The 96,396-nt window shown below is 52.9% G+C and carries 78 protein-coding genes, 1 tRNA gene and 1 riboswitch (1 of these 80 cut by a window edge); of the genes, 48 read left to right on the forward strand and 31 right to left on the reverse strand.

Annotated elements, in window-relative coordinates; genetic code table 11:
• The 4 genes from KI809_RS17710 to KI809_RS17725 form a co-directional block, all read right to left on the reverse strand.
• On the reverse strand, positions 1-156 hold the start of the coding sequence (locus KI809_RS17710) for a response regulator (protein WP_214172932.1). The gene continues 249 nt to the left of window position 1, outside the view; the window shows 156 of its 405 coding nt (coding positions 1-156); its start codon is at positions 154-156; its stop codon lies off the left edge, out of view.
• Positions 146-1,351, reverse strand: coding sequence for a sensor histidine kinase (locus KI809_RS17715; protein ID WP_214172933.1), 1,206 nt, complete (start codon positions 1,349-1,351; stop codon positions 146-148). Before KI809_RS17715 ends, KI809_RS17710 begins: the two co-directional genes overlap by 11 nt.
• A 161-nt stretch (positions 1,352-1,512) precedes the next feature.
• Positions 1,513-1,932: a response regulator gene (locus KI809_RS17720; protein WP_214172934.1), complete on the reverse strand. Its 420-nt coding sequence runs from the start codon at positions 1,930-1,932 to the stop codon at positions 1,513-1,515.
• 36 nt (positions 1,933-1,968) lie between these two features.
• Positions 1,969-2,196, reverse strand: a complete 228-nt coding sequence (locus tag KI809_RS17725; protein WP_214172935.1) for a hypothetical protein — start codon at positions 2,194-2,196, stop codon at positions 1,969-1,971.
• Positions 2,197-2,529: 333 nt separating this feature from the next.
• Between KI809_RS17725 and KI809_RS17730 the strand changes: the two genes are divergently transcribed.
• The 3 genes from KI809_RS17730 to KI809_RS17740 all read left to right on the forward strand — a co-directional run bounded on the left by KI809_RS17730 (position 2,530) and on the right by KI809_RS17740 (position 4,274).
• Positions 2,530-2,898 (forward strand): hypothetical protein, encoded by a 369-nt coding sequence (locus KI809_RS17730; RefSeq protein WP_214172936.1) that lies wholly within the window; start codon positions 2,530-2,532, stop codon positions 2,896-2,898.
• A 152-nt stretch (positions 2,899-3,050) separates the two neighbouring features.
• Entirely contained in the window at positions 3,051-3,221 is a 171-nt protein-coding gene (locus KI809_RS17735; RefSeq protein WP_214172937.1) for a hypothetical protein, read from the forward strand.
• Between the two features lie 48 nt (positions 3,222-3,269).
• A complete protein-coding gene (locus KI809_RS17740) occupies positions 3,270-4,274 on the forward strand; it encodes a zinc dependent phospholipase C family protein (protein WP_214172938.1) in 1,005 nt (334 codons plus the stop codon).
• On the opposite strand, the gene KI809_RS17745 is transcribed toward KI809_RS17740, so the two are convergent.
• From KI809_RS17745 to KI809_RS17775, 7 genes are all read right to left on the reverse strand, one after another.
• Positions 4,243-4,665, reverse strand: a complete 423-nt coding sequence (locus KI809_RS17745) for an arsenate reductase ArsC (RefSeq protein WP_214172939.1) — start codon at positions 4,663-4,665, stop codon at positions 4,243-4,245. The two genes, KI809_RS17740 and KI809_RS17745, sit on opposite strands and share 32 nt — an antisense overlap.
• A 513-nt stretch (positions 4,666-5,178) precedes the next feature.
• Positions 5,179-5,820, reverse strand: coding sequence for an NF038129 family PEP-CTERM protein (locus KI809_RS17750; RefSeq protein WP_214172940.1), 642 nt, complete (start codon positions 5,818-5,820; stop codon positions 5,179-5,181).
• A 102-nt stretch (positions 5,821-5,922) separates the two neighbouring features.
• Positions 5,923-8,715, reverse strand: a complete 2,793-nt coding sequence (locus KI809_RS17755; protein WP_214172941.1) for a 5'-nucleotidase C-terminal domain-containing protein — start codon at positions 8,713-8,715, stop codon at positions 5,923-5,925.
• A gap of 43 nt (positions 8,716-8,758) precedes the next feature.
• Positions 8,759-9,394 carry a DUF4082 domain-containing protein gene (locus KI809_RS17760; RefSeq protein ID WP_214172942.1) on the reverse strand — a complete coding sequence of 212 codons (636 nt, stop codon included), beginning with the start codon at positions 9,392-9,394 and terminating at the stop codon, positions 8,759-8,761.
• A gap of 84 nt (positions 9,395-9,478) precedes the next feature.
• A complete protein-coding gene (locus KI809_RS17765) occupies positions 9,479-11,260 on the reverse strand; it encodes a CehA/McbA family metallohydrolase domain-containing protein (RefSeq protein ID WP_214172943.1) in 1,782 nt (593 codons plus the stop codon).
• Positions 11,261-11,305: 45 nt separating this feature from the next.
• A complete protein-coding gene (locus KI809_RS17770) occupies positions 11,306-12,022 on the reverse strand; it encodes a DUF4082 domain-containing protein (protein ID WP_214172944.1) in 717 nt (238 codons plus the stop codon).
• A gap of 266 nt (positions 12,023-12,288) precedes the next feature.
• Positions 12,289-12,363, reverse strand: a riboswitch (cyclic di-GMP riboswitch).
• Positions 12,364-12,389: 26 nt separating this feature from the next.
• The gene (locus tag KI809_RS17775; protein ID WP_214172945.1) at positions 12,390-12,677 is read right to left on the reverse strand and encodes a hypothetical protein; all 288 of its coding nucleotides are present in this window, start codon (positions 12,675-12,677) and stop codon (positions 12,390-12,392) included.
• Between the two features lie 395 nt (positions 12,678-13,072).
• Here KI809_RS17775 and galE point away from each other — a divergent pair, with 395 nt between their 5' ends.
• From galE to KI809_RS17900, 25 genes are all read left to right on the forward strand, one after another.
• Positions 13,073-14,059 carry a UDP-glucose 4-epimerase GalE gene (gene galE, locus KI809_RS17780; RefSeq protein WP_214172946.1) on the forward strand — a complete coding sequence of 329 codons (987 nt, stop codon included), beginning with the start codon at positions 13,073-13,075 and terminating at the stop codon, positions 14,057-14,059.
• A 3-nt stretch (positions 14,060-14,062) separates the two neighbouring features.
• Positions 14,063-15,892, forward strand: coding sequence for a glutamine--fructose-6-phosphate transaminase (isomerizing) (glmS, locus tag KI809_RS17785; RefSeq protein ID WP_214172947.1), 1,830 nt, complete (start codon positions 14,063-14,065; stop codon positions 15,890-15,892).
• Between the two features lie 199 nt (positions 15,893-16,091).
• Positions 16,092-17,234, forward strand: a complete 1,143-nt coding sequence (gene wecB / locus KI809_RS17790) for a non-hydrolyzing UDP-N-acetylglucosamine 2-epimerase (RefSeq protein WP_214172948.1) — start codon at positions 16,092-16,094, stop codon at positions 17,232-17,234.
• Positions 17,234-18,589, forward strand: a complete 1,356-nt coding sequence (locus KI809_RS17795; protein WP_214172949.1) for an oligosaccharide flippase family protein — start codon at positions 17,234-17,236, stop codon at positions 18,587-18,589. Before wecB ends, KI809_RS17795 begins: the two co-directional genes overlap by 1 nt.
• Entirely contained in the window at positions 18,586-19,521 is a 936-nt protein-coding gene (locus KI809_RS17800; protein ID WP_214172950.1) for a class I SAM-dependent methyltransferase, read from the forward strand. Before KI809_RS17795 ends, KI809_RS17800 begins: the two co-directional genes overlap by 4 nt.
• A 138-nt stretch (positions 19,522-19,659) precedes the next feature.
• On the forward strand, positions 19,660-21,009 hold the full coding sequence (locus KI809_RS17805) for a hypothetical protein (protein WP_214172951.1): 1,350 nt from the start codon (positions 19,660-19,662) through the stop codon (positions 21,007-21,009).
• Positions 21,009-22,232: a glycosyltransferase family 4 protein gene (locus tag KI809_RS17810; RefSeq protein WP_214172952.1), complete on the forward strand. Its 1,224-nt coding sequence runs from the start codon at positions 21,009-21,011 to the stop codon at positions 22,230-22,232. The genes KI809_RS17805 and KI809_RS17810 overlap by 1 nt, the downstream gene beginning before the upstream one ends.
• 18 nt (positions 22,233-22,250) lie before the next feature.
• Positions 22,251-23,234: a glycosyltransferase family 2 protein gene (locus KI809_RS17815; protein ID WP_214172953.1), complete on the forward strand. Its 984-nt coding sequence runs from the start codon at positions 22,251-22,253 to the stop codon at positions 23,232-23,234.
• 44 nt (positions 23,235-23,278) lie between these two features.
• Complete coding sequence (locus tag KI809_RS20885) at positions 23,279-24,418, forward strand: glycosyltransferase family 4 protein (RefSeq protein ID WP_214172954.1); 1,140 nt, start codon at positions 23,279-23,281, stop codon at positions 24,416-24,418.
• 123 nt (positions 24,419-24,541) lie between these two features.
• Positions 24,542-26,506 carry a hypothetical protein gene (locus tag KI809_RS17825; RefSeq protein WP_214172955.1) on the forward strand — a complete coding sequence of 655 codons (1,965 nt, stop codon included), beginning with the start codon at positions 24,542-24,544 and terminating at the stop codon, positions 26,504-26,506.
• A 114-nt stretch (positions 26,507-26,620) separates the two neighbouring features.
• Positions 26,621-27,868 carry a glycosyltransferase gene (locus tag KI809_RS17830; protein ID WP_214172956.1) on the forward strand — a complete coding sequence of 416 codons (1,248 nt, stop codon included), beginning with the start codon at positions 26,621-26,623 and terminating at the stop codon, positions 27,866-27,868.
• Positions 27,865-29,088: a glycosyltransferase family 4 protein gene (locus KI809_RS17835; protein ID WP_214172957.1), complete on the forward strand. Its 1,224-nt coding sequence runs from the start codon at positions 27,865-27,867 to the stop codon at positions 29,086-29,088. Before KI809_RS17830 ends, KI809_RS17835 begins: the two co-directional genes overlap by 4 nt.
• Before the next feature lie 135 nt (positions 29,089-29,223).
• Positions 29,224-31,254 (forward strand): hypothetical protein, encoded by a 2,031-nt coding sequence (locus KI809_RS17840; protein ID WP_214172958.1) that lies wholly within the window; start codon positions 29,224-29,226, stop codon positions 31,252-31,254.
• A 218-nt stretch (positions 31,255-31,472) separates the two neighbouring features.
• Positions 31,473-32,606 (forward strand): glycosyltransferase family 4 protein, encoded by a 1,134-nt coding sequence (locus tag KI809_RS17845; RefSeq protein WP_214172959.1) that lies wholly within the window; start codon positions 31,473-31,475, stop codon positions 32,604-32,606.
• Between the two features lie 10 nt (positions 32,607-32,616).
• Positions 32,617-33,573, forward strand: coding sequence for a radical SAM protein (locus KI809_RS17850; RefSeq protein ID WP_214172960.1), 957 nt, complete (start codon positions 32,617-32,619; stop codon positions 33,571-33,573).
• Positions 33,570-35,138: an exosortase C-terminal domain/associated protein EpsI gene (locus KI809_RS17855; protein WP_214172961.1), complete on the forward strand. Its 1,569-nt coding sequence runs from the start codon at positions 33,570-33,572 to the stop codon at positions 35,136-35,138. The genes KI809_RS17850 and KI809_RS17855 overlap by 4 nt, the downstream gene beginning before the upstream one ends.
• Positions 35,135-36,763, forward strand: coding sequence for an MraY family glycosyltransferase (locus KI809_RS17860; RefSeq protein WP_214172962.1), 1,629 nt, complete (start codon positions 35,135-35,137; stop codon positions 36,761-36,763). Before KI809_RS17855 ends, KI809_RS17860 begins: the two co-directional genes overlap by 4 nt.
• Before the next feature lie 31 nt (positions 36,764-36,794).
• A complete protein-coding gene (locus KI809_RS17865) occupies positions 36,795-38,984 on the forward strand; it encodes a tetratricopeptide repeat protein (RefSeq protein WP_214172963.1) in 2,190 nt (729 codons plus the stop codon).
• Between the two features lie 112 nt (positions 38,985-39,096).
• Positions 39,097-39,858, forward strand: coding sequence for a polysaccharide biosynthesis/export family protein (locus tag KI809_RS17870; protein ID WP_246559493.1), 762 nt, complete (start codon positions 39,097-39,099; stop codon positions 39,856-39,858).
• A gap of 26 nt (positions 39,859-39,884) precedes the next feature.
• Positions 39,885-41,132 carry an outer membrane beta-barrel protein gene (locus KI809_RS17875; protein WP_214172964.1) on the forward strand — a complete coding sequence of 416 codons (1,248 nt, stop codon included), beginning with the start codon at positions 39,885-39,887 and terminating at the stop codon, positions 41,130-41,132.
• 24 nt (positions 41,133-41,156) lie between these two features.
• Positions 41,157-42,716, forward strand: a complete 1,560-nt coding sequence (locus tag KI809_RS17880; protein ID WP_214172965.1) for a GumC family protein — start codon at positions 41,157-41,159, stop codon at positions 42,714-42,716.
• Between the two features lie 35 nt (positions 42,717-42,751).
• A complete protein-coding gene (locus tag KI809_RS17885; protein WP_214172966.1) occupies positions 42,752-43,672 on the forward strand; it encodes a P-loop NTPase family protein in 921 nt (306 codons plus the stop codon).
• Positions 43,673-43,706: 34 nt separating this feature from the next.
• Positions 43,707-44,402: a hypothetical protein gene (locus KI809_RS17890; protein WP_214172967.1), complete on the forward strand. Its 696-nt coding sequence runs from the start codon at positions 43,707-43,709 to the stop codon at positions 44,400-44,402.
• A gap of 24 nt (positions 44,403-44,426) precedes the next feature.
• Positions 44,427-45,113 carry a response regulator transcription factor gene (locus KI809_RS17895; RefSeq protein ID WP_214172968.1) on the forward strand — a complete coding sequence of 229 codons (687 nt, stop codon included), beginning with the start codon at positions 44,427-44,429 and terminating at the stop codon, positions 45,111-45,113.
• Positions 45,110-45,859 (forward strand): DUF3108 domain-containing protein, encoded by a 750-nt coding sequence (locus KI809_RS17900; protein ID WP_214172969.1) that lies wholly within the window; start codon positions 45,110-45,112, stop codon positions 45,857-45,859. The genes KI809_RS17895 and KI809_RS17900 overlap by 4 nt, the downstream gene beginning before the upstream one ends.
• Before the next feature lie 11 nt (positions 45,860-45,870).
• Here KI809_RS17900 and KI809_RS17905 read toward each other — a convergent pair whose 3' ends face one another.
• From KI809_RS17905 to KI809_RS17915, 3 genes are read right to left on the reverse strand one after another with little or no spacing between them, the layout of a single operon-like run.
• Entirely contained in the window at positions 45,871-46,050 is a 180-nt protein-coding gene (locus KI809_RS17905; RefSeq protein WP_214172970.1) for a Rho termination factor N-terminal domain-containing protein, read from the reverse strand.
• 22 nt (positions 46,051-46,072) lie between these two features.
• Positions 46,073-47,659 carry a GH3 family acyl-acid amido synthetase gene (locus tag KI809_RS17910; RefSeq protein ID WP_337833335.1) on the reverse strand — a complete coding sequence of 529 codons (1,587 nt, stop codon included), beginning with the start codon at positions 47,657-47,659 and terminating at the stop codon, positions 46,073-46,075.
• On the reverse strand, positions 47,659-48,738 hold the full coding sequence (locus KI809_RS17915) for an alpha/beta fold hydrolase (RefSeq protein WP_214172971.1): 1,080 nt from the start codon (positions 48,736-48,738) through the stop codon (positions 47,659-47,661). Before KI809_RS17915 ends, KI809_RS17910 begins: the two co-directional genes overlap by 1 nt.
• 216 nt (positions 48,739-48,954) lie before the next feature.
• Between KI809_RS17915 and KI809_RS17920 the strand changes: the two genes are divergently transcribed.
• The 7 genes from KI809_RS17920 (at position 48,955) to phoU (ending at position 57,950) form a co-directional block, all read left to right on the forward strand.
• Positions 48,955-49,641: a response regulator gene (locus tag KI809_RS17920; protein WP_214172972.1), complete on the forward strand. Its 687-nt coding sequence runs from the start codon at positions 48,955-48,957 to the stop codon at positions 49,639-49,641.
• Positions 49,638-51,422, forward strand: a complete 1,785-nt coding sequence (locus KI809_RS17925; protein WP_214172973.1) for an ATP-binding protein — start codon at positions 49,638-49,640, stop codon at positions 51,420-51,422. The genes KI809_RS17920 and KI809_RS17925 overlap by 4 nt, the downstream gene beginning before the upstream one ends.
• A gap of 94 nt (positions 51,423-51,516) precedes the next feature.
• Positions 51,517-52,485, forward strand: a complete 969-nt coding sequence (locus tag KI809_RS17930; protein ID WP_214172974.1) for a PstS family phosphate ABC transporter substrate-binding protein — start codon at positions 51,517-51,519, stop codon at positions 52,483-52,485.
• Between the two features lie 74 nt (positions 52,486-52,559).
• Positions 52,560-54,788, forward strand: coding sequence for an ABC transporter permease subunit (locus KI809_RS17935; RefSeq protein ID WP_214172975.1), 2,229 nt, complete (start codon positions 52,560-52,562; stop codon positions 54,786-54,788).
• 7 nt (positions 54,789-54,795) lie between these two features.
• Complete coding sequence (gene pstA / locus KI809_RS17940; RefSeq protein WP_246559494.1) at positions 54,796-56,388, forward strand: phosphate ABC transporter permease PstA; 1,593 nt, start codon at positions 54,796-54,798, stop codon at positions 56,386-56,388.
• A 26-nt stretch (positions 56,389-56,414) separates the two neighbouring features.
• Positions 56,415-57,197, forward strand: a complete 783-nt coding sequence (gene pstB / locus KI809_RS17945; protein ID WP_214172976.1) for a phosphate ABC transporter ATP-binding protein PstB — start codon at positions 56,415-56,417, stop codon at positions 57,195-57,197.
• Positions 57,198-57,275: 78 nt separating this feature from the next.
• On the forward strand, positions 57,276-57,950 hold the full coding sequence (gene phoU / locus KI809_RS17950) for a phosphate signaling complex protein PhoU (protein WP_214172977.1): 675 nt from the start codon (positions 57,276-57,278) through the stop codon (positions 57,948-57,950).
• Positions 57,951-58,092: 142 nt separating this feature from the next.
• Here phoU and KI809_RS17955 read toward each other — a convergent pair whose 3' ends face one another.
• The 8 genes from KI809_RS17955 to KI809_RS17990 all read right to left on the reverse strand — a co-directional run bounded on the left by KI809_RS17955 (position 58,093) and on the right by KI809_RS17990 (position 63,663).
• A complete protein-coding gene (locus tag KI809_RS17955; protein WP_214172978.1) occupies positions 58,093-58,284 on the reverse strand; it encodes a hypothetical protein in 192 nt (63 codons plus the stop codon).
• A 148-nt stretch (positions 58,285-58,432) separates the two neighbouring features.
• Positions 58,433-59,962, reverse strand: a complete 1,530-nt coding sequence (locus tag KI809_RS17960) for a Ppx/GppA phosphatase family protein (protein WP_214172979.1) — start codon at positions 59,960-59,962, stop codon at positions 58,433-58,435.
• Positions 59,959-60,849 carry a CHAD domain-containing protein gene (locus KI809_RS17965; RefSeq protein ID WP_214172980.1) on the reverse strand — a complete coding sequence of 297 codons (891 nt, stop codon included), beginning with the start codon at positions 60,847-60,849 and terminating at the stop codon, positions 59,959-59,961. The genes KI809_RS17960 and KI809_RS17965 overlap by 4 nt, the downstream gene beginning before the upstream one ends.
• Complete coding sequence (locus KI809_RS17970) at positions 60,846-61,217, reverse strand: hypothetical protein (RefSeq protein WP_214172981.1); 372 nt, start codon at positions 61,215-61,217, stop codon at positions 60,846-60,848. The genes KI809_RS17965 and KI809_RS17970 overlap by 4 nt, the downstream gene beginning before the upstream one ends.
• A 4-nt stretch (positions 61,218-61,221) precedes the next feature.
• Positions 61,222-61,902 (reverse strand): dTMP kinase, encoded by a 681-nt coding sequence (locus KI809_RS17975; protein WP_214172982.1) that lies wholly within the window; start codon positions 61,900-61,902, stop codon positions 61,222-61,224.
• An 8-nt stretch (positions 61,903-61,910) separates the two neighbouring features.
• The gene (locus tag KI809_RS17980; protein ID WP_214172983.1) at positions 61,911-62,600 is read right to left on the reverse strand and encodes a dTMP kinase; all 690 of its coding nucleotides are present in this window, start codon (positions 62,598-62,600) and stop codon (positions 61,911-61,913) included.
• Entirely contained in the window at positions 62,597-63,121 is a 525-nt protein-coding gene (locus KI809_RS17985; protein ID WP_214172984.1) for a helix-hairpin-helix domain-containing protein, read from the reverse strand. The genes KI809_RS17980 and KI809_RS17985 overlap by 4 nt, the downstream gene beginning before the upstream one ends.
• Positions 63,106-63,663, reverse strand: a complete 558-nt coding sequence (locus KI809_RS17990) for a SixA phosphatase family protein (RefSeq protein WP_214172985.1) — start codon at positions 63,661-63,663, stop codon at positions 63,106-63,108. Before KI809_RS17990 ends, KI809_RS17985 begins: the two co-directional genes overlap by 16 nt.
• A gap of 155 nt (positions 63,664-63,818) precedes the next feature.
• Between KI809_RS17990 and KI809_RS17995 the strand changes: the two genes are divergently transcribed.
• Positions 63,819-64,037 carry a DUF1450 domain-containing protein gene (locus KI809_RS17995; protein WP_214172986.1) on the forward strand — a complete coding sequence of 73 codons (219 nt, stop codon included), beginning with the start codon at positions 63,819-63,821 and terminating at the stop codon, positions 64,035-64,037.
• 514 nt (positions 64,038-64,551) lie between these two features.
• On the opposite strand, the gene KI809_RS20800 is transcribed toward KI809_RS17995, so the two are convergent.
• Positions 64,552-66,957: a bacteriohemerythrin gene (locus KI809_RS20800; protein WP_214172987.1), complete on the reverse strand. Its 2,406-nt coding sequence runs from the start codon at positions 66,955-66,957 to the stop codon at positions 64,552-64,554.
• Between the two features lie 324 nt (positions 66,958-67,281).
• On the opposite strand from KI809_RS20800, the gene KI809_RS18005 reads away from it, so the two are divergent.
• On the forward strand, positions 67,282-67,557 hold the full coding sequence (locus KI809_RS18005; RefSeq protein WP_214172988.1) for an integration host factor subunit alpha: 276 nt from the start codon (positions 67,282-67,284) through the stop codon (positions 67,555-67,557).
• Positions 67,558-67,670: 113 nt separating this feature from the next.
• Here KI809_RS18005 and KI809_RS18010 read toward each other — a convergent pair whose 3' ends face one another.
• From KI809_RS18010 to KI809_RS18025, 4 genes are read right to left on the reverse strand one after another with little or no spacing between them, the layout of a single operon-like run.
• Positions 67,671-68,216 (reverse strand): hypothetical protein, encoded by a 546-nt coding sequence (locus KI809_RS18010; RefSeq protein WP_214172989.1) that lies wholly within the window; start codon positions 68,214-68,216, stop codon positions 67,671-67,673.
• Between the two features lie 44 nt (positions 68,217-68,260).
• Entirely contained in the window at positions 68,261-69,205 is a 945-nt protein-coding gene (locus KI809_RS18015; protein WP_214172990.1) for a TraI domain-containing protein, read from the reverse strand.
• Positions 69,205-70,398, reverse strand: a complete 1,194-nt coding sequence (locus KI809_RS18020) for a site-specific integrase (protein WP_214172991.1) — start codon at positions 70,396-70,398, stop codon at positions 69,205-69,207. The genes KI809_RS18015 and KI809_RS18020 overlap by 1 nt, the downstream gene beginning before the upstream one ends.
• Positions 70,391-70,630, reverse strand: coding sequence for a hypothetical protein (locus KI809_RS18025; protein WP_214172992.1), 240 nt, complete (start codon positions 70,628-70,630; stop codon positions 70,391-70,393). The genes KI809_RS18020 and KI809_RS18025 overlap by 8 nt, the downstream gene beginning before the upstream one ends.
• Positions 70,631-70,784: 154 nt before the next feature.
• Between KI809_RS18025 and KI809_RS18030 the strand changes: the two genes are divergently transcribed.
• Both KI809_RS18030 and KI809_RS18035 read left to right on the forward strand, forming a co-directional pair.
• Positions 70,785-71,039: a helix-turn-helix domain-containing protein gene (locus KI809_RS18030; RefSeq protein ID WP_214172993.1), complete on the forward strand. Its 255-nt coding sequence runs from the start codon at positions 70,785-70,787 to the stop codon at positions 71,037-71,039.
• Positions 71,036-71,467, forward strand: a complete 432-nt coding sequence (locus KI809_RS18035; RefSeq protein ID WP_246559495.1) for a cysteine hydrolase family protein — start codon at positions 71,036-71,038, stop codon at positions 71,465-71,467. Before KI809_RS18030 ends, KI809_RS18035 begins: the two co-directional genes overlap by 4 nt.
• 501 nt (positions 71,468-71,968) lie before the next feature.
• On the opposite strand, the gene KI809_RS18040 is transcribed toward KI809_RS18035, so the two are convergent.
• Positions 71,969-72,043 (reverse strand) — tRNA-Val (locus tag KI809_RS18040).
• A gap of 167 nt (positions 72,044-72,210) precedes the next feature.
• Between KI809_RS18040 and cobO the strand changes: the two genes are divergently transcribed.
• The 5 genes from cobO (at position 72,211) to KI809_RS18065 (ending at position 75,952) form a co-directional block, all read left to right on the forward strand.
• Positions 72,211-72,741, forward strand: a complete 531-nt coding sequence (cobO, locus tag KI809_RS18045; protein ID WP_214172994.1) for a cob(I)yrinic acid a,c-diamide adenosyltransferase — start codon at positions 72,211-72,213, stop codon at positions 72,739-72,741.
• 71 nt (positions 72,742-72,812) lie between these two features.
• Positions 72,813-73,217, forward strand: a complete 405-nt coding sequence (locus KI809_RS18050; protein ID WP_214172995.1) for a cobalamin B12-binding domain-containing protein — start codon at positions 72,813-72,815, stop codon at positions 73,215-73,217.
• Positions 73,218-73,309: 92 nt separating this feature from the next.
• Positions 73,310-74,263: a methylmalonyl Co-A mutase-associated GTPase MeaB gene (meaB, locus tag KI809_RS18055; protein WP_214172996.1), complete on the forward strand. Its 954-nt coding sequence runs from the start codon at positions 73,310-73,312 to the stop codon at positions 74,261-74,263.
• Positions 74,256-75,185: a L,D-transpeptidase gene (locus KI809_RS18060; protein WP_435052263.1), complete on the forward strand. Its 930-nt coding sequence runs from the start codon at positions 74,256-74,258 to the stop codon at positions 75,183-75,185. Before meaB ends, KI809_RS18060 begins: the two co-directional genes overlap by 8 nt.
• Positions 75,186-75,232: 47 nt before the next feature.
• Positions 75,233-75,952, forward strand: coding sequence for a DsbC family protein (locus KI809_RS18065; RefSeq protein ID WP_214172997.1), 720 nt, complete (start codon positions 75,233-75,235; stop codon positions 75,950-75,952).
• Between the two features lie 83 nt (positions 75,953-76,035).
• On the opposite strand, the gene KI809_RS18070 is transcribed toward KI809_RS18065, so the two are convergent.
• The 3 genes from KI809_RS18070 to KI809_RS18080 all read right to left on the reverse strand — a co-directional run bounded on the left by KI809_RS18070 (position 76,036) and on the right by KI809_RS18080 (position 79,717).
• Entirely contained in the window at positions 76,036-76,896 is an 861-nt protein-coding gene (locus KI809_RS18070) for a chemotaxis protein CheX (RefSeq protein WP_214172998.1), read from the reverse strand.
• A gap of 41 nt (positions 76,897-76,937) precedes the next feature.
• Entirely contained in the window at positions 76,938-77,297 is a 360-nt protein-coding gene (locus KI809_RS18075; protein ID WP_214172999.1) for a response regulator, read from the reverse strand.
• Between the two features lie 74 nt (positions 77,298-77,371).
• On the reverse strand, positions 77,372-79,717 hold the full coding sequence (locus KI809_RS18080) for an OmpL47-type beta-barrel domain-containing protein (protein WP_214173000.1): 2,346 nt from the start codon (positions 79,715-79,717) through the stop codon (positions 77,372-77,374).
• A 449-nt stretch (positions 79,718-80,166) separates the two neighbouring features.
• On the opposite strand from KI809_RS18080, the gene KI809_RS18085 reads away from it, so the two are divergent.
• The 4 genes from KI809_RS18085 to KI809_RS18100 form a co-directional block, all read left to right on the forward strand.
• Positions 80,167-80,490 carry a hypothetical protein gene (locus KI809_RS18085; protein ID WP_214173001.1) on the forward strand — a complete coding sequence of 108 codons (324 nt, stop codon included), beginning with the start codon at positions 80,167-80,169 and terminating at the stop codon, positions 80,488-80,490.
• A gap of 140 nt (positions 80,491-80,630) precedes the next feature.
• Entirely contained in the window at positions 80,631-85,958 is a 5,328-nt protein-coding gene (locus KI809_RS18090) for a CxxxxCH/CxxCH domain c-type cytochrome (protein ID WP_214173002.1), read from the forward strand.
• 11 nt (positions 85,959-85,969) lie between these two features.
• On the forward strand, positions 85,970-90,283 hold the full coding sequence (locus KI809_RS18095) for a CxxxxCH/CxxCH domain c-type cytochrome (RefSeq protein ID WP_214173003.1): 4,314 nt from the start codon (positions 85,970-85,972) through the stop codon (positions 90,281-90,283).
• A gap of 10 nt (positions 90,284-90,293) precedes the next feature.
• The coding region (locus tag KI809_RS18100) for a CxxxxCH/CxxCH domain c-type cytochrome (protein ID WP_214173004.1) at positions 90,294-96,396 on the forward strand (6,103 nt) is incomplete at its 3' end.

Here is a 96,396-nt window from a genome sequence, read left to right on the forward strand (position 1 = left end):
CAGCAGATCTGGCCTGACATGCTTCAGCTGAGTGGTGGCGCCGAAGGAGCCCTGGTGGGTGACTACCTCAATCTGGTCACTGCTGAGAAGGCCCTTGGCGGTATAGAGGTGAATTTCATCATCATCGATAATCATCACGGTTTGCTTATGCTGCATGGCTGTGGATTCCTTGTTGGTCGATCTGTTTCAATGGTAAAGACAGGCTGAAAACCGAGCCTTTATTGTAGGTGCTGCTGACGGAAATGGACCCGCCGAGGAGTTTTGCGAGATTTTTGCTGATGGTCAAGCCCAGCCCGGTGCCTTCATGGGTCTTGGTTGAGGCGTCTTCGACCTGGGCGAAGGCACTGAAGATAAGGTTGATATCTTCTTCCTTGATGCCGATGCCGGTGTCGCGGACCTCTATCACCAGCTGGTCTTCGTGGATCAGCATACCGATTGCAATGGAGCCCTGATCGGTAAATTTTGCCGCATTGCTTGTCAGATTGGTTACAATCTGGCGTAGTTTGATCGGATCCGTAGAGACCACTACCGGTTCGACGGGGGTAATGACCTGCACTGCGACCGGTTTATTGCCGATCAGGATGCGGGTGGTCTCCGCAACTTCGGCAAGCATTGCTGCTACATCGACCTGTTGATGGGCGACTTCCATTTTTCCCGCATCAATTTTCGACAGATCGAGGATATTGGTAATAACGGCCCTGAGGTTTGTCGCCGTAGATATCATGAACGACAGGCGCTCTTGTACCTGCTCCATTGATCCGCTGTCTGCCGCCATTTGCAGCAGCTCGGTCAATCCGATAATGGCGTTTACCGGTGAACGGAGCTCATGCGTGACATTGGCCAGGAACTTGGTCTTTACCTGGTTGATCCTTTCCAGCTCTTGGGAGCGGGCTGTTGCCATTTCTTCCAAAAGAACACTGCGCGACAGGGCATTGCTCTGTTCAATTACCAGTTGTTTTACCGACAGAAGGCCAAGGTAAGCCCCATTTACGTCTGCAACGATAATTTCGTCGTAAATATCTTGAGGTGAACGGGCAAAGGCCTTGTCGATTACCTCATCGAGCGATTCGCTGGCAGCGACGATAAGTGGCGTAGTGTCGGCAATGGAAATGATCGGCTGCCGTGAATAGAGTTCGTTGCCGAACCTGCGCGACAGGGTGAAGAACAGTTTTGTTCGGGTTATCAGCCCTTTTGGCGTCACTCCCTCAACCACTGCCAGAGCTTCCAGGTTTGGCGTATTGAAAAAATGGTCGGAAATGGCGCTTACCAGGGTCTGCGGAGCGGTCTGGTCGTTTGATGTGATCAGTTCTCCGACAATAATCACGCTGTTCTGGATAGAGGCTTCCTGCATAGTGCTCCCCAAATCTACCGATCTGCATGCCTGCCTTTGTTACGCATAGCGGATGGTTGTTTGATTACGCTCTATGGAGTATCGTCTCTTGCAAAAAACACTTTAGTTACAATCATGTAAACTTTTTGGCAACTAGCTTAAATACGGCAGTTGCCAGTGGGCTATGCTTCTTTAGATAATGGAGGAAGGTCCAGTTCGGCTATGGCGGACTTGAAGTCGTTCGGGCTGGGAGGTTTGATAAGGTAGGTGTGTACTCCTAGTTCTTTACAGGTGTTCTGGTCTTTTGGGTTGAACGATGAACTCAGGACGATTACCGGGAGCTGACCCAGCAAAGGGTCAGCCCGCAATGCCCTTATCAGTTCCATGCCGTTCATGATCGGCATGTTGATGTCTACGATGAGTATCTCAGGGGCTGCTTTGCTGTCGTTATTGCCATCAGATGTGCTGTGAAGAAATTCCAGGGCCTCCTTGCCATGGTTCCTGACAATGACATTTTTAAAATCAGCTTTTCGCAGGGCTCTAACGGCCAAAAATATGTCATTCGGGTTATCATCAACCAGCAGAATTGTTCTGCTTCCCATTGCCTGTCCCTTTCCGCACCACTCTGCAAACCTGTATCAGGATGCGCAGTTGCAACCGATGAATTCAACTTTGCCGACATTGCCGTTAGCCGTGACTGACTGTTTTAGCCGGGAGCCGCAGGAGAAAATGGTTTCTTCCATGGTCAACTGTCGCCCGTGGCGCTCAATGGTGTGACTGATAACTCCGCAGCGGCAATCGATGCAGGTTGGGTTCTTTCTGTTCATGACAATGCACTCCTTGAGAATAGAATTTATGATTGTCATCCTAGCACTCCTCCTTGACAACGGAATTACTGGCAAGTATCGATTTTGCAACAATAATCATATGTCTAGTTAACTATTCAGAGTGGCTTCTTCTCTGTTAATACGGCTGCTGGAAGCTGTTGGCCGGACATTTTCATCAGTTATGGATACTATTGCAAATTTGCGGCAAATCGTTGCCTGACTGCAATACGGGCGTCATAGAGAATTGCTATGTTAATGACGCTGCTGGTGTGTTTCGTTAAGTACTAACTTGACGGCAGCAGAGTCCACCTGCCGGTAATTGGTGATTTTTACCAGGAGCTAATAGTCCCTGGTTCATTAAAAGGAGACGATATGAGCAAGTCGCAGATAATTTTCAAGTACCTGTTTGCCGAGGATTACAATCCGGTCTATGTCAACGGAGCACATGGCGGGGTTTCTCCAAGAGGCGAGATTGTGACCCATTTCTACCTGGAGCGCTCAGGCGTTCCGGCCTCCATCACCCATGAGGTTGACGGCGGCGCTATCGGCAGCGAGATTGCCCAGGTTCCGGCCGACTTTGGCCAGACCCTCTATCGCGCCGTTGAGGCCGGGATTGTCATGAACTACGATAGCGCCCGCTCTTTTCATCAATGGCTCGGCGAGCGGCTCAAGGAGTTGGAGGCGCTGCATGAAGCCAGAGAAGAGGCTAAGTTGCGCAGCGGTGGAGCAGCTGCTAACTGATGTCGGTCTAATTTAACTCATTTGGTGGGTATGCAATCGCTTCACAGGCCTGGTCCGGAGTCAAAACTCCGGGCCAGGAAACTGATCGTTTCTTCATAAAAACGTAGCGCATTATGCATGAGTACCACACATTTCTATGCTAGCGTGGAGCCATGAACAGTTCACTTCCTAATCCCGAGATTTGCCAGACCAGAAAACTGCCGGATGCCTGCCTCTATTACTGCCGCGCCTTGACGAGCTTCCCGAGCCTCTGTCACTATTCCATGACATTCGGCGATGATTTGCTATGCCTGCATCCCGGCAACCATCAATATGTTCGCTAAGCTGGACGCAGAATGACCAAGCAATATTCCATTCGAGGTTGATGAATCATGCCCGGACCTTATGCCCATCTCTCCCTGGTCAGGGAGCTTGCAAACTCGGCCTGTTTCATTGAGGCCATGCTGCCTGTTACCGGTTTGTCGTCTCCGGGTGATGAACTTTTCTGCTTCTGCGCTCTCGGTACGGTCAGTCCCGATTATCCCAATCTGGCTTCTTTCGAATCAGGTGATGCGGTTTGGGCTGACGCCATGCACTATAGCCATACCGGAGAGATGGTAATCCGGGGTATCGATTACCTGAAAAAGATGCCTGACAACGGTGCGAAGGCGAGATGCCTGGCCTGGCTTCTCGGCTACTGTGCACACGTTGTTGCTGATGCGACCATCCATCCGGTCGTGCAACTCAAGGTTGGTGCTTATGAAACCAATGTCCAGGCTCACCGGCGCTGCGAACTGCATCAGGATTATTTTATTGCCCCTCGCCTCGGACTCGGCGCTATCGGCAAGTCACCTCATTTGAACGGCCTTTTGTACGGCTGCCTCCAAGAGGGGAGCCGCCGGTTGCTCGATCCGGATATTACCCGGTTCTGGTCTGGTCTGCTCCTGGAGTGTCACCGCGACCGGTTCCTGAAGCAGCCCCCCGACATCCACGCCTGGCACCGGAATGCCATCCAGCTTGCGGCGGCGGGGAGAGCTGACGGTCTGCACCTCTTCCCCCTGGCGCGGTTGATCCTGGCTAAAACCGGGCTGCACTATCCTGCTGTAGGGGGTGCAGATCCGGAGTACATCGAGCGGCTCCCGGTGCCGGGTGGCAATCTCATGGCGTATGACGGTCTCTTCAACCTGGCAGTGGCCAACGTGGCCGAAGCCTGGAAGATCGTCGCAGCGGCGGTTCATACCGGTGATGACCGTTATTGCTCCTGGTTCGGTGACTGGAATCTGGATACCGGCTGTGATCCGGTTGGCCGGTTGGCTTTTTGGCAATTGCGGGACTGCTATTGGTTAACAAGCAGTCTATGTAGAGTCATGAATTTGGAGAATCAGTCAGATAGCTAGTAAGCTGCTCCAGAATCTCATCCCTTACCCGCCGGAACTCAGGTAGGAGCTCTTCGATGGTGCCGGCAAACCTTGAGGGATCATCGAAGCCAATATGCACCCGGCGAATTCCTCCAAAGAAGATTGGGCACTGTTCGTTGGCAGAATCGCATAGAGTGACGACATGGTCGAATTGCTGATCTTCGAACTCGTCAAGGGACTTGGACCTGTGGCCGGTCATCACTATACCCAGTTCCGACAGGACCTGGATAGCTAGTGGATTGACTCGGGTCGTTTCAGTTCCGGCGGAATAAGCCTGGAAACGGTCGCCGAGGTAGTGGTTTACGAGCGCTTCTGCCATCTGGGAACGACAAGAGTTGTGGGTACAGAGAAACAGGATACGCTTTTTCATTGTGAAGGATAATATCTGCTTATAAGGATGTAAACAAGTATAAAACCATATGTTTTTCAGATCAGCCTCTCATAAATAAGGCGGCCAGAGATTTGCTCTGGACCGCCTTTGATTTCCCTTTCAGTTTTGCCGAGATTCCATCCTTCATTTGAACGTAACCCGCACAAAGCAGCTACTACGGTCAATTAAGCAGGTTCTTTTTAGCTCATTGAGGTTAGCCATAATATGGGATATAAGGTTGCTTTCGTTTTCGCGGCTTGATGCGCCGGAGAGCTAATATTGTTGCGGCAACGGCAACTAGTGTAAAGATGGTCTTCTTCATGGGGAGTTCCTTTCCTTCTGCAAATCAGCTGAAGACTTGTCAGGATGTTGATAGATGAACTTCCTACCACGTTATCCGGGTTTGAAAGTAATAAGCCTGGACCGGAGTAGAGACCCCGATCCAGACCTTTTTAGCTGTAGCACATGCTTTAGTGAAACGTCACCGGCATTGACTCATCGCTGAAATCCTGCCTACTTCCGGCGTCTCCTGATTCCCACCAGCCCCATGAGCCCGGAGCCGAGCAGCCAGGCTGCGGTCGGGATCGGCGCCGGTGTCGGGGTGACACTAGCTTCGCTGGCAAAAATTTCGGTGCTTGTGCTGCCGTCGTTCATAAGGTTGATGTTAAAGAGGGAACCAGCCACTGAACCATTAATACCGTCGGCATTAAAAAGGGGCTGTAAACCGATTTCGTCCCGGAAAATGCATAGGGAGAAGGTACTGCTGCCGCCATCCGGAGTGCCAACAGGAGGGCCGGGGAAGGAGATATTGAATTTCAGGAGATTTTTGAACCAATAACCCTGATTATAATCATTTGTTCCGTTTGTATTATTGAAATGCACAAAGCTTGGCAGGCGTCCGATCACAGCACTGCCGTCGACAACTTGATCGGAAGGAGGACCACTGATAAAACCTGATTCTGCGAATCTGATTTCGCGAACATTGACTGATGAAGGAACCCCGTTAAGTCCACCGTACTGAAGATAGAGAAAACCTCTGGTTCGGTTAATCCTTGAGGTGTCAATTGATACGTCGAAACTGAGGTCTGCAAACGCCGAGCTGGCGGCAAACATGATGACGCTCACAATAAACAGTTTGATTTTCAAGAAGTTCATTTCATTCTCCTGACAACTGATCATGTTCAGAATCTAATGTCCAAAGTAACAGCACCCGGACCGGTTTGAAGGTCCGGGTGCTTCATAAGGCATAAAATGCAATCAGTTGCTGCGCGGAGCCAGCGATACGGTCTTGGAAGTGCCCCAGGTCTTGGTATTCCAGAGATACTCGCGCACAGTCATTTGCGTTGCACCCGGATCGATCGAGACCACCTGAAACGACAGTTTGCTCGGATCGCCAATGCCATTGGCGGCGTCGATCCCTGAAACCATGCCTTTCATCGGGGAATCGACGCGGAAGGTATTCAGGCTGATGTCGCTATCCGGCCCGGCATAGGTGTAGAACTCGTTGTAGTTGGTATTGCCGTGGAAGTAGGCCACCACGTTCTTGTGGTTCTTGAGCCAGGCAACCAGCGCCCTCTGCTCGACAGTGCTGGGGTCATTGATGGTGGCAACGCTTGCATAGCCGCCGGCACCTTCGCCCAGCACCAGGTTTTCGAATTTATCGGTGGAGTTGATGGTATGGTTTCTGACTTCGTTGGGGTTGATCAGGTGCTTGGTTTCCAGGAGCGGTTCGTCGTGGGTGAAAAGGACCACCGGCGTGGTTGAGCTGACCTTGCGCAGGTCGGCATCCATCCAGGCCCGAGCGGCGCTGTCCGGCCACATGCCGATGAAGACAAAGTGGACGCCACCGATATCCTTCGAATAGTAAACCTTGTTGCCGGCGTAGCTCGCAGCGGCATCAGTGGCCGAGGTGCCGATAAAGCCGGCGTTGGTGAGCGGTGTTATCGGGTTCAGCATCAGGTTGTAGATATTCACGTACGAGGTGGCGTCAAAGGCAGGGCTCAAAGTCTTGTAGTAGCCGATGGCGTTGCTGACGTCATGGTTGCCCGGCACCAGATAGAGTGGAGCCTTGGTATTGTTACGGTCGGTTACGGTCAGCCCGTTAAGATAGTCGGCTTCAAATTGTGTCCAGGAGGCAGCGGCACTTTGGATTAGTTTGGATGCTTCCTGACGATTGGCGACATCGCCGGTTTCGGCAACGAAATCCAGTGCGCCGACAGAGCTGGCACAGGCATTTACTCCGTTGTCGCACGGGATCGCAACTGGTGCGATTGTGGATTGCAGGCTGTTGATCGAAGCAACCAGGGCCTGGTTGACGGCCTGAGCGTTTACCGTAGCCGTTGACGCAACGAGATCTTTCCGCGTGATACCGTAATGGGCGTCAGAGGTGTAAACGAACTGGATCGGGGCCGCTTCGCTCCGGACAATCCTGTTGTCGATATTGACATCAAAAGGCACTGGCAGGCTTCTGATGTAGGAGACGAGCACGTCGATATCCGCGGCATCAATAACCGGGTTGAGGCCGTTCTTGAAAACGGTAAAGCCGTCGCCGCCGCCTGAGAGGAAGTTGTTGGTGGTCACGGTATAAGTGGCAGCCGTATCGATTTCTACCCCGTTTTTGCGTACTTCGTTGATTGTACCTGCTTTGCCGGCGCCATTGTTGATCCAGCTGTAGCTGAGGCCTGAGATCTGCAGCATCTTTGGCGACGCGGGGTTGCTCCACTGCTGGGCGAGCAGGTCATAGATCTGCTGTCCGGTCATGGACATCCGCACCATCTGGTTGCCGAACGGCTGGATAGTGAAGAGCTCTCCCCAGGTTACGATGCCTTTATCAAGGTCGGCACGGATCCCGCCAGGATTCATGAAGGCAAAGTCGGTCCCTTCATAGGCGCGCTGGGCATCGGCAATAAGGTTGCCGAGTGCCGATTCGCCGGCCGGGGTCTGGCTCCTGGTGATGAGATCCGAGGTCTCACCAACAGGAACAGAAACCAACGGCGCTACCACGGTATCGGCAGTGGCAACTATTCCAGCCACGGCGGTATCAGGGGTCAGGCCTGCTCCGGCATCGCCGAAGGTGGTGACGATGTTGGCTGACTTGGCAACGATATCCTTGCTGGAGGGGCTTATTTCGATATTGATGTCGGCATAGGCAGTACCGGCGGAGTAGGCCTGGGTGACCAGCACCGGCCTGCCGGCAACGTTGTTGACCAGTTTATTGACACTACCGTGACTGTGACCGGAGATAACCAGGTCGATTTCGCCGTCGAGTTTGCCGACGATGGTATCGACGTCGGCAGCACCCTGATGGATGACCCCAACGATTGCCTTGACCCCTTTGGCCTGCAGTTCCGGGATATAGCTGTTGATGGCGGTTGCCTCATCGATGAAGGTGAGGCCCACTACGCCGGCCGGGGCCACGATGTTCGGCGTATCCTTGAGGATGGCACCGATAAAGGCGATCGGAGTGTTTCTCACGGTTTTGATGATGTAGGGAGGCAGGAGGGGCTTACCGGTGGCAGTGTCGATCACGTTGGCGGCGATGTAGGGAAAATGCGCGCCGGAGTAAGGGTTCTCGATGAACGGACCTTTGGCATGGTTGCCGCCGTTCATCATCCGGAACAGTTCGGCTGTTCCCTCGTCGAACTCGTGGTTGCCGACGGTGGCAAGAAGGTTACAACGTGCATTCATCTTGTCGGTCAGGCAGTAAGGGTTGGCCAGGGTGTTGAGGAACTGGATCGACGGCTCGTCCTGCAACAGGGCCGAGTTGGCGGGCGAAGCGCCGACAAAGTCGCCGTCACTGACAATGATGGTGCGGTCTTCCATGCCGCTCTGGGCTTTCTTCAAGTATGAGGCGAGTACCGCTGCTCCGCCGGCCGGGCGACCGCTAACGGTCTTGGGTGACAACTGGCCGTGGAAATCATTGATTGCCAACAGCTTTACCTTGAGGTTTGCTGCCGGGACAGCCCAGGCAGCACCGGCGCCAAGAGCCACCAGTTGGGCGGACAAGGCAGCGGTTGCCAGGAATTTTTTGGTGAATTTCTTTTTTTTCACGGTTCTCTCCCTTATGTATTTAAGAAATGGGCGTTTCGTTCAATTAATTGTTGTTTCTGCGGCGGACTGCGCCGAGCATGCCGAGTCCTGAGCCGAGCAGCCAGAAGGCGGCCGGAATCGGGGTAGGGGTTACCTCCATGTTCGGGCCGAATGTGCCGTCCGCTACAGTGATTGTGCCGTCATTAAGTGCCGGGAAACTCAAGCTGTTGCTGGTCGTGTAATAGCTGCCGGTGTAGGTGATCAAAGGATTGACCGAAGAGCCGACGGTGCCGATTGCCATCTGGTCGGCACCCATGTATGCAGCGATGAAGTAAGTGGCATTCTTGGTCAGCGCCAACTTTGTGTCGAGGGAGTGATAACGGAACAAGCCGTTAAGAGAGTCGGCATTGCTGACTGCAGTGGAGGCAAGCAGATTCTGGTTGGCATCGAAAATGCCCACAGCGTGAGTCTCGGTAAAGACACGGTTGCCGGTGCCGAATTCAGGAGCGGCATAGACACCGAGAGAGTTGACAAAGAGGTCCTGGTTGGCGGTGAAGCTCCAGCCGATGGTGTAGTTGTTGCCATCGTTCCAATCAACGGCGGTACCGGTAAAGTCGACAGCTACTGCAGCAAAGCTGGTGCCGGCATAGCAGACGACGCCCAGCGCTGCGATGGCAAGGGTGCGAAGTGCGGATTTCATGGATACATCTCCTTTTCACAGTGTTAGATAATGAAGATGGCCGGAACTGCGTGGTTCCGGCCATCGGTGTTTAAGTACGGGCTATTACAGCGCCTTCACAAAGATCGGGTTGCTGTAGAACCAGAGGTCGTCCCAGGCCATGTCGGCATTGTTGGTTCCCGGGGTGTTGATCAACGGATTGCCGGCAGCGTCGGTACCGTAGACGATCTTGGTGCCGGTGGCGTCCATCTTTTTCACGTCATACCCGAGGTTGGAGCCGCGAATGCGGAAGAACATGTCGTTCTGCACGTTCGGCACGTCAAAGGTCATGGTGGTGTAGCCGGCGGCGTCGGTAGTCCACGAGGCGGCGTCAAAGGTCTTGACGATACTGGCCACTGTTGGGTCTATGGCTTTGTAGGCCGCGTTCGGGGTTACGCCGTCAGCCAGGAACTTGCCGGCTTTTGTGGCATTCACTTTGCCTTGGATCAGCTGTACGTGGTGCACTGAAGGAGCCTTGCAGACGTAGGTTGCCGAAGCGTTGACCCCTGCTGCGCAGTTGTTGTTGGCAGGTGATTTGAAGCGGATCTGTACGCTGACTTTGTTACCCTTTTTGATCTGAAGGGTTTCGCCCATGGTGGCGGATTTGGTGCCAAACGGGGTCTTGAAGACGACCTTGTAATCCAGGTCGTTGATCAGGTCGCCATGGACAGTGTAGGAGTTACCGGCGCGGAGGCCGTTGACCACATCTTCCTGGGTGTAGATGCCGTCGTTATTGGCGTCTTTAACCTTGGTGTAGGTCTTCAGGTACTCGCCCGGCCAGAAGTCGGCGCCGGCATCGCTGTGGAAGTCTGAGCTGGGGATGTTCCAGAACTTGCGGCCGTCGGCCAGCAGGTTGTCCCAGAGGCCGCCGACTGTGGCCACATAGGTTCCTGCGCCGCCGTAGGTGCCGCCGCCGCAGGCGCCGGTGCCGAAAGAGCCGCGGCTGGTTTCTTTCTCGTGTCCGGGGATCCCTTCAAAACTGAAGGCGACCGTCGGGCCGTTGTCGTTGATGTCACGGAAGGCAGCGATGTTCCAGGCGCCGCCGTTAAGGCCGCAGCCGGCGCGCTCGACGTGGGCCGGGATGACATAGCTGTTTGCCGGGTAGTTGGCCTGCAGCCACTTCACGGCGTCTACCGTCTTGTTGTGCAGTTTGTTCAGGCCGAGCGTTGCCGAGTAGTCAGGGGCAGAGGCATTGTAGGTGGCGTTAAGAACCTTACCGGTCCACCCCATGGTGGTGGCGGTGTTGGCAGTCAAGGTGCCGTCGGTGTCGGAGTTATCGAAACGGTACTCAAACTCGGCGATCGGCAGGGAGTTGTTGGCAACGATGGCAGAGCTGCAGTGCTCATGCCCCGGGGGGTTCCACTCCATTCCGCTCATTGCGATTTTTCCCAAAGGTGAGTAGTTGTCACGGATGGTTTTGATCCAGTCAGCTGCGCCCATGTATGCCGGACCAGCGTAGCCGGGGATATTTGAAGGGCTGATCAGGGACTGCCAGCGCCACATCAATCCGGAATCACCGACAGCCAGTCCCGGACCGTATGTACTCCAGGCGTTATTGAAGTTGTCCTTGCCGCTGGTCCCACCATGCTCGTTGTTGGCCTGGAAATCGACACCAAAACGGAAGCCTTGCGGCATTACGCCTTTACGGTACAGCCCGGTGGGGTCAGCCCAGGCCGATGTGGCGATCACGCCGGCAGCGGTCAGGTCGTTCATCGGGTAGGAACCGTCGGTGTAGGTCGTATGCTGGTGAAGGTCACCGGTCATCCATTTCTCGGCGGCAAAGGCGCTGCCGGCCGAGAGCATTGCTACTGCGAGAACTGCGGCGCATACTTTTCTATTTGCTTTCATCGTCTATCGCTCCTTAAGTATTTGAAATGGGAATGCAGGCAGCTGTTAATTCTTCTTTCTACGAATGCCGGCCAGGCCGAGAAGGCCGGAGCCGAGCAGCCAGGCAGCAGCCGGGATCGGGGTCGGAGTAAGGTCGATGTTGGCGCCCAAGCCGCCGATGATAGTGTCCGGGCCGTTGACGCCGCTGGTCAGCGAAGCGCTGCCGAAGGTGATCCCGTTGGGGTTTTCCCCGTTTGCCAGGTAGTAGAAGGCATCTGCGTTGTAGGTGATCCCGGAATAGATTTGCAGATTGCCGAACGGCTTCGGATCGCCATAGCCGAAGATGGAATTGGGAACCTGGGCAGTGTAGTGGTCAGATCCCATGACGGCACCGACATAGTAAGTCTGGCCGGCAGTCAGCCTGGTCTGGGTAATGTTGGCCCAGTGGTAGCCGAAGCCGTTTGGCTTTACGCCGGTTTCAGTTACCGTTGTCGAGGCCATAAGGGTGCCGGCATTGTTCCAGAGGCCGATGAAGTGTGACGGCTCCGGCGAAATATCCCGGTCGGTGTCATAGACGGCTAGCCTGGTGGCGTAGAGATCGGTGTTGGCGGTGAAGCTCCAGCCTACGATGTTGCCGGTTGCGCCAGTTTCCTGGTACTCATCCGACGGTGACGTAAAGCTGATCCCCATTGCTGCATGGGCTTCAGCTCCAGCCAACAGCGATGTCGCCAGGAGCGCCCCGAACAGCGCAGTCTTGTAGTGATTCATTCTTCTCAACTTCATGGCATTCTCTCCTTTATTCGTTTTAATTGGTGCGCAGCTGATTAACTTCAGGTCTCGCTTTATTCAATTGTGATTGCTGCCGACTTGCTGAACGTTGACAGGAAATCATGACCGATCTGGTCTCGTCGGGCTTCATCATGGATTTATTGCCCGCTATCTTCCCGCAATCGCTCGCGCCGGTAACACATCGCTGGTGACTTGCTCAATCCCCCTTTCCTGGTTTGGACAGTGAAAAAATGAAAAAGCCTGGTTGTCTTTCATCATTGAAAGGCAACCCGGCTATCCTCGTGGGACCCGTGGCTTTCCGTCCCCGTCTTGCAACGGGTTTGGCTTTGCAGTTGTCAGATATTAATTTGAGGGTAACGGGTCAGGCAGGTGGCGCTCTGTCGTGGGAAGAGCACCTCTGGTGAGCTTTCGGCAAAAGGCTGCATGGCAGAATGTTTTGAATGGTAACAATGATATTAGGGCTGGAAATGATTGTTTTGGCCGGGGTGTCTGCCGGAAAAACAGATGGAAGGTTTGACTGGGCAGCAACCTTGCCCTGGCAAGGCGCTTCAGTTGTGAGGTGGTGAAACTGATCTTTCTGGTCGTAATACGATCCCTGGTAATGATGATGCAGCAGGGCTATGCCGAATTGCACCAGCAGCAATGTCATCGGCAATACCCAAAACAGACGAATTATTGAACCTGACTGCTGTTTCATAAATTCCGTGGAAAATTCCTTGTAAGGTGGTGTCGATAACTTTTTGAAAAGAAAAAGCCCGAAACAACAAAGTGAAACGCACTTGTTGTTTCGGGCTTTCCGATCCCTGTAATAACAGGTCAGTCAGTACCCTTGTCGTACATAGTTGTCATATTTGGGACAGGATACTGCCAGAGAACTGTTACGTCTGTTAGATGGGAATGTAAAAAATTCGGAACGTTTTGCTAGGTGACATTTGTGTCGCAGCATGTTGCAAACATTTATTAGGACTGCCGCATGGTTGTAATAAAACCCTGATAAGGTTCGGTTCGCTTCGGAAGGAAATCGGCATTAAAAGGGGAGCGGCTATGAGAATCCTTGTTACCGGCGGCGCCGGGTATATCGGTAGCCATGTTGTCAAGCTTTTGGGCGAACAGGGACATGAGATCGTCGTGTTCGACAATCTCTCAACCGGCCACGCCTGGGCTGTGCTTCATGGAAAACTCATTGCCGGCGACCTAGCTGATAAGCCGCTCCTGGATCTGGTAATAAGAGAATTCAGGCCCGACACGGTTCTGCATTTTGCTGCTTCCATCAAGGTGGAGGAGTCGGTGCGCGAACCGCTCGTCTATTTTTATAACAACGTGGTCAACACCATGAACCTTCTTGACAGCATGGTTAAGCATGGCGTCAAGAACCTGATTTACTCTTCAACCGCTGCGGTCTATGGAATTCCGGACCGGATGCCGGTTGATGAGTCGGCGCCGCTCTGTCCGATCAACCCGTACGGTTCTTCCAAGGTCATGGGCGAGGCAATAATGCGCGATCTTGCCGTCTCTTCCGACTTTAAATTTGTCGCGCTTCGTTACTTCAACGTGGCAGGCGCCGACCCGGACGGCCAACTCGGCCAGGTCTACCGGGATGCGACGCACCTGATCGCTCGTTCGATCAAGACTGCAACCGGAGAATACCCGTACCTCACCATCTTCGGCGATAACTACCCAACCCCGGACGGCACCTGCATTCGCGATTATATCCATGTCAGCGACCTGGCATCGGCACATCTCAGCGCACTTGAGTATCTGCGGGCAGATGGCGAGAGCAAAGTATTCAACTGCGGCTACGGCTACGGCTTTTCCGTGCGGGACGTGGTTGAAACGGTAAAGACCGTCTCCGGGGTAGATTTCAAGGTCAAGATGGCGGACAGAAGAGCCGGAGACCCACCGGCTCTGATAGCTGACAGCAGCAAGCTCCGATCACTCACCGGCTGGACCCCGCGTTACGGGGATCTCAGCTATATCGTTAACTCGGCTCTGGAATGGGAACTGCTGCTCAAGCGGAAACTGGCGGCTTAGGTCATGTGCGGCATAGTAGGGTATATCGGGAGTCAGCAGGCTCCGCCAATCATTCTGGATGGGCTCAAGCGCCTTGAATATCGTGGTTATGATTCCGCGGGTATCTGCACCATATTTGCTGATTGCGCCGACATTCGCCGCAGCGAGGGGAAACTTGCCAACCTCGTTGACTTGGTTGGACTAATCCCGATTTTTGGTGAAATAGGGATTGGCCACACTCGATGGGCAACACACGGCAAACCGACTGAAATCAATGCGCATCCTCACCAAGCCGGGCCGATAGTTCTTGTTCATAACGGCATTATCGAAAATTATATCCCCCTGAAAAGTTCATTACGGGAGATCGGGCATACCTTTAAAAGCGAAACAGATACAGAGGTTATCGCTCACCTGATTGAGCAACGGATGAAAGATGGCGCTGGCTTCGAAGAGGCGGTACGACAGACCCTCCTGCAACTGAAGGGCGCCTATGCCCTATGCATTGTCTGTGAATCTGAGCCGGATACCATGATTGCTGCGAAACATGGCTCACCTCTGGTGGTGGGGATAGGCGACGGAGAATACTTTGTCGCCTCCGACATCCCCGCCATCCTTGCGCAGACAAGAGAGATGGTCTTTTTGGAAGATAGAGAAATAGCCGTCTTTAGGAGGGATGGGGTGGCTTTTTCCACGATAACAGGGGAAGTGCTGTCTAAAGCTACACGGCACATCGACTGGTCGCCGCTCATGGCCGAGAAAGGCGGCTTCCGTCACTTCATGCTCAAGGAGATCTTTGAACAGCCCCGCGCCGTTCAGGACACCATGGCTGGTCGCCTTCTGGAAGAGGAGGGAAATGTTTACCTTGAAGACCTGGGGTTGACCGATGCGGAGATGGCGGGATTTTCACGGATCTGCATCGTGGCCTGCGGGACATCTTGGCATGCCGGATTGGTGGGTAAGTTCCTGCTTGAGGAGTTGTGCCGTATCTCTGTAGAAGTGGATATCGCATCCGAGTTCCGCTACCGGAATCCGGTGGTCAGTTCAGGTACCCTTCTTCTAGCCATTTCTCAATCCGGCGAGACCGCCGACACCCTTGCGGCAGTGCGAGAGGCTCATGGTAAGGGAGCAAAAGCCATTGCCATCTGCAATGTGGTTGATTCTTCAATTGCCAGAGAGGCTGACGGGGTTGTTTACACACATGCTGGCCTGGAGATAGGTGTTGCCTCAACCAAGGCCTTCGTGACGCAGCTTGTTGCCATCTCGCTCTTTGCCTTAAGATTCGGTAGAGCCACTGGCGCAATATCACGCGAGCGGGGGATTGAGCTTACTTCTTCCCTGCTGCACCTGCCTGCTTTTATCGAAGAAGCGCTGCAACTTGATACTGCCGTTGAAAGCATCGCCCGCCGCTACCACAATTCCAGTGACTTCCTTTACCTAGGGAGAGGTTACAGTTACCCTATTGCACTTGAAGGAGCGCTTAAACTGAAGGAGATTTCTTACATCCATGCTGAAGGATACCCGGCAGGCGAAATGAAGCATGGCCCCATTGCTCTCATCGACGAAAACATGCCTGTTGTGATGTTAGTACTGCGCGACCGTCATTATGAAAAGGTTGTCTCCAACATGGAGGAGGTAATCGCCCGCGGAGGGCGCGTGATTGCCCTCTGTTCCGCTGGGGACTCCGAGACGGCGCAAAAAGCCGAAGCGGTTCTTGAATTACCTTCATGCGCCGAGATTGTCGCACCTATTATCCTCTCGATACCGCTGCAACTCCTTGCTTACCACGTCTCGGTCCTTAAAGGGAATGACGTTGACCAGCCGAGAAATCTGGCTAAATCAGTTACTGTCGAATAGAAGACAATTTCATCTCGTACAGGGCGTGTTACTTGAACCCTGATACTTATAACCATTTTTCAGTAATTCGAGGACCAAAGTGCATAATCGTAAAATTCTGTTATCGGGCTTAGGTATGTGGTTGCAATATTCACGTGGGTTGTAGCAGCAACAATCTGTTCGGGATCGTAGCGGATAATTGAAGGAGGGTTCGCGAATAATGCAAGATCTTAAGAATAAAATAAAGGTCCTTACAGTCATCGGCACTCGGCCAGAGGCAATAAAGATGGCCCCTGTCGTCAAGGAACTGGCTCGTTATCCTGAACGTATCGACAGCCGAGTCTGCGTGACGGCGCAACATCGGCAGATGCTCGACCAAGTGCTGTCACTCTTCGGGATAGTGCCCGAATACGACCTGGACGTAATGCGTGAAAGTCAGTCGCTCATCCAGGTGGCCGCTAACGTCATGACCGGGCTTGAACCGGTCCTGAAAAAAGTACGTCCCGACTGGGTCCTGGTACAGGGGGACACAACGACCGTCGCTGCCGCTGCAATAGCGGCATTCTACTGCGGCGCCCGGGTTGGCCATGTGGAAGCCGGACTGCGGACCTTCAACCGTCAGCAGCCCTTTCCGGAAGAGATCAATAGAAGGCTGGCAGGGGTCTTGGCGGACCTTCATTTTGCGCCGACTGCACGTGCCAGGCAGAATCTGCTCAATGAAGGGATTCCGGACGAGAATATCCTGGTTACCGGCAATCCGGTAATAGATGCGCTTATCGAGGTATCAGGTCATCCCTACGACCCGTCTTCAGGGCCGCTCCAGCAGATCCCGTGGGACAATAGACTCGTTCTGGTCACCTCGCATCGGCGTGAAAATTTCGGGGCTCCTATGGAGGAGATCTGCCAGGCCTTGTTGGAGATTACCGCCGCCTGCCCGGATGTAACTATCGTTTTCCCGGTGCACCTTAACCCGAACGTTAGGGAACCGGTCTTTCGGATTCTCGGAAATGTAGAACGGATCATCCTGATAGAACCGCTGGAGTACCTGCCGCTGGTCCATCTTCTCAAAAGCGCAACACTCGTTCTGACTGACTCGGGAGGGATTCAGGAAGAAGCGCCGGGGCTCGGCATACCTGTCCTTGTCCTTCGCGAGGTCACCGAGCGCCCCGAAGCGGTTGAGGCCGGAACGGTAAGGGTTGTCGGAACCGATCGGGCAAGGATCGTCACTGAGGCGCTGCGACTGTTGAAAGATGCGGAGGAGTACGGAAGTATGTCGCGAGCGAATAACCCTTATGGTGATGGCAGGGCTGCAGAACGGATTGTAGACGCCTGTCTCGAATACCAAGGGGAAACGAGCCTTTGATGGAATCTGCAGCCGCGATCGTAACTAAAATACCATATCTTAATGCGGTTGCAGTCCGGTACGCGGCATCACCGCTGGCGCGCCGCATGGCCCATGGAGCTTTCTGGAGCCTTGCTGGCGCTGTCCTTTCCCGCGCACTCTCCCTGGTTTCATCGATTCTTGTTGCCCGGATGCTTGGCAAAGAAGGGTTCGGACAGCTGGGGATGATTCAGAGCACGGTAGGTATGTTTGGGGTATTTGCGGGATTTGGACTTGGCTTGACGGCAACCAAGTATGTGGCGGAATTGCGCGTCAATGATCCCGAAAAGGCCGGCAGGGTCATCACTCTCTCCCTGATCTTTGCCGCTGGGTCCGGTGCGCTGATGACTTTCCTGTTACTGTTATTCGCTCCATTGGTTGCTTCACGAGCCTTGGCCGCACCTTCGATAGGTGAATATCTGCGAATTGCTTCCCCAATGCTCTTTTTTGGTGCATTTGCCGGTGCCCAGACAGGCGCGCTGTCAGGATTCGAGGCGTTTCGGACCATAGCCAGGGTCAATCTCGTCGCTGGCCTGCTCACCTTCCCCTGCATAGTTGGCGGGGTATATTTTGCCGGGGTGAACGGGGCGGTCTGGGGACTCGTTGCCGCGTCAGCAATGGGTGGTGTTCTCAATCATAGGGCGCTCTCGCTGGAAACTAAACGTGCAGGCATTTGTTTTCCGGCGCGAAATCCCTTTTCCGAACAGGAAATTCTGTGGCGCTTTAGTCTGCCAGCTGTGCTTGCAAGTCTGCTGGTTACCCCCGTCAACTGGGCCGCGGCGGCAATACTGGTCAATCAGCCAGGTGGTTATGCTGAAATGGGGATATTTAATGCTGCCAACCAGTGGCGTGGCGCCATCTTGTTTCTACCGGGCAACTTGAGCGCTATCGTGTTGCCATTGCTTTCAAATCTGCAGGGAGCCAATGATAAAGCAAGGTACAACAAGGTGCTCAGGTACAACATCCTGCTGAACGTTGGAACTGCATCACTTGCTGCTCTTGGGATTTCACTGCTTTCTACAAAGATAATGACCAGCTACGGGTCGGGGTTTGCTTCCGGAAAATGGACATTAGTCGTGTTGACTGCCTCGGCTGCCTTGTCTACGGGAGCTTCAGTTATCGGCCAGGCCATAGCCAGCAAGGGGTGGATGTGGTGGGGGTTAACCCTTAATTTCATGTGGGGCAGTGTCCTTATTTTTTCCTGTCTCCTGTTTGCGGATAAAGGGTCCCTGGGGTTGGCCACTGCACATGTAATTGCATATTCAGTGCATCTGGTGATGGTCTTGCTGTTCACCATCATTGTTTTTTGGAAGAAGGAGGAATGGAGAGAATCATGATCTGGAAACCCGAAGAAATGGAGAGCGTGGCTTGCGATTTTTGCGGGACCAGCAACAGCTCCCGTAAATTTAGCCGGGGTGATGGCATGAGTGTCGTAGAGTGCCGGTTGTGCGGCTTGGCTTACCTGCAACCGCGACCCCGTAAAGAGTATATATCCCGCTTTTACGATGCCGATTATTTCACCGGTGTTTCTGCTGCCAGCGGCAAAGGAGGACTGAGGTGTCTGGCGGAATCTAATGGCCAGGAAACAAGAATTCCCCGGTCATTGGCGCTGATGAAAGAAAAAGTCGGCGTACTGCCGGGCAAGAAGATCCTCGAAATTGGGTGTGCCACAGGCGAGTTTCTTGAACTGCTTACGCGAGAAGGGGCAGATGCCGAAGGATTGGAGATTTCGGAGTTTGCCGCGGAAATTGCCCGTAAAAAAGGTCTGGAGGTGACCACGGGCACGATCGAGGAAATGGGGAATAGTACCAGTCCGTTTGATATGATCCTGGCATTTGAAGTGATCGAGCATGTCCCAAGTCCTGTAGCGTTCCTGGAACAGGTGGCAGGTCTTATCCGCTCCGGGGGCCATCTGCTGCTGAGCACCCCCAACTACGCTTGCGGACAGAGATACGGGGACCAATGGTACGGATTTACCGGAAGCTTTGAGCATATATACTACTTTTCCAAGGATGTTCTGGAGCGAATGGCACGCCAGGCGGGACTGGTGCTCACCTATTGGGAAACTACAATGCATTCCGGCGACAATTCAAGGAAACCCGGTTTCCTCGATCGCAGAATCGATTGGTTTGGCCGGTTCGCAGATATGAGCAGAGCTGTCGGACTTCCTTTGGCGCTCAGCCTCGCCCGGCAAAGGTCACTTAATTACCTCCCATACGGAAATGGTCATAAAATTACCGTTGTTTTCAGAAAAGATGACAGTTGCTAGAGACATGGTCTGACCAAAGGTGACTTCCGGTTGTCCGGATTGTCATTTGCGAGTTCGAGACCGTTTTCCGATTGCTGCAAAGACAGGTGTTATGAATAGGGGTTTACATATCAGTTTAAGATCTGGGATTTCAGCTTTATGACCACTATTGACCCGATGCTCCTGGCAATGCTTGTATCTGTGGCAATGATGGCTCTGGTCATCTCGTTCCGATACCCTTTTGCCTTTGCCACCTTGATTATCGTCCTTAACGAACGGTTCTTCGGCATTGTCCCGTCCAAGTTCGGCGACTATGAGTTAGTGCGGGGCCTGGCTGGACCCGGTCTGTTGGCTGCGGCAATCTTGTTGCAGTTCCTGTTCCGTCCCGGCAGGTTCCGTAGCGGGCTGAACAGGGGGATGGGGAGTTACCTGCCATTCGTTATTGCCATTCTCGCCAATGTTGCCATCTCGACGCTCTGGGGAGGGCAGATTTACAACCAGACCCTGCGCTCCATTGTCTTTCAGCCGATAGTTTTTTCCTATTATTTTCTCTATCTGTATCTCTGCTTCTTTGCCCCAGACAAGCAGCAGATTGCCCGCTTTCTAGGTTTCATGGTTATTGTCGCCCTGGCGGTCAGCACTCTGATGTTAATAGACGCCAGGGTCTTTCACGAGGCGCGGCTTTTGAAATATGCTGTCTCGTCGGAACGTGTCGGCCTGGTCAGGATCCTGGTGTATATAACAGGTATTATATGGGCCTATTTTTACTCGCTTGCTGTTGCCGATGAGGAGCAGTGCCCACCCAGCCGGAAAATCATGTATGGGGCGTCGGCATTTTTTCTGCTGTTCACAATTATCTTTACTCTTCTCAGTCGTCAGATCATGGCTTCCTGTTTCCTTGCAACTGCCGTAGCGGCTTTGTCCATGAAGCCGCTTAAACAGCTTGTTGTCGCCTGGGTCATGGCACTTTTTATCCTGGTGATAGTTGCGGATCCGGATTTCAGTTTTGAAAAGACAGCTTTGGGTAGCCTGGCAAAGATCACCAGCAGCGAGGCTAAAACCAAGGATAGCGGCATCGGTATCCGCTTCAAGGCTCTGGAGTTCTATTATCCGCATTTCAAGAAGACCTACGGGCTCGGTTTCGGGGTGCTCGGTTCCCGTCGTGAGTACCGGAACCCAGCCTCCCAGGGGTTGATCCAAGGGTATAACCTGAATGATCTCTCCCTGGCCGGCATTATTTTTCGCTTCGGCATCCCTGGGTTGCTACTGATTATTGTCACGGCCTGGAAAATGTTCCGCGACACCGGGAAAATCATCAAAAGTCATGATCCGGCGTTCAGGTCCATTGCCCGCGGCATCAGGTACACGGTCATGAATTTTGTCATCATCTTTCCGCTGACCACCTTTCTCTATTATGGAGAAAATGCCGTCTACTTTGCGCTCATGTTTTTCCTGGTGGAACGCCTCAGAACTCTGGTCAGCGACGAAGCTGCCGGAGCGGAGGCGTAATGGCGAACATCGGCATTGTCAGCACCTGGTTCGAGCGCGGAGCAGGATATGTGTCACGGGCCTATAAGGAGGTGCTCGAACAGGAGCACCAGGTGTTTGTCTATGCCCGCGGCGGGGAAGGTTATGCCATCGGCGATCCAAAGTGGGATGGCCCTGAGGTTACCTGGGGGCCGTGGTTCGGCAGATCAACGGCAATCAGCATGATTCACTTTTCGCGCTGGCTGCGTCGGAATGCTATTGACCTCGTTCTGTTCAATGAACAGCAGGACATCCGTGCGGTCATTGCCACGAAGTATCTCGGTTATCCGGTCGGGGCCTATGTTGACTATTACACCCGTGAGACTGTACCGGAGTTCGCAGCTTATGACTTTCTGATCTGCAACACCCGGCGACACCATTCGGTTTTTCAATCCCACCCTTTTTGTCTCTACATCCCGTGGGGAACGGACCCCGGACTGTTCACACCGGCCAATCCGGATCGGCTGGTGCAGCCCGATGTCGTGACTTTTTTCCATAGCGCAGGCATGGGAGGGGTCAATCTCCGCAAGGGGACCGATCTCCTGGTGCGCGCTTTTGACCGGATGCAACGACCGGCTAGGCTCGTCATCCATTCACAGGCCGGGCTGGATTGTTACGGCAGCGATATTGCGGGCCTGATCCGTAACAACAACCGGATCGAGTTCATTCACCGGACCGTGGCTGCCCCGGGGCTGTACCATCTCGGCGATGTCTATGTCTATCCGACCCGGTTGGAAGGGATCGGGCTGACCATCTGCGAGGCGCTGGCAGCCGGGTTGCCGGTAATCACCACCGACCGGGCGCCGATGAACGAGTTTGTCGCCGACGGAGTCACCGGTGCACTGGTGCGGGTTGCGGACGAAGCAATGCGCAGTGACGGCTATTATTGGCCCGAGGCATATGTCGATATCGATCATCTGACGGAACTGCTCGACCTGTATGCAGCGGACCGCGAACTGGTGCTCCGGCAGAAGGCTGCGGCCCGGAACTATGCACTGCGGGAGAGGAACTGGTCCTCGAACGCCGAGGGGATCGGCAGCCGCATCAGCGATGCTGTGTGCCGGGGCAGGGTTAAGCAGACACCGACTATCAGCCGCCGGGTCCAGTGGCTGTTTCAGCATTACCGGGAATTTTCCCGGGCGATTGTCCGTTCGCGCGGGGTCGATTTGCGCGGGGTGAGGCTCAGGGAGCAGCTGCTTTTCTGACGGCAGGGAGTGATGCATATGAAACCTATTGAAAACGTCTCATTCATACTGATTGCCCGTAACGAGCAGTTCGGCGTGGCGAAGTGCCTTGGTTCGCTTGCCGCGATGAGCCTGCGGAACTGCGAGGTGATCTGCGTCGATTCCGGTTCCACCGATGAGACGGTTGGGGTGATGTGCCGGTTCAGGGGAGTCATCGATAATCTGCGGGTAGTGACAGTCAAGGGGTATTCCAACGCTGCGGTGGCCAGGAATGCTGGTATGCGGCACGCGCATCGTGATTATATTTTCTTCGTAGATGGAGATGTGGAGATCAACCCGGGGTTTGTTGCTTCCGGTCTGCAGCGCCTCCAGGCTGGGGCCGATGTCGTTACCGGGAGACTTCGGGAACTGCAGTATTCGCGGGATTTCAACACCGTGCTCAAGGATATCCCGGATCGGTTCAATATCCGGAACGAGGGTCGCATCTATGCCTCGGGTGGCTGTTTCATGGCCACCCGCAAAGCAGTCGAGCGGACCGGCCTGTTCGACGAGCGGTTGGAGAAGAGCCAGGATTACGACTATACCCTGCGGCTTTCCCGGAGATTCGTCATGCTCGCCATAACCGAAAGCATGGGCACGCACCACACGGTTGGGTATGACGACGCGCAACGTTTTGCCACCCAGCTCAGAAGACTGCATGCCCTTTTTTTCGGGGCGGTGATCCGGCGCAATCTCCTCAATGCCAGCGGCATTCTCTGGCTGCTGGCGTGCAAGGAGCGGGGGATCGCCATCGGCGGCCTGTTCTTGGCCTCAGGCATAGCAGCCACGGCTGTATATGGCCTCTATGGGGCGTTTGCATTCGGCGCGCTGGTTGCTGTTGACCTTCTGCTAGGGCTCCGCCGGGGGAGCCCCGCCCTGTATCGGCTCTATCTGCACTATCTGTTTCCGCTACTGTCTTTTGCCGGTTCGTTCTATATTCCGGACCGGCGGCGACCGTTCACGGTCGGGGAGGTGAGGGTTTGAAAGTCGGTTACTTGAGTGACGGTTATCCTTACCAGAGATGTATCGTGAATATTGTAGAGGGCGCCCACTACAAAAACGTCAGAATAGAGAATATTCATCTGTATCTCTGGAGCATTCAGTATTTCGCCAGAAGGTTCAAACTCATAAAGAAGCATCCCGTGGACCACTTCTTCAGGCATCGTGGCCCCAATTTCAATGGGGTCGATCTATACCATTTTTTCAATACTGTAAGCTTTACCGCTAGACCGTGGGTTTCAACTTTCGAATCCTTGATCCCCAGGTATTCGGAGTTGATGGTCGATACCAAGGACGGCGGGATAAGCTTTCCCAGGACCGGAAACCTGGAAAGAGCGATGAAGGCCATTGCCAGTGACAACTGCAAGAAGATCATCGCCTTGTCCGACTGTACCAAAATGATGCAAGAGAAGCTTATCAGGCTGTTCCCCGAGTACGAAGGCAGGATCAAGGATAAGCTTTGCACTCTGCATCCCCCCCAGAGACTCTTCATCGGTTCTTTCGCCGAAAAGGGGATAGGGACCGACAGTGTCATCCGCTTCATGTTCGTCGGCAGGGATTTTGTCACCAAAGGGGGGTTGGAGATCCTGGCAACGTTCAAGACCCTGGTGGAAGAGCACAGGCTCCCCATCAAGCTTGTTGTTGTCAGCTCGCTGGGGGCAGAGGGCTATGCCAGGCATGCAACAGATAACGAGCTGGAAGCTGCCCGAAGAACCCTGAATGAGAGTGAATGGATTGAGTATTACGAGTCCTTACCAAATTACGATGTGATCAAGCTGATGATAGGGAGTCACGTCGGCCTCCTGCCCACGTGGGCCGACACCTACGGTTATTCGGCACTGGAGTTCCAGTCTGCTGGGTGCCCGGTCATATCCACCGATATTCGGGCGCTGCCTGAAATAAATAATGATGAAGTAGGTTATCTCATCAAGGTTCCGAAAAAGGATTATGGCGAGGGGCTCTATAAGACAGAATCCGACAGGTTGTTTATGGCGGAAACCATAAAGAAGGGTTTGGTGAGCGCCGTGCTGAGCATTTTTGCCGATCTGTCACAGATCGAAACCAAATCGAACCTCTCCATCCGCAACATCGTCAGGAATCATGACCCTGTTGACTACGCGAACAGGCTCAAGCAGATTTATCAAGAAGCTTTAACTAACCGATGCTGAACGGAGAGTAGCGACGTGCCTTCTTGTGCGCGAAGCAGGACTAGAAAAGTAACGGCTTACATTTGGCAATGCCTGGCGTCGTCAGATTGGCATAGGGTAATATTCTTTGTCTTGGTTGTTTTGATGCCGCTCAAAGCGTGGGGAACGCTTTATTATGTCAGTACAGCAGGCGATGACGCGAATAGCGGCACCTCGGCGTCGTCCCCCTGGAAAACGATCTTCAAACTGAATCAGACCCGCTTTGTGCCCGGTGATTCCATACTCTTTAAACGGGGCGATATCTGGGACGGAGAAAATGCCGCGCCGATAATGCCGTCAACCAGCGGCAACGCAGGCAAGCCGATCACCTGGGGCGCCTACGGCAGTGGGCCAAATCCGGTGATCACCTTTGCCTCAAGACGCAATAAACTCACCGACTGGACCCACGAGGGGGGTAACATCTGGAGTACAGGCGGGGTCAACCTGGGAGGCGAGCTGTTTGTAAATCCCGACTTCAGTAAGGACTCGGCGGGATGGTACGACCAATGTACGGGCAGCGGGGCGAACTGCAGCTTTATGGGCCGCACGACAAAGAAGGGGGAATATGACGTATCCCCTGTCGGTTACAAGTTTACCGTAGTCGACCACGGTGCGGTGCCGGGCAATATACAGCTCCATACTGCCTCGGGTTTCCCGCTCAGTTTCACCCAGGGGAGATACTACCAGTTGACCTTCCGGGCAAAATCAACCAAGTCATTCAACATACCGGCTCTGCTCCTTCGCTCGGACGGAGCGGACGTGACTTCGGGGATGTTCGTCCAGTCATTGCAGGTGGGAACTGACTGGACGACATGCAATTTCATGTTCCGCGCCGACAGGACCACCAGCAAGGGTTCATTCAACATGCTCCTGGGTGGCAGCAGCGGAATTCCCAACGGCGCGACATTCCTGGTCGACAGCTTCTCGTGCCGTGAGATTGAGGCCCGTGATTTCTTCGGCATGTACTACAGTTCCAATCTGATCTTCGATTTTTCGTCCGGGGCGCCGATTACCGGGAAACTGGTGCAGTCCGGAGCCCTTGCCAATCAGGGGGAGTGGTATCAGTCGTATAAGGACCGGAAGATTCGATTATATTCAAAGACCAATCCGGCAACGCAATACGGAAACGACATAATCATCGTGAATGGTGCGCCGAGGTCCGGGTTCTGGGTCCGGGGGAAGAAGTTCCACGTCTTCCAGGACATTGAGTTTTTCGCGCTTTCATCCGCCTGGAATGGACTGGATTTCTCCGACATCATAATTCAGAGATGCAAAGCCTCCTTTACCGGAGGAATTCCTATTCTGAACATGCACGATTTCAGATGGAATGGCGGTGTTTTCCCCGGTAGGGCCGGCGGAGCGGTTGGAGCGACCGGAAACATTGCCAAGTGGGATGTTCGCAACAACGATTTTTCGCAGTCGTACGATGCCAACATCACCTGGGAAAACGGGAAGTGGCGCGGCTGGGGGGACAATAAAAAGGCCGATGGAATCTGGGTGTACAACAATATCTTAGGCATGGCGCATTACAACATCGAATTCGGCTGGAACGGGTCAGGATCGTCCATGTCCAACATCCATATATACAACAACACCTTGTACGATGCAGGGTATGAATGGTCGGCCGGACAGAGACCAGACGAGTCGACACCTAAAGAAGATGCTCATATCAAGTGCTGGAACTCACCGTCAAACGGTACGAACATCAACATCAAGAACAACATCATGGACAGGGCAAGGTCGCAGATGCTGTATTTCAGCGATTGGAGGCAGTGGTCGGGAATCCTCGCCATGAACAACAATCTCTATTCAAACAAACCGGCCAGTTTCGCCAAGGTATCCGGGGGCTCCTATGCCGACTTCGCGGACTGGCAGGCTGCAACCGTCATAGACACGGTATCCCTTTACGCAGATCCGCTCTTCAGATCCAGGGCAGATCGCGATTTTCACCTGGGCGCGGGATCCCCGGCGATCTTTGCTGGTGCCGATGTTGGCTTGACTGTGGACTATGAGGGGAAAGCAATCCCTCCTGTTAACCCGGATATCGGCGCATTGCAACACAATCCATGAAACTCCGGCTGTGATGACGGGTACATGTTCAGCGAGGTTTACCTTCATCTTTGTAACACTGATTTAACCCGCCTGCCATCCAAACTGAATATTGATCTGTCAGGTTAGATGGTAATGAAAATTCTTATCTCCGCATTTGCCTGCCACCCTGCCATGGGCTCCGAAGACGGTGTCGGTTGGGGGTGGGTTACTACCCTGGCCCGCTATCATCAGTTGCATGTGATCACTCGAGAGTACCGGCGGGCTGATATTGAAGCAGAGCTTGAAACTAATCCAGTTAACAATCTGTATTTCCACTACATTGATCCACCAGCCTGGATGATCTTCTGGAAGAAGGGGTCAAGGAATTTCATGGCCTATGCCCTGCTTTGGCAGCTGTTCGCTCTTGTCATGGCGGTCAGGCTCTCCATCCGGCAGCGGTTCGACATCGTCCAGCATTTGACCTACGGCAACCTCTGGCTGCCGACTTTTCTCTTTTTTGTACCTGGTACATATATCTGGGGGCCGGTGGGAGGCGGTGTCGTGCCTGCTGTGTTTGCAGAAAACTACCGTATCCGGGAGTGGCTGGTCGAGAATTTGCGACTGATTGTGCTTAAGAGCCTTAAATGGCTGAATCTGCCGGCACTGTTGAACATGTGGCGGGCACGGCTGATCCTGGTACGTACTTGGGAGACCCTTGATTATCTGCCGCTGTGGGCGCGAAAAAAAGCGATCCTTGTTCCCGAGACGGCACTTGATCCGGGCCGGTTTCCCTACAGCCGCAAGGAGCGCCGAGATACCTGCTGCAGAGAGATGTTCAATATTGTCTATGCCGGAAGAATAATGTCGCTCAAGAATCTGCATCTGGCGGTGACGGCCTTTCGAGAGCTGCTGGCGCGTAACCCCTTGCTAGCCGGCTTTGTCCGTTTCGATATTTACGGCGACGGGCCGTATCTGCCGGTCTGCAGGGAGCTGGCAGGAGATGAGGCCGGCCGTGCAATCATCTTCCACGGTTTTGTAGACCGGGCGGTACTTCTGGAAAAACTGCGTGAGGCGCACCTGTTTATTCACCTGAGCGTCAAGGATACCGCCGCCACTGCACCGATGGAGGCGATGGCCCTGGGTATCCCGGTAATTTGCGTCAAAGCAGGGGGAATGATGAACCTGGTTGATGATACGTGCGGGGTCCCACTGGAGCAGTCTTCTCCGGAACTGCTGGTTCCGGCTGTAATCAACGAGTTAAAAACACTCGTGACAGACCGGGAGCGGCTGTTCGCTCTTTCCTGCGCTGCACGGGCAAAGGTTGAGCAGTCGTTTTCCTGGGAGCGTCGTATTGAGCAGTACAATGAGATAGTGAAAAGGGAATTATCCGTCAACCGATGAGAATTCTGTTCCTCAACAACTTTTACTACCTGCGCGGCGGTTCCGAGCGGGTCCTGTTTGGCGAGATGCGGCTGCTACGCGAGGCCGGCCATGAAGTTGCCATCTATGCCCGGGGCCATGAAAAAAACGAACCAGCGGAATATGCCGGGTTCTTTCCTCCGCCGCTGGATACCGAGCGGCTCGGTCTGTCTATAAAATCGATAGCAACTGTCAGGGAGCTGATCTACTCGGAAAGCTCCAGGCAGGGGCTGCGCGAGGTGGTCAAGCGCTTCAGGCCGGATATCGTTCATGCCCATAACATCTATGGCCGCTTGAGCCTGTCGGTGCTCGATGAACTGAAAGCCGCCGGGGTACCGGTGGTGATGACCCTGCATGACCTGAAACTTCTCTGTCCCAGTTACCTGATGCTGAACAAGGGGAAGGTCTGTGAACTGTGCAAGGGGGGGCGCTACGCCAACGCTTTTCTGACCCGTTGCCACAAGGGAAGCTATCCGGCCTCCTTTGTTTATGCCCTGGAAAGCTGGCTCAACAAAACATCGGATAAATACGGTTCAGTGCAAAAATTTGTCGTACCAAGCCGCTTTCTGCGTGATAAATGTGTTGAGCATGGCTGGGACAGCAGCAGGTTCGCCTATCTCCCCAACTGCATCGATAAGGAGGGTGCGACTGCAAGCGATGGCGTTGGCGATTACCTGCTTTACATGGGGCGACTTTCGGCGGAAAAGGGGATCGGCACTCTGTTGCGGGCCTACCGGCAGTCGGGCTGCACCATGCCGCTCATGATTGTCGGCGATGGTCCGCTGAGGAAAGAACTGGAGGGTGCGAGTGCCGGCTGCCAGGGGAGGGTGACTTTCACCGGCTATCTGACCGGCGTTGACCTTGCGACAGCCCTCCGTGGCGCCAGTTGCGTGCTGCTCCCCTCGGAGTGTTATGAAAACGCTCCGCTCTCCATCCTGGAGGCCTTTGCCGCAGGTAAACCGGTTATCGGTTCCAGGATCGGCGGCATTCCGGAGCTGGTCGATGACGAGATAAACGGATTTCTTTTTGAGCCTGGGAATGCAGATGCATTGACGGCAAAAATCCAAGCTTTTCTCAACCTCTCTGCAACCGCAGTCGCTGCCATGGGTGAAGCCGCACGGCTGAAGGTCGAACGTGAGTTCTCTCCGAGGGCTCATATGGAGTCACTCCATGCCATATACCACGCTGTTCTGCGCTCCTGAGATCCGGAGTCGTCGGGAATAGCCGGAACAATAATGAATATCTTACACAAACGTGTTTTGCTCTATTTGAATCTTTGCCTCCTCACAGTGCTGTTATTTACTGGATGTTCCGCTAACGGGAGCAGTCCTGGTAACTTGCCACAAAAAAGTCAGGAGGAGAGTCCGGTTGAACTGCCGCCCGACTTGGGTACCAGACCGGTTGACCAGCCACCGGATGGAATAACGGCCCCTTCTGGCTCGACTACCTATTATGTCAGCATCTCTGGTGATGACGCCAACGACGGGACCTCTCCGCAAACTCCCTGGCGGTCGATCTTCAAGCTAAACCGGACCTCGTTTGCCCCGGGCGATACGATCCTGTTCAAGCGGGGCGATGTCTGGGACGGGGCCAATGCCGCACCCATTGTCCCGAGAACGAGCGGCAGCGCCGGCAGGGCGATTGTCTGGGGGGCTTACGGTAGCGGGCCAAAACCGGTGATCACGTTTGCTGCCAATCGCAATAACCCTGAGGACTGGACCGATGAAGGCGGGAATATCTGGAGCACCGGCGGCATAACACTCACCGCCGGCGAACTGCTGGCAAACCCTGATTTGTCCATGAATGCCGCAGGATGGTACAGCCAATGTCTGGACGGCGGCGCCAGTTGCAGTTTTACCGGATGGACCGGCCTGGCGGATGAATCCGAGGCAACGCCCGGAGCTTATAAGTTTGTGGTCGAGCAGCGCGGAACAACGCCTGCGAACGTGCAGATGTACACCGCTTCGTCGTCACCGGTTTCACTCATTCAGGGGAGTTATTACCTGCTTACCTTCCGGGCGAAAGCGACAGCGGCGTTTACGATACCGGATATCATTGTCCGTTCCGGAGGAGAGGACGTGACTTCGGGCATGTATGTGAAACAGCTTGCCGTCGGCACCGACTGGACCACCTGCCGGTTCATGTTCCGTGCGGACCGGACGACAACAATAGCCGTCATCAACATGCTGCTTGGAGGGATCACCGGCATTCCGGACGGCACAACCCTGCTCATTGATTCCATGTCCCTGCGGGAGATCGCGGACCAGGATTTCTTCGGCATGTACCATTCAGCTAATATCATTTTCAATACCTCTTCCGGGGGTACAACGACCGGCAAGCTGGTCATCTCGGGTCAGCTTGCCGGTCAGGGAGAGTGGTATCAATCGTCCGCTGACAGGAAGATCCGTGTTTATTCGGCCGGTAACCCGGCAACCTTTTACCAGGGCGGCATCTCCATAGTTAATGGCTCGCCCAAGACCGGATTTTACATAATCGGTAAAAACTTTCACACTGTTGAGCAACTTGATTTTTATGCCCTCCCCAGCGCCTGGTACGGCTACGATGTTTCCGACCATACGATCCAGTACTGCACGGCGCGCTATACCGGCGGCAATCTCATGGTTGACCGGTACGATTATAACTGGGGAAGCGGCGCCGTTCTCGCCCGGGCCGGCGAATCAGTCGGCGCAACCGGCAATGTCGCCAATTGGGTGGTGAGATATAACGACTTTTCACAGACCTATGATTGCAACGTAACCTGGCAGAATACGGCCGCTAACAAGAAGGCCGACAATATCTGGGTTTACTACAACATTCTGGGGTCAGCACATTATAATATTGAATTCGGCTGGAACGGGGCCGGCTCGTCCATGTCCAATATCTACATCTACAATAACACCATGTATGATGCCGGCAAGGAATGGTCGGCCAATCAGCGGCCCGACGAACCTGTGTCGACGCATGATGCCCATATCAAATGCTGGAACTCCCCGGCCAACAGCAGCAATATCTACATCAGGAACAACATCATGGACCGGGCTGTGTCGCAGATGCTATATTTCAGCGACTGGAGCCAGTGGTCAGGCATTCTCTCCATGAGCAACAACCTCTATTTCAGCATCCCAGCCAAGCTAGCGAGAACTTCGGGAAACAATTATGTCTCGCTGGCCGACTGGCAGGCATTCTCAAATATGGACTCCTCATCTCTGGTAGTTGATCCGCTTTTCATCTCTAAAGAGCTGCGGGATTTCCGATTGCAGTCATTGTCTCCTGCAAGGAATGCCGGGACAAACGAGGAGCTATTGTTCGATTTTGCCCGCAATTCGGTTCCCGCCAGCCGACCAGCAATCGGCGCCTTTGAATATTAGTCAATGTGATACCGCTGAATGCAATGAATGATCATCATGTTGTAACATTGATTTAACCTTTCTTCCATCCAACCTAAATACTTCCCTGTTACGCTGCGGTCATTCAATGAGGATACGTGTTGTTCCGGACCAGGAATAGCAAGTATCTGCCCCTTCATCAAGAGCACTCCTTAAAAGAGTTACGTCGCATAGGCAGCAGTTTTACTAGTGGAGGAACAATGCGCATAGCGTATGTCGCGGTCAAGGGGATTCCCAAAGGGGGCGGCATTGAGAAGGTTACCGAGGAGATCGGTGCGCGCCTGGTTCAAAAAGGTCATGAGGTGCTGGTGTATGCCAGCCGCGACTATGGCACTACCGACGGTTTTTACAAAGGGATGCGGATCAAGACGGTTCCATCCATCAACACCAAGTCACTGCATAAACTCTCCATCTGCTGTAATGCCACCATTGACCTGATGATGCGTGAGCAGGTCGATCTGGTTCACGTCCATGCCATTGGGCCGTCGCTGTTCTCGATTTTCCCGCGCCTGATCGGCATCCCGACCCTTGTTCAGACCCATGGCATCGAACGTTTGCGCGACAAGTGGGGATTCTGGGGTAGAGGTTTTCTGGCAGCCGCCGAACAGACTGTGGTCCGGTTTCCGAGTAAAGCTACTGCGGTTTCGAGAGTTCAAAGTGAATATTTCCGCGAGCGCTTCGGTCGCGAGGTGAGTTATATCCCCAACGGGGTCGGCCCGGTTGCCTGGCGTGCGCCCTCCTGGCTTCAGGCCAAAGGGATCGTTCCCGGACGTTATATCCTGTTTGCCGCCCGCCTGGTAGAGGAGAAGGGGGCGCATTTTCTGATCGAGGCCTTTTCCGGCCTGCCTGATGACATCCAGCTGGTGATTGCCGGCGACGCCCCCCATGCTGATCGCTATAAATCCCGGCTGAGAGGCATGGCTGCCGGCGACCCGCGTATTATCTTCACCGGCTTCATCACCGGAGAGCCGCTGGAAGAGCTGTTCAGCAATGCCTACCTGTTTTGTCTCCCCTCGACCCTGGAAGGGCTGCCCATAGCCCTGCTGGAAGCAATGAATTACGGCAACTGTTGCCTGGCCAGCGACATTCCCGAGAACCTGGAAGCGCTTGAAACCTATGGTTTTACCTTCCGCAATCGTGATGTCCAGGACCTCAGACGAGTGCTGCATGACCTGATCAAAGCTCCGGAAAAGGTCGCCGCTATGAGGAGCCCGGCCCGGGACCATGTGCGGCGCAGTTATTCGTGGGATACGGTAACTGATCAGATGGAGGCGCTCTACTTCTCCATGCTCGACGTTTCTCACGGCAAAGGACAACTCACTTACAACCCTTAGGAGCAATCTAATGGATGGCATCATCGCGGTCACTTACCGCTGTAACTGCAAATGCGTCATGTGCGATACCTGGCGTTACCCGAGCGATAAAGATAGAGAGATACGGGCCTCAGATCTGGAAACCCTGCCGCAGATGGTCCGGTTGAACATTACCGGCGGCGAGCCTTTTCTCCGGGATGACCTGGGCGATATTCTTACCGTTGCCAAAAGGAAGGCCAAAAGGGTGGTAATCAGCAGTAATGGCGTTCTTACCAAAAGAACCCTTGAGGTAATGAGCAGTCACCGTGATGTCGGGGTCAGGCTCAGTTTCGACGGCCTCAGTGACGTTCACGAAGGCATCAGGGGAGTGCCCGGCATCCACGGCAGGGCTCTGGAGACCTTGCGCGGGCTGAAAGGGCTCGGCATCAAGGATCTCGGGATTGCGGTGACAATTTCCGATCGGAACGCCACACAGCTGGTCCCACTATATCGCCTGGCAAAAAGGGAAGGGGTGGAACTGGCAACGGCCATCCTGCATAACGCCTACTATTTCCACAAAGAAGACAACCGGATCGACAACAAGCCACTCGTAGAAAAACATATCAAGGAACTGGTGCGGGAGTATCTCTGTTCTTCGCACCCCAAGGACTGGTTCCGGGCTTATTTCACCAAGGGGATTGCCGACCATATGCACGGCAAGGAGCGGTCGCTGAAATGCACCATGGCGACTGACTCGTTTTTCGTCGATCCTTATGGCGCTGTGCGGCCATGCAATGTCATGAATTTTCCCTTCGGCAACATCCGAGAAAAGAGTTTCACTGCAATCTGGAATAGCCCTGAAGCTGTTGAGGCGCGCCGACGGGTCGACTGCTGCACCGGCAACTGCTGGATGATCGGCAGTGTCGGCCATCTGATGCGGCAACAGCTCTGGACACCATTCACCTGGATCGTCAGCAACAAATGGTTTAAAGGGGCAGAGACCGCATGAGTACCGCACGGTCTGCAACCATAGATCCGTTCTGGCTTAAGATCGCCGGCCTGCTGGGATTGTTCATCGCTGCCTACTGGGTGCCGCTCCGTGGCATGGTCAATGTTTGGCAGAGCAATGAGGATTATTCCTACGGCTTCATTATCCCCATGGTTACCCTGTATCTGCTGTGGGACAAGCGTTCGTTGTTGTTGAGCACACCGGTGCGCAGTTCCTGGCGGGTGTTGCCGCTGCTGCTGATCTTCATCCTGGTCTCAATATACGGTGTGCTTGGCTCCAGTGGCAACATCGCTATGCCGGTGGTGCCGATACTGATTGTCTTGTTTGCGGCATTTTGCCTGGGCACTGAATTTGCCCGCAAGGCACTGCTGCCCCTTGGTTTTCTGATCTTCATGGTGCCGATCCCTGCGGTCTTGGAGCGGACCATCGGCACCTGGCTCAAGTCGGTGTCGTCGGTACTGGGCGGCTCATTGGTGCGTCTCTTCGGCATACCGGTGCATGTCAGCGGCAACCTGATCGATCTTGGCGTCACCAAGCTGCAGGTGGTGGATGCCTGTAACGGCTTGCGCTACCTGTTTCCACTGTTGGCTATCGGTGTGATCTACAGCTATCTTTTTGAGCGCACTACCTGGAAGCGGATCTTTTGCGTCATCGCGACCTTGCCGATCGCGGTACTTATTAACAGCCTCAGAATCGGCATCACCGGTATCCTGGCCAACTGGTATGGCGCGGCTGCTGCAGAAGGCTTTTTTCACGACTTTACCGGTTGGGTGCTGTTCATGGTGGCGTTTGTCCTGTTGTATCTCCTCGGCCGGGTGCTGACCTTTTTCCCGCCCCGGCAGAAAAAGGGAGTGGTGGCTTCGCCGGCGCCAATGCCTGCCGGAGCGACGGATGCCATTAATGGCCGGATAAGTAACCGGGTCTATGCCACGGCCTTGGTGCTCCTGGTAGCGGTGGCTGCACTGTCCTGGAGCACCAGTGCCCTGCCGGCGGTAAAGCTGCGCGGCGGGATTGAGTCTTTTCCGACCTCGTTTGCCGGTTGGCAAGGGACTTCAACCCTGGTAGACCCGGAGATCGTCCGGATGTCCGGTGCTGAGGAAGCGTTCAGCGGCCAGTACGCCAACGAAAACAGGGAGCAGGTTTCACTCTATATCGGCTATCGGAGCACCGCCTTCCTGGAAAGCGAGAATTTCTTCCATTCGCCGACTGTCTGCCTCCCCTCCAACGGTATGAAAACTACCATAAACAGAACCAGGACCATCTCGGGAATCCCACGGTGGGGCGATCTTACCGTGACCGAAATGGTCACCGAAGGCCTGGGCTCCCGGATGCTGGTCTATTTCTGGTTCCAGACCAAGGACCGGGCGACCTATGACAAGAATATCAACCGATATCACCTGACTCTCCATGCCCTTACCCGGGACAATACCTACGACCTGTTTCTGCGGCCTATTGCCCAGCTACAACCCACTGAAAGCATTGCCGACGGCGAAAAACGGCTTGACCGGTTTGTCAGGGACCTGTCACCGGAAATGCTGCGGTTCATTAACGATCGGCGCATATGATTTTTCTGGTGACCCTGCTAACGGCGGTTCTGCTGACCATTGTCCTGATCCCGGTGCTCAGTTCAGCGGCCATTCGTTATAATGCCGTGGACCTGCCCAACGAACGCAAGGTCCATACCCGGCCGATTCCCCGCATCGGTGGGCTTGCCATGGCCGCCGGCACCTTTATTCCGCTGCTGTATGTCTTCCGGGGGAATGCTTTTCTGGTTGCTTATCTGGCCGGGGCCGGGGTTTTGGTTGCCTTTGGCCTGGTAGACGATTTCCGGGAACTTTCACCTAAGGTCAAATTTGCCGGGCAGATCCTGGCGGCGTTCATTGCCGTGTTCCATGGCGGGGTTGTGATCCGCTCTCTGGGTACATTGCTGCCGGACGGGTGGCTGCTGCCGGAATGGTTGGCCATGGCACTGACCCTGCTTGTCATTGTCGGTGTCACCAATGCCATTAACCTGGCCGACGGTCTTGATGGCCTGGCTGGCGGCATCAGCCTGCTCATGTTTGCTGGGATCGGCTATCTTGCCTATCTCGCTGGTAACGCGATCATTGGTCTGATTTGCCTGGCCATTGGCGGCGCACTGTTCGGTTTTCTCCGCTTTAATACCCATCCGGCAACCATTTTCATGGGAGACGCCGGCAGTCAATTTCTCGGTTTTTCCGTTGTCACGCTGGCCATTGCCCTGACTCAGGGGACACGTGCCTACAGTCCATTGCTGCCGCTGCTGCTCGTAGGGTTTCCGGTACTTGATACCCTTACCGTCATGATTACCAGGATTGTACAGGGTCGTTCCCCGTTTACCGCGGATAAAAACCACTTCCATCACCACCTGCTGCAGCTCGGTTTCCTCCATCCCGAATCGGTACTGATCATTTATGTCGTGCAGACCCTGCTGGTTATTGCCGCGCTGTTCCTGCGCTACCATTCGGATTGGCTGTTGCTGTTGGGATACCTGCTGTTCTGTGGCGGGGTGCTGGCAGTATTTACCCTGGCCGACCGGACCGGCTGGAGGCCACGGGGGCTTGAGCAGTTCAACCTGCACATCGGGCAGAGGATCAGGGAGCTGCGGGATCACGGCCGGATCATCAAGAACTTTTTCCCCCTGTTTAGCGTCACTGTGCCGCTTCTGCTTTTTGTTACCTGCGTACGGCCGATGGAGCTTCCGCCATTTGTCACTTGTGCCGCCGGTCTGTTTGGCGTGGTAATTCTGACGTTGGTGGTTTGCGGCCGGCAATGGCTCATGCCGGTGCTCAGGCTGGCAATCTACCTGCTGATTCCCTGCGCGGTCTATTTTGGTGATGTCAGTCGCTCGGCATGGCAGGACGGCATGGGGCTCTCGCTCTATAACGCCTCGTTTGGCTTGATGGCGCTGCTGATGATCGTGATCTCCCGCTTTTCTCGCCGCCAGGAAGGATTCAAGAGTACGCCGCTAGATTTTCTCATTGTCATGCTGGCAGTAGTGGCCCCCAATCTGCCGGTACAACGTCTTAATGAGTATCAGCTGGGCATGACCGCGGCCAGGATAATCATGCTGTATTTCAGTTTCGAGGTTCTGTTTGCCGAATTGCGCGGAAAGAGTTTTCCGATATCGGTTCTTACTGCCAGTTCCCTGCTGGTAATGGCTTTTCACTAATAATCATTTAATAAAAGAGTGGAGGATAGACATGCGCTTGCGCAACCTGTTGAAAATGGTGATTCCCGGACTGCTTGTTGTGTCTCTCGCCGCCTGTAGCGGGCCCGAGGAGAAGAAGGCAAAGTTCCTCTCCAAAGGAAAGGCGCTTTACGAGAAGGGTGAGTATGTCAAGGCTGCCCTGGAGTTCAAAAACGCGATCCAGATTGACCCGAAATTTTCCGATGCCTATGAGATGTTTGGTATGACGGAATTAAAGAGGGGCAATTACAAGAATGCCTTTGCCCATTTCACTAAGGCCATAGAGTTGAACCCGAAAAATCTTAAGGCGCAGAATGAGCTGGGCAAACTGTTCCTGGCGGCAAGAGATCCGGACAAGGCAATGGAAAAAGCCGAGCTGATTCTCAATACCGATCCGCGTAACGATGACGGCCTGCTGCTCAAAGGGGCGGTATTTGTGGCAAAAAAGGAGTTGGATACTGCCCAGAGCTATTTTGAGGAATTGCTCGGCAAAGGGGTTAAAAAGGCTGATGCCTTTCTGTTGCTGGCATCGGTTTATCAGCTGGCCGGCGATATCAAGCGCCAGGAAGAGGTGCTGCGCAACGGACTCAGTGCCAACCCTTCATCGGTGCAGATCCATATGATGCTGGCGGATCTGCTGGCCCGGGCTAACCGGGTTGACGAGGCTGTTGCCCTGCTGCGCAAGGTGATCGGACTGGAGCCTAGCAAGGTTGAACATCAGTTTGTCCTGGCAAACCTTTACTGGATCACGGGTCAGGAACCAAAAGGGGTTGAGGTGGTCAAGGGGATCATTGCCAGCGATCCGAAAAAGGATGAAAACCGACTCCAGGCAACATCGTTTCTGATAGGGAAGGGGAAGCTGAAAGAGGCTGAGGAACTGCTGCAGGCAGGGATAAAGCTTAACAACAAGGCCTTGGGACTCAGGCTTTCGCTGGCGGAGCTTTACCTGAACAGCGCCCGGACAGCACAGGCGGTGGCAGGGCTTAAGGAAGTGGTCGGACTTGACAAGGAGTCAAATCCGGACGTCATTAAAGCCAAAAATGCCCTGGCACGGATTCATCTCAGCAATAAAGAGATTGAGCCGGCAGCAAAGCTGTATGCCGAGGTGTTAAAGGCCAGCCCGAAAAACAGTGAAGCCATCCAGGGAAAGGGCGGAATTCTCCTGGCCAAGGGGGATGGTGCCGGTGCCGTTGCTGCCTTTCGTACTCTGGTGACGGATAATCCTCAGTCAGGCATGGGCTATGTGCGACTGGCCGAGGCCCATCTGCTCAACAAGGAGATGGCGCTGGCCGGAGAGAATATCCAGAAAGGGCTCCAGGCTGAGCCTGACTCCCGGGAGGTGCAACGAGCCGTAGCCCGCTACTACATGCTTGCCAAGGAACCGGCCAAGGCTGAATCCCAGCTGCGGAAGCTGTTGGCATCACGGCCGGATGACCTGGAAGTTCATGTGGAGCTGGGAGACTTCTATCATTCAATGAAGAACCTGGGCAAGGCCGAAGCGGAATATACGGCTATCAAGAGGCTGGCCCCCCAGCTTCCGGCCGGTTTTGTCAAAATGAGCGAACTCTATCTGGCCCAGGGAAAGGTTGATCGCGCTATCAGCGAGCTGGAGCAGGCAGTCAAGCTCAATAATCAGGCAATGAATTTTTTCGTAGCCCTTGAGCAGCTCTACATTCAGCAGAAGCAATTCGCTCCGGCCATCACCCTTGCCGAGTCCAGGCTCAAGGCCAATCCCAAAGACGAAGTGGCGCTCACCATGCTGGGGCAGGTACAGGCGGCGCAAGGGGATACGGCCAAGGCCATTGATTCATTCAAAAAGGCCTTGTCTGCCAAACCGGATCAGTGGCTGGCTGCCAACAACCTGGCATACCTGATGAGCGAGAAGGCGGCATCGCCTGGCGAACTGGACGAGGCCTTGGCATATGCCAACACGGCTCGGAAAGGCCAGCCGAACAACGCAACGGTTCTCGATACCCTGGGATGGATCCATTATCGCAAGGGGGCATATCCTCAGGCTGTTGAGCTGCTGAGCAAGGCTCAGGCAAAGGCCAAGGAAAGTTCCGTAATCAACTACCATCTTGGGATGGCGCAGTTCAAATCAGGCCGGACGAGTGAAGCAAAAGGATCGCTCCAGAAGGCGCTGGCAGCAAGCAAGGCATTCCCTGGCCGCGATGAGGCGGCACGAACGCTGAAGGCCATCTGATCAGGGATGTATCGTGCGGGCGTTTCCATTGATTCACACAACATTTAACGAACTGCCACGGAATCGTAACCATAATTGGGTAGGGTAGGGCATCATTCCAGGGGGGCGGATATTGTCTTTTTTAACTAATTTAAGAGCGGCTTTGGGCCGGAGCAGGCTTCATGCTGCAGTAACTGTCGTATCCGGTGCCATGCTTGTTGTCACCAGTATCAGTTGGGCGGAGCAGTTTAAGGATCAAGGTCAGCCCAGCGAAGCTGTTAAAGCTGATGAACCGAAGGTGAAGGCTCCGGCAGTGGTTGCTCCCGGTAGCTCAATACCGGATAGCGCAGCAAGAAACACCTCTGATGCCGTTGTCTCCGGCAATGTTTCGGAGATACCGCTGGTGAAGGCCGCTGACTACCTGATTGGTCCGGGCGACCAGCTGGATATAGCGGTCTGGAAGGATGAGGCCCTGACCCGGTCCGTGGTGGTGCTGCCCGATGGCAAGGTTACCTTCCCGCTTGCCGGCGATATTCTGGCCGGCGGCAAGACTGTTGCCGAATTGAAAAAAGAGATCTCCGAGCGGCTGGCGCGGTTCGTGCCAGATCTGGTGTTGTCGGTTGAGGTCAGGCAGTCCAACAGCATGCTGATCTACATCATCGGCAGGGTGAATGCGCCGGGGCGCCAGGTACTGAATACCAATGTGAACGTATTGCAGGCATTGGCAATGGCCGGCGGACTCAACCCGTTTGCCAGCAAAGACCGTATCAAGGTCTTCCGTACGGAGCATGGCGAAACGCGGATCATACCGTTCCACTATTCCGAGGTGGTTGACGGGACCAATCTTGCCGACAATATCGTCCTTAAACGCGGCGATGTCATCGTGGTTCCTTGAAACCCTGTCTTGCCGGGTTCGTTGTCATGAGACAACATTGTGCGGCAACTGCGGGGAGAGTCGCTGTTCGGTGCGCTGCCGGCGTTTCCTGGGGGGTATTGCTGCTGGTAACCGTGGTTGCTCCATGCTGGGCAGACGAAGTCAACGTCATTCCGGCACTGACGGTCAAGGAATCATATAACGACAATATTTTCTTCACTACCGGTACTCCAACCTCCGCTTTCATGACTGTGGTATCACCGGGGATTGAAATGTTTGACCGGACAGAGGCATTCAGCGCCAAGCTCCTGCTGAGACTGGACGAGTTTCTCTATCAAGGGAGCAACTCCCAGACCTCGACCCTCAACCATTCTTATCGGGGGGATTTTCAGCTGAGACCTACGCCTCTTACCGATTTGTCGGCAGGTTACAGCTATCGGATCAACAATCGCCCCGACCAGGCCCTGGACCAAGGCGGAGTTGCCCTTAATGCAACCCGGCGAACCCGCCAGCAGTTGTCCTTTGATGCCGGCCAGCAATTCACTGAGCTGACCTCGGCCCGGTTTTCATACGCCTGGGATCAGGAGGATTACAATTCCTCAGCGCTATCAAGTACTGAGAGCCATACCGGAACAGTGCGATTTACTCATGATCTTGGTCGTTGGCTGCCGCCGGCCAAGGCGATTCTGGAGCTCAGCATCGGGAACTATCATTTTGACAAATCCCAAACCGATAACCTGTCGGCCTCTCTTGGCGGCATCTGGAGCATCTCGGAAACGCTTTCAGCCACGGCTCTGCTGGGCGGGCGCTATACCAGATCGCGATACGACACGCTGCTGGTTTCAGCGACATCGCCGGTTACCACAACCTCAGGCACTGCCAACAGCAGCAGCTCTGGCTGGGTCGGTCAACTGACCCTGGCTCAACAAGGGGAGCGGGCCAGAGGTGAGCTGACCCTGAGTCGCAACGTCTCTATCTCTTCAGGGAGCAACAGTGCCACTGAGACCAACGCGGTGCAAGGTTCGCTGACCTATGACCTGACGCCGGAATTAACGACTAGCCTGGTCATGGGCTATCAACAGGACAGTGCCGACCGGCAACAGTTTGGGACTGCCGACATTGATCATCGCTATTACCGGGGATCAGCGGGGCTTAGCTATAAATTGCAGCGGGATCTGGAAGTAAGTGCCAGTTATGCCTTTGAAAAAGTGCAGTATCGGGAAGCCGCCAGTGCTGCCACCCGGAATGTAATTTTTCTGGGATTGACCTATCGCTATCCGTTACTGGAAAGATAACCACGAGTACCAAAAGAGGTATGCATGCAAGAAGTAACATCGATAAACGACCTGCTGGCCATTGTTCGACGTCGCAAGTTCAGTATTGTGCTGCCCGCGCTCACAATTTTTGTGGTTGCAACGCTCACGGCTTTTCTTCTCCCGCCTACCTACCGTTCAACCTCTACCATCCTCATAGAAGACCAGGAAGTGCCGCGCGAATATGTTACCTCAACGGTGACCGGCTTTGCCGAACAGCGTCTTCATACCATCAATCAGCGGATCATGAGTACGCCCAAACTGCTGGAGATTATCAACCGTTTCAATCTCTATGCGGATCTGAAACAGAAGAAGACCACCGAAGAGATCGTTGCCAAGATGCGCAAGGACATCAAGTTCGAGACCATCAGCGCCGATGTCATTGATCCCCGTACCGGCCGGCCGACCCCGGCCACCATCGCTTTTACCCTTTCTTACCAAGGCAAAAACCCTGGCGTGGTGCAGCAGATTGCCAATGTGCTGGCGTCGCTCTATCTCGAAGAAAACCTGAAAGTTCGCGAGCAACAGACCCTTGGCACTTCTACCTTCATGGGGGAGGAGCTGAAGACGGTCCAGTCGCAGTTGGCGGCCACTGATGCCCAGATTTCGGCTTACAAGCAGCGCAACCTCGACTCCTTGCCGGAACTCGCCCAGGTGAACATTCAGGGGCTGGATATGGTGGAGCGCGACATCAACCAGTTTAACGATCAACTGCGGACGCTGCGGGAGCGGGAAAGCAATCTTCAGACGCAACTGACCGGGTTGCCGGCCGAGGAAACCTCATCTGATCGAGCCCGGCTCGGCGAGTTAAAGGCAAAGCTGAATGCGCTCAGAACAAGGGTTTCCGACGAGTATCCCGATGTGGTGAAATTGAAGGTGGAGATCGCCGGGATGGAACGGCAGATTCGCTCCTCTGGCGGAGATCCCAATGGTACGCGCAATGAGAATCCGAATTACGTCAATATCTCAGCCCAGCTGAACGGCGTCAGGGCCGAGATTGAAGGCGTAAAGCGCCAGCTTGAACTGCAGCAGGAACGAAAAAGAGATTTCCGACGACGGATTGCGGCCTCTCCCCGGGTAGAAGAGGGGTTCAAAGCCATGCTGACCGAGCGTAACAGCCTGCAACTGAAATACGACGACCTGAACCGCAAATACATGGAGTCCAAGGTTGCCCATGGTCTGGAGAAGGAACAAAAGGGTGAGCGGTTCTCCCTGATCGATGCGGCGCGGCTTCCTGAGCTGCCGGTCAGTCCCAATATTCCGGCAATCCTCATCATTGGCCTGATCCTGGGTATCGGCGTCGGTGTCGGGGTGGCGGCACTCCGTGAATTCAGCGACCACTCTGTCCGGGATGTGGATCTGCTGGCAAAGCTTGCCGGTGTGCCGGTGTTGGCGGCCATCCCGGAGATCGTCACGGATCTTGATCGGGCACGGGTGCGGTCACTGCGGCTGAAGGCGCTGCTGGGAACTTCTGTAACGATCTGCACCGGCATAATGGTCTTCCACTTTCTGGTTATGGACCTGAACGTATTCTGGGCAAAACTGCTGCGCCGCATGATGCTTTAAGAACTTCCCATCAGTGGGATAAAAAGGAACAGTTCATGGCAACGAGATTGACATTTTCGCTGGCAAGACCGCAAAACCAGGAAGCAGTGCTGGTCTCCGCAGATGAGGCATTACAGCTGTCGGCGCCGATAGCTGAGGAGTTTGACGAAGAATTGCCGATCACGGCAAGCGAAATAACGACCGAACAGGAAGAGCTACCTCCGCTTCCTGCTGCAGAGGCGGTTCCTGTGGTGCGACCGAAGTTCGGCTGGGTCTCGCCCCAGTACACGGTTTCACGGTCAGTGACCCTTGACCCGGCAACGCTGGCCGCAAACCGGTGTGTGGCAATTGACCAGCAGGCTCCGGAACTGGATGCCTACCGGGTGCTGCGAACTCAGATCCTGCAGCGCACCCGACAGGGGGGCGGCAACACCATCATGGTTTCCAGTGCGCTCCCTGGTGAGGGGAAGAGCATTACCGCCATAAACCTGGCCCTTACCTTTGCCCGCGAGTTCCAGCAGACAGTTTTACTGGTGGACTGCGATCTGCGTCGTCAGTCGGTGCATCGCTACCTGGGGTATGAGAGTGATTGCGGGGTAATCGATTATCTGCTGAACGACCAACCGGTGCCGGAACTGATTACCTGGCCCGGCATCGAAAAGCTTACAATCATTTCCGGTGGCAGGAGCCTGGGCGAGAGCAGCGAACTGCTCGGTTCAGCCAGGATGAAAGACCTTGTTGACGACATGAGGCTCCGCTATCCGGAGCGCTATGTGATTTTCGATCTCCCGGCGCTGCTTGACGGTGCTGATGCCCTGGCCTTTGCACCGTTGGTGGATCATATAGTGCTGGCTGTCCGCGAGGGGAGTACCCCGATCGATGACGTCAAGCGTTCGATAGAGATGCTGCCGCAGGGCAAACTGCTGGGGTTGGTGATGAACCGTCACCAGGGACCACCGATAAAAAAACGTAAGTAATCACGATATCACCTTAAATAGGGGGAATAACATCATGAAAAACAAGGCATTGAACAAAGGTAAGACTGCGTGTGCTGTTGTTGCTGCCGTTGCCGGCCTTCTGGCTGGAGTGGCCGGTGAGGCATCGGCCTCGGTGTCGTCAATCAACTATGGCATCAACTCTACGACGGCTCCGTCGCGGATCTGGTCTGAAGGGGGCACTGGTCCGATCAAGGGGACCAGCATCAACATCGTTGACGTAATGGGGCTCAATACCTCCAGGAACCAGGGTTCGCACCCGATCGTGAGCGGCACTCTGGACTTCACCTCTGGCCTCTACCAGAACTCGGCAAGTAAAATCGATACGTACGGGGACAACGGCACTTTCAAAATTCTCGGCAATTTTGATGTGAACGGCGACGGCACGGTGGAGACCAACGCCACGCTCTTGTCCGGAACCATCAACTCCCTTTCCCTGGATCGTTCCAACAGCTCCAGATATTCGATCAGCAATGCCAAATTGACGGTCACCGAGAATGCCCTTGCCTCATACTTCGGCTATGGTGCCGGCACAAAGTTTACCGGTTTGATGAACCTCAACTTTAGTGTCCTTCCGAGCGCCTTCGACGGGGGGGCAACCAATAACGGCAATATCTCTACCTCTCCGGTTCCTTTGCCCGCGGCAATCTCGCTTTTTGTTCCGGCTGTTGCCGGATTGTTCGGATTGAGGCGCCGCCAGATAGCCTGTTGATTAATAGTCGCTTTGGAGGCTGATATGGCTCGCATTCTTATTATTGAAGACGAAGCTGAACTTGCAGAACTGGTGGCGCTCAATGTCGTTCGCGAGGGACATGAGGTCGTTATTGCCTTGTCAGGTGAAGAGGGGCTTGAAAAGGTTGACGCCGAGGATTTTGATCTGGTTATTCTTGACCTTATGATGCCGGGGCTGACCGGGTTCGAAGTTTGTCGCGGCTTGCGCCGGGCTGAAAAGTCAGCGCGAATCCCGATTATTATGGTCACCGCCTGCAGTAGTGAAGCGGACCGGGTTAGTGGTCTGGAAGCGGGTGCTGACGATTATGTGGTTAAGCCATTTTCCATTCGGGAACTGATGCTCAGAATCAGGGCGAAGCTCCAGATCAAGCAGAAGGAAACAGTAGAACCGACCCGTTACCACATCGGCCAGCTCATTGTAGACACGGAGCGGCATCAGATAATTGCCGATCATAGAGAAATAAATCTCACCATCACGGAGTTCAAGCTGCTTACCTGCCTGATCCGCTCAGCAGGGCGCGTTCTCAGCAGGGATAACCTTTTGAATGATGTGTGGGGAGATTCATCCGAAATCGATCACCGGACGATCGATTCCTATGTGACCCGCTTGCGGACAAAACTTGGCGACGTCGGGGACATGGTGCAGACGATACGGGGTTTTGGCTATAAACTGGAGCAACTCAACCAGTGAGGCACACAAAAATTACGATTGCCGGAAACTGGCATGGCCGTACCTTACTTGTTGTCCTGGTGCTCATGGCCTGTGCTGGGGGGAGATCCCAGGCACTGGGCACCGCTTCCGGGCGTGAAGCAACTTACCAGATTAACAGCCGCGGTTTTCGCGTCGGCGAGATGAAGACTACTTCTCAACCATTGACCCGGGATGGCCGACGCTTAATTCTCTTCCGGTCAACCACTGCTATTGACGCAAAGTTCCTGTTTTTCTCTAAGCAGAGCATAAGCCATGATGAGGCGGTAGTCGGCGAAAATGGCCCGATCGAGTACCGCCACGATCGGCACGAAAAAGGTGTGACGCGTGAGGTCGAGGCCCGATTCACCGAGACCCAGGTAAAACTGGAGATCAGGGAAGAGGGAAGGCCGCGAACCGTTGTCATCCCAAGGGACCGCTACGATTTTACCACGATGGACTGTGCCGAGATGTCTCTGGCCAAGGAAGGCGATCGGAAGGAGATCCGCCTGTTAAACCTGGAAAATGGCCGGATCGTGACCAGAAAATATGTCTGGCGCAAGAGCGAAGAGATCAGCGTTACCGGGAAAAAAATCCTTTGCCGGGTCATCGACTTTGAAGATCAGGACAATCAGTGCCGCCGCTGGGTTACCAGAGACGAAAAAGGCATCCTCATTGCCCGCCAGGAGGGGAAAGGGGATGCCGGTTCGTATCTGCTGAAAATTGCAACTCTTGTCGAAAGCTTATAAGGAACGGCGCCTTAACTGCAGTCCCCGCGCCATAAACAGGCCTCCTGGCCGCAGTCCCCGGCTTTGCCTGCCTCAAAGCACTGGTCATTCTGCTCGGCATTTTGAATCGCTCTGATTAATTCCGCCTTTTTCGTCTTGCTTGTCTTGATGCCGTGCTGTTGAGCAATTGCTCTGATCTCGTCAAGTTTCATGTGACTATCTCCTTTCATAAAATCAATTGGCTGCATAATACATAAGGCTTTTCAGTAAATCCCCTTCAAGGGTCGGATCGATATGGGGGATCTTGCTCTGCCCCCCGAGTTTGCCGCGCACATCCTTTGACCAGCTGTAGATGACATCTTCTTCAACGGTGATCACCTCCGGAGGCTTGATCCGGTCCTGGCGCCGGAAAGTAGCATAGTCGGCATTTTGCTGCATCAGGCTTTTGTCAAGCTGTAGGGCCAGTTGCAGCGAGGCCTGCGAAGGCAAATCCCCTTTTACGGCGAGGACCCAAACGTGGCGTCGTGCTCCGATGTCAGGTCCGACCATGAACTCGCGGATCTCGACCTGCGAGATTATGGAAGTGTCAACCACTGCTTGCTCCACTTCAGATTGGGTCACTTTTTCCTCAAACCGGTCGAGAAATTTATCTCTGCCGGTGAATTCGATCGCGAGGGTCGTCTTTGATGTTACCCGGAGCGTATCGCCGATGTGATAGCGCCACAGCCCTGAGCAGGTGGAAAGCAGGACGGCATAACGCTCGCCTTTATCGATCGCTGCAAGCGGCACGGCTTTGGCATCGGGGCCTGGTTGACCCTGCTCGCCCAGTTGATCGAACGGGATGAATTCGAAGAAGGTCCCGTAATACGGGGTCAGCCGCATGTTCGGCTCTCCGGCGACCTGAAACCCCATGAATGCCTCGGAAGAGGGGAGCAGTTCTAGGAAATTTGGGGACCGTTTACCAAACAGTTCGCTGAACTCGCTGCGGTACGGCCTGAGGCTTGTCCCGCCATGGACGATGAGTTCCAACCGGGGGAGCAGTTTTGCCAGAGGGGCTTTACCCAATTCGGTGCAGCGTTGCAGCAGCAGCAGTATCCATGGCGGCACCCCGGAGATGCCGGTAATGTCACGATCCATAAGCAGCAGCCGAGCCAGAGCTTCCAGTTTGTCATCCCATGGCAGGGAGGAGATCTCCGGCGAAGGGGCCACGAAAGGCTTCAGATAGGCAGGGGCAAAGCGCAGGGTGATGGCGCTCATGTCACCGCTGTGGATGCCGTTTCCCAGCGAGGAAAGAGCGGTGCTTCCCGACATGTAGAGAAATCTCCCGCCAAGGAGACGGCTGCGTGGATGATGATGGAGGTAGCAAGCCATCATGTCGAAAGCAGCCCGGCGGTTGGCATGGAACATTTCGTTCGAGAAAGGGATATGCTTGGTTGGAGCAGTGGTGCCGGACGTTTCGCAGAACAGGGTGATGAGTCCGGGCCAGGTTACGTCGCGCAGTGTAAGCTGTTTGCCGGCAGGGTCTTCCTGATAGCCGTTGCTGAAATAGTCGCGCCAGAAGTCGGCATAGCATCTGACAGGCACGGTCCGGCGGTATCTTTCGTATGCTGCCTCAAATGGTAATTTGGCGATGTCGGCAAATCCATAGTCCCTGCCGAATTTGGTCGTTGCTGCCCGGCGCAGCAGGGAGAAAAAGATCTGTCGCTGTTCCGCAAGGGGGTCGCGTTTCAAAAACCGCTCGGTTGCCACTGCGGCGCCCATATTGATTAATGGCGACACAATAGGGAACATCTTTGATGTCACATGCTTGACGCCGTTCATCAGACAGCCATCCTGGTAATTTCATCCTGGCTGTTGTACCAGTAAGTGAGCGCCTGGTTGTAATACTCATGGTGAAAGATCAGCGAAGCATGGGGCACTGGGTCTGCCGGGTTACCCGAGCTTATTTCCAGGCATTTCCCCTGCGGGAAGACTTTTTTTAATTCGACCGGTTCTCGGAGCTTTGTCAGGGTCGGTGAGTTAGGCACCAGGATACTCTCTTCGGCCTCGGAAAAAAGCAGCAGCGTCGGGCCGTGGAACAGCGGTTTTTCATCCCCGTGGGTCTGAAAATCAGTCAATGCCAGCAGGCGCTCCAAGCCCCCCTTTGCTGTTGTGCTACTGATAACATCCATGATTTTTTTGCGTATGGCCAAGTGACGGCTGGTGAGGTGCCGGTTCACTGCTCCTGCTTCAAACAGGGCATGAAAGCAGCGCCTGGCCCTCTCGACCTGTCGTTCCACATCAGTTTTTCCGTCCTCGTGTGCCTTGATGATCCTCTTTACGTTGCTTTCCAGCATCCGCACGCCACCGTCCCGTTCTTTTTCGCTCCGCACAAGGTCTTGCAGGCTAAGGACCGGGCTGACCAGGACCAGTTCCCTGATCCTGAGATTTTCATCCTGATGGTGCCGGATGAAGTCGGCAACCAGGCCAGCGCCAAAGCTGATACCGACCAGGCCTGGTGACTCTCCCCGGGAATTGAGGTCCTCTATGAGATCGGCAAGCTGGGCGGAAAACAGCCGCTGATCAAAGCCGGAACGGGCATAGTTGAAGTAGTAGATTGCGCCGCGGCTTTTAAAGATCGGCCGCTGGAATTCGACCACCTCAGTGGCATCCGGCACAAAACCGGCAATGATGATTGTGGGGGAGGTCCCATGCCCTTTTTCACGGAATATCCGGTTGTGGCAGGGGTACAGATTCTGTTCAGACCGTTGGCATAGGGCAAGCTCTCGCGAGCGCACTCTTGGCAGGTACGGCTTTATGTTCAGGTTGCGGACCATGGCAGTGGCCTTGCACGTTACCTGCAGCAGCGTTGGATTGTTTCGGATGGTACGCCCCACTAAAGGTAGTAATACCTGTCTCATTTTCCCTCCTGATTTTTTTGCCAATTATTGCAGTAGATGGTTACAGCCTTGTGGATGACTGGAAAAATGTTAGTGGCAATACTGATTCACCTGCATGAATGGATGGTGGGGGAGATTGCATTGTTGCAAAACTTATTCACGGTCTTAACGCCAATGTAACTTTGATGCTGTATTGTCCCTGGCAATGCTGAAGTCGATTACTCGGAGTGCAAAGCCGTGACGGTACTGATAATTGAAGATGAACAGGAACTTGCAGAGCTGCTGGCCTTCAATCTCAGGAATGAGGGTTACGAGACACTGATAGCCAATGATGGCAAGAATGGCTATGAAACAGCGATCAGGGAAAAGCCATCATTGATCCTGCTGGACCTTATGCTCCCGGAGTTGAACGGCATCGATGTCTGCAAGCTGGTGAAAAAACATCATGATACGTCACGAATTCCGGTAATCATGCTTACCGCCCGCAATGAGGAGATCGACCGGGTTGTTGGTTTCGAGGTTGGTGCCGACGATTATATGGTCAAGCCCTTTTCCAACCGGGAGTTGCTGCTCAGGATCAAGGCCATTCTGCGCCGCTCCGCGACAGGTGCTCCGGAGAATGATACTGATGAAGCGATTGAGATCGGACCGATCTGTATCGATCCTGGCCGGCACCGGGTCAAGGTCAATGATGAAGTTATCGTTCTCACTACTACGGAGTTCAAGTTGCTTCTAACCCTGGCTGAACGCAAGGAGCGCATGCTGAGCCGGGAATTTCTCCTGCGTACCGTCTGGGGCTACAACCACACTTCAGATACGCGAACGGTCGATACCCATATTACCCGTCTCAGAAACAAGCTCGGCGATGCCGGCGAGTTGGTCAAGACTGTCCGCGGTTTTGGTTACAAGCTGGAGTTTCAATGAAGTTCTCTTTCCGCACCAAGCTAGCCCTATCATTTTTACTGTTCATTACGATTGCCTGGGCGTCTTTTGCGCTCCTATTCGCACCGCGTCTGGGAAAGATCGTTGAGGGCACTATTAGTGAAAACCTGTTAGTGCAGGTGGAATTGGCGGCGCGCGCAGCACATGGCGATATTGTCTACCTTAGAGGCGATAACCAGCCTTTTGCCGTGTCTACTGCAACAGTAACAGGTTCACGAGTAACCGTTATTGATGCTAACGGGTCTGTTTTGGCAGATTCGGAGGTGGCCCGATCTCAGCTGAAAAACCTGGAAAACCATAGTGATCGGCCTGAGATCAGAGAAGCATTCCGCACCGGCCGCGGCACTGCCATTCGTCATTCCGCAACACTCGGCACTGACATGCTCTATGCTGCGGCAATGTTTCAGGACAAACTCCAGAACCGTGCTGTCATCAGACTGGCTCTCCCGCTCACCGCAGTCGCCAAGACGCGTGCCGTTCTCAACTCTGCTCTTGGTGAAAGCCTCTTCATCTCCTTTGCGCTTGGCTGTCTGTTCAGCGTTATTCTGGCACGGCTGAACATGCGGCAATTGCAGAGGATTGCCAAAATTGTCAGTGATATCGGTCAAGGTAACTATTCTCTCCGGCTACCGGTTGACCGTCATGATGAGCTGGGAGGTATGGCAAAGAGTATCAATGAAATGGCGGAACGGATTGAGTCGCAATTCATAAAACTTGGCAATGACAGTAGCCAGTTGAATGCGATATTGAGCGGCATTGGAGAAGGGCTCATGGTGGGTGATTCCCATGGGACGATCACCCTGGTAAATACCGCTTTCAGTGAGCTTTTCGCGGTGCATGAAAATATCGTAGGGCGATCATTGATAACCATTTCACGGCATCCGTCTCTTCATGATTCTTTCAAAATGGTGATCAAGAACAAGTGTGAACATAAAGAGGAAATAGTTATCAGCGGTGATCGGGAGCGTGTGGTCAGGGTGCACTGGGTACCGCTGCTTGATGATGATCGGCTGCTGGGGATAGTGGCAGTGTTCCATGACATTAGTGACCTGAAGCGGCTGGAAAATGTGCGCAAAGATTTTGTGGCAAATGTTTCCCATGAATTACGCACTCCGGTAACGATTATCAAGGGGTACGCTGAAACACTGCTTGGTGGCGTGATCAGTGACAACCCTGCAAATGTCCAGCAATTCGTGGAAATAATCCATAACAATGCTGAACGGCTTGCCAATCTGCTCAGGGACCTGCTGAGCCTTTCCGAAATGGAGTCTGATGAGTTCATCCTTGACCTGCAGCCGCTGCCGCTTGGCATGCTGGTAAAGCAGGCATGCCTGTTATTGGAGGCGAAAGCCTCAGCCAAATCGATAACTATTATTAATAGTGACAACATTGGAGAACTGCCCCTGGTAATGGCTAATGCCGGAAGGCTGGAGCAGGTACTGATTAACCTGATTGACAATGCAATCAAGTATTCGCCTGCCGGAAGCAGCATAACCATAAGTGCCGAAGAGCAGGATGCTTTTGTCAAGGTGTCGCTTAGCGACAACGGTAATGGCATTCCTCCGCAGAGCCTGCCCAGGATTTTCGAACGGTTTTACCGGGTCGATGCCGGACGCAGTCGGGCCGAAGGGGGGACAGGCCTCGGCCTGTCCATAGTCAAGCACACTATCCAGTTGCATGGCGGCAGCATTACTTGTGAAAGCACTATCGGGAAAGGAACCACATTTCACTTTACCTTGCGCAAAGCAGAGACAAAGGAATGATGGTGACTGTCGTAATTGTTACTAGCAGTGAACCGTAAACAGATGCCGCCACATTTTGATTGAGTCGGCAAACAAAAGAGAAAAGGAGATGCAGATGATAAAACGCGTTGGAATTTTGGTGGGAGCCTGTTTGCTGGCTACCACAACCCTGGCATCGGCAGAAGCATTGAAGGTTGATGCAAAGTTGGCAAAATACAAGGCCACTGCCGGAGTTTCAGGCAATCTGAACAGCATTGGTTCTGACACTCTGAACAATCTGATGACGATGTGGGCGGAAGGGTTCCGCAAGAAGTACCCGAACGTAAATATCCAGATCGAAGGCAAAGGTTCCAGTACCGCACCGCCGGCACTGGTAGCCGGTACTGCCCAGTTTGGTCCGATGTCACGGGAGATGAAAAGCACCGAAATCGATGCCTTTGAGAAAAAATACGGTTTTAAACCGACCAAGATCGGTGTTGCTCTGGATTCTCTGGCAGTGTTCGTCAACAAAGACAATCCGGTAAAAGCACTTTCTCTGGAAAAAGTTGATGCCGCCTTTTCCAAAACCCGTAAACGCGGTTATCAGTCTGACATTGTAACCTGGGGGCAACTCGGGGTAGCCGGCAAGCTCGCCAGTCAGCCGATCAGTCTCTATGGCCGTAATTCAGCCTCCGGCACCTATGGTTACTTCAAGGAGCACACCCTGAGCAAGGGTGACTACAAGGACACAGTCAAAGAGCAGCCAGGTTCGGCTTCTGTAGTACAAGGGGTAACCAAGGACAAGAACGGCATGGGGTATTCCGGCATCGGCTATAAGACTTCCGGGGTGAAGGCGATAGCCTTGTCGGAAAAAGAAGGTGGCGCAGCTTTCGAGCCTAACTACGAGAATGTTCTTTCCGGAAAGTACCCACTTGGCCGCATGCTCTACATCTACGTGGTCAAGGAGCCGAACAAGCCGCTGCCCAAGCTTCAGGAGGAATTCGTCAAGTTCATTCTCTCCAAAGAAGGTCAGGAGATAGTTGTTAAAGACGGTTTCTTGCCGCTGCCGAAGAAGGTAGTCGATCAGCAGATGAAGAGCATATAAAGAGTCGTGGGATATGAAAGGCGCGAAACGGTCGGTAAATCCGGCCGTTTCGTGTTACCGGGTAGGTTGCTACTATGAGAAAAGGTCTCACCGAAAGAATCAAACGCCGTGACCTGTTGGCCGGTAAATTAATCCAAGGGGTCGGGTTCCTCGTTATCGCCTGCGTTATCGGGATACTGGTCCTGATTACCAACGTAGCGCTGCCGCTGTTTTACCCGCCGTCAGCCAAGGTGGTCGCATCGTTTAGCGTGCCTGAAGTGTCGAATGGCCATCAGATCCTGGCAGCCGGGCTGGATGATTACCTGGAAAGCGGTTTTTTGCTGGATGAGCGAGGTCTGCTGACGTTTATCGATCTGCGTTCCGGCAAGGTACTGGATCAAGTGCCGGCAGAGCGTGAAGGGGTTAATGGACGCAGGATTACCTACCTTGATCGTGCCGGTCGCTTCGGTTACGGTCTTACCTGGGACGATGGCGTTTTTACTACACTGCAGGTCAAATTTTCCCCAGGATTCGATGACCAGGGGAAACGCACTATCCACCACGAAGTCGTATCAAAGGCCTTTGCCCCACCCAAGCTAGGTTCAGCTTCCGTAAGGACCATGGTACGTCAAGCCTCTGAAGATAACGTTACCCGGGTGGATATCTCTGCTGTTGACAGAATTACGGTTACCCAACAGGAAATCAGCAAAGACCTTTTCGGCACCGAGTCCTCCAAAACAGTAAGTGCCGAGTTGAGCGATCCGATTCCGGGGCGGATTGCCGCGGCTGCCCTTGATCAGAAAGGGTCGCTCCTGTACGTGGGAACAGATCAGGGGACGCTGCTGCGCTGGGATCTGAGTACCGCCGGTGCCCCGCAGCTTCTTGATTCATTTCCGGTGTTTACTGACGGGCGCTCTGTGGCAGCACTTGGTTTTGTCGTCGGTGATACTTCTCTGGCAGTAGCCGATAATCGCGGGGGAGTTGCTACCTGGTCTGCGGTTTCCGTGGAAGGGCTGAATAAAAAACAACTCACTCGGATTCACCAGCTCTCAAGCCATGAGCAAAAAGTGGTCGAGATCATTCCGTCTTTGCGGGACAAGTCGCTGCTGAGCATTGATGCTGCCGGGGTTATGCACCTCGACCACATGACTTCCGAGCGCCACCTGTTGACGATCAGTTCTGCACACCCCATTGTCCGGGCAGGAATGGCGGCAAAGGGGAACGGCTTGATCGGGATCGACAAGGTTGGCGCCGTATCGGTCTGGCAGCTCAATGTGCCGCATCCCGAGGTCAGCTTCACGACCCTGTTCGGCAAGGTTTGGTATGAGGGATATAATGAACCGGCCTATGTCTGGCAGTCTTCGGCAGCCAATGATGATTTTGAGCCGAAACTATCGCTGACACCGTTGATCTTCGGCACCTTGAAGGGAACATTCTATGCCATGATCTTCGCGGTTCCCCTGGCTCTGCTGGGGGCCATCTACACCAGCCAGTTCCTGAACCAGCGGATCAAGGCCTTCATAAAACCATCGGTTGAGATCATGGCCGCAATCCCTTCAGTCGTGGTCGGTTTCCTGGGAGGCCTCTGGCTTGCTCCGTTCCTGGACAAGACTATCGTCGGCTTTTTCCTCAGCATAGTGGTCATTCCTGTTACCGTTCTTGTGGTCATCTTTTGCTGGCAGCGGCTCAAACCGGCATCCCGCCTTGACCGGGTGGGGTTCGGCCATGAATTTATTATCCTGATGCCGGCAATAATCCTGGGTGGGGCTACGGCCTTCTATCTCGGGGGGATTGCCGAGGTTGCTTTATTCGGCAGTGATTTCAAGCTCTGGCTCTATGAACATTTGGGCATTCGTGCCGATCAGCGCAATTCAATGGTCATTTCTCTGGCGCTTGGTTTTGCCGTTATTCCGATTATCTTCACCATTGCTGAAGATGCCCTGTCAAATGTTCCCAAGAGCTTGTCGGCTGCCTCGCTGGCCCTTGGGGCCAGCCGCTGGCAGACCGCCTGGCGAGTGGTTCTTCCGTCAGCGGTTCCCGGTATTTTTTCGGCGATCATGATCGGCTTTGGCCGGGCTGTCGGTGAAACCATGATCGTGCTGATGGCTACCGGCAACACGCCGATCATCAATCTCAGCATGTTTGACGGGTTTCGATCACTTTCGGCGAATATTGCCGTTGAAATCCCCGAGGCCCCGCATGCCGGAACCCTCTACCGCGTGCTGTTCCTGTCGGCAGTTCTGCTGTTTGCCTTTACTTTTGTCGTCAATACTGTTGCAGAGATCTACCGGCAACGGTTTCGCAAGAAATATGGCCGCTACTGAAGGATAAATGATGAACAGTTTCTGGAAAAAAGGTGAACCTCAGGTATTTGTTACCGCAGCAGCTCTCTCTGTGACGCTGCTCTTAACGGTAATTCTGGTCGTCGTGGTCATGGTAAACGGGCTGGGGTTCTTCTGGCCGTCTAATGTGGCAAAGGGCGAACTGAAAGACGGTACCGCCATTCTCGGCGAGATCACGGCCAAGGAAAAAGGTCAGGTTGCCAGGCTGCAGTTCAAGGTCGGCAATCGCGATATCTATGGCCAGGATTTCCGCTGGGTTGATCGCAGCGAGATTCGCACTCTTACCTATCCGGCAGATTCGGTTGTTCTTGAGCGCAAAGAGCACGGCAATTTTGTTGGATTTCTCAGCAAACTTTCAATAGAAGGTTTGAAGTTGCCGGATAGCAAGGACTTGTGGTTGCGATTTGTCTCAGCGCATGAACAAGTGGTGGCGCTTGCGGAACAGAACCGGGCAATCGAGCAGGAGATGGCGGATCTTAACTATAAAGCAGAGCAGTTACGGCTGAAGATTGCCAAACTGTCCTTCCGGGACAAGGCCGCACATGATGCTGAAGTCAAAGCGCTCACTGCTAAAAGACAGGAGATCCTGAATTCCTTCAGCACGCTTTCTGAAAAACTTATTGCCCAGGTTGCCGAACAGCAACGGTTCACGGCGACCTTTACCGAAGTTGGCGGCAATGAAAAGGAAATTTCTCTAGCCAACATTGTCAGGAGTTATCGTCCCAATACCATGCCGGTCTGGTCAAAGGCGGCCTATTATCTCGGCAAGGTTTGGGAACTGCTCTTTGATGAGCCACGGGAGTCGAATACCGAAGGTGGGCTCTTTCCGGCAATCTTCGGTACGGTGCTGATGGTGCTGCTGATGAGTTTCTTTTCGCTGCCGTTCGGGGTCATTGCTGCCGTTTATCTCAGGGAATATGCCAAAGACGGCATGCTGGTTCGGCTGGTGCGCATCGCCGTCAACAACCTCGCCGGTGTGCCCTCGATCGTCTATGGGGTATTTGGCCTCGGTTTCTTCGTGTATGGGCTTGGGGCAGGGATTGACAACCTGTTCTATGCCGAACGGTTGCCAACCCCGACATTCGGCACCGGCGGCATACTCTGGGCCAGCCTGACGCTTGCCCTGCTTACGGTGCCGGTAGTGATTGTTGCTTCAGAGGAGTCTCTTGCCGCCATCCCCAAGGGGATTCGCGAAGGATCACTTGCCTTGGGGGCCACCAAGTTTCAAACCTTATCACGCATACTCTTGCCGATGGCGACTCCTGGGATAATGACCGGTATGATCCTGTCAATGGCCCGTGCTGCCGGTGAAGTGGCGCCATTGATGCTGGTGGGGGTCGTCAAATTGGCGCCAACGTTGCCGATTGACGGCAGATTCCCTTTTTTTCACGTCGACCGCAAGTTCATGCACCTGGGGTTCCACATCTATGATGTAGGCTTCCAGTCGCCGAACGTGGAGGCTGCCAAACCGATGGTCTTTGTGACCACTCTGTTGCTGCTTGCCATTGTTATCGTTGCCTCCAGTGCTGCCATCTACCTTCGGTCGCAGATGAAGAAACGGTACACTACGCGCACTTTTTAACCTTTGTGACCCGGAGAAATTATTTCATGGAAGAGACAACCACGCAGTTCGCTTCAGATCTTGTTCTGAAGATCAACAACCTGGATCTTTATTATGGCGATTCGCAGGCACTGAATGGGATCAATCTCAATATCCCACGCAGGCAGGTTACCGCCTTCATCGGCCCGTCCGGTTGCGGTAAATCTACCTTGTTACGCTGTCTTAACCGGATGAATGACCTGATTGATACGGTGCGGGTTGAGGGGAGCATCAAGCTTGATGACGATGAAATCAACTCTCCGGATATGGATGTCATAAGCCTGCGCCGCCGTGTCGGCATGGTGTTCCAGCAGTCCAACCCCTTTCCCAAGTCAATCTATGAGAATGTCATTTTCGGCTTGCGCATTGCCGGGGTCAAAGACAAGGCGCTGCTCGATGAAACTGTTGAAAAGAGCCTGCGCGGTGCTGCCATCTGGGATGAGGTCAAAGATCGTCTGCATGAATCTGCCTTGGGGCTTTCGGGTGGCCAGGCCCAGCGAGTATGCATAGCCAGGGCAATTGCCGTTAATCCGGAAGTCATTCTGATGGATGAACCTTGTTCCGCTCTCGATCCGATCGCCACCACCAAGATCGAAGAACTCATCAACGAGCTCAAGGAGCGCTTCACCGTGGTTATTGTCACCCACAACATGCAACAGGCTGCCCGGGTCTCGGATCATACCGCATTTCTCTACATGGGCGAACTGGTCGAGTTTAATACGACCCGGAGAATATTCACCAACCCGGACAACAGCCAGACAGAGGACTATATTACCGGTCGTTTCGGGTAACAAGCCATCTTGATTCACTGACTTTTCATGCAATGAAGATCACCTGAAGCTACTTTGTCGTTTATCGGAGGAGTCCCAATGGACAAGCAGCATCTGCACCGTCAATTTGACAACGATCTCAATGAGATCCGTTCCAAACTCCTGGAAATGGGGGGCAAGGTCGAGAAAATGATCAGCGACGCTTTAAAGGCTCTGCTGGAACGTGATTCAGTCCTTGCCGATCAGGTGATAGCCTACGACCATGAGATCAATCGCATGGAGATGGAGATCGATGAGAAATGCCTGGAAGTGTTGGCTATGCGGCAACCTGCTGCACGGGATCTTCGCTTTATTACGCTGGCCCTGAAGATCGTAACCGATTTGGAGCGGATTGGTGATCAGTGTCGTAATATCGGCAAAAGCACCAAGGAATTGAATGATGAGCCGCCGCTGAAACCGTTCATCGATATCCCCCGGATGGCTCACTGGGCCGGCATAATGGTCAAAGAGGCGCTTGATGCCTTTGTCGAAGGGGATGTGGACCTGGCGCTCAAGGTTTGCAGGGATGATTCCTTTATTGATGAGCTGAATGTGCAGATGCAGCGGGAATTGCTGTCGTTCATGATCGAGGATCCCAAGACCATATCCCGGTCAATCAAAATAAACTATATCTCCAAGTGCCTGGAGCGGATTTCCGACCATGCGACCAATATTGCCGAAATGGTCATTTTTATGGTGAATGGTAAGGATATTCGCCATACTGCAGTTAGTTGACATGCCCTGTCCGCAGAGACGTCTTAACTGAGCGTTGCTGCAGATACCTGTCAGGCACAAAACAAAACAAGCAAGAACAGCTGACAAGGTCGGCGACTTGCTTGTAAAAGAGGCAATATTCAGTTGTAGTGGTTATGGCAGATTAAACCGCCTGCAGCAGCATATCGTCACTGTCAGTGAGATGGATGTGACCATCTGACTCAACACTGAATTCGCGCTGACAAGCGGCGCAACAGAATTTACCAGTGTCTACCTTTGTCCAGATGGTCAGATTTTTACTGTCACACCAATCGCAGTACCAGAGATAGTAATCACCTTTGGGCATCACATTCATTGGGTTGACCTCCTTTGATTGTTACTTATAGGAATATGTTAACCCAACAACATTGCAATCATGTGGCGATCTTACAAAGAGTTTGCAAATTACGGGCAGCCAGGGCAGGTTGCTCAATCTGTTGCAGCGGAGGCGATGCAGGTATCGGCTAGAGTGCTTCAACAATCAGTTTGAGCTGGAACGCTTCCTGAAAAAGGTCACCTTTAACCTTTGCCCCGAATAGCTCGACCGAGAGTTCGGTTGCCCCGGTCAAGCGGATTACGAATTTGGAAGGGGAGAGCAGGCATTCTATGCCGGTTACCAGTGAATTCCGGCGGCGGTCCAAGCCATCGGCCAAGCGCAGAATCCCGCCAAGCCTGGCAACACGCAGCCGGTCATCTGCTGACAGCCGAAGGTACTGCTCATGTTTTTTCTTTGGGAGTGCTTTACGGTGATAGCGTGCAATCTGAGCGATGAGTTCGCGTTCTCTGGGAGTAAAACCGATAAGGTCGGCATGGCGGATCAGGTGATATGAGTGTTTGTGATGACTGGAGTAGTTGATGAAGTACCCGATGTCATGCAGTATGGCCGCAGCTTCCAGCAGGCGAAGCTCTGTGTCTCCCAGCTTGTAGACTGTTGCCAAAACTTTGCAGATATCGGTTGCCAGACGGGCAACATGGAGCGAGTGCTGTTCGTCAAAATGACATGATCTGGCAAACTCCATAACGGACGACTGCCAGGAGCGTGGTGTCTTCTGCCCTTTGAGCAGGCCGTGCTTTCTCACTGCCCTCAGGATCAAACCCTCTCGGATGCCTCTCTCGTTGACCCGCAACAGGTTTGCCTGGAAAAATTCCATGAGCTCGTCAATTACCGTGATCCCGGCAATAATGATGTCAGCCCGGTCCGGGTTCAATCCCGGGATTTCACGGCGCTCTTTCATGGTTTTTCGGGTAAGCATGGCATGGAGGTGGACGACATCAGAGCGGAGGAGTTCATAGCCGTGTACCGACTGGTACCCCTCTTTGCGCAGTGCCATGGTCATGGCGGCAATGGCGGTGATGGTGCCGCCTGAGCCGATCAATCCCTGTATGACCGGCCGTTCTTCAATGAATGATGACCGTAATGTCTTGCGGATATGTTTTCTCAGGTTCTGAATATCGTTAGCTGAGACCGGATCATTCTTGAGAAACAGTTCTGTCAGATAGACAGCACCTAGATCCAGCGACACAACCTGCTCGATATGATGGCCGACCGTGGAAACAAGCTCCAGGCTGCCACCGCCAATATCGGCCAACAACAGGCGCGCGTTCTCAAACTCGAAATTGTTGAAGGCGCTTAGCGCTGCCAACTCTGCTTCCGATTCGCCTGAGATGATTTCCACTTTAAGGTCGATGGTGTCTTTGATCTTCTTGATGAAATCGTGGCCATTTGCTGCTTTGCGAACCGCACTGGTCGCAACCGCCTCGATGGCATGAACTCCATAACCATCTATGATTTTTTTCAGGCGTACCAGGGCGTCAATAGCCCTATCCATGGCGGCCGGGATGATCAAGCCATGTTCATTGAGCCCTTCTCCCAGGCGCACGGCAACCTTTTCATCATCGAGGATGCGAAAATCACCGTTCGGTTTGACTTCAACGACAATGCTGCGAATAGAGTTGGTGCCGATATCAATGGCAGCAAGGCGATTTATATTCACAATAGATTCCTGGTCCGTTCTCCCAAATGGTCGATGGGATTTGCGGTGTGCATGGTGAGGAAATCTGCATACAACTTTTTGCGGCGTGAGGCAATCAGTTCTTCCAGTTGCCCGGCACATTTTGGATCGAACCGTTCTTGTTCCTGTAACAGGCCAAGGAATACATCCAGATCATGGATCTTCCCCAGCACCTCCTGGAATTCTTTTATAATATCATAGAGGTTTTTGTAGCCGTTTCTATTTAGTGGGGCAGTTAGTTCGAATGCGTAGCGGAATTTTTTCAACGCAATGCGCAACTGATGCAGGGCGTGAATGTCTTGCTCATGGAGGGAGCCAGGGAGCAGCTGCAGCAGAGAAGTTTCTCTCTCCAGGAGTTTAGAGCTTAAGTATTGACTGATGGGCATGAACGGGTCATAAGAGGCAGCTCCGAACATGTGGGGCTGCTCCAGGGCTTTCCTCAGCCCGTACTGCATCATTACCGGATCCATTTTTTTGATCCGGTCCTCGATATGCCGGTGCTCTTTGATGCGCTGCATGCGCAATGACTGAAGCCAGGTATCCAGAGATGCGGCAGAAGGTTCGGCGAGAGACAATATGAGGGGTTCGAAAAACTGCAATGCTTCATCAATATTGCGTAAGGATCCCAAGATAGTAGTCAGATGCTTTGCCTGGGTTTTAATATGGGACATTTTTTTTGCTGGGTAACAGGGCTCAAAAATGGAGATTGCTTCTCTCAGGCGCCGTGATGCCACTCGAAGGTCGTGAATATCTTCTGATGAGAAGGTTTTTTTTGCCGTTCCCCAGCACTGAATGAGCTCTTCGTACCTTGAACTGATCATGGCCCTGGATACTATCCAGAGCGGGGCATCGGAAGTGACCAGCATCATTGTAGTTCTGCTCTGGTATCAACCGTAATGTTTTCAAGACGTAGTTTCGCTTTACGGGAGCGAGGAACCGAGGTTGTTTGTTTTTCGATGATTATGTTGAGCAGATCTTCCAGAAGATGATTGATTTTTTTCAGATCCTTGAAGCGGCCTTTCGCAGGTTTGAACGATGTCGCTCGTGCCTCTTTCAACCAACTGTCTGCGACCTGTAGATTATCTTTCCGTGACATCCCGGCAATGTAGCCGGCAAGTGTTTCGATTTCGCTTTCGGCGCGTAAAATGAATGCTTCGCCGACGTCCTTAAGGGTAGCGCGTAAATACTTGAGTTCTGATAATAGTTTTTCCTGGGCTTCTTCGCTTTTCTTCTCCATGCCGTTAATCTCCGAGGACTTCCGTAACTTTGCTGCATATCTCTTTGGCAACAGCACGCGACGAAAGATTGCCGTTAATGGTTATGAATCCATACTGTTTTTGGAGGAGTGCGAACTCCTTCTGGATGAGCTTCTGGTAACGGATGAAGCTGTCGAAACTGTCCCGTGAGAGCCCCAGATCCATGCCTGACTCCCAATAGTCCAGGGTCGAATTTTTGCAGAGGTTTCTTTCCACCAGTTGCGCAGGACTGACCTTCAGGTAGACGACCAGGTCCGGAATCAGAGCGATGCCGTAGAGGGACCGGACCCATTCGCGATCTGCGCCGCGAGTGATATCCCTGGCCATAAGGGTGTAGATATAGCGATCGGCCAGGACAATAAAGCCTGCTTTCAACGCCGGTATGATGCGGTTTTCGAGCTGGTCAGCGAAATCGGTGGCGTAAAAAAGGCTTCTGGTAATCTCGCCGAGAACGTTTCCCTGCTTTGCCTGATTAAGCTCCTCGGATACCAATGTAGATCGCCGCAATCCCATGTTTACGGTGGCATGTCCCTTGTTTTCAAGGTAATCACGCAATATGTCGATCTGGGTCGAGCGACCGGAGCCATCTGCCCCTTCGATGACGATCAAGCGTCCGGTCAACTCCTGAGGGTCAACTCCTGGAATGCCTTCTGAATAAAACTTCATAATTAATCCTATCCCAGTGTCCGACAGCGGTAGCGTGGCAGGTCTATTGTTGTGGCAATCAGGTCCCGCACTCTGTTTTGCTGCTCTTCAATCGCCAAGGTGCCGTCGATCTCGATGAAATTGAAACGCGTCTTCATTGCCAGATACTCTTCGTAAATTTTACCCTGAAAAAGCCTGAAGCTTTCGTAGGGATCAGTGGCTAGCCCCAGATCCATACCGGCTTCATGATACTTTAACTGGGGCCGTCCACCGAGGATACGGTTTAGGGCCACCTGTAAAGGGGTGTTGAAGAACAGGGTGATGTCAGGATGGCAGGCAAAGCTGTAAAGCTTGTGCAGCCATGGCTTGGAGCAACCACGAACAGTGTCCCTGGCGAAGGCGGTGTAGATGTAGCGATCGCAGAGAACTATGAAACCTGCCTTGAGCAGAGGCAGTATTTGGCGTTCGTACCGGTCGGCAAAATCGGTGCAGTGAATAAGACTGAACGTAGTAGGTGTAAGCAACTGGCGCTTTTTCCCTTTGCTTGTGGCCTTTTTCACCAGAAGAGAGGAGTTCCATTCGGTAAAGAATACCTTGACACCTTTCATTTCCAGCCAGCGCTTGAGTAAATAGATCTGGGTTGATTTACCCGAGCCGTCGAGGCCTTCTACCGCTATGAGTCTTCCCGGATAACGCTCGTGATGCGGATATACGATCATGCCAGTGCCCGTCGCAGTGATTTACGGGCTTTTTTCAGCCCCTTGCGCAGATCTTTGTGGCCGGCATCCGTCAGCACTTCAAGACGCCGCTCTGCTTTGGTTAAGGCCTTGCCGGCGCGCTTTAATCGTTTATGGGCCACCCCCTCAACCTTGTCGAGCGTGTCAACAAGCCGGACAAGGGTTAAGGCAAGTTTTTGTCCCGGTTTGCCCTGAAGCTGTTCTGCCAATCGTTGTCGCGCGGATTCGGCAATGTTCTGAATGGCAGTGCGTAAGGCAAGGCTGCGTTCCTTAATCAATGCAACTCGCTCACTTTTGTCGGCAGCTGCATTCTTGGCAAGCGCTCCGGCCTGGGCCAGTATCGATTGGATTGCGCGGGGATTGATCCCCTTGATTGCTTTCAACCCTGATTCTCCAGCCTTGGTGATTGCAGCAAAGGAATCAATGCCCGCTTCGCAGAGCCTCATGGCCAGAATCTCGCCAATGCCTTTGATTTGCTGCAGTTCTTTTAGGGTATTAGACATTTGGGTTCTCCTTCTTGCATATTTTTATGATCCTTTTGCAGCCAGGCAATGGCTTTGTGCGGATTGCAGACAGTCTTGGCTCCTCCGGTAATTAAGCTGGTCATGTCTGCCTTGAGTGTTTGCTGATCTGTAATGATATTCAGGGTGACGACGCAACCTTTAGTGACCGTACACGATGAAAGATTCAGCAGCTGTCTGACCGCACTGCTGAAATCGGGATCATGGCCGACAATTGCGAATTCTTCCGCCGAGGGGTACTGTTGCAAGAGATCGTTCAAGGACTGCAAGGAAAAATCATTGAGCAACGGCGTAACAATGACCTCACCTTGAAAGCCAAGTGTTTCAGCAAGGATGTCGGCTGTTTGTACCGCTCGTGTTTTAGTGCTTGCGAAGATGTAATCAGGATCAATTTTTTGCTTGTGCAATGAGCATGACACTTTCCGAAACCTTTTGCGACCTCTGCAAGAGAGGTATCGCAACTCATCAGGCACCGTTGAGGAACGCTTGATAGCTTGGGCATGTCTGATAAAATGAACAATCATTGGTTGCTCGTCATGTCTCCTGATAAAACTTAACTCATAAGTAGGGTTCCGGCAAATCTATTTACTGTTTTTTCCCATGTAAATGTAAATATTTACATAGTTGTAACAATTGCTAAGAGATTGCATACTCTTTATGAGATTCTAAAGGAGCCTTTATGAAAATCAGATTGTGCGAGCATAATAAGGGTGCCGGTAAAATGTGTAAGCTTTTAAAAAAGGAGTTTCCGGATGGAAACATCAAGTTGAAGAATTGTATTAAAAAGTGTGGATTATGTCACAAGTCGTTGTTTGCAATTGTTGATGGCAAAGCGGTGTGCGCAATAGATTCCGTGGAGTTGCTGGGGAAAGTTCGTTCTCTGGCGAATGTTGATTAAGCAGTCAAGACATACCAAACAAACGGGGGTGTAGATAAGATTGTGTAAATGAACGCCGGGTTTAGATGTTCGGCAGTTAAAACCTTTCGTAAAAACAGCTTAAAATATACTTTGTAATTTATGAAACATCACAATTCTTCTGCTAGCACATGGTCATCAGACAGTTTGGCCAAGTCAATAACTATGAGCAATCGCTCCACGTAGATTGATAACTCCCTCCACATCCTCAGGTGCGTTGACGACCTCAACAAAAGCCCTTGCTAGGGACCAACTCCGGCAATGACTTCTATACAACCTCAACATAAAGTATATATCTTTTAATCCTCTGACAAAACTACTGGCTAGACGCACACCTGCTCGTTACAGTTTTTCTAAGAACTGTATTTGTTCAGTCTGCTTCAGGCAGTCAGGCTCATGGTAAATCATACGAAACAATAAAGTAGAAACCGCATCCACAGGATGCGGCTTTGAAATCAGTCTCCCATAGGGTGTGGATTTCAACATCGCATTATCTTTATGATACTCCTTTGCCATTCAGATAGTTACCATATCGCTTGTCTAGCCCCTGTATGTGGTTAATCAACCAGTCTTTCAGGAATACCATCACTTCGGTACTGAGTGCTGAACTGTTGCTGTTGAACTTATTCTGCAGGTCGATAGCGGTTTTCTTCAGTTCTTCGTGTGCCTTCTTATGCATGGCCAGGTCAGGGTAGTTGTGCTGTGCCATGACACGCTCTTCATCGGAAAAATGTGATGCAGTGTACTGAATGAGCCCATCCAGAATCGATTTCAAGGTGGCATGGCCCTTGCCGGTTTTCATGGAATCATTTAGTTGGTTCACCATATCGACCAGTCGCTTGTGCTGGTCGTCAAACTGGCGGATATTGACGCTGTATTTGGAGTTCCATTGTAAAAATGAGACATTATCATTCGATAAACGATCCAGCATATCGATAAGGTACTCAGATTGTGAGATCATTTCGTCGCAGTATTCATGGGCTTTGCGGGGATCTCCGTTGTTAAACGCAAGCACAGCCTGCTTGCCAAGTTCGTGGACCTTAGCGTGCGGGCCTTCGATCTCCCGGAACAACTGTTGATGTCCGCAGAGTTCCTTGCCGGTTCCTTGACACCACTTGCCGAACGCACAGGTGAGGTGAGTAGGCAAGTTATTCGGGTCGAGACGTGTCGCACCTGACAGGTGTGAGCGAATCTTGCCAGTGAAGATCATATGTGCGCTCTTGGCCTTCTTGAGGCTCAAAGCAACATTTTCTTCGATTGTAAACTTGTTGAGGTCTGCCATTAACGATTCTGCTAGCGTATTGAGATGGCTCGCCTCTACCGAAGATTCATGTGCGCTTTGAGAACTCTGACGGACGACATCTGTAATGCGCTGCATATTACCGCTGATCTCGCTGGTTGTAGCCGTTTGTTCTTCCGCTGCAGTGGCAATCTGACTCACCTGCATGGAGAGATTGCTGATCTGGGCAAGGATTGAATCGATCGCCTCACCCGAGCGGGCGGCCTCCTGAGTGCCTTGCTCAACCTGGACAACTCCTTCTTCCATAGACGAAACAGCGGTCTTGGTTTCCTGCTGGATCGACTTAATCATTGTGTCAATCTCTTTGGTCGCTTTGGTGGTGCGCTCTGCAAGAGCACGAACTTCGTCGGCTACTACGGCAAAGCCGCGTCCCTGTTCGCCAGCCCTGGCTGCCTCAATTGCTGCGTTCAGTGCTAGCAGATTTGTCTGATCCGCTATATCCTGAATAGTACCTATAATCTGGCCGATCTGCTCCGACTTCTCTCCCAAAGATCCGACTGTCTTTGCCGACTCGCTGACCCGCTGTGCGATTCGCTCCATAACGGCTATGCTGTTCTTGATGATTGTTGATCCATGATTGGCTTGTTCAGAGGCCTGTGACGCACTTTCAGCGGCAAGTTGGCAATTCTTTGCGATATCACTGGAAGTTGCTGCCATCTCTTCACCTGCTGTGGCCACAGTCGTGGTTTCGCTTGCAACCTGTTCAGAACCTGCAGCAAGAGTTTCCGAAGACATGTGTACTTTCGACGCTGCTGCGGTGACCTCAGAGGCTATTGCGGTCAGATTGTTGATGCTGCTAGTGAATGTCGATGCAATCTGGTCAAACGATTTTGCAATCTGGCTCATCTCGTCTGTACCTCTCATGTTGCATCGAGCGGTCAGGTCACCTTTTTCGATATGACCTGCTGTTTCCATAAGGCTTCTGGTAGATTTTGTAATTGAGCGAATTATTAGAAATCCGACAGTTACAGCCAAGATTACTCCAATGATAATACTTGCTACCGACCAGCCTATCATCTTCTGGTAGGATGCGTTACTGCTCTGATAGAGGTCCTTTGCCTGCTTCAACTGGAACTCAAGCAACAATTGCGCATCACCGGCTGCTTTTTTGGCTTGGGCGGTGCCCCCTTTGAAAATGAGTTCGTTGACGACCCCAAAATTGTTGCTCTTGATATTGTCCAGGGCAGGGGAGACAGTCTTGTCAATAAATTCATTCTTGGTAGTGTTAAACGCATCAGCAAGTTTCTTTTCTTCTGGGGAGTCAATGGTCTTTTCGTACTCGGTCCAGAGTTTCGTTATTTCACCAAGAGCCTTTTCGACACTCTCGGTGTGGTTCGTAACGGGATGATCGTGAAGTTTGCTGACTTGGTTGGCTGGGTCGTGGATTGCGGCAAAAGCAAGTTCACGAACTATGGCGTTTATGCTTGCCCGAACAGTTGTTATCTGGACCACCGGCACCAGATTATTGTTGTACATGTCCTCCATCCCAGAATTGGCTCTTTTGGTGCTACCGAGGCCGATAAGGCCGATGATCACCATACCGAAGGAAAGAAGTGAAACGACCAAAATCAGTTTTGCTCTGACTGTAGATAATGTCAGCATGTACAGCCTCCTCAAGTAATATGAATATTGCTATTCTATCATTTCTGTGTAGAGTACAAGAGCAATACGCGAAATATTCTGCTTTATTGAACGTGCATTGTGCAAAGCCGCCCAATTTAGGACTGCTTTGCACGTTTAGACATCATGGTTTTAGTCGGTAAGTTTCTTTTGTCTAGTTCCCTTCAGTTAGAAGTTCATAGGGAGCCAGCTTCTGCGTAAACTTGTAATTGTGATTTCGGCATGCCGAAGTGGTTGGCTGTTGACAAGCGTCCGGTATGCCGTGTAAAAAGTCATGACCTACGTGAAGATGTTATGAGGGGTGCCATGACGAAAGCTGATATGGTCCAGAAGGTTAGTGATGTATCCAATCTCACCTTGAAGGAAGCCGGTGAGATTGTTGAAGCAGTGCTGGATATAATGAAGGAAGCTTTGGAGAAGGGTGAGATGCTTAAGATCTCCGGGTTTGGGAATTTTGTTGTTAAGCAGAAGCAGGCTCGGAAGGGGAGAAACCCGCAGACCGGGGAGTCCATCACCCTAGATGCCCGCCGGGTGCTGACCTTCAAGCCGAGCAACCTGCTGCGCGATGCAGTAAACAACTGATTTTTGCCATGTAAAAGAGCGCCAACATTCTTCAATGTTGCTCATAAAGTGACTGTTTAAAAAGGTATAAAACTGTGCTCCATCCGGAATCGTTTCCGGATGGAGCACAGGAGTTAATCCGAAGCTACTGAATTCTCTTTTCCTGCACACTTTGCCCATTTCCCCATTACGTCGAGCAGTCTACCGGCAACCCGTTTGCGGTCCAGCACTATGCCGAAGGATGTTTCCAGCCTGATCAGTATCTCCGGATATAACTTTGCGGCATCGTCAAACTTGTCCCAGTCCGGATGATACTCGCTGCAAAGTTTCATCGCATCCTCTCCGTATGGATATGGTTGCGGGGGCAATGCATCGTTTGTCTCCAGAATCTCTTCAGTCACATTCGGACATTCATAGAATGATATGCAGTTGAGGCAGGATGTGCCTGACAAGTTGATGGATATATTGCACAGAAGAACTTCTTCGATGGCTTTGAGCAGTTTCTCCGCATCCGTGGTAGTGTCGATCAGGCACATCCGCGTGCTGATCAATGCATACTCCTTCTTGAGCATGCGCGGCGGGGCACCGAGGAACTCAAGTTTGGCGGCACGAATAAGGGTCTCTGCCAACAGCTTGAAGCGATTGTCTCTATGGTTGACTATGCGGACACATTTTCCCATGTGATGACTCCTTTTCTTGATCTAAATACTTTATCGACGGTAAATTACCGCCTATTGCCGTGGTCTTCCTGATAAGGCTGCGGACGCCAGAAGCCGTCCTTGAACAGAGATTTCGTGGCATTCCGCCACAAGGGGAGGGCGGAGAAATCGCTAAGTTCACGACTTAAGCCGGCGCTTATGCGGTCGGCAGCGAGAACCGCCTCGGCAATGGTCATTAGTGGGAATTGCCGAAACGTGTGATTCTTCCAGGTCAGAAGATAACGTAGCGCTAGGGCACCGTCCGACCACTCATGATCTAGCTTTTGAAGGTGCGGATTGAGAACTTCAAGGGTCAGCGCTTCATGGTTGAGCAAAAAGCCGGCATGGCTCAATTTCGATGCATTAGACAACGTTCTGATCTTGCCGACATCATGCATCAGGGCTGCAACTACACCGAGTTCCCTTGTCTCGCATGAAAACTGCGGCATGCAGATAATAATCTCTGCGCATTCCAGGCTGTGTTCCAGCAACCCACCGGCATAAGAGTGATGATTAACTCTGCTGGCAGGAAGAGCTACGAACGGCAGGGCAATAGAGTCATCATCAAAAATACTGACCAGAAAGTTCCGGAGCGGCTTGCTTTCGATTACCATCACCGTTTGATGCAGGTATGGCATCAGGCAAATAAGAGGGCACTGCCAGGCCGGAATCAGCTCAACCGGGTGTGCACCATAATCCTTTATCGTCTGTATCGAATTGACCAGACCGACACATTTCCCGTCCAGGCACTCCAGCCTGGCACTGACCGATACATGGTCCATCTCCGTCAGGTTCGGAGGTCCGTAATCGGCGTCAATCCAGAGATAACTCTTGAGCGATCCAGTCATGTCACCCAGTTCAAAAGAGGCGTACGGCGCACCGCTCCTGGAAGTGCCAAGCATGAGAGAACGGATACGGTATTCACCCGAGAAGGTTGTTCCATGACTATGTACAAGGTCTGCGATTAACATTAGGCGCCTCCCTTCGTGCCGACTTTCTTGGACAGCAGCTTGTCAAAAGCTGATCCGTCCTGGCGAGTCAGGTTTGGAACAAAGCGCGAATAGACTGTGAACAGCATCCGGGTATTGACATGACCCATTTGCCTGGCGATCCACTCAGGGTTTTCCCCTGCTGCAAGCCATAAAGTTGCTGTGGTATGCCTGGTCTGATAAGGGGTCCTTCTTTTGATGCCAAGCCGCTTCAGGGTCGGGTACCAGATGCGGTTCGATACATTTTGATAGTTGAGCGGATCGCCTTTTCGGTTGCAGAATACGAATTTTCCAAACTTGCCGGTCACATCTTGCTGCGATTTTAGAGCTTGGTAAATGACTGAAGACATCTGAATGGTACGGTGAGACTCTTGAGTTTTGGCCGTATCTTCCCGACCAAAGACGATAGTTTCTCGGATGTAGATCTCTCGTCGGTCGAAATTGACATACTGCCATTTGAGGCCGTCAATCTCGCCGGTGCGCATGCCGGTGAAGAATCTGACCGTGTAATAGTTGAAGAAATCCGGGCGCACATTGGCAAGGAACAGATTGGTCTCTTCGAGTGTAAACGGATCCACGTCGGTCTTCGGGACACGGAGCTGTTTAATCCCATTGCAAGGTGTGGTAAAGTTGTATCGGTCGGCTGCTTCTGCCATTATCATGCGCAAAGGCGTCATGATATGATTGATCCGGTCAGCTGAAAGCCCTGTCTTGGTTCCGTTCGGTACTTTGGCGAGTGTGGAGCGAAACTTCAGGATTTCAGCCTTGGTGATGCAGCCGACCTCTTTACCCTTGAACTCCGGGATCAGATAGCGGTTAAAGGTTACCTTCAATGTTTCCTTATACGAAAACTTCCACTGGAGGGAATTTTCGTCGTACCAAGTCCACGCGAACTCCTCGAACAATGGGGTAGCGTTTGTTGTAGACTTTTCTGGTGTCTTTACTTCCTCTTTAGCCGCGGCGAATTTGCTTGCTAACGGTGAATTAGGGAAGTAGGCACTGTAGTCGAAACTGTCTAGAGTAATCTCGGCCTCGATTTTTTTGAGTACCTTTTCCATTCTTTTGCGGTTTTCTGAAGTGTCCGGCAAGGTAGTCTGTTCACGGCACCGGACGCCCTGATACCTGAAATCGAACATGAGCAGACCGTTCTCTTTTCGTGTACGGATACTACCCATTAACAACACCCCCTCTCGCAAGCGGAATCATAGGCATTTCCTCGACAGATGCTTTCATCATGTCGCGTTCGATTGATTCCCAGATGTAAAGTATTTTCCTGCGGCCAAACGGTCTGATGTAGTGGATTCCTTCAAGTAGTACTGAATCTTTCAGGCACTCTCTGATGTACCTGCTGTCGTAGTGAAGTCGACATGCCAGTTCCTCGGTTGTGATGTAGGTTGCTGTAGCCATAATTAACCTCCCGACGTTTTATTTAAGTGCATCATGCCATGAATATTCATGCATGTCAAGAATAATATGTGTGATATGCAATGATGTGCTTGTGGTGATTGAATATGAGTGGTATGTTTTTGGTGCGATCTATAGTCTTGGGATAGGGGGGAGTATGATCAGATTTCGTTTGCGAGAGATCATAATGAATGAGGAATTTAATTCAGGAAAAAGAATAACTTTAGGCAGTATTGCCGCAGCAACAGGGATCAAGCAACCTACACTGTCAAGAATTGCTGGAACGCGGGGTTACAACACCACAACTGATAATATTGATAAACTCTGTCGATATTTCAGCTGCAAGGTGAGTGATATAATGGAATATGTCCCGGATGAGGATCTAGTGAGAGGAGAAGGCCATATAAAATGAAGACGGCACTTGTAATTATCGATATTCAAAATGACTATTTCCCGAACGGTAACATGGAACTTGAAGGAAGCATCCAGGCAGCGTCAGCAACTGCACGCGTCCTTGCCCAATTCCGCAAGGAAAAGTGGCCAATATACCATGTACAGCATTCATCAATTAGACCTGGCAGTACATTCTTTTTGCCGGGCACGGTGGGCGCGGAGATTCACAATTATGTGAAACCTCTCCCCGACGAACCCGTTATCATTAAACACTATCCGAACAGTTTCAGGGAAACTGATCTTCTGGAGCGACTAAAGGCAGCTGGAATTGGGACTCTGCTCGTCTGTGGCATGATGAGCCATATGTGTGTCGATGCCACCGTACGTACTGCCTTTGACCTCGGATTTAGCATTATCCTGGCTCACGATGCATGCGCCACCAGGTAACTCTCTTTCAACGGCGTTACGGTGCCGGCAAAACAGGTGCACGCTTCCTTCATGGCGGCCCTCGGAAGCGTATATGCAAAGACAATGGCAGTGGATGATATCCTTGAGAACATCACCGCTACAGAATAAAATCGTCAGTTCGTATGGCCAAATCCCCTTTTAATACATTTGCAGAAATTTGGTCACAAACCTCATAAAAAGTGGGCCCTGCAGGGTAGGGGTCAACGACTGAAAAAATGACTGCTACCTGTTGTGCCGTCTCAATTCATACATAAATTCAGCATGATACATGGGTAAAGGTAGTGGTCATATACTGCCGGTTTAAGGCAATGATCGCTACCGGTCAAGGGTAGAAGTCAAACGAGTGAAAATGCAAGGGTAGGGGTCAAAATTTGCCTTCTGATCGTCACATGACGTTGGATGGGGTGGGCACAATTTGGGCACAGGATGGGCACAGATAAAAAAAAGAGGCAGCGCTTGTCGCTAACCTCTTGATATTATTGGTGGGCGATACTGGGATTGAACCAGTGACTTCTACCGTGTGAAGGTAGCACTCTCCCGCTGAGTTAATCGCCCTTATGCATAGCTTCAATAACAAAAGTATCGACCGATGTCAAGGCCGATCAGGCTTCATGCTGATGGAAACTCCCTCTGTAAGCCGCATCAGGGCTAATTCGCCTTGACCTCGCACCTGTCAACTGATATATTCTCCCACAATTCATTAGGCCTTGGAATAAGGGATTATGCATCTTTATAAGGGACAGGTCCAAGTATATACCGGCAATGGCAAGGGTAAAACCACTGCTGCGCTTGGTCTTGCATTTCGCGCTTTGGGGCGGGGATTAAAGGTCTGCATGATACAGTTCATGAAGGGCGGCGGACCTTACGGAGAACACTTTGCCGCAGAACGCTTGGCTCCCGACTTCACAATCATACCGTTTGGCAGGGGAGGTTGGGTAGACCGCGACAACCCGGACCCTGAAGATCGAAGACTCGCTGAGGAGGCTCTAAAGCAAGGAGCAGCGGCTCTGACATCAGGTGCTTATGATTTGGTGATTCTTGATGAGGTGAATGGCGCCGTTTATTTCGGGCTTGTGCCGGTTGAACAGGTTCTGGAACTGATCCACTCCCGGCCCGATTGCGTAGAACTGGTGCTGACAGGTAGAAGCGCAGACCAAAGAATCATAGATGTTGCTGATCTTGTCACGGAAATGTGTGAAATAAAGCATTACTACAAGGCAGGAATACCGGCAAGAGTCGGTATTGAAAAGTGAAACTGTTCTTCTTGGTATTTACTATATTGGTTTGGTGATTAATACCTTATTTATCAAAAAGGAGATGTGTGATGGCTGAAAGAACTTTGCGCGTACTAGTTGGGAAACCTGGCTTGGATGGTCATGACCGTGGGGCAAAAATTATTGCCAGGGCTTTCCGCGATGCCGGTTTTGAGGTCATTTACACCGGTCTGCATCAAACCCCAGAGCAGATTGTCTCTGCAGCGATCCAGGAGGATGTTGACTGTGTCGGACTCTCAATTTTGTCTGGTGCCCACAACACGCTTCTGCCAAAGGTATGTCAGTTGCTACAGGAGAAAAATGCTGATGACATCGGCGTGTTTGGTGGTGGCGTCATTCCCGAAGACGATATTCCGGGACTCAAGGGTGCTGGCATTAAGGAAGTTTTTACTCCTGGGACATCAACCGAAGATATTGTAAAGTGGGTTCGCGAAAATATCAGACCAAGAGCTTGATCTTCTGAGATTCATCAAGACACGAAAGGCGAGGGGATTCCCTCGCTTTTCCATTGTAGCGGCTAAAAAATATGAAAATGAGGTAATCTTTGATGTCATTGGCTGAGAGGATACTTGCCGGAGATATTCGTTCTGCAGCGCGGCTTATGCGGGACATTGACGATGGCTTCACGTCGGCCCTCGATGAGCTGAAGTCTCTTTATCCTTCTTCGGGGAAGGCTTATCTTGTCGGGATCACCGGGCCTCCGGGCGCAGGGAAATCTACGCTTGTCGACCAGATAACTGCCGAGTACCGGAAGCGTGGCAAACGGGTCGGCATCGTGGCCATTGACCCGACAAGCCCTTTTACTGGGGGGGCTATTCTGGGTGACCGCATCAGGATGAACCGTCATGCCGACGATGAAGGAGTCTTTATCCGCAGCTTGGCTACCCGCGGGTATCTTGGAGGGATTTCGCGCTCGACTGGCGATGTTGCCTTGGTGATGGATGCCATGGGGATGGATGTTGTGATAATCGAGACGGTCGGAGTCGGCCAGGATGAAGTGGATATCGTTCGGATGGCACATACTACTGCTGTCGTCATGGTGCCGGGTCTTGGAGATGATATTCAGGCAATAAAAGCAGGCATTTTAGAGATAGGCGATGTTTTTGTTGTAAACAAGGCCGATCGGCAGGATGCTGACAGGACTGTCCGTGAGCTTGGTGCTATGCTGGATATGAATGCCAAGAAGGACGGAGACTGGCTTCCAAAAGTTTTAAAAACCGAAGCCAACAGGGGCACCGGCATTGAGGCGTTAGTTGATGAATTTGAGTCGCACCGAGCGTATTTATTTGGTTCTGGTGCTATTGAGAAGTTCATGTCAGAGAAGATTTCCCGGATTTTCATGGAGATCCTTAAAGACCGGCTCTTTGCTGAGGTTATGAAGCCTTTGACGGCTGAAGGCAGACTTGATGGCATTGTCGATGATCTGGTGAAGCGCAGAATTGATCCTTATACCCTTGTTGAAAGAATTCTTGAAGAACGGGCTGTCAATCGGCATGAATAAACAAAGGACCTGTAACACTAGCACTATGCCCAAGTGGGTCAGGGTATTCCTGAAGTTTTTTGTTGGTTCATTATCGCTTTTCCTTGCCGGATGGATCATTCTGTCTGGACCATCCGCGGTTTCCGAGCCGGCTGCAAATCCTGAAGACCCTGCCAGAGAGGATCTTACCCGGATTGTGTACCCAAGCCTTGAAAAAATTGAGTGGCGTCCGCATTTCATGCGCCCCAATGATTCACCTGAACTGCTGTTTGGCAAGGATTGGCCGCTTGTGGCTCGGTTTAACCGTATCGACAGACGGCATCTATATCCGGGCATGACGATCAAAGTGCCGGTAAGGATGGATGACATAAAGGATTACACGGCGCTTCCCCGCTTTTACGAACCAGCGAAGCGCCACGAGAAATATATCCTGGTGAGTATTACCGAGCAGTGGATCGGCGCCTATGAACATGGCAAGTTAGTGTTTTCAATGCCAGCGGCCACCGGGAAGAAGGGGACCGAAACTCCCACAGGGCTCTTCCGCATTGATGCCCGCCATAAAAACCATACATCGTCACTTTATCAGACCGACGACAAGAGCGCTCAGTATCCGATGGACAACGCAATGCGTTTTTATATCGGTCCTGACAATGTATCTTACTGGATTCACGCTCGCGATCTTCCGGGCAAGCCTGCGTCTCACGGCTGTGTAGGGCTTTTTGATGAGACCATGCAGAATCGCATGTATGATCTGCCGGAAAATCCTGTTCTTATGGACTCTGTGAAGCTCTATAACTGGGCTGTGGGCGAAGATGATTATGAAGATGATACCGGTGAACTCGAAGAGCTGGAGGATGGACCGGTTGTCGAGATAGTGGGGGAGCTTCCCAAGGTGTTGAATGAGAGCCCATACCGACCTGTTGCCGCAACAGTCGGCAAATAAGTGGTGTTGCAGCTGTTGAAAACCCAGCAATTACAAAGGAGGTTTACATGAATGTTTCATTGAGGATACTGGTGAGTTGGTTTGTTATGGCCTTGATTGCCGCATCTGCTGTGGCCGCCCCGTTGGTCGTCAAGCCTGAAACCGTTTTGCGGCAAGCGTTCCCCGACCTTACCTTTGAAAGCATCAAAGAAACCAACATTGCCGGTATGTATGAAGTTGTCTCCGGTCAGAATGTTTTGTATTTCTTCCCGGAAAAAGAATATCTTTTTGTCGGTGAGATTTACACCAAGGATCGTAAGACCTTGTCTGCAGAAAGAAAAAAGGAACTGAAAGAAAACACGCTCAAACTGGTCAAGTCGCTCCCTCTGGAAAAAGCAGTAAAGATCGGTTCGGGAAAGAATACGGTGATTGAATTTACTGATCCTGACTGCCCTTATTGCCGTAAGGCTTCCGAGTTCCTCAAGAAACGCAAAGACGTGACCCGCTATGTATTTTTTGCTCCTTTTGCCCATCCGCAAGCCATCACAAAGATTCACCATATCCTTAATTCAAAGGATAAGGCTGCTGCCTATGAAGACATGATGGGGGGCAAGCCGTCGCCTCAGGGTGCTACTTACAGTGACTCGGTAAAGTCTTTGGCACAGGAACACATCGCGCTTGCCAGAAAATTGGGTGTGCAAGGTACGCCGACTTTTTTTGTTAACGGCCAGGAAGTCGTTGGGGCGGACGAGAAAAAGATAGAGAGTCTTTTAGGGACCCATAAATAGCCGGTGATGACGCTGATAAACGCAATAAGCCCCGTCGAGATGGTAACCGACGGGGCTTTTCCTTTTATACTTGCTGAGGGTAATCAGGTGTAGATTATGAGTGTAATTGCCGCGTTGCCGCTTGCCAGGCAGATGGGAAAGTTAAGAGCGGTATATCCTACCGGGATTTCAATGTCGTCTTGGCTTTCAAGGATTTCCGGCGGCATTATATCGAGTGTTATTCCAAGCTGAACTGATTTTGCCACTATATTTCCACAGACGACATTGATGAATTCCATCACTGTGTCATCGAGCACTTCTTTTGGTTCATGGGATACTTCATCCTGGCTCAGTATTGCCTTGGCAATCTGGATCTGGACCTCTTCGGATGCAGAGAAGACATACCGGCAGCGAATATCGCCCGTAAAGTCCATTGCCGCTACAATATGAGAACTGGCAAGGCAGCTGACAACTTCGCATGGTACCGGCCTGAAAGTGAGCCGGGCCACTCTGGTCAACATCTTGTAGCTTAGATCAGCCATCATTTCCCATAACGGTTGTTGTTGCACTCCTGCAGGTAGTTGCACCCGGTCTGTAACATATTGAGATTGATCTGCTTTAAAATCAGCAAGGTATTTTTCCAGTTGGTCTTCGGTAAGACCGCCAACCATAGTGATTGCCTTGCCGATATAGAGGTGAGAGTCTGACTGTTTGCGCAATGCTTGTTGCAGGGTATCTGCAGAGAGAAATCCTAACTTCACGGACATATCGCCGAATCTTAAATCTTCCGAACGCTGAGCAAGGTTTACCTGCTCCACGTCTGCCTGGGTCATCAGACCCATCTCAATGGCAATATCGCCTATGCTTTTGTTCGTTGATTCTTGCAGTTCAATTGCCTTAAGCAAAGTTTCTCTGGAAATCACACCTTGCTCTACCAGGAATTGACCAAAAAACTTTACAGCCATAGTTAATCTCCTTCTGCATACATGATCAGTGGCATTCGTTTTCAGAGACTACGAAGGATCTTAAGGACATTTTCTGCTTCAAACGGTTTAGAAATAACATTCATCGCACCGAGCTTGATCGCTTCGCTGAACTTGTCGCCAACCCCTCCCAAAGAGGTGATCATTACCACCTTAACAGTCTTGTCCAGAGACATAAGGGTGCGCAAAGCAGTTATCCCGTCCATGCCAGGCATGTTCATGTCCATGCAAATGATGTCTGGATGGAGAGTTTGGAACAACTTGATAGCATCCAGGCCGTTTTTGCCTTGGCCGACAACCTCAAAGTCACCACTTTCTACAAGGATTTTTTCAAGTTGGCGGGCTACAGAAATGCTGTCGTCTACAAGCAAAACTCTTTTCATATTTAATTCTCCTTCTCCGATCAGGACGTCGTGACTTTAATAATATCGGCTCGGAATTGCGGTACTTAAGCAGGTTAAAGAATGATAAAAATGATAGTTATGATCAGGGCATTGATTCCGCCAAGTCCGAAGTATTCTTTTGTGTAGTTTTTGTTGGTTTGTTCACTAGTTAAGATTGGATTAGTTCCTGAGAGATAATCAGTTTCGTAAGCGGATTCCTCGCTTCCCGTCTGCCCGGTGATCCGTACGTTTACCTTGTTTTTCGGTTGAGGTTCCTCTTGAGCGGCTGGCGCAGGTTTTTGCGGCATCAGGATTGATTCTGGAATGTCAGGGTCAAAAGATCGTTGATCTGATGCAGATTTGTTGCCTGATTTGTCGTTTTGGACTTCATTGGTGACAAGGGCTGGTGGCGGAGGCGGTGGTGGAATGACAACCTTGACTTGCGTGACTTTTGCAGCTTCTCTGTTGCCGGCTCGGTCAGTACTCCAGTACCTGATCTCATAGTCTCCTGCCGTTGATATGCTGAACGGCTCTGTCCCTTGCCGTATCCCTTTGCCGAGAATAAGGTATTCACTCGCTGCAGCACCGGACAATTCATCGTTAGCGCTCAAGGAAAGTACCGTTTTATCGGTTACTTGGATGGTTTGCGGTGCAGATTGCTTTGGTTCGCCGATTACCAGAGATGTTACTGGCGGAGTATGGTCAATAATCACCTTGATAAACCTGGCTGGTTCAATATTATTGAGCTGATCAATACTTCTGAATTCAACGAGATGAATCCCTTCGTCGGCAATAGAGAACGGCTGATATGTTTTCCACGGGCTATCGTCGAGCTTGTACTCAGACCCCTTGATTTCAATATTCTTATCAGAAGCTGTGATGGCAATATTGACCGGCTTGTCAGAGTAAACAGTGTCGCCGGTGTCTATTTTCTCATTGTTGACGCTTATCTGTGATGCCGGCGGTTCAACATCAACCATTACTTTTAGCGACTTGGCGGGCTCTACGTTGCCGGCTTTGTCTCTGGCTCTGAATTCAATAGTATGGAGGCCGCCCTGCTGTATGGTGAACGGCTCGTATGAGGACCAGTCACCTGAGTCAACCCTGTATTCAATCGCATTGACACCGGATTGATTGTCTGTGGCGGTAAGGTTAAAAAAAGTGCTGTCATTGACAATGAGGTTACCTTTTACCGTAGTCACGCTGGGAGCGCCTACATTGATCTTTGTCACAGGTGGCGTTTTGTCTATCTGCACCTCAATTGACTTGGCTGTTTCCTGATTACCAACATAGTCAGAGCTGCGAAATGAGATTAAATGATTTCTTTTATCGTCAACGGGAAATGGCGAGTATGTTTGCCAGGCTCCTTGATCTATTTTGAATTCTGTTCTCCTGACCCCGGAAAGCATGTCTGATGCGGTTATGACAAACCTGGACGGACTATTGGTATAAAAGACATTTGTTGTAATGGCCTGGTTGTCTCCGGTAAGCAATGTCGATATTGGCGGTGTTGCATCATTAATAACGCTCAGGAATTGCCCATCTTCCAGGTTACCGATATTGTCCCTGGCTCTGAATTCAATTTTATGCTCACCTTCCTCCTCGATTCGGAAAGCTTCTCTGTAAGTAAGCCATGCACCTTTATCAACCCGGTATTCTATCTGAGCTAGTCCTGAATCTTCGTCTGTTGCCGCTATGGTAAAGGTTGTTGCGCTGGAAACAAAGGCCTTGCCATCACTATCCTTGTAGTAAGGGGTGCCGACTTCTATTTTGCTCGTCGGAGCTGTTGTATCCAAACTGAAGGAGATGGATTTGGGTAATTCAATATTACCTGCCTTGTCCCAAGACCTGAAGGTAAGTACGTGTATGCCTTTTGATATGGTGGTCAAGTCGAGAGGCTCTCGATAGGTCTTCCATTCCGCAGAGTCCCCCCAGTGGTATTCGATACGGTCAACTCCCGACTTTACTGGCCCGGTGTCCTCAGCGGACAGCTCTATTTTGCTTGAATTGGAGATAAACAGGGTCTTGGCGGTAATATGCTTCGGCGTATTCACCTGGGCCGAGCTGCTTGGAGCAGAAGTGTCGATGATAAATGAAACTGAGCTCTTGGTGCGCTTCCCAAGAGCATCGACTGCTGAAACATCCAGCACATATTCGCCGTCAGTTGCTATTTCTTTTAGGTCGTACGGAGCATTGTTAAGCATTGCTTCGATATTCGCGTCGCCTCCCAATATCTGAATTTTGGGAGTGATCGCCTTGTTGTAGACCCCTGAGTTCATTACACCTGAGATTTCAATGGTTATGCCGCTGAGATTGGGTTCAGGTGAGAGTTGTCCTGATGCTGCGGCAAAAACGACCCCTGAGACAAAAATAAGACAGAGCACTAGCAGAAGGGTAGATTTATTAAAAGAAGCAAGCATTTCCATCCCCAATCAGGTTGGTATTCAATAAGTTTTTAATAATACTCGCTGGCAGTTGCCGGTGCAAGTTCAAAGTCACATGCACACATTGCACACAAGCTATTGTAACAGCTGAGCATAGTGATCAGGGCTTACCGTATTAACCTCATGATTCGTGATTATCATTGGGGGCTGTTGCAGCCTTATGGGCTCAGGTGTGTTCATTACTATATATATTATTTGAGATTATTTAATAATGTAAAATCATTGAAATGAATTACAAAAAATATGTTTATTTGTTGTGGCTCCGATCGTGCATAAATCTCATTAGAAAAATTGCCGATATTTTGTGTTTAGAAAAAACAGCTAGTTGGCTGGTTTTTGTTGATTAATGAAAGCTAAAACAGTTTTATGACTGGATCAATTTGGTTTTTTAACCAAATATCCTCGGTAGCTGGATGACTGTTTCTATGCAAATTTTTAAATCAAAAATCATCTATTGCTTTGTTGTCATTGCGCTGATCTCAATCGCGTTTGTCAAGATGGGTAGCTACGTCTCTGACCTGCCTCATGCCAGTAATGCGACCGTTCACCTGGAGCAGTTGGATTTTACAGAGTCTTTTTGCGAGACAAAGAAATATCAGCAATATATTGATGCCGAATTAAACGTGTTAAGTGCCCTCGTGCCAATACTGTTCTGCGGGCTGCTCCTTGCCTTGCCAACCTCTTCTCTACTAATGCATTATCTGTACTCTCCCCCTGCGGGGAGGTCTCCTCCTGTAATCGCCTGTTAATCGCGCATCTGATTAAAACAAGACCTTTTATTATCAGTGCTTAATTGTAAGTGCTTAAAACTTAATAAGAAAACTACTGAAGGTTTGATAGGTATCCAAACAATGACAACTTCTGCTGTTGATTTTGCGGGGGAAGCGGTATGAACCGTCCTGTCAAAGCGCTCTTAAGTGCGAAAGTTTCTCTTTTCGATGGGGTCATCGGCAATTTGTTATGGCTGGTTTGTGTCATAACGCTCTGCGGTTTGCCTGCTCAAGGCTTTGCTTCCTCTGCAGAGTTGTTGCATAACAGCGCAAACCTCGGGACCAAATACGGAACCTGGGGTGCTGGCTATACCTGTCAGACCTGTCATGAAAAGGCAGCGTCAATGAACGTCAAGAAATTAAAGACTGTCATTGTTACGCCAACAGGAGCGAGACAGGTAGTTTTCAACCGCTACACTGGTAGTGGCAATAATGCAGTCGGGATTTTCGGTAACGACGAGAGGACCGTAAATACGCAAACATCAAGAAATGTCTGCGAGGTTTGTCATCATAATACGGTATATCATCAGTACAGTGCCTCTAAGATCGGTGACAAGACCCATTCCTCCCATAAGAGCAACCGCAAGGACTGCACCGATTGCCATAAGCACAATGTCGGCTACAAACCACCCGATCCCAAGGCCTGCAACGTGTGTCACGGGTATCCCCCGACTGATAATTCCTATTATGGTGGGCCTTCAGGCATGGTCACCCCACCAACTCTTGCGCTTGGGGGGACTGTTGATGCACCGCCGTCCAATATCGGCGCCCATAATAAACACAGGAATATCCTCGGATTTGAGTGCCAGGTTTGCCACAACAATTACGGCCATGGCTACGCCGGCAATGATATGATTGAGTTTGGTTTCAAGATTGACCAAAACACCTGGCCGCCGTTCTCAGGCACTGTTACCAAGGGTGAAATCACCGGCACGAATGCTGCGAGTTTCCGAAACAACTATGCCTTAGCCCCAAATAATCCGGAAACCACCCTTAAGCGTGCCCCTGATGTTACAACCTGTAATGTCTACTGCCACGGTGGATTCTGGAACTATTCATCCGGAAGGGCTGCCAAGGCGGTGTCATGGGTTCAGGGGCCTCTCGGCAGCTGCGAGACCTCTTCCTGCCATGGCACTACCCAGGCTAATCCGCCTACTTCGGTTATCATGGGGAATGTCTCAACCGGAGCCCACAAGACCCATGTCGGTAAGCTCGGCAACGACAAGGCGAAGTGCGCCTACTGTCACGACGATTACTACTCGCCTAGCCGGCATATGGTGAACGGGCGCGTCAAGATCAACCTTTCTGCACTCTCAGCTTCAGCTACCTATAAAAGCTTCAACCAGTTTTCAACTGCCTATCTTGCCACTACAGGGGCATATGGCAACTGCAGTAATGTCTATTGTCACAGCAATGTACAGTCCGCCAATGGTTCAGGTCCGGCATCCTCATATAAAACGGTAGCCTGGGGTGGCGACAGGGTAGGGTGCGATTCATGCCATGGGGGCACCCGCACCAATGCTTCGCCTATAGCTACTGGAACCCATGGCAAACATATATCGACCTACAGCTTCAGTTGCGGCGATTGCCATAGCGGTGCAGGCAACGACCTTCCCTCTAAACACGCCGACTCGACGATTGACGTAGCTTTCAGCAGTAGTTTCGGCGGAAACTACAGCCAGAGTGCAAATGTGCCGGGTGATGGTTACGGGAGCTGTTCTGCTAATTACTGTCACAGTGACGGCAACGGCATCACGAAGAATGTTGGTTGGGGCGCCGGGACATTGGGCTGCGCAGATTGTCACAAGGCCGATCTGGCCAGCGGAGCAGCGATAGATACCGGTAAACACAGCCAGCATATCAACCAGGCCGCAGTTCTCGGGAAAAATCTGAAGTGTGCTGATTGTCATGCCAATACTGTTAATAATGCCATGACGATCAGTAATGTTGCCAATCACGTCAATAAATTCAAAGATTTCTCCGGGGCTTTTGCCGGGAGAAACAGGGCTGCCTGTAATACCGCCTACTGTCACAGCGACGGCAAAGGGTCTGCCGGGGTAAACGTGGACTGGGTTAGCGGTCCTGCCATTAACGACTGCAAGGGGTGCCATGGTTCAGATTCTGCGCCGGCCTTTACCTCGATTGCCGGTGAGCCGAACTATGCCAATACCGGTGCAGGCACTGCCCGGGCCAATAGCCACCAGCGGCATATGGGTGGTTCCGGGGCCACTGCTTGTATCTTCTGCCATAATGATACCGTCAATGCATCGGGTGCTCTGATTACTACCACTCTCCATCTTGATGGAACACGCAGCGTTGCTGCCGGTGGCGGTAGGAGCTTCAGTTATGACTCGGCAACAAATACCTGTTCTTCGATCAGTTGTCACGGTGGGCCGTCTCCTGCCCGGTGGGGGCAGTCCTTCCCGTCCGACTGTACCGGCTGCCACGGCAACAATGCCGCCAGCTCCATTCCGCAGACATCCGGCAAGCATGCCGCTCACATGAACAACGCTGCAGTGCTTGGGACAAATTACGGGTGCGTGACCTGTCACGCACTGACCGTTGGGACTGATCGATCCATAGTTGATCCGGCCTACCACGGTAACGGTTACAAGAACTACACCGGTCCGCTTGCCGGTGGTCGTTCCAGCTATACAACCGCAAATGGCGTCTGTTCGGCTTCCTACTGTCATTCCGATGGCAAGAGTGTTCAGAAAGACATGACTGCCACTAACTGGAAATCCTCAGCAACACTGGACTGCAAAGGGTGTCATGGTTCTGATCTCTCGCCAGCGTTCAGTTCGACAGCCGGCGAGCCGAACTATGCCAGCACCGGAGCCGGTACGGCACGGGCCAACAGCCACCAGAACCATGTTGACACCGGGGCTGCCGCTTGTATCAACTGTCACGCTGCTACCGTTGCTGTCGATGGAACCTCCCTTGTTGGTAGTCATACCAACCGGGTGATCGATGTGGTGCCGGGCAACAGCAAGAGCTTCACCTGGGTCGCGACAGGCAAGACCTGCAGCGATATCAGTTGTCACGGCGGCAAGGGGTCATTCACCCAGACCTGGGGTGCCCCGCTAACTGCCAACTGTCTCGGTTGCCACGGCAACAATGTGGCGAGCGGCATCCCGATTGCCTCCGGCAGTCATACCGCCCATATTAACAACTCACTCCTGCTCGGCAGCAACTACAGCTGCACCGAGTGCCACGCCAAGACCATCAACCCGGACGAACGATCATTCGCCTATCCTGCCAACCATGGCAACGGCTACCGCAACTTCTCCGGTGTCCGGGCCGGCGGTGACGCCTCTTATTCAAGTGCAACCGGCGTTTGTTCCGCAACCTATTGCCACACCGACGGTAAAGGCACACCGAAGATGGCTGTTGCCAGCGGCTGGAACAGTGGCGCCAACCTTAACTGTACCGGATGTCATGGCTCGGATGCTGCACCGGCCTTTGCCTCTGCCGCCGGTGAGCCGAACTACCTCAATGCCGGAACTGCCCAGCCCAAGGCCAACAGTCACCAGAAGCATGTAGGTGTGTCCGCTCAGTCTTCAACTTGTGTCTATTGCCATGGTACCACCGTAAATGCGGCCGGTACTGCCATTATCGCTAATCACACCGACCGGGTGATCAATGTTGACCAGGGTGGCGGCAAGACATTTGTCTGGACCCAGGGGTCTAAAACCTGCGCCACTATCAGCTGTCACGGTAACGGTTCCCCATCGGTTCAGTGGGGCCAGCAGCTACCGGCTGATTGTACCGGTTGTCATGGCGGCAACGGAAGCTCTGCCAGTCCACTCGCCACTGGACAGCACTCAGCTCATATCAACAATGCGGGTGTTCTGGGGACAAACTTTGGCTGTATTGACTGTCACAGCGTTACTGTGTCCGGCGATACGTCAGTAAGCAACAGTGCGAAGCATGCCAATGGCTTCGTCAATTATTCTGGAACACTTGCTGGCACGAACTCCTCCTCATGTGCAACAGCGTATTGCCATTCGGACGGCAAGGGGAGTGCCGGCAGGGTGGTCAGCTGGACAACCGGGCCGGCGCTCGGCTGCGACGGTTGCCATGGTGCCGCTTCAGGCGCCGGCACTTTCACTAGTGTTGCCGGAGAGCCGAACTATACCACTGAGGCTGGTTTGAGAGCCAACAGCCACGATAATCACACCAAAAAGATAACCGGCCAGATCGGCGCCGCTTCCTGCGATATCTGCCATACCAACACGGTCATTGGAGCCGGAACTGCAATCAAGGCGGCTTCTGCTCACATGAACCGTCAGATCGATATCGATTTCAATAGATCAAAAGAGACCACCGCGGTTTGGACTAAAGGCAGTCGGACCTGCTCAAACATTGCGTGCCACAATGGCGGTTCCGCGGTTTGGGGGGATGCCTCTAGCGCTGGTTGCCGCGTTTGCCATCCGTCGCTGTCCGCTGCTCACACGGCGCACATCGGCGATCTGATGAGTAGCGGCCTGGTCACCATGTATAACTACACGGCAAACAGGTCAGCCGGATCGGTTTACCGTTATGGCTGTGCCAACTGCCATCCGACTGATACGGCGAAGCACCGCAACGGTACAGTGGATATCGACGTATCAAGCAACAAGGCGGGCCGGAGCTATCTGGGCAGCCTGAATACCCTTGTTACTAGCGCTTCAGCGGGATACACGCGAACCTCTTCCACGCAGTTTACCTGCGACCTGGTATACTGCCATTCCAACGGTAAGAGCCTGGCGCAGGTCGCCGGCGATTACCGCCAGTCCCCGAACTGGTATGGCGGCAGCTATACCGGCAACAAGTGCGGCATGTGCCATGACAACCCGCCACAGTATGCCGGACAGTCCCATTATGTTGCCGACAGTTCACTTGGCAGCAATGGCAGACCATTCGCCTGGGAAAGCGCGCACCTGGTGGGGATCCATTTCAAAAACACCACAAAGGGTAACAAGCAGAACGGTTTCCTCGGTTATTCCTCTTCGGGGAGCATGGCCCACGGCAACCAGGCGGTTGCAACCACCATAAGCTGCAATCTCTGTCATAGCGGGGTGGTAAGCAATACCCAGATTGATACCTATGCCATGAACGGGACTTCCAGCAAATTCCGCTGCGGCAGCTGTCATACCGCAGCAACACGGACACCGCTGCAACCGGGCCAGATCGTCAACACCTCGATGCATATCAACGGGGTCAAAGATGTGATGTTTGCACCGGTTACGGTCAAGACCAAGGCACAACTAGCCAATGTGGCCAATGCCCTTGGCTGGAACCGCCATGGTAACTACAAGACCTCCGATTCATATGACAGTTTCGATCTGAGCGTATCCTCCTGGGATCCTCAGTCCAAGACCTGTCTCACCGCTTGTCACGTCAACCAGCCAGGAATCACCTGGGGCGCGGGGCTGCAATGCTCAAGCTGCCATGCGAACCAGTGAGGGGGACGGACATGAGATCTATTTTTTCGAGAGTGTCAATCATGAATTCTAGGGCTGTTGAATGTACCATGCACTTATTGTTGCTGGTTGTGCTGGCAACTCTTGTTGTGCCGTCACTGGCTGCTGCTACCGACCTGATTCACAATAGTGCCGACACCGCATCAAACAAGTGGCAGGCCCAGGGAGGCTGGGGCGTGGCCGGCGGCAAATATGGCAAGTTCACCTGCAGCACTTGCCATGCCCCGGATTCAGGCAACACCAAGAACATCAAGACCGTTATCAGCACCATGAACGGAGACGCCTGGCCGAATGGCTCGCAGGACGTGCAGGTTGTCTTCCTCAACCAGACCAGTATGGGCGATGACAGCAAAGCCCGGAGCAATTCCAACCGAATCTGCGAGGTTTGCCACAGCCAGAACCGGTTCCATAACTTCAATACCACCAATAATACCGAAGGCCTTGGGCATCCGACTCCCAAGGAAGTCTGCACGTCATGCCACAAGCACAACACCGGGTTCAAAGCCGGTTGCGGCGGTTGCCACGGCAACCCGCCAACCTCAGCTGTTTTCGGTACCAATACCGGCCTGATCGGCCTGCCGCGGCCTTCAAGAACTCTTGAACCGGGGCAGGTGGGCGCGCATCATACCCACACCCAGGTGCGGAATATGGTCTGCGATACCTGCCACTATATCGATAATGGCGGCATCAAGATGCCTAATCAGAGCGGCACCATCCAGATCGGCTTTTTCGGCTTCGGCGGCAGGGTAACCAACGGTATTTATGTCCCGTACTCGTCCGCCACCAGAGGCTATTCCTTTGCGTCAGGAACTGCGCAGACCGTTATCGCTGCCGCCAAAACCACCTATGCTGAGGCCAATCGCTGTCAGAATGTATACTGCCATGGTGGCGGCGCCCCAGGCCATGCTCCTCTCGGCGGCGGACTCAACCAGCAGCCTCGCTGGGATGCCCAGGGGCAGAATGCCTGTGGCAACTGTCACGGCACCACCAATGATAATCCGCCGACCCTCGGCAGCCATGTGAAACATACCGGCTCTGCCGCCGGATTCAACGGTTATGCGTTCCAGTGCGCTACCTGCCATCCTGCCACGGACGTATCGCATGTCCAGGGGAGCGTTCGCTGGCAGTTCGGCGCCAATGGCGATCCGCGTGTTGCCGCAGCGCTTTACCGGGCTGCCGGATCACTTGCAGACGAACATGCGGGAGCGACCAGCGATCTTGCCCCGAGCCAGTCCTATGGCCAGTGCAGCAATGTCGCCTGCCACAGCGACGGCAAAAACGGTTCGCCAAGAATCATCCCGGTGTGGGGGGACAGTTCCTTCCCAACCGACTGCTCCGGCTGCCACGGCGGGGCAACAGGAAGTGTGTCGCCAATAACAACCGGCAGGCACACCGCTCATATCAACAACGCTGCTCTGCTCGGCAGCAACTTTGCCTGCGACGCCTGCCACGCCAGGACCGTCAGCGGCAACACCACTTTGAGCAACAAGGCGAACCATGTCAATCTGCTGGTCGACTATTCCGGTGCCAAGGCCGGCAACGGCTCAACGTATTCGGCAGCTAATGGTGTTTGTTCCGCCTCGTACTGCCACACTGACGGCAAGGGCACCCAGAAAATAACCGCTGCAACCGGCTGGAACAGCGGCGTTTCCCTTGATTGCACCGGGTGCCACGGCAGTGATGCTGCTCCGGACTTTGCTTCAACTGCCGGCGAGCCTAACTATGTCACGACAGCTGCTGGTGCTGCCAAAGCCAACAGCCACAAGAAACATGTGGGTAGCGCCGGTGCCGCAACCTGTGTTTACTGCCACGGCGCCACGGTATCCGCTGCCGGTACTGCCATAATCGGCAATCATACCAACAGGGTTATTGATGTTCAGAAAGGCGGCGGCAAGAACTTTGACTATATCGGCGCCAAGACCTGCTCGAATATCAGTTGCCACGGCACCGGTTCGGTAAACGCGGTGTGGGGCGACACCTTTCCGTCCGATTGCACCGGATGCCACGGTGGCAACGCTTCTACCGGGGCAAAATGGATCAAGACCGGGATGCATTCTCAGCATCTTAATAATGCCGCGGTGAATGGCATAAACTTTGGTTGCGCCGAGTGTCATGCCGCCACTGTCAACTCTGATCAAGCCATTACCAACCCGTTGCTGCACGGTAACGGCTTTACCGATCTCTCCGGGGCCCGTTCGGGCAAGAACAGCGCTGCCTGCAGCTCTGCTTACTGCCATTCAGACGGCAAAGGCGGGGCAGGGATGTCAGTCAGCTGGACAGCCGGGCCGGCAATCAACAACTGTAAAGGGTGCCACGGCGCATCTTTGTCGCCGGCATTTACCAGCGTTGCCGGAGAGCCGAATTACCCCAGCGCCTCGCAGGGGACACTGTATGCCAACAGCCATGAAAAGCATGTCGGCGTTTCCGGGGCTACAACCTGCGTTTATTGCCACTCAGCCACTACGGTGGACGGGGTATCGATCGCCACAGCAGCAAATCACTTGAACCGTGCCATAGAGGTTGTTCAAGGGGGCGGGAAAGAATTCGTTTACGCCGGCGGCAAAACCTGCTCAAACATCAGCTGTCATGGCACCGGTTCGGCTGATGCCGTTTGGGGCGCAACCATGCCGGTTGACTGCACTGGCTGTCATGGCGGCAATGCCTCCAGCGCCAACCCGATAGTTACCGGCAAGCACGCCGCCCATATCAATCAGGCCGCCGTTCTCGGTAACAATATCGCGTGTGCGGCCTGCCATAGCCGTACTGTTGCGACCGACCGGTCGATTGCCAACATCGGCAACCATGGCAACGGTTTCAAGGACTATAGCGGCAGTTATGCTGGAAAGAACATTGCTGCATGCAATGCCGCCTACTGCCATTCGGATGGCAAGGGCGGTCCTGGAGTTGCGGTCAGCTGGACAGCAGGTCCGGCCATTGACAACTGCATTGGTTGTCACGGCGCGTCAACCGGCACCGGCACTTTCACCAGCATTGCCGGAGAGCCGAACTACGGCAATGCCGGGATCAACCAGCTGTATGCCAACAGCCACAAGGCGCATACGGCAACGGGTGCTGCCAGCTGCGATACCTGCCATACCGATACGGTGGTGACTGACGGCACGGCGATCAAAGCCGGATCACTCCACCTGAACGGCACCAGGAACGTCGGTTTCAACCGCGCCAAAGAGGCAACCGCATCGTGGAACGGCACAAACGTCTGCTCCAACATCACCTGTCACAGCGGCGGCAATGCTACCTGGGGTGATCCGACCAGCGCCGGCTGCAAGGTTTGCCATGGCAATCTCTCAGCGAGCCACTCCAAGCATATCGGCAATCTCATTGATAGCGGTATTGTTACCTTCTACCAGTACACGGCCAACAAGTCGGTCGGCTCAACCTATCGTTTTGGCTGCGCCAACTGCCATCCTACCGACCCGGCAAAGCATCGCAACGGTACGGTTGACTTGACGCTGGCCGCCAACAAGGCAGGCGGCAGCTATCTGAACAGTCTCAATAATCTCAATACCACCGATTCGGCAGGATTTACCAAAGGCAGTGGCAGCCTCACCTGCGAGACAGTGTATTGCCACTCCAATGGGCGCACCCTGTCTCTAGCGCTTGCCGATTACCGGCAGACCCCCAACTGGTACGGCGGCAGTTTCGGGGCAAACCGTTGCGGTTCGTGCCACGACAACCCACCGCAGTATGCTGGCCAGTCGCACTACAACCCCCAGACAGCGATCGGCAATGTCGGCAAGGCTCCATACCGCGAAACCGGACACATGGTCGGCATTCACTTTGTGAATACCGGCAAGGGGAACAAGCAGAACGGTTTCCTCGGATTTTCATCTTCAGGCAACATGGCCCACGGCAACAGCGCATTTGCCTCAACAATCGCCTGTTATACCTGTCATAGCGGCATAGTGAGCAGCACTGTCATTGATACCTACGCCATGGACGGGAGCAGCAGCCTGTTCCGTTGCGGCAGTTGCCATACTCAGTCAACGCGCACACAATTGCAGCCAGGCCAGATCGCCAATACTAGCCTGCATGTCAACGGTTCAAAGGATGTCCAATTTGCGCCGATAGTATTTAAGACAAAGGCACAGCTTTCCAATGTTGCCAATGCCCTTGGCTGGACGCGTAACGGCAATTACAAATCTGCAGATTCCTACGACAGTTTCGATCTTAGCGTTGCTACATGGAATCCGGCCACCAAGACCTGTCTGACTGCCTGCCATGTCAACCAGCCTGATATCACCTGGGGCGCTCAGCTCAAGTGTGTCAGCTGTCATGCACGGCAGTAAGGGGGGAATCATGACAACCATCCGGCTCGATAAAGGTGAGACTTATATGATGAGAAGGGTTCTTGATATAATTGGTAGTTGCACGCGGAAGAGATTGATGACCGTCTGCTGCATGATATCGGTCTTGCTGGCGTGTTGCGCTACCGGCTCCCAGGCTGCAGATCTCCTGCATAACAGCGTGGACACCGGCTCGAAGAGCAGTAAATGGCCGAACGGTTGGGGCGTTACCGGCGGCAAGTATGGGCAGTTTACCTGCGACACTTGTCATGAGCCGAATAACAAGGAGAACCTGAAGAACATCCGCACCGTCATTCATACGCCTGACGGTGATCTCTGGCCGAATGGGCAGCAGTCGGTACCAGTGAAATTTGCCAATCAGACCGGCATGGGCGACGACACTAAAGCACATGCCGCCTCGAATCGGATCTGCGAGGTCTGCCATAGTCAGAACAAGTTTCATAATGCCAACAGCGCCAATAACAGTGCCGGGTTAGGGCATCCCAATCCCAAAGAGGTTTGCACTACCTGCCATGCACATAATACCGGATTCAAGGCTGCGTGCGGTGGTTGCCACGGTAATCCGCCTACTTCGTCAGTACGAGGTGGCGATACCGGCCTGATCGGTAGCCCACGCCCTTCTTTTGCCTTGCAGACCAGTGCTGCCGGTGCCCATGCCACGCACGTCACCGGGCGCAGCCTTGTCTGTGACACTTGCCACTACATAGATAACAACACTCCCAAAATGCCTAACCAGAGCGGCACCATTGATATCGGATTCTTTGGTTTCGGTGGCAAGGTGACCAGCGGTACCTATGTCCCGTTTACCTCCTCGCGGCGCGGCTACCCCTTTGCTGCCGGTACGGCTGCCACTACCATTGCTGGCGGCGTGACCGATCCACTCCAGGCAAACCGATGTGCAAATATCTACTGCCACGGCGGCGGGGCCCCTGGCAAGGCGCCACTCACCGGCGGCAGCAATCAGGCTCCCCGTTGGGACGCATCCGGCCAGAGCGCCTGTGGCTCATGTCATGGCGCCACAACTGCTACTCCACCGGCAATGGGCAGCCATCCGACCCACGCCGGATCAGCCAGCGGCTATAGCTATAATTGCGATTTCTGCCACCCAGCGACTGATATCTCTCATGTTCAGGGCAATGTCCGCTGGCAGTTCAGTGCCACGGAGCCGCGGGTCAGCGGTGCCGCCTACCAGTCTGCCGGTTCAGGGGTGGCTGCCAATTCCGGGTCTACCGGAGACCTTGCCCCGAGTGCAACCTATGGTACCTGCAGCAATGTTTACTGCCATTATGACAAGACCCCACAGTGGGGGAGCTCTCTGGCCACAGATTGCAGCGGCTGTCACGGCAATGACGAGTTGTCGCTGACCCCGATGAACAAGAATGCCCACAAGGCCCATGTCAATAACAGAAGCCAGAAGTTCGACCATTTTGACTTCAAGTGCTACGAGTGCCACAACAGTACTGTTGATGCCTCAAACCGCTCGCTCATAAACAGGGGGCTGCATGCCAATGGCGCGAAGAATGTCGCCTGGGGACCTCTGGCAACCAAGAACGGCGGCGGTGCCCAATCTTATCAAACCAACGGCTGTGCCACTATCTACTGTCACTCAGACGGTAATGGCAACTTCAAACAACCGGCTAAAAGCTGGACAGAGTTAGCGGACGGTACGGAAGGCAGTGTCTCATGCGACTACTGTCATGGCGGTACTCTTGCCGATGCTACTGTCATGACCGACGAGCGCCATAACAACCATGTCAGACAAAGCCCGACAGGAGGCATCCTGCACAACGCAGTTGGCTGCGACAAGTGCCATGACGCCACCGTGGGCCCTGACGGCGCATCCATAGACTATCACACCGGAACTCACATCAACGGGGTGCGCGATATCACCTTTGCCAAATTCGCCAATCGCTCCGGTTCGTGGGTGGGCGGAACCACCCGTCGTTGCGATAATACCTACTGCCACGGCAGGAATAATCCGACCTGGGGAACTTTGACCATCAGCCAGTGCGGAACGTGCCATCGTGCGACCAACACCACCACAAGCGGCTTGTCTAACGCCCATCGCAAGCATTACAACTCAGGCACTGCCCCGCTCTGGAACACCAATGAGGGGTGGACCAATATCAACAAGTCTGCCACCAACAACGTATTCATGTGCGGCACTTGTCATTCCGAGGAGCCCAACACCCATCATGTCAATGGCCCGGCCATGCCGAATGGTGCTGCTGCCGAAGTGGTCATAAATCTTCCTTTTGCCATCCCGCCGGAAAGGCAATATCCAGCGGGCGGGGTTTCCGTTGTGACCAGAGGCACGACGGTCGTCCCCGACGGAGCCGGATATCTCTATTCCCAGGAAACGAGCTGTGCCACCTATTGCCATTCAAACGGTCGTGGTGGTGCGCCGGTAAATGTAATGACCTGGGATTCTTCCACTACTACCTGCGGCAACTGCCACAACAAGGCCGGTGACGCCAGCCCGACATGGTCCGGCGCCCACACCAAGCACCTTACCTCAACGGTTTCCACGGCAGCTACCTGTAATGCCTGCCATGCGGCAACAGCATCGGGAAACAATGCCCTGATCTCCGGTCGCCGGGACCGTCATCCCAACGGCTTCATAAATGTTACCGGCGGCAGTCTTGCCGGTGGTTCGATGCGGTGGAACGGCACCAGCTGCAGCAATGTTGTCTGTCACTACGGCGGATCCACCCCCAATTGGGTGGGAGGAAGCATGTCCGGAAGCAGATGTACCAGCTGCCATGGCGGTACGGCAAACTCTGCCAATCCGATGAGCAAACTCGGGCACAAGGCCCATATCAACAATCAGACTGCCAAATTCGGCGCGACCCGCTTTAACTGCAACGAATGTCACAATACTGTCGTTTATGCCAACAACACCTCAATCCTGCCGACCGGCACCGGCCTGCATGTCAACGGTTCCGGTACTGTTTCCTGGGGACCGCTTTCCAATGGCGGCGTTGCCTACAGCTCCGGCAATTGCACTAACATCTATTGCCACTCAAGCGGCCAGGCCACTCCAACCTACAAAAATCCTACTGCCTGGTCTGCCATCGCCAATGGCGCTGAGGGGACGGTTGCCTGCGATTACTGCCATAACGGCACCGGCTTGAACGGCGAGACCAGAATTTCGACCGGCCGGCATACCAAACACCTGGCAAACAGCGGTGACGCCGGGATCAATCACAGGATCCTCACCTGCGACACCTGCCACAAACTGACCACCGACGCCAATTATAGCCTGATCCCCGGCGGTGCTCATCTGAATAGGTCCAGGGATGTCAGGATGGCCAAGTTCGCCAACCGCAGCGGCGTGTACAGTGGCTCGCAGTGCAGCGTTACCTATTGCCATGGCAGGAACAACCCTAACTGGACCGCAACCACCGTCAACTGCGGCTCCTGTCACCAGTCCAACAATAGTGCCTCCTTTGGCCTGTCATCGACCCACCGCAAACATTACGCCAGCGGCACCAGCGTGACCAATCTCAACGGCTGGACCAACACCAATGCCTCAAGTCAGACTGGTCATGTTTTCTATTGCGGTACCTGCCACAACGTTGCGCCGCTTACCGACCATGTGAACGGACCGGTTAGCGTCAATGGCGCAGCTGCTCAGATTGTGTTCAACCTGCCGGTTGTCCCATCCGGCGCAGCCAGGCCGAACACGGTCCAGTACGGTACTGGTCAGCGCCAGGATGGTGCCGGATACTACTTCTCTTCCGGTACTACCTGCGACGTGTATTGTCATTCCGATGGTCGTGGCGGGGCAGGGAAGACCAGCTTCCTCTGGACATCGACCAAGTTCCGCTGTGGCGAGTGCCACAATTCGGCCTTTGACGGCTATACGGCGCCGACCTGGTCAAAGCCTCACAGCAAGCATATCCGTGGCTACTATGAGCTGGGGAATGCCAATATCAGCTGTTTCTCCTGTCATGCTGCAACAGTAATGAGCAACAACACCTCCATATCCGACAAACGCAGGCATATCAACGGTTACCGTAATATTTCCTCAACTGTAGCCTTTGCCAAGTTCATATGGAGTGGCACAACCTGCGCCAACGGTTACTGCCACAGCGACGGTAAAGCGACCAGCCCGGCATTCGTGACCCAGGCCTGGACTTCTGTCCCGGCGAATTGTACTGGGTGCCATGGCAACGCCTCGGCCAATGGTGGCAACAATTCGGCTCTTTCCGGAAAGCATGCCAAGCATGTGGGGACTGCTACCTACGGCTACCGCTGCGCATCATGCCACGCCAAAACGGTCGATGCCGCCAATGACCTGGCTCTCAAGCAGTACACCGGTGCAAAATACCATGTAAACAAGACCAGAAACGTGGTTATGGCTTCATCTTTTGGCGGGACCTGGACCTCCCCGAGCTGTACCAATGTCTACTGTCATTCAAACGGACAGACCCCGCCGACCTACAGCAACCCGAACTGGTCCTCACTGACAACTACCTGCACTTCATGTCATGGCGACGCTACCAGCAACACCTTGTCCGGAAGACATCAGAATCACCTCAACCCTGCCGTCAACACGAGCTTGGGTCTGGGTAACGGTATGCTGTGTGCCGATTGTCATGCCAAGACTGCTGCGACTAACAATTCTATTGCTAACTATGCTAATCATGCCAATAAGTTTGCCGATTTCTCCAGCTCCCACGGCGGCGGCAGCGTAACCTACAATAGCTCTACAAAACTCTGCGCCAATATCTACTGTCACAGTAACGGCAACCCGGCAGCAATCGTCTATCAGAACCCGACAGCTTGGAATGTCTCAACCTCCTATGGCTGCGCCAGTTGCCACGGTACCAGCAACAGTTACGCCGGTGCCCCGGATTATTCCAATGGCGGGCCGGTGCCGAGCCCTACCGCCAACAGCCACCAGAATCATGTCGGAGTCACCACCAATACCACCGTTTGCTCACTCTGCCATGCCAAGACCGTCAGCAAAACGGTTTCAGGGTTGCTCAAAGACTACACTGCAGTCAGGTACCACTTGAATGGCACGCCCAACGTCTATTTCGACCCCGCGTCGGTTGGAGCTTCGGCACGCTTTGACCAGGGGACCGGGCAGTGCTCGAATATCAATTGTCACGGCGGGATAACCTCTCAGGCTTGGGGCTATGCGTCTGCCACGCCTAAATGCCAGAAATGCCACGGCTATCGCGCCACTCCCTGGAATGCCCTGAACGGTGCCACTGCAACCACTGATCCCAAGGCAGGGGCGCACTTCAATCACATTTCTTCGACTACCTTCAAATATTCCGGTGCTATCAGCTGCGCGGAGTGCCACTCTACTTCTATTGCACTGGCAACTGATAACGTAAACGCTGCCGGTCATTACGATTCAGCAGCCCCAGCAGAAGTATCGTTTAATGCTCTGGCCAAAAAAGCTGGGCTGAATCCTTCCTACCTCTCCGGCGTTTGCTCTAATACTTATTGCCATGGGGCAAGCCTCCCGGCGAGCACACCTGCGAGAACAGCTCCTTCTTGGAATGTGCCATTCCTGACCGGCACGGCAACCCTTGGCGACGGCATTGCCGGCGGCAGCAATCCTGGCAGCGGTGATTGTGCCCAATGCCACGGTTATCCCCCGCAGAACGGCCACGCTTCATCTAACTGTAGCAGTTGTCATAAGCATTTGAATGCGGACAACAAGACATTCAACAATCCGTCCCTGCACATCAACGGCACTGTCGAAGGTGGCAGTTGTCTCAGCTGCCATGCCAAGGTTCAAGGGACCCGCGTCGATGTTGTCAATCACTTTGCGGCCCAATCGCACCATATCCAGGGAGCAACGCTCTCCAACGAACTCTGCTACCAGTGTCACTGGGAGGCCAATGCTGACGGCAGCATCAACAGCGCCTATCACATGGGCGTTCCCGGCGGCTCCGTCAGCCTGGTCATCTATGGCGCCGGCACCGGCAGACCGGGCAGCTACACCACCGGTACCTACATCTCCTACACTGCCAACGGCACCAGAGACTCGATCAAAAAGATCAATGCCCACTGCCTTGGTTGTCATAACTCAGCCAATGCCTCGCTGGCGCCGTTCGTTGCCGGGTCCACCA

Source organism: Geoanaerobacter pelophilus, from assembly GCF_018476885.1.
Lineage (GTDB): Bacteria > Desulfobacterota > Desulfuromonadia > Geobacterales > DSM-12255 > Geoanaerobacter > Geoanaerobacter pelophilus.

Excerpts from the sequence above, each read along its gene's own strand:
- KI809_RS18010 (WP_214172989.1), bottom strand. The coding sequence starts at position 68,216 with ATGGGAAAATGTGTCCGCATAGTCAACCATAGAGACAATCGCTTCAAG.
- KI809_RS18035 (WP_246559495.1), top strand. The coding sequence starts at position 71,036 with ATGAAGACGGCACTTGTAATTATCGATATTCAAAATGACTATTTCCCG.
- KI809_RS18015 (WP_214172990.1), bottom strand. The coding sequence starts at position 69,205 with ATGTTAATCGCAGACCTTGTACATAGTCATGGAACAACCTTCTCGGGT.
- wecB (WP_214172948.1), top strand. The coding sequence starts at position 16,092 with ATGCAAGATCTTAAGAATAAAATAAAGGTCCTTACAGTCATCGGCACT.
- KI809_RS17805 (WP_214172951.1), top strand. The coding sequence starts at position 19,660 with ATGACCACTATTGACCCGATGCTCCTGGCAATGCTTGTATCTGTGGCA.
- KI809_RS17810 (WP_214172952.1), top strand. The coding sequence starts at position 21,009 with ATGGCGAACATCGGCATTGTCAGCACCTGGTTCGAGCGCGGAGCAGGA.
- pstA (WP_246559494.1), top strand. The coding sequence starts at position 54,796 with ATGATGAACAGTTTCTGGAAAAAAGGTGAACCTCAGGTATTTGTTACC.
- cobO (WP_214172994.1), top strand. The coding sequence starts at position 72,211 with ATGCATCTTTATAAGGGACAGGTCCAAGTATATACCGGCAATGGCAAG.
- KI809_RS17760 (WP_214172942.1), bottom strand. The coding sequence starts at position 9,394 with ATGAAATCCGCACTTCGCACCCTTGCCATCGCAGCGCTGGGCGTCGTC.
- KI809_RS17740 (WP_214172938.1), top strand. The coding sequence starts at position 3,270 with ATGCCCGGACCTTATGCCCATCTCTCCCTGGTCAGGGAGCTTGCAAAC.
- KI809_RS18050 (WP_214172995.1), top strand. The coding sequence starts at position 72,813 with ATGGCTGAAAGAACTTTGCGCGTACTAGTTGGGAAACCTGGCTTGGAT.
- KI809_RS17775 (WP_214172945.1), bottom strand. The coding sequence starts at position 12,677 with ATGACATTGCTGCTGGTGCAATTCGGCATAGCCCTGCTGCATCATCAT.
- KI809_RS17935 (WP_214172975.1), top strand. The coding sequence starts at position 52,560 with ATGAGAAAAGGTCTCACCGAAAGAATCAAACGCCGTGACCTGTTGGCC.
- KI809_RS17970 (WP_214172981.1), bottom strand. The coding sequence starts at position 61,217 with ATGGAGAAGAAAAGCGAAGAAGCCCAGGAAAAACTATTATCAGAACTC.
- KI809_RS17720 (WP_214172934.1), bottom strand. The coding sequence starts at position 1,932 with ATGGGAAGCAGAACAATTCTGCTGGTTGATGATAACCCGAATGACATA.
- KI809_RS17765 (WP_214172943.1), bottom strand. The coding sequence starts at position 11,260 with ATGAAAGCAAATAGAAAAGTATGCGCCGCAGTTCTCGCAGTAGCAATG.
- KI809_RS18060 (WP_435052263.1), top strand. The coding sequence starts at position 74,256 with ATGAATAAACAAAGGACCTGTAACACTAGCACTATGCCCAAGTGGGTC.
- glmS (WP_214172947.1), top strand. The coding sequence starts at position 14,063 with ATGTGCGGCATAGTAGGGTATATCGGGAGTCAGCAGGCTCCGCCAATC.
- meaB (WP_214172996.1), top strand. The coding sequence starts at position 73,310 with ATGTCATTGGCTGAGAGGATACTTGCCGGAGATATTCGTTCTGCAGCG.
- KI809_RS18075 (WP_214172999.1), bottom strand. The coding sequence starts at position 77,297 with ATGAAAAGAGTTTTGCTTGTAGACGACAGCATTTCTGTAGCCCGCCAA.
- KI809_RS17825 (WP_214172955.1), top strand. The coding sequence starts at position 24,542 with ATGCCGCTCAAAGCGTGGGGAACGCTTTATTATGTCAGTACAGCAGGC.
- KI809_RS18080 (WP_214173000.1), bottom strand. The coding sequence starts at position 79,717 with ATGCTTGCTTCTTTTAATAAATCTACCCTTCTGCTAGTGCTCTGTCTT.
- KI809_RS17830 (WP_214172956.1), top strand. The coding sequence starts at position 26,621 with ATGAAAATTCTTATCTCCGCATTTGCCTGCCACCCTGCCATGGGCTCC.
- KI809_RS17865 (WP_214172963.1), top strand. The coding sequence starts at position 36,795 with ATGCGCTTGCGCAACCTGTTGAAAATGGTGATTCCCGGACTGCTTGTT.
- KI809_RS17985 (WP_214172984.1), bottom strand. The coding sequence starts at position 63,121 with ATGTCTAATACCCTAAAAGAACTGCAGCAAATCAAAGGCATTGGCGAG.
- phoU (WP_214172977.1), top strand. The coding sequence starts at position 57,276 with ATGGACAAGCAGCATCTGCACCGTCAATTTGACAACGATCTCAATGAG.
- KI809_RS17880 (WP_214172965.1), top strand. The coding sequence starts at position 41,157 with ATGCAAGAAGTAACATCGATAAACGACCTGCTGGCCATTGTTCGACGT.
- KI809_RS17975 (WP_214172982.1), bottom strand. The coding sequence starts at position 61,902 with ATGAAGTTTTATTCAGAAGGCATTCCAGGAGTTGACCCTCAGGAGTTG.
- KI809_RS17990 (WP_214172985.1), bottom strand. The coding sequence starts at position 63,663 with ATGATTGTTCATTTTATCAGACATGCCCAAGCTATCAAGCGTTCCTCA.
- KI809_RS17890 (WP_214172967.1), top strand. The coding sequence starts at position 43,707 with ATGAAAAACAAGGCATTGAACAAAGGTAAGACTGCGTGTGCTGTTGTT.
- KI809_RS17965 (WP_214172980.1), bottom strand. The coding sequence starts at position 60,849 with ATGATGCTGGTCACTTCCGATGCCCCGCTCTGGATAGTATCCAGGGCC.
- KI809_RS17905 (WP_214172970.1), bottom strand. The coding sequence starts at position 46,050 with ATGAAACTTGACGAGATCAGAGCAATTGCTCAACAGCACGGCATCAAG.
- KI809_RS17930 (WP_214172974.1), top strand. The coding sequence starts at position 51,517 with ATGATAAAACGCGTTGGAATTTTGGTGGGAGCCTGTTTGCTGGCTACC.
- KI809_RS17715 (WP_214172933.1), bottom strand. The coding sequence starts at position 1,351 with ATGCAGGAAGCCTCTATCCAGAACAGCGTGATTATTGTCGGAGAACTG.
- KI809_RS17800 (WP_214172950.1), top strand. The coding sequence starts at position 18,586 with ATGATCTGGAAACCCGAAGAAATGGAGAGCGTGGCTTGCGATTTTTGC.
- KI809_RS18070 (WP_214172998.1), bottom strand. The coding sequence starts at position 76,896 with ATGGCTGTAAAGTTTTTTGGTCAATTCCTGGTAGAGCAAGGTGTGATT.
- KI809_RS18030 (WP_214172993.1), top strand. The coding sequence starts at position 70,785 with ATGATCAGATTTCGTTTGCGAGAGATCATAATGAATGAGGAATTTAAT.
- KI809_RS18090 (WP_214173002.1), top strand. The coding sequence starts at position 80,631 with ATGAACCGTCCTGTCAAAGCGCTCTTAAGTGCGAAAGTTTCTCTTTTC.
- KI809_RS17860 (WP_214172962.1), top strand. The coding sequence starts at position 35,135 with ATGATTTTTCTGGTGACCCTGCTAACGGCGGTTCTGCTGACCATTGTC.
- KI809_RS17915 (WP_214172971.1), bottom strand. The coding sequence starts at position 48,738 with ATGAGACAGGTATTACTACCTTTAGTGGGGCGTACCATCCGAAACAAT.
- KI809_RS17750 (WP_214172940.1), bottom strand. The coding sequence starts at position 5,820 with ATGAACTTCTTGAAAATCAAACTGTTTATTGTGAGCGTCATCATGTTT.
- KI809_RS17955 (WP_214172978.1), bottom strand. The coding sequence starts at position 58,284 with ATGAATGTGATGCCCAAAGGTGATTACTATCTCTGGTACTGCGATTGG.
- KI809_RS18025 (WP_214172992.1), bottom strand. The coding sequence starts at position 70,630 with ATGGCTACAGCAACCTACATCACAACCGAGGAACTGGCATGTCGACTT.
- KI809_RS18065 (WP_214172997.1), top strand. The coding sequence starts at position 75,233 with ATGAATGTTTCATTGAGGATACTGGTGAGTTGGTTTGTTATGGCCTTG.
- KI809_RS17730 (WP_214172936.1), top strand. The coding sequence starts at position 2,530 with ATGAGCAAGTCGCAGATAATTTTCAAGTACCTGTTTGCCGAGGATTAC.
- KI809_RS17885 (WP_214172966.1), top strand. The coding sequence starts at position 42,752 with ATGGCAACGAGATTGACATTTTCGCTGGCAAGACCGCAAAACCAGGAA.
- KI809_RS17855 (WP_214172961.1), top strand. The coding sequence starts at position 33,570 with ATGAGTACCGCACGGTCTGCAACCATAGATCCGTTCTGGCTTAAGATC.
- KI809_RS17845 (WP_214172959.1), top strand. The coding sequence starts at position 31,473 with ATGCGCATAGCGTATGTCGCGGTCAAGGGGATTCCCAAAGGGGGCGGC.
- KI809_RS18085 (WP_214173001.1), top strand. The coding sequence starts at position 80,167 with ATGCAAATTTTTAAATCAAAAATCATCTATTGCTTTGTTGTCATTGCG.
- KI809_RS18020 (WP_214172991.1), bottom strand. The coding sequence starts at position 70,398 with ATGGGTAGTATCCGTACACGAAAAGAGAACGGTCTGCTCATGTTCGAT.
- KI809_RS17980 (WP_214172983.1), bottom strand. The coding sequence starts at position 62,600 with ATGATCGTATATCCGCATCACGAGCGTTATCCGGGAAGACTCATAGCG.
- KI809_RS17875 (WP_214172964.1), top strand. The coding sequence starts at position 39,885 with ATGAGACAACATTGTGCGGCAACTGCGGGGAGAGTCGCTGTTCGGTGC.
- pstB (WP_214172976.1), top strand. The coding sequence starts at position 56,415 with ATGGAAGAGACAACCACGCAGTTCGCTTCAGATCTTGTTCTGAAGATC.
- KI809_RS17770 (WP_214172944.1), bottom strand. The coding sequence starts at position 12,022 with ATGAAGTTGAGAAGAATGAATCACTACAAGACTGCGCTGTTCGGGGCG.
- KI809_RS18095 (WP_214173003.1), top strand. The coding sequence starts at position 85,970 with ATGAGATCTATTTTTTCGAGAGTGTCAATCATGAATTCTAGGGCTGTT.
- KI809_RS17745 (WP_214172939.1), bottom strand. The coding sequence starts at position 4,665 with ATGAAAAAGCGTATCCTGTTTCTCTGTACCCACAACTCTTGTCGTTCC.
- KI809_RS18005 (WP_214172988.1), top strand. The coding sequence starts at position 67,282 with ATGACGAAAGCTGATATGGTCCAGAAGGTTAGTGATGTATCCAATCTC.
- galE (WP_214172946.1), top strand. The coding sequence starts at position 13,073 with ATGAGAATCCTTGTTACCGGCGGCGCCGGGTATATCGGTAGCCATGTT.
- KI809_RS17850 (WP_214172960.1), top strand. The coding sequence starts at position 32,617 with ATGGATGGCATCATCGCGGTCACTTACCGCTGTAACTGCAAATGCGTC.
- KI809_RS17895 (WP_214172968.1), top strand. The coding sequence starts at position 44,427 with ATGGCTCGCATTCTTATTATTGAAGACGAAGCTGAACTTGCAGAACTG.
- KI809_RS17795 (WP_214172949.1), top strand. The coding sequence starts at position 17,234 with ATGGAATCTGCAGCCGCGATCGTAACTAAAATACCATATCTTAATGCG.
- KI809_RS17835 (WP_214172957.1), top strand. The coding sequence starts at position 27,865 with ATGAGAATTCTGTTCCTCAACAACTTTTACTACCTGCGCGGCGGTTCC.
- KI809_RS17910 (WP_337833335.1), bottom strand. The coding sequence starts at position 47,659 with ATGAACGGCGTCAAGCATGTGACATCAAAGATGTTCCCTATTGTGTCG.
- KI809_RS17815 (WP_214172953.1), top strand. The coding sequence starts at position 22,251 with ATGAAACCTATTGAAAACGTCTCATTCATACTGATTGCCCGTAACGAG.
- KI809_RS17925 (WP_214172973.1), top strand. The coding sequence starts at position 49,638 with ATGAAGTTCTCTTTCCGCACCAAGCTAGCCCTATCATTTTTACTGTTC.
- KI809_RS17735 (WP_214172937.1), top strand. The coding sequence starts at position 3,051 with ATGAACAGTTCACTTCCTAATCCCGAGATTTGCCAGACCAGAAAACTG.
- KI809_RS17725 (WP_214172935.1), bottom strand. The coding sequence starts at position 2,196 with ATGACAATCATAAATTCTATTCTCAAGGAGTGCATTGTCATGAACAGA.
- KI809_RS20800 (WP_214172987.1), bottom strand. The coding sequence starts at position 66,957 with ATGCTGACATTATCTACAGTCAGAGCAAAACTGATTTTGGTCGTTTCA.
- KI809_RS17995 (WP_214172986.1), top strand. The coding sequence starts at position 63,819 with ATGAAAATCAGATTGTGCGAGCATAATAAGGGTGCCGGTAAAATGTGT.